General features: G+C 63.9%; 97 protein-coding genes. 40 read left to right on the plus strand and 57 right to left on the minus strand.

Going from position 1 to position 115,343, the window contains the following annotated elements; translation table 11 throughout:
* Positions 1-191: 191 nt before the first annotated feature.
* The 7 genes from AC0L3S_RS05625 (at position 192) to AC0L3S_RS05655 (ending at position 8,700) form a co-directional block, all read left to right on the plus strand.
* Entirely contained in the window at positions 192-1,346 is a 1,155-nt protein-coding gene (locus tag AC0L3S_RS05625; RefSeq protein WP_473278375.1) for an iron-containing alcohol dehydrogenase, read from the plus strand.
* Between the two features lie 19 nt (positions 1,347-1,365).
* On the plus strand, positions 1,366-2,916 hold the full coding sequence (locus AC0L3S_RS05630) for an AMP-binding protein (RefSeq protein WP_473278376.1): 1,551 nt from the start codon (positions 1,366-1,368) through the stop codon (positions 2,914-2,916).
* A 309-nt stretch (positions 2,917-3,225) separates the two neighbouring features.
* Entirely contained in the window at positions 3,226-4,824 is a 1,599-nt protein-coding gene (locus tag AC0L3S_RS05635) for an ABC transporter substrate-binding protein (RefSeq protein WP_473278377.1), read from the plus strand.
* A gap of 35 nt (positions 4,825-4,859) precedes the next feature.
* Positions 4,860-5,807, plus strand: coding sequence for an ABC transporter permease (locus tag AC0L3S_RS05640; protein WP_473278378.1), 948 nt, complete (start codon positions 4,860-4,862; stop codon positions 5,805-5,807).
* A 9-nt stretch (positions 5,808-5,816) separates the two neighbouring features.
* Positions 5,817-6,710 (plus strand): ABC transporter permease, encoded by an 894-nt coding sequence (locus AC0L3S_RS05645; RefSeq protein ID WP_473278379.1) that lies wholly within the window; start codon positions 5,817-5,819, stop codon positions 6,708-6,710.
* On the plus strand, positions 6,710-7,717 hold the full coding sequence (locus AC0L3S_RS05650) for an ABC transporter ATP-binding protein (RefSeq protein ID WP_473278380.1): 1,008 nt from the start codon (positions 6,710-6,712) through the stop codon (positions 7,715-7,717). Before AC0L3S_RS05645 ends, AC0L3S_RS05650 begins: the two co-directional genes overlap by 1 nt.
* Positions 7,714-8,700 carry an ABC transporter ATP-binding protein gene (locus tag AC0L3S_RS05655; protein ID WP_473278381.1) on the plus strand — a complete coding sequence of 329 codons (987 nt, stop codon included), beginning with the start codon at positions 7,714-7,716 and terminating at the stop codon, positions 8,698-8,700. Before AC0L3S_RS05650 ends, AC0L3S_RS05655 begins: the two co-directional genes overlap by 4 nt.
* 147 nt (positions 8,701-8,847) lie before the next feature.
* Here AC0L3S_RS05655 and AC0L3S_RS05660 read toward each other — a convergent pair whose 3' ends face one another.
* The 7 genes from AC0L3S_RS05660 to AC0L3S_RS05690 all read right to left on the minus strand — a co-directional run bounded on the left by AC0L3S_RS05660 (position 8,848) and on the right by AC0L3S_RS05690 (position 17,774).
* Positions 8,848-10,821, minus strand: coding sequence for an acetyl/propionyl/methylcrotonyl-CoA carboxylase subunit alpha (locus AC0L3S_RS05660; RefSeq protein ID WP_473278382.1), 1,974 nt, complete (start codon positions 10,819-10,821; stop codon positions 8,848-8,850).
* Positions 10,818-12,434, minus strand: a complete 1,617-nt coding sequence (locus AC0L3S_RS05665; protein WP_473278383.1) for an acyl-CoA carboxylase subunit beta — start codon at positions 12,432-12,434, stop codon at positions 10,818-10,820. The genes AC0L3S_RS05660 and AC0L3S_RS05665 overlap by 4 nt, the downstream gene beginning before the upstream one ends.
* A 92-nt stretch (positions 12,435-12,526) precedes the next feature.
* A complete protein-coding gene (locus AC0L3S_RS05670) occupies positions 12,527-13,393 on the minus strand; it encodes a beta-keto acid cleavage family enzyme (RefSeq protein ID WP_473278384.1) in 867 nt (288 codons plus the stop codon).
* A gap of 194 nt (positions 13,394-13,587) precedes the next feature.
* Positions 13,588-14,388, minus strand: a complete 801-nt coding sequence (locus tag AC0L3S_RS05675; protein ID WP_354205983.1) for an AraC family transcriptional regulator — start codon at positions 14,386-14,388, stop codon at positions 13,588-13,590.
* A gap of 298 nt (positions 14,389-14,686) precedes the next feature.
* Positions 14,687-15,343: a glutathione S-transferase family protein gene (locus AC0L3S_RS05680; RefSeq protein WP_473265957.1), complete on the minus strand. Its 657-nt coding sequence runs from the start codon at positions 15,341-15,343 to the stop codon at positions 14,687-14,689.
* Positions 15,343-16,506: an acyl-CoA dehydrogenase family protein gene (locus AC0L3S_RS05685; RefSeq protein WP_473278385.1), complete on the minus strand. Its 1,164-nt coding sequence runs from the start codon at positions 16,504-16,506 to the stop codon at positions 15,343-15,345. Before AC0L3S_RS05685 ends, AC0L3S_RS05680 begins: the two co-directional genes overlap by 1 nt.
* 131 nt (positions 16,507-16,637) lie before the next feature.
* Positions 16,638-17,774: an acyl-CoA dehydrogenase family protein gene (locus tag AC0L3S_RS05690; RefSeq protein WP_473278386.1), complete on the minus strand. Its 1,137-nt coding sequence runs from the start codon at positions 17,772-17,774 to the stop codon at positions 16,638-16,640.
* 264 nt (positions 17,775-18,038) lie between these two features.
* On the opposite strand from AC0L3S_RS05690, the gene AC0L3S_RS05695 reads away from it, so the two are divergent.
* Positions 18,039-19,589: an acyl-CoA synthetase gene (locus tag AC0L3S_RS05695; protein ID WP_473265955.1), complete on the plus strand. Its 1,551-nt coding sequence runs from the start codon at positions 18,039-18,041 to the stop codon at positions 19,587-19,589.
* Positions 19,590-19,677: 88 nt separating this feature from the next.
* Positions 19,678-20,898: an ABC transporter substrate-binding protein gene (locus AC0L3S_RS05700; protein ID WP_473265954.1), complete on the plus strand. Its 1,221-nt coding sequence runs from the start codon at positions 19,678-19,680 to the stop codon at positions 20,896-20,898.
* A 63-nt stretch (positions 20,899-20,961) separates the two neighbouring features.
* Here the strand turns inward: AC0L3S_RS05700 and AC0L3S_RS05705 are convergent, their stop codons facing one another.
* Complete coding sequence (locus tag AC0L3S_RS05705; protein ID WP_473265953.1) at positions 20,962-21,732, minus strand: helix-turn-helix transcriptional regulator; 771 nt, start codon at positions 21,730-21,732, stop codon at positions 20,962-20,964.
* Between the two features lie 183 nt (positions 21,733-21,915).
* Here AC0L3S_RS05705 and AC0L3S_RS05710 point away from each other — a divergent pair, with 183 nt between their 5' ends.
* The 4 genes from AC0L3S_RS05710 (at position 21,916) to AC0L3S_RS05725 (ending at position 28,308) form a co-directional block, all read left to right on the plus strand.
* A complete protein-coding gene (locus AC0L3S_RS05710; protein WP_473278387.1) occupies positions 21,916-24,177 on the plus strand; it encodes a marine proteobacterial sortase target protein in 2,262 nt (753 codons plus the stop codon).
* A gap of 169 nt (positions 24,178-24,346) precedes the next feature.
* On the plus strand, positions 24,347-24,919 hold the full coding sequence (locus AC0L3S_RS05715; protein ID WP_473278388.1) for a class GN sortase: 573 nt from the start codon (positions 24,347-24,349) through the stop codon (positions 24,917-24,919).
* Positions 24,920-25,110: 191 nt separating this feature from the next.
* Entirely contained in the window at positions 25,111-27,330 is a 2,220-nt protein-coding gene (locus AC0L3S_RS05720; RefSeq protein ID WP_473278389.1) for an acetate--CoA ligase family protein, read from the plus strand.
* Positions 27,331-27,477: 147 nt separating this feature from the next.
* Positions 27,478-28,308 (plus strand): MlaD family protein, encoded by an 831-nt coding sequence (locus AC0L3S_RS05725; RefSeq protein ID WP_027565993.1) that lies wholly within the window; start codon positions 27,478-27,480, stop codon positions 28,306-28,308.
* A 61-nt stretch (positions 28,309-28,369) separates the two neighbouring features.
* Here AC0L3S_RS05725 and AC0L3S_RS05730 read toward each other — a convergent pair whose 3' ends face one another.
* The 8 genes from AC0L3S_RS05730 to urtA form a co-directional block, all read right to left on the minus strand.
* Positions 28,370-29,410 carry an aliphatic amidase gene (locus AC0L3S_RS05730; RefSeq protein WP_473278390.1) on the minus strand — a complete coding sequence of 347 codons (1,041 nt, stop codon included), beginning with the start codon at positions 29,408-29,410 and terminating at the stop codon, positions 28,370-28,372.
* A 40-nt stretch (positions 29,411-29,450) separates the two neighbouring features.
* On the minus strand, positions 29,451-29,825 hold the full coding sequence (locus AC0L3S_RS05735) for an FmdB family zinc ribbon protein (protein ID WP_473265947.1): 375 nt from the start codon (positions 29,823-29,825) through the stop codon (positions 29,451-29,453).
* A 91-nt stretch (positions 29,826-29,916) separates the two neighbouring features.
* On the minus strand, positions 29,917-31,146 hold the full coding sequence (fmdA, locus tag AC0L3S_RS05740; RefSeq protein WP_473278391.1) for a formamidase: 1,230 nt from the start codon (positions 31,144-31,146) through the stop codon (positions 29,917-29,919).
* A gap of 27 nt (positions 31,147-31,173) precedes the next feature.
* The gene (gene urtE / locus AC0L3S_RS05745; protein ID WP_219679705.1) at positions 31,174-31,863 is read right to left on the minus strand and encodes an urea ABC transporter ATP-binding subunit UrtE; all 690 of its coding nucleotides are present in this window, start codon (positions 31,861-31,863) and stop codon (positions 31,174-31,176) included.
* Positions 31,864-31,874: 11 nt separating this feature from the next.
* Complete coding sequence (urtD, locus tag AC0L3S_RS05750) at positions 31,875-32,630, minus strand: urea ABC transporter ATP-binding protein UrtD (RefSeq protein ID WP_473265945.1); 756 nt, start codon at positions 32,628-32,630, stop codon at positions 31,875-31,877.
* A gap of 118 nt (positions 32,631-32,748) precedes the next feature.
* Complete coding sequence (gene urtC / locus AC0L3S_RS05755) at positions 32,749-33,891, minus strand: urea ABC transporter permease subunit UrtC (protein WP_473265944.1); 1,143 nt, start codon at positions 33,889-33,891, stop codon at positions 32,749-32,751.
* Between the two features lie 18 nt (positions 33,892-33,909).
* On the minus strand, positions 33,910-34,836 hold the full coding sequence (gene urtB / locus AC0L3S_RS05760; RefSeq protein ID WP_473265943.1) for an urea ABC transporter permease subunit UrtB: 927 nt from the start codon (positions 34,834-34,836) through the stop codon (positions 33,910-33,912).
* A 129-nt stretch (positions 34,837-34,965) separates the two neighbouring features.
* The gene (gene urtA, locus AC0L3S_RS05765) at positions 34,966-36,225 is read right to left on the minus strand and encodes an urea ABC transporter substrate-binding protein (RefSeq protein ID WP_473278392.1); all 1,260 of its coding nucleotides are present in this window, start codon (positions 36,223-36,225) and stop codon (positions 34,966-34,968) included.
* A 166-nt stretch (positions 36,226-36,391) separates the two neighbouring features.
* On the opposite strand from urtA, the gene AC0L3S_RS05770 reads away from it, so the two are divergent.
* Both AC0L3S_RS05770 and AC0L3S_RS05775 read left to right on the plus strand, forming a co-directional pair.
* Positions 36,392-39,763, plus strand: coding sequence for a hybrid sensor histidine kinase/response regulator (locus AC0L3S_RS05770; protein WP_473278393.1), 3,372 nt, complete (start codon positions 36,392-36,394; stop codon positions 39,761-39,763).
* Positions 39,747-40,676, plus strand: a complete 930-nt coding sequence (locus AC0L3S_RS05775) for a response regulator (RefSeq protein WP_473278394.1) — start codon at positions 39,747-39,749, stop codon at positions 40,674-40,676. The genes AC0L3S_RS05770 and AC0L3S_RS05775 overlap by 17 nt, the downstream gene beginning before the upstream one ends.
* Positions 40,677-40,879: 203 nt before the next feature.
* Here AC0L3S_RS05775 and AC0L3S_RS05780 read toward each other — a convergent pair whose 3' ends face one another.
* Both AC0L3S_RS05780 and AC0L3S_RS05785 read right to left on the minus strand, forming a co-directional pair.
* A complete protein-coding gene (locus AC0L3S_RS05780; RefSeq protein WP_473278395.1) occupies positions 40,880-42,382 on the minus strand; it encodes a flavin-containing monooxygenase in 1,503 nt (500 codons plus the stop codon).
* A gap of 125 nt (positions 42,383-42,507) precedes the next feature.
* Positions 42,508-43,266, minus strand: coding sequence for a S1 family peptidase (locus AC0L3S_RS05785; RefSeq protein ID WP_473278396.1), 759 nt, complete (start codon positions 43,264-43,266; stop codon positions 42,508-42,510).
* Between the two features lie 104 nt (positions 43,267-43,370).
* Between AC0L3S_RS05785 and AC0L3S_RS05790 the strand changes: the two genes are divergently transcribed.
* Positions 43,371-44,006 (plus strand): HAD-IA family hydrolase, encoded by a 636-nt coding sequence (locus AC0L3S_RS05790; RefSeq protein WP_473278397.1) that lies wholly within the window; start codon positions 43,371-43,373, stop codon positions 44,004-44,006.
* 122 nt (positions 44,007-44,128) lie between these two features.
* Here AC0L3S_RS05790 and mtnA read toward each other — a convergent pair whose 3' ends face one another.
* The 3 genes from mtnA to AC0L3S_RS05805 form a co-directional block, all read right to left on the minus strand.
* Positions 44,129-45,238 (minus strand): S-methyl-5-thioribose-1-phosphate isomerase, encoded by a 1,110-nt coding sequence (gene mtnA / locus AC0L3S_RS05795; protein ID WP_473278398.1) that lies wholly within the window; start codon positions 45,236-45,238, stop codon positions 44,129-44,131.
* An 18-nt stretch (positions 45,239-45,256) separates the two neighbouring features.
* Positions 45,257-46,132 carry an S-methyl-5'-thioadenosine phosphorylase gene (locus AC0L3S_RS05800; RefSeq protein WP_473278399.1) on the minus strand — a complete coding sequence of 292 codons (876 nt, stop codon included), beginning with the start codon at positions 46,130-46,132 and terminating at the stop codon, positions 45,257-45,259.
* A 155-nt stretch (positions 46,133-46,287) separates the two neighbouring features.
* Positions 46,288-46,560: a phosphopantetheine-binding protein gene (locus AC0L3S_RS05805; RefSeq protein ID WP_473262169.1), complete on the minus strand. Its 273-nt coding sequence runs from the start codon at positions 46,558-46,560 to the stop codon at positions 46,288-46,290.
* A 357-nt stretch (positions 46,561-46,917) separates the two neighbouring features.
* Between AC0L3S_RS05805 and AC0L3S_RS05810 the strand changes: the two genes are divergently transcribed.
* The 3 genes from AC0L3S_RS05810 to AC0L3S_RS05820 all read left to right on the plus strand — a co-directional run bounded on the left by AC0L3S_RS05810 (position 46,918) and on the right by AC0L3S_RS05820 (position 50,092).
* Positions 46,918-48,135 (plus strand): acyl-CoA dehydrogenase family protein, encoded by a 1,218-nt coding sequence (locus tag AC0L3S_RS05810; RefSeq protein ID WP_473278400.1) that lies wholly within the window; start codon positions 46,918-46,920, stop codon positions 48,133-48,135.
* A gap of 63 nt (positions 48,136-48,198) precedes the next feature.
* Positions 48,199-49,179 carry an amino acid--[acyl-carrier-protein] ligase gene (locus tag AC0L3S_RS05815; protein ID WP_473262174.1) on the plus strand — a complete coding sequence of 327 codons (981 nt, stop codon included), beginning with the start codon at positions 48,199-48,201 and terminating at the stop codon, positions 49,177-49,179.
* 37 nt (positions 49,180-49,216) lie between these two features.
* Positions 49,217-50,092, plus strand: a complete 876-nt coding sequence (locus AC0L3S_RS05820) for an acyl-CoA acyltransferase (RefSeq protein ID WP_473262176.1) — start codon at positions 49,217-49,219, stop codon at positions 50,090-50,092.
* A gap of 134 nt (positions 50,093-50,226) precedes the next feature.
* Here the strand turns inward: AC0L3S_RS05820 and AC0L3S_RS05825 are convergent, their stop codons facing one another.
* Complete coding sequence (locus tag AC0L3S_RS05825) at positions 50,227-51,921, minus strand: EAL domain-containing protein (RefSeq protein ID WP_473262179.1); 1,695 nt, start codon at positions 51,919-51,921, stop codon at positions 50,227-50,229.
* 221 nt (positions 51,922-52,142) lie between these two features.
* On the opposite strand from AC0L3S_RS05825, the gene AC0L3S_RS05830 reads away from it, so the two are divergent.
* The gene (locus AC0L3S_RS05830) at positions 52,143-52,403 is read left to right on the plus strand and encodes a hypothetical protein (RefSeq protein ID WP_473278401.1); all 261 of its coding nucleotides are present in this window, start codon (positions 52,143-52,145) and stop codon (positions 52,401-52,403) included.
* A 1-nt stretch (position 52,404) separates the two neighbouring features.
* On the opposite strand, the gene AC0L3S_RS05835 is transcribed toward AC0L3S_RS05830, so the two are convergent.
* From AC0L3S_RS05835 to mtgA, 3 genes are all read right to left on the minus strand, one after another.
* Entirely contained in the window at positions 52,405-53,046 is a 642-nt protein-coding gene (locus AC0L3S_RS05835) for a hypothetical protein (RefSeq protein ID WP_473262183.1), read from the minus strand.
* A 143-nt stretch (positions 53,047-53,189) separates the two neighbouring features.
* The gene (gene rpmF, locus AC0L3S_RS05840) at positions 53,190-53,372 is read right to left on the minus strand and encodes a 50S ribosomal protein L32 (RefSeq protein WP_007598106.1); all 183 of its coding nucleotides are present in this window, start codon (positions 53,370-53,372) and stop codon (positions 53,190-53,192) included.
* A gap of 169 nt (positions 53,373-53,541) precedes the next feature.
* Positions 53,542-54,216 (minus strand): monofunctional biosynthetic peptidoglycan transglycosylase, encoded by a 675-nt coding sequence (gene mtgA, locus AC0L3S_RS05845; RefSeq protein WP_473278402.1) that lies wholly within the window; start codon positions 54,214-54,216, stop codon positions 53,542-53,544.
* A 160-nt stretch (positions 54,217-54,376) separates the two neighbouring features.
* On the opposite strand from mtgA, the gene AC0L3S_RS05850 reads away from it, so the two are divergent.
* Positions 54,377-55,300 carry a polyprenyl synthetase family protein gene (locus tag AC0L3S_RS05850; protein ID WP_473262191.1) on the plus strand — a complete coding sequence of 308 codons (924 nt, stop codon included), beginning with the start codon at positions 54,377-54,379 and terminating at the stop codon, positions 55,298-55,300.
* A gap of 7 nt (positions 55,301-55,307) precedes the next feature.
* Positions 55,308-56,000 (plus strand): DUF1345 domain-containing protein, encoded by a 693-nt coding sequence (locus tag AC0L3S_RS05855; protein ID WP_007598111.1) that lies wholly within the window; start codon positions 55,308-55,310, stop codon positions 55,998-56,000.
* Between the two features lie 132 nt (positions 56,001-56,132).
* Here AC0L3S_RS05855 and AC0L3S_RS05860 read toward each other — a convergent pair whose 3' ends face one another.
* Complete coding sequence (locus tag AC0L3S_RS05860) at positions 56,133-57,974, minus strand: caspase family protein (RefSeq protein WP_473278403.1); 1,842 nt, start codon at positions 57,972-57,974, stop codon at positions 56,133-56,135.
* 180 nt (positions 57,975-58,154) lie between these two features.
* Positions 58,155-58,583, minus strand: a complete 429-nt coding sequence (locus AC0L3S_RS05865) for a GFA family protein (protein WP_473278404.1) — start codon at positions 58,581-58,583, stop codon at positions 58,155-58,157.
* A 93-nt stretch (positions 58,584-58,676) separates the two neighbouring features.
* Between AC0L3S_RS05865 and AC0L3S_RS05870 the strand changes: the two genes are divergently transcribed.
* From AC0L3S_RS05870 to AC0L3S_RS05880, 3 genes are all read left to right on the plus strand, one after another.
* Positions 58,677-59,051: a nuclear transport factor 2 family protein gene (locus AC0L3S_RS05870; protein WP_106941496.1), complete on the plus strand. Its 375-nt coding sequence runs from the start codon at positions 58,677-58,679 to the stop codon at positions 59,049-59,051.
* A gap of 61 nt (positions 59,052-59,112) precedes the next feature.
* Positions 59,113-59,982 carry a class A beta-lactamase gene (bla, locus tag AC0L3S_RS05875; RefSeq protein ID WP_473278405.1) on the plus strand — a complete coding sequence of 290 codons (870 nt, stop codon included), beginning with the start codon at positions 59,113-59,115 and terminating at the stop codon, positions 59,980-59,982.
* A 48-nt stretch (positions 59,983-60,030) separates the two neighbouring features.
* Positions 60,031-61,638, plus strand: a complete 1,608-nt coding sequence (locus tag AC0L3S_RS05880) for a Na+/H+ antiporter (RefSeq protein ID WP_473278406.1) — start codon at positions 60,031-60,033, stop codon at positions 61,636-61,638.
* Positions 61,639-61,663: 25 nt separating this feature from the next.
* Here AC0L3S_RS05880 and AC0L3S_RS05885 read toward each other — a convergent pair whose 3' ends face one another.
* The 8 genes from AC0L3S_RS05885 to AC0L3S_RS05920 all read right to left on the minus strand — a co-directional run bounded on the left by AC0L3S_RS05885 (position 61,664) and on the right by AC0L3S_RS05920 (position 71,072).
* The gene (locus AC0L3S_RS05885; protein WP_473278407.1) at positions 61,664-62,485 is read right to left on the minus strand and encodes an N-acetylmuramoyl-L-alanine amidase; all 822 of its coding nucleotides are present in this window, start codon (positions 62,483-62,485) and stop codon (positions 61,664-61,666) included.
* Between the two features lie 3 nt (positions 62,486-62,488).
* The gene (locus AC0L3S_RS05890) at positions 62,489-63,826 is read right to left on the minus strand and encodes a Rieske 2Fe-2S domain-containing protein (RefSeq protein WP_473278408.1); all 1,338 of its coding nucleotides are present in this window, start codon (positions 63,824-63,826) and stop codon (positions 62,489-62,491) included.
* Positions 63,827-63,983: 157 nt separating this feature from the next.
* Positions 63,984-64,406, minus strand: coding sequence for a hypothetical protein (locus AC0L3S_RS05895; RefSeq protein WP_473278409.1), 423 nt, complete (start codon positions 64,404-64,406; stop codon positions 63,984-63,986).
* An 81-nt stretch (positions 64,407-64,487) separates the two neighbouring features.
* The gene (locus tag AC0L3S_RS05900) at positions 64,488-67,118 is read right to left on the minus strand and encodes an SUMF1/EgtB/PvdO family nonheme iron enzyme (protein WP_473278410.1); all 2,631 of its coding nucleotides are present in this window, start codon (positions 67,116-67,118) and stop codon (positions 64,488-64,490) included.
* 129 nt (positions 67,119-67,247) lie between these two features.
* A complete protein-coding gene (locus AC0L3S_RS05905) occupies positions 67,248-68,144 on the minus strand; it encodes a TauD/TfdA dioxygenase family protein (protein WP_473262209.1) in 897 nt (298 codons plus the stop codon).
* Positions 68,145-68,291: 147 nt separating this feature from the next.
* Positions 68,292-69,575 carry a flavodoxin-dependent (E)-4-hydroxy-3-methylbut-2-enyl-diphosphate synthase gene (gene ispG / locus AC0L3S_RS05910; RefSeq protein ID WP_473262213.1) on the minus strand — a complete coding sequence of 428 codons (1,284 nt, stop codon included), beginning with the start codon at positions 69,573-69,575 and terminating at the stop codon, positions 68,292-68,294.
* 12 nt (positions 69,576-69,587) lie between these two features.
* Entirely contained in the window at positions 69,588-70,541 is a 954-nt protein-coding gene (locus AC0L3S_RS05915) for a DMT family transporter (protein WP_473278411.1), read from the minus strand.
* A gap of 36 nt (positions 70,542-70,577) precedes the next feature.
* The gene (locus AC0L3S_RS05920) at positions 70,578-71,072 is read right to left on the minus strand and encodes a Fur family transcriptional regulator (protein WP_473262215.1); all 495 of its coding nucleotides are present in this window, start codon (positions 71,070-71,072) and stop codon (positions 70,578-70,580) included.
* Positions 71,073-71,229: 157 nt separating this feature from the next.
* On the opposite strand from AC0L3S_RS05920, the gene AC0L3S_RS05925 reads away from it, so the two are divergent.
* The 3 genes from AC0L3S_RS05925 to AC0L3S_RS05935 are packed head-to-tail and all read left to right on the plus strand — an operon-like array spanning position 71,230 to position 74,453.
* Positions 71,230-71,712: a MarR family winged helix-turn-helix transcriptional regulator gene (locus tag AC0L3S_RS05925; protein ID WP_473278412.1), complete on the plus strand. Its 483-nt coding sequence runs from the start codon at positions 71,230-71,232 to the stop codon at positions 71,710-71,712.
* Positions 71,705-72,880, plus strand: coding sequence for an HlyD family secretion protein (locus AC0L3S_RS05930; RefSeq protein ID WP_473278413.1), 1,176 nt, complete (start codon positions 71,705-71,707; stop codon positions 72,878-72,880). The genes AC0L3S_RS05925 and AC0L3S_RS05930 overlap by 8 nt, the downstream gene beginning before the upstream one ends.
* Positions 72,881-72,896: 16 nt before the next feature.
* Entirely contained in the window at positions 72,897-74,453 is a 1,557-nt protein-coding gene (locus tag AC0L3S_RS05935; protein WP_007598138.1) for an MDR family MFS transporter, read from the plus strand.
* A 162-nt stretch (positions 74,454-74,615) separates the two neighbouring features.
* Here AC0L3S_RS05935 and AC0L3S_RS05940 read toward each other — a convergent pair whose 3' ends face one another.
* From AC0L3S_RS05940 to pcaF, 6 genes are all read right to left on the minus strand, one after another.
* Positions 74,616-75,704, minus strand: coding sequence for a phosphotransferase (locus AC0L3S_RS05940; RefSeq protein WP_473278534.1), 1,089 nt, complete (start codon positions 75,702-75,704; stop codon positions 74,616-74,618).
* A gap of 48 nt (positions 75,705-75,752) precedes the next feature.
* Positions 75,753-77,444, minus strand: coding sequence for a methyl-accepting chemotaxis protein (locus AC0L3S_RS05945; protein ID WP_473278414.1), 1,692 nt, complete (start codon positions 77,442-77,444; stop codon positions 75,753-75,755).
* 206 nt (positions 77,445-77,650) lie between these two features.
* Entirely contained in the window at positions 77,651-78,241 is a 591-nt protein-coding gene (gene pcaG / locus AC0L3S_RS05950; RefSeq protein WP_473278415.1) for a protocatechuate 3,4-dioxygenase subunit alpha, read from the minus strand.
* Complete coding sequence (pcaH, locus tag AC0L3S_RS05955) at positions 78,242-78,943, minus strand: protocatechuate 3,4-dioxygenase subunit beta (RefSeq protein ID WP_473262226.1); 702 nt, start codon at positions 78,941-78,943, stop codon at positions 78,242-78,244. It lies immediately after the preceding gene.
* 91 nt (positions 78,944-79,034) lie between these two features.
* Positions 79,035-79,928 (minus strand): dioxygenase family protein, encoded by an 894-nt coding sequence (locus AC0L3S_RS05960; RefSeq protein WP_473278416.1) that lies wholly within the window; start codon positions 79,926-79,928, stop codon positions 79,035-79,037.
* 152 nt (positions 79,929-80,080) lie between these two features.
* Positions 80,081-81,289, minus strand: a complete 1,209-nt coding sequence (pcaF, locus tag AC0L3S_RS05965) for a 3-oxoadipyl-CoA thiolase (RefSeq protein ID WP_473278417.1) — start codon at positions 81,287-81,289, stop codon at positions 80,081-80,083.
* 216 nt (positions 81,290-81,505) lie between these two features.
* On the opposite strand from pcaF, the gene mutS reads away from it, so the two are divergent.
* Positions 81,506-84,244, plus strand: a complete 2,739-nt coding sequence (gene mutS, locus AC0L3S_RS05970) for a DNA mismatch repair protein MutS (protein WP_473278418.1) — start codon at positions 81,506-81,508, stop codon at positions 84,242-84,244.
* A 103-nt stretch (positions 84,245-84,347) separates the two neighbouring features.
* Here the strand turns inward: mutS and AC0L3S_RS05975 are convergent, their stop codons facing one another.
* From AC0L3S_RS05975 to AC0L3S_RS06000, 6 genes are all read right to left on the minus strand, one after another.
* Positions 84,348-86,024: a methyl-accepting chemotaxis protein gene (locus tag AC0L3S_RS05975; protein WP_473278419.1), complete on the minus strand. Its 1,677-nt coding sequence runs from the start codon at positions 86,022-86,024 to the stop codon at positions 84,348-84,350.
* A 357-nt stretch (positions 86,025-86,381) separates the two neighbouring features.
* On the minus strand, positions 86,382-87,185 hold the full coding sequence (locus AC0L3S_RS05980) for a hypothetical protein (protein ID WP_473278420.1): 804 nt from the start codon (positions 87,183-87,185) through the stop codon (positions 86,382-86,384).
* A 66-nt stretch (positions 87,186-87,251) separates the two neighbouring features.
* Complete coding sequence (locus tag AC0L3S_RS05985) at positions 87,252-87,761, minus strand: OsmC family protein (RefSeq protein ID WP_473278421.1); 510 nt, start codon at positions 87,759-87,761, stop codon at positions 87,252-87,254.
* A gap of 68 nt (positions 87,762-87,829) precedes the next feature.
* Positions 87,830-88,615: an ABC transporter ATP-binding protein gene (locus tag AC0L3S_RS05990; protein WP_007615986.1), complete on the minus strand. Its 786-nt coding sequence runs from the start codon at positions 88,613-88,615 to the stop codon at positions 87,830-87,832.
* A gap of 4 nt (positions 88,616-88,619) precedes the next feature.
* Entirely contained in the window at positions 88,620-89,465 is an 846-nt protein-coding gene (locus tag AC0L3S_RS05995; RefSeq protein WP_473262530.1) for an ABC transporter permease, read from the minus strand.
* 229 nt (positions 89,466-89,694) lie between these two features.
* Positions 89,695-90,666, minus strand: a complete 972-nt coding sequence (locus AC0L3S_RS06000; RefSeq protein ID WP_473278422.1) for an aliphatic sulfonate ABC transporter substrate-binding protein — start codon at positions 90,664-90,666, stop codon at positions 89,695-89,697.
* A gap of 188 nt (positions 90,667-90,854) precedes the next feature.
* On the opposite strand from AC0L3S_RS06000, the gene AC0L3S_RS06005 reads away from it, so the two are divergent.
* A complete protein-coding gene (locus AC0L3S_RS06005) occupies positions 90,855-93,644 on the plus strand; it encodes a [protein-PII] uridylyltransferase (protein ID WP_473278423.1) in 2,790 nt (929 codons plus the stop codon).
* 10 nt (positions 93,645-93,654) lie between these two features.
* Here AC0L3S_RS06005 and AC0L3S_RS06010 read toward each other — a convergent pair whose 3' ends face one another.
* The gene (locus AC0L3S_RS06010) at positions 93,655-94,185 is read right to left on the minus strand and encodes a methylated-DNA--[protein]-cysteine S-methyltransferase (RefSeq protein ID WP_473278424.1); all 531 of its coding nucleotides are present in this window, start codon (positions 94,183-94,185) and stop codon (positions 93,655-93,657) included.
* A 9-nt stretch (positions 94,186-94,194) separates the two neighbouring features.
* On the opposite strand from AC0L3S_RS06010, the gene AC0L3S_RS06015 reads away from it, so the two are divergent.
* The 3 genes from AC0L3S_RS06015 (at position 94,195) to AC0L3S_RS06025 (ending at position 97,499) form a co-directional block, all read left to right on the plus strand.
* Complete coding sequence (locus AC0L3S_RS06015) at positions 94,195-94,638, plus strand: DUF1304 domain-containing protein (protein WP_473278425.1); 444 nt, start codon at positions 94,195-94,197, stop codon at positions 94,636-94,638.
* Between the two features lie 135 nt (positions 94,639-94,773).
* Entirely contained in the window at positions 94,774-96,000 is a 1,227-nt protein-coding gene (locus tag AC0L3S_RS06020) for an ABC transporter substrate-binding protein (RefSeq protein ID WP_473262252.1), read from the plus strand.
* 272 nt (positions 96,001-96,272) lie between these two features.
* Positions 96,273-97,499, plus strand: a complete 1,227-nt coding sequence (locus tag AC0L3S_RS06025) for an ABC transporter substrate-binding protein (RefSeq protein WP_007615994.1) — start codon at positions 96,273-96,275, stop codon at positions 97,497-97,499.
* Between the two features lie 117 nt (positions 97,500-97,616).
* Here the strand turns inward: AC0L3S_RS06025 and AC0L3S_RS06030 are convergent, their stop codons facing one another.
* Complete coding sequence (locus AC0L3S_RS06030) at positions 97,617-98,042, minus strand: DUF1330 domain-containing protein (RefSeq protein ID WP_473278426.1); 426 nt, start codon at positions 98,040-98,042, stop codon at positions 97,617-97,619.
* Between the two features lie 166 nt (positions 98,043-98,208).
* Here AC0L3S_RS06030 and AC0L3S_RS06035 point away from each other — a divergent pair, with 166 nt between their 5' ends.
* Positions 98,209-100,422 carry a transglycosylase domain-containing protein gene (locus AC0L3S_RS06035; RefSeq protein WP_473278427.1) on the plus strand — a complete coding sequence of 738 codons (2,214 nt, stop codon included), beginning with the start codon at positions 98,209-98,211 and terminating at the stop codon, positions 100,420-100,422.
* Between the two features lie 354 nt (positions 100,423-100,776).
* Positions 100,777-101,436: a hypothetical protein gene (locus AC0L3S_RS06040; RefSeq protein WP_473278428.1), complete on the plus strand. Its 660-nt coding sequence runs from the start codon at positions 100,777-100,779 to the stop codon at positions 101,434-101,436.
* Positions 101,437-101,611: 175 nt separating this feature from the next.
* Here the strand turns inward: AC0L3S_RS06040 and AC0L3S_RS06045 are convergent, their stop codons facing one another.
* From AC0L3S_RS06045 to AC0L3S_RS06060, 4 genes are all read right to left on the minus strand, one after another.
* A complete protein-coding gene (locus tag AC0L3S_RS06045) occupies positions 101,612-102,451 on the minus strand; it encodes a M48 family metallopeptidase (protein ID WP_473262266.1) in 840 nt (279 codons plus the stop codon).
* A 217-nt stretch (positions 102,452-102,668) separates the two neighbouring features.
* Positions 102,669-103,997: a polyhydroxyalkanoate depolymerase gene (locus AC0L3S_RS06050; protein WP_007615999.1), complete on the minus strand. Its 1,329-nt coding sequence runs from the start codon at positions 103,995-103,997 to the stop codon at positions 102,669-102,671.
* Positions 103,998-104,118: 121 nt separating this feature from the next.
* Positions 104,119-104,937, minus strand: a complete 819-nt coding sequence (locus tag AC0L3S_RS06055) for an ABC transporter permease (protein ID WP_473278429.1) — start codon at positions 104,935-104,937, stop codon at positions 104,119-104,121.
* Between the two features lie 132 nt (positions 104,938-105,069).
* Positions 105,070-105,873, minus strand: coding sequence for an ABC transporter ATP-binding protein (locus AC0L3S_RS06060; RefSeq protein WP_473278430.1), 804 nt, complete (start codon positions 105,871-105,873; stop codon positions 105,070-105,072).
* Between the two features lie 105 nt (positions 105,874-105,978).
* On the opposite strand from AC0L3S_RS06060, the gene AC0L3S_RS06065 reads away from it, so the two are divergent.
* Positions 105,979-107,289, plus strand: a complete 1,311-nt coding sequence (locus tag AC0L3S_RS06065) for an ActS/PrrB/RegB family redox-sensitive histidine kinase (protein ID WP_473262531.1) — start codon at positions 105,979-105,981, stop codon at positions 107,287-107,289.
* A 102-nt stretch (positions 107,290-107,391) separates the two neighbouring features.
* Positions 107,392-107,946, plus strand: coding sequence for an ActR/PrrA/RegA family redox response regulator transcription factor (locus tag AC0L3S_RS06070; RefSeq protein ID WP_007598178.1), 555 nt, complete (start codon positions 107,392-107,394; stop codon positions 107,944-107,946).
* A 155-nt stretch (positions 107,947-108,101) separates the two neighbouring features.
* Here AC0L3S_RS06070 and AC0L3S_RS06075 read toward each other — a convergent pair whose 3' ends face one another.
* Positions 108,102-108,590 carry an MmcB family DNA repair protein gene (locus AC0L3S_RS06075; RefSeq protein ID WP_473278431.1) on the minus strand — a complete coding sequence of 163 codons (489 nt, stop codon included), beginning with the start codon at positions 108,588-108,590 and terminating at the stop codon, positions 108,102-108,104.
* A gap of 240 nt (positions 108,591-108,830) precedes the next feature.
* On the opposite strand from AC0L3S_RS06075, the gene AC0L3S_RS06080 reads away from it, so the two are divergent.
* A complete protein-coding gene (locus AC0L3S_RS06080; protein WP_473278432.1) occupies positions 108,831-110,528 on the plus strand; it encodes an alpha-amylase family protein in 1,698 nt (565 codons plus the stop codon).
* A 156-nt stretch (positions 110,529-110,684) separates the two neighbouring features.
* Here AC0L3S_RS06080 and AC0L3S_RS06085 read toward each other — a convergent pair whose 3' ends face one another.
* Positions 110,685-112,289 (minus strand): alpha-amylase family glycosyl hydrolase, encoded by a 1,605-nt coding sequence (locus AC0L3S_RS06085; RefSeq protein ID WP_473278433.1) that lies wholly within the window; start codon positions 112,287-112,289, stop codon positions 110,685-110,687.
* Between the two features lie 171 nt (positions 112,290-112,460).
* Here AC0L3S_RS06085 and AC0L3S_RS06090 point away from each other — a divergent pair, with 171 nt between their 5' ends.
* Positions 112,461-113,141, plus strand: coding sequence for an MBL fold metallo-hydrolase (locus AC0L3S_RS06090; RefSeq protein ID WP_473278434.1), 681 nt, complete (start codon positions 112,461-112,463; stop codon positions 113,139-113,141).
* A gap of 3 nt (positions 113,142-113,144) precedes the next feature.
* Here the strand turns inward: AC0L3S_RS06090 and AC0L3S_RS06095 are convergent, their stop codons facing one another.
* Positions 113,145-113,525: a winged helix-turn-helix transcriptional regulator gene (locus AC0L3S_RS06095; RefSeq protein ID WP_473262290.1), complete on the minus strand. Its 381-nt coding sequence runs from the start codon at positions 113,523-113,525 to the stop codon at positions 113,145-113,147.
* 131 nt (positions 113,526-113,656) lie between these two features.
* On the opposite strand from AC0L3S_RS06095, the gene AC0L3S_RS06100 reads away from it, so the two are divergent.
* Entirely contained in the window at positions 113,657-113,959 is a 303-nt protein-coding gene (locus AC0L3S_RS06100) for a hypothetical protein (RefSeq protein WP_247463976.1), read from the plus strand.
* Between the two features lies 1 nt (position 113,960).
* Here the strand turns inward: AC0L3S_RS06100 and AC0L3S_RS06105 are convergent, their stop codons facing one another.
* The gene (locus AC0L3S_RS06105) at positions 113,961-115,127 is read right to left on the minus strand and encodes an extracellular catalytic domain type 1 short-chain-length polyhydroxyalkanoate depolymerase (RefSeq protein ID WP_473278435.1); all 1,167 of its coding nucleotides are present in this window, start codon (positions 115,125-115,127) and stop codon (positions 113,961-113,963) included.
* Positions 115,128-115,343: the final 216 nt, after the last annotated feature.

A 115,343-nucleotide genomic window follows, 5' to 3' on the forward strand; every position in this document is an offset into this window, starting at 1 on the left:
TCACCTTTAAAAACGGCCTCGAATACTTCCACGCCGTTGCAGCAGGATGGAGCCTTAGAGATATGTGCATGCCCTAGCGCAAGCGGGGAGAGGGAGCAGATAGAGCTCAGCGTCTTCGCGCATGACGAATGCCGCCAGCGCGGTTAGACTACCCCCAGAAGAACAAGACGAATTGTCCGGGGAGGACAGGCGTGCACCAGGGACGTGTCGTTTACGGCGCGATCGAGGAAGTCGTGTTCGGCCACCCCGCGGCCGAGGCCGTGGTCGCCCAGATGGACCGGCTGGGGACGCGCCGCGCCTTCCTGATGGTGTCGGGCACGCTCAACCGGCAGACCGACGAAATCGCGAAGATCAAACAGGCCCTGGGCACAAATTGCGCGGGCGTGTTCGATGCGATGCCGGCGCACACCCCGCGGGAGGCGGTGATCGCCGCGACCAATGCGGCGCGCGAAGCGGGCGCCGACCTGATCGTCACCGTGGGCGGCGGCTCGATCACCGACGGCGCCAAGGCGGTGCAGCTCTGCCTCGCCAACGGCATCGACGATGTCGACGGCATCGAGCGTATCCGCGTGCACAAGGGCGTCGCGCCGGAGATGACGGCGCCGACCGTGCGTCAGATCAGCGTCCCGACCACGATCGCCGGCGGCGAGTTCAGCTCGATCGCAGGTGTCACCGAGCGCACCGCCCATGTGAAACAGATGCTGCGGCATCCGCTCAGCGTTCCCCGCGCGACCATCCTCGATCCAGCCATCACGGTGCACACGCCGGAATGGCTGTTCCTGTCGACCGGCATCCGCGCCATCGATCATTGCGTCGAGGCGATCTGCTCGCGCGAGACGCACCCCTATGCCGACGCGCAGTCGGTCAAAGGCCTCGCGATGCTCGCCGACGCGCTGCCGCGGGTGAAGGCTGACCCTGCTGACCTCGACGCGCGAATGGATGCGCAGATCGGCACCTGGCTGTCGATGGGCGCGCTCGCCGCCGGCGTGCCGATGGGGGCAAGCCACGGCATCGGCTACGTGCTGGGCGCGGCCTTCGATGTGCCGCATGGCTACACCTCCTGCGTCATGCTCCCGGCGGTGATGCGCTGGAATGCGCGCGACAATGCCGAGCGCCAGATGATCGTCGCGGCCGCGATGGGCTTTCCCGGCCACGCCGCGGCCGATGTGCTCGATGCCTTCATCCGCTCGCTCGGCATGCCGCGCAGCCTCGCCGATGTACGCGTCTCGCCGGAGCATTTCGACGCGATAGCGGACGCTGCGATGCGCACGAACTGGATTCCGCGCAACCCGCGCAAGATCGACGGCCCCGCGCAGTTGCGCGAAATCCTGCTTCTTGCCGCATGATCCAAAAGCCGGAGGACTGATGTATCCAGGTCAGCATGCCCGCCTGCGCCCGCTCCAGCCCGCCTTCATCATGGCGGTAACAGGCGAGGCCGTCACATATCGCGAGCTCGATGCGCGCAGCAATCGGCTGGCGCACCTGTTCCGCAAGCACGGCTTGAAGCGGCTCGACCACTATTCGATCTTCATGGAGAACAATTCCCGCTACCTCGAAGCCTGCGGCGCGGGCGAGCGCTCCGGCCTCTACTACACCTGCATCAACTCGTTCCTGACGCCGGGCGAGCTCGCTTATCTCCTGGTCAACAGCCAGTCGAAAATCCTGATCACATCGCTCGCGAAGCTCGATATCGCCCGCGAGGCGATCAAGGTCTGCCCCGACATCAGGCTGTGCATCGTCGCGGATGGTCCCGGCGAGAGCGAGCGCATCGTCGGCCTCACGGAGGTGACCGCCGAGCTGCCGAAGACGCCGATCCCGGATGAATGGCTCGGCACCGCCATGCTGTATTCATCGGGCACGACGGGACGGCCGAAGGGCATTATCCGCCCGCTGCCGGAGGAGCCGCCGAAGCACAACCTGCCGCTGTTCGAGTTCCTCACAAAGCTCTGGCAGTACCGGGAGGGCATGATCTACCTCTCGCCGGCGCCGCTCTATCATTCCGCGCCGCAGGCTGCGGTCAACCTGACGATCCGGATGGGCGGCACCGCGATCATCATGGAAAATTTCGATCCCGAGCGTTACCTCCAGCTCGTCGAGCGGTGGGGTATCACCCACACCCAGCTCGTACCGACGATGTTCTCGCGCATGCTCAAGCTGCCGGAGGAGGTGCGCACGCGCTACGACCTGTCGTCGCTCGAGATCGCGATCCATGCCGCCGCGCCCTGCCCGGCGCTGGTCAAGGACGACATGATCAAATGGTGGGGACCGATCATCCACGAATATTACGGCGCGACCGAAGGCCTTGGCTTCACCGCCTGCAACAGCGCGGAATGGCTGGCCCATCGCGGCACCGTCGGCAAGGTGCTACTCGGCGACCTCCATATTCTCGACGAAAACATGAAGCCATGCCCGACCGGCACGCCGGGACAGGTCTGGTTCAAGACGGCCACGCCATTCGAATATTTCAACGACCCGGAGAAGACCAAGGAAGCGCGCTCGGCCGACGGCAGCATGAGCACGGTCGGCGACGTCGGCTATGTCGACGAGGACCGCTTCCTTCATCTAACGGACCGCGCGACCTTCATGATCATCTCCGGCGGCGTGAACATCTATCCGCAGGAATGCGAGAATCTGTTGATCACCCATCCGAAGGTTGCGGACGCCGCGGTGTTCGGCGTGCCCAATCCCGATCTCGGCGAAGAGGTGAAGGCGGTGGTGCAGCCGATGCCCGGCGTCGTGCCGGGCAAGGCACTCGCGGAAGAGCTGATCGCGTTCTGCGGAGCATCGCTGTCGCGGCAAAAGGTGCCGCGCTCGGTCGACTTCGAGAAGGAGTTGCCGCGGCTGCCGACGGGGAAGCTGTACAAGCGGCTGCTGCGGGACCGGTATTGGGGGAACAAGGCGTCGCGGATTGTGTGAGGGGCCGCTGTCGTCCTGGCGAACGCCAGGACCCATACCGCGTGATCTCGCAACTGAAGAAGGTAGCAATGCCGAGCGACCAATCTTCGCCAAACACCTCCCTGGGGTCATGGGTCCTGGCGTTCGCCAGGACGACGCGGGAGGGACGTCTCTCAATTTGTGAGGGAAAACCCCCGCGGCCTTGCGTCATCCGAATTGCCGAGAGAGGAGCAGACCTTGCCGGTTGCCTGACCGCGCGCGCGTCGCTATCGTCCCCTCAAACAGGCCGCAAAGGCCCAAAAGACAACAAGATGTCCAGGGAGGACGAGGATGCGGAGCGTACGAGCGCTCGCCGCGACGGCGGCGCTATCTTTGCTGGCGTTTTCGACCATTGCACTCGCCGGCGAGCCCAAGCAGGGCGGTATTTTGCGGATGTATCACCGCGACAGTCCCGGCAATGCCTCGATCCACGAAGGCGCGACCTACTCGCTCAATGTTCCCTTCATGCCGGTGTTCAACAACCTCGTCATCTACAAGCAGGACGTGGCGCAGAACAGCATGGACACCATCGTGCCAGAGCTCGCTGAGAGCTGGGCCTGGGTCAACGACAACAAGACACTGACCTTCAAATTGCGCCAGGGCGTGAAGTGGCACGACGGCAAGCCGTTCACCTCGGCGGACGTCAAATGCACCTTCGACATGCTGATGGGCAAGTCGCAGCAGAAGTTCCGGCAGAACCCGCGCAAGAGCTGGCACGAACAGGTCAACGACGTCTCCACCAACGGCGATCTCGAGGTCTCCTTCAATCTGAAGCGGCCGCAGCCTTCGCTAATTGCACTGCTGGCCTCGGGCTACACGCCGGTCTATCCCTGCCACGTCTCACCCGGCGACATGCGCACGCACCCGATCGGCACTGGCCCGTTCAAGTTCGTCGAGTTCAAAGCCAATGAATCGATCAAGCTGACTCGCAATCCCGATTATTGGCGCAAGGGGCGGCCCTATCTCGACGGCATCGAGTTCACCATCATCCCGAACCGCTCGACCGCCATTCTCGCCTTCGTCGCCGGCAAGTTCGACATGGCCTTCCCGACCGAAGTGAGCATCCCGCTTCTCAAGGACGTCAAATCGCAGGCGCCGAACGCGGTCTGCGTGGTCGAACCCAACAATGTCGCGACCAACATCATCGTCAATTCGTCTGCGCCGCCGTTCGACAATATCGACATCCGCCGCGCCATGGCGCTGTCGCTCGATCGCAAAGCCTTCATCTCGATCATGTTCGAAGGCCAGGGCGACATCGGCGGCACCATGCTGCCGCCGCCGAACGGGCTGTGGGGCATGCCGAAGGAGATGCTCGAGAGCATTCCGGGCTACGGACCCGACATCAACGCGAACCGCGAGCAAGCAAAAAAACTGATGCAGAAGGCCGGTTATGGGCCGGACAAGCATCTCGCCGTCAAGGTCTCGACCCGCAATATTCCGGTCTACCGCGATCCCGCGGTGATCCTGATCGACCAGCTCAAGAGCATCTATATCGACGGCGAGCTCGACGTGGTCGAGACCGCGAACTGGTTCCCGAAGATCGCGCGCAAGGATTACATGCTCGGGCTCAATTTGACCGGCAATGCCGTCGACGATCCCGACCAGTCGTTTTACGAGAACTATTCCTGTGGCTCCGAGCGCAACTACACCAATTACTGCAACAAGGAGATCGAAAAGCTGTTCGACGTGCAGTCCCAGGAGACCGACGTCAACAAGCGCAAGAAGCTGGTGTGGGACATCGACAAGAAGTTGCAGGAGGACGTCGCCCGCCCGATCATCTTCCACGCACGGACCGGCAGCTGCTGGCAGCCTTACGTCAAGGGCGTGACGGTGATGTCGAACAGCTCGTATAATGGATATCGTTACGAGGATGTCTGGATGGACAAGTAGCGCGGGCGGCTGACGGGTTCGACGGGAGGCGATGCATGTTTGCCTATCTGGTGCGGCGCCTGTTTCTGATGCTCGTGACCCTGTTCGGGATCTCGGTCGTCATCTTCTTCCTGCTGCGTATCGTTCCCGGCAACATCGTCGATATCCTGTTTGCCGCGGCCGGCTATGTCGATCCCGCCGACAAGGCCAATCTGGAAAAAGAGCTCGGCATCGACCAGCCGCTGGTGGTGCAATATTGGCACTGGATCAGCGGTTTTCTGCGCGGCGATTTCGGCTACTCCTACGTCTCCGAGAAACCGGCGCTTCAGGAGATCCTTCCACGGATCCCGATTACCGCACGGCTCGCCGGGCTGGCGTTGTTGTTCTCGGCGTCCATCGGCATTCCGCTGGGCGTCCTCAGCGCGGTGAAGCAGGGAACGAGGCTCGATTACGCGTTGCGTGTGGTGAGCCTGAGCGGATTGTCGCTGCCGTCGTTCTGGCTCGGCCTGCTCATCCTCACCGCATCGGTGGCGATGTTCAACCAGATGCCGATCTTCAATCCCAATCCGCAGACCTGGCTGGAAGCATTCGCGACTTATGCCGTACCCGCCGCCGCCGTCGGCTTCCGCAGCGCGGCGCTGACCATGCGCATCACCCGATCCTCGATGCTGGAGGTGCTGCGGCAGGACTATATCCGCACCGCGCGTGCCAAGGGCGCATCGGATGCCGCCGTGAACTATCAGCATGCGCTGAAGAATGCGATTTTGCCCGTCATCACCGTGATCGGTATCGAGGCGGCGTTCCTGATCGGCGGCCTCATCGTCACCGAGACCGTGTTCAACATCCCCGGCGTCGCACGCTTCCTGGTCGAGGCGATTCGCTGGCGCGATTATCCGATCGTGCAGAACCTGGTGATGCTGATTGCGGTGGTCGTGGTGAGCGCGAATTTCATCGTCGATATGCTGTACGCCGTGTTCGACCCGCGTATCAGGTACACGGATTAGGAGAACCTGTTGGCCGCGATCGACTATGACGTTGAACTGAGGCGCGCCGGGGCGCACGCGACCGTCGGCTGGCGGCGCGTGCTGTTTTTGGCGCAGCGGCATGTGCTGGGCGCGGCCGGGCTCGTCATCATGACCCTGTTCGTGTTCACCGCGATCTTCGCCGACTTCATCGCGCGTTACGATCCGCTGACGATCGACGCTGCCCGGGCACTGGCGCGCCCAAGCCTGGCACACTGGATGGGGACGGATTCCTTCGGCCGCGATGTCTTCAGCCGCATCATTCATGGCGCGCGGATCTCGCTCGCGGTCGGCATCGGCTCGACGGCACTCGGTGGCTCGGTCGGCGTGATCGTCGGCCTGACCTCCGGCTATCTCTCCGGCTGGGTCGATCTCGTGTTCCAGCGCATCTCCGATGTCCTCCAGGCGCTGCCATTACTGGTGCTGGCCCTGATCATGACCGCGGCGCTTGGGCCGTCCTTGCCGAACGTCATCATCGCGATCGCCATTCCGCTGATCCCGACTGTCTCGCGCGTCATCCGCGCCAACACGCTGGCGTTGCGCGAGCTGCCATTCATCGAGGCCGCCAAGTCGATCGGCATGAGCGAGGTACGCATCGCGCTCCGTCACGTGCTGCCGAACACGCTGGCGCCGCTGATCGTGCTTGCGACTGCCCAGCTCGGCTCGACCATTCTCACGGAAGCCTCGCTCTCCTTCCTCGGTCTCGGCATTCCCGAGCCGTACCCGTCGTGGGGCCGCATGCTCTCCGAATCCGCCGCCGAGTATGTCCGCACGGCGCCCTGGCTGGTGATCTTCCCCGGCATCGCCATCAGCCTCGCGGTGTTCGGCGCCAACCTGTTCGGCGACGCCTTGCGCGACATCCTCGATCCCCGGCAGCGCGGCTGATGGCTGACAAATCCGATCTCGTGCTCGAGGTGAAGAACCTGAAGACGGTGTTCTTCACCAACTCCGGTCTGTTTAGGGCGGTCGAGGATGTGTCCTTCACGGTGAAGCGCGGCGAGACGCTGGCGATCGTCGGCGAATCCGGCTGCGGCAAGAGCGTCACTGCGCTTTCGCTGATGCGGCTGGTGCCGGATCCGCCCGGCCGCATCGTCGGCGGCTCCGTCACGCTTGAAGGCACTGATCTGCTGACGCTGGACGAGACTGAGATGCGTGCCGTCAGAGGCAACCGTATCTCGATGATCTTCCAGGAGCCGATGACGTCGCTCAATCCGGTGATGCGGATCGGCGACCAGATCGTCGAGGCCGTGCGGCTGCACCGGAACATCTCGAGCAAAGAGGCTCGGGACATCGCGATCGAGATGCTGCGCCTGGTGCGCATCCCCGAACCGGCTCGGCGCGCGCGGGAATATCCGCATCAACTGTCCGGCGGTATGCGCCAGCGCGCCATGATCGCCATGGCGCTGGCGTGCCGGCCGGCGCTGCTGATCGCGGACGAGCCCACGACTGCGCTCGATGTCACCATCCAGGCGCAAATCCTGGCGCTGATCCTGGACCTTCAGAAGGAGCTCGGTACCGGGCTCGTGCTGATCACGCATGATCTCGGTGTCGTCGCGCAGACAGCGCAGCGCGTCATCGTGATGTATGCGGGACGGAAGGTCGAAGAAGCGAGCGTCGAGGCGCTGTTCGCCGCGCCGAAACATCCCTATACGCGCGGATTGATGGCGTCGATCCCGGCGGTGCCGGCGCCCGGCATCGCCGCGCCGGCACGGCTGAACGAAATTCCGGGCACAGTGCCGTCGCTGGTGCGGCTGCCGAAGGGTTGCGCGTTTGCGCCGCGCTGCAAGCTCGCGATCAAGCGCTGTGAGGCCGAATATCCGCCGCTCATCGATTGGGGCGGCGGCCATCTCGCCGCCTGCTGGCGCGCCGCTGAAGTCGCGGAGGTGGCATGACCGAGGCGCTGCTCGAAGTCACTGACCTCAAGAAGCACTATCCGGTGCGCGCGGGCGTGTTGCGCCGACAAATTGGCACAGTGCATGCAGTCGACGGCGTCTCGTTCTCGGTTGGGGTCGGCGAGACGCTGGGCCTCGTCGGCGAATCCGGTTGCGGCAAGTCCACGGTGGCGCGTAGCGTGCTGCGGCTGGTCGAGCCGACCTCCGGCCAGATCCGCCTCGAAGGCGAGGACATCACGCATCTCTCCAAGTCCGCGCTGCGTCCGCATCGCCGCTCGATGCAGATCGTGTTCCAGGATCCGTTCGCCTCGCTTAACCCGCGCATGACTGCCGGAGACATCGTGGGCGAGCCGCTGTTCGTGCACGGGCTCGCGACCGGCAAAGCGCTGGAGGCGCGTACCGCCAACCTGTTCGAGCAGGTTGGCTTGCGGCCGGACCAGATGCGGAATTTTCCGCACCAATTCTCCGGCGGCCAGCGCCAGCGCATCTGCATCGCCCGCGCGCTGGCGCTGGGGCCGCGGCTGATCGTCTGCGACGAGCCGGTCTCCGCGCTCGACGTCTCGATCCAGGCGCAGGTGATCAACCTCCTGATCGACCTGCAACGCGAGCACGGCTTCTCCTACCTCTTCATCGCGCATGACCTCGCGGTGGTCGCCCATATCAGTCACCGCGTGGCCGTGATGTATCTAGGTCGCATCGTCGAGATTGCCGCCAAGGACGAGCTGTTTGCAAATCCGCGCCATCCCTACACGCAGGCCTTGCTCGCCTCGGTGCCGGTCGCCAACCCGCTCGCCAAGAAGCTCGTGCCGCTGGTCGACGGCGACGTGCCAAGCCCGGTCGATCCGCCGCCGGGCTGCGCGTTTCACACCCGCTGCCGGTTTGCGATGGAGCGATGCAGGACGGAACGGCCGGCGTTGGTGGACGCGGGCGACGGGCACCAGGTCGCGTGTTTGCTCAATGACGGGACGGGGCGGAGCCAATAGCTGCGCTGTCGTCCCGGCGAAGGCCGGGACCCATAGCCACAGGATCGGGTTTGGCGAAGACTCGGAGTTACCTGCTCGCCCTGTAACCGCTGCCTAGGAGTATGGGTCCCGGCCTTCGCCGGGACGACGGGTTGAGTTCGGGGTGCACTACCCCGCCCCGATCTCGGCCACGATCCGGCCGGTCGTAACCTGCTCGCCCTCGGCGACGTCGATCGCGGCGACGACGCCGTCGATGCCGGCCTTGTGGACGTGCTCCATCTTCATCGCTTCCAGCGTCAGCACCGGCTGACCGACGATGACGCGGTCGCCCGGCTTGACCAGGACGGCAACGACGCGGCCGTTCATGGCAGCACGAACCTTGCCGTCTCCGTTGCTTGCGGCGGCCTTCGGCGCGGCGAGCGTGAGATCGGTCGCCGCGAGCGGGATGCCGCGGCGCTGGAGGTGGAGACGTTCGCCATCGCGCAGGAATTTTGCACTGTCCGTCACGCCGTCATGGCGGAAGCGGATCATGTCGAGATCGAGCTGGTCGATCTCGAATTTGTCTCGACGGCCGTCACTGGCAACGGTGTAGCTGCCATCGCGCTCCCGCGTGACTTCGAGCTCAAGCGCGTGGCCTGCGATCTCGATTTTCGCCGGTAGCGGGAACGTTGCCGCGAGGCTCCGTCCGCGGCGCCACGACGGTGCCTGCGGGTTCGTGACGTAGAGCAGCAAGCCGGCCAAAGCCATATCGAATGCAGCGTCCGCGCGCGGCGCCAGCAACTCGTCGCTGTGCGCACCAATGAACGCCGTCGTCGCTTCGCCCTTGGAAAAGCCGGGATGACGCAGGCAGGACATCAGGAACGCCTGATTGGTCGTCACACCGAATCCGGTCAGTTGCTCCAGACCGACGATCAGCCGCCCCCTCGCCTCCTCGCGGCTCGCACCATGGCCGATCACCTTGGCGATCATGGAATCGTAGAACGGCGGAATCTCGGAGCCCGATTGCAGCGCATGCTCGACGCGGATGCCTTCCGGCACCTGCCAGCGCGCCATGCGCCCGGACTGCGGCATGAAATCATGCGCGGCATCCTCCGAGCACAGCCGCACCTCGATGGCGTGGCCCGTGAAGCGAATGTCCTGCTGCTTCACCGGCAATGGCTCGCCGCGCGCGACGCGCAGCTGCAATTCGACGAGATCAAGCCCGGTGATCGCCTCGGTCACGGGATGCTCGACCTGGAGGCGGGTGTTCATTTCCATGAAGTAGAATTCGCCGCTCGCATCGAGCAGAAATTCGAGCGTGCCGGCGCCCTCGTAGCGCAGCGCCTTCACCGCAGCGACCGCGACGTCGCCCATCTTCGCGCGCAGTTCCAGCGTCACAGCGGGCGACGGTGCCTCCTCGATCAGCTTCTGGTGGCGCCGCTGCACCGAGCAATCGCGTTCGCCGAGATGGATGGCGTTGCCATAGCTGTCGCCGAACACCTGAATTTCAATGTGACGGGGATTCTGGATGGCGCGTTCGAGGATCACGGTCGGATCGCCAAACGCCGCCTTTGCCTCGGACCGCGCGCTACGCAGCGCATCAGGAAACGACGCCGCGTCCGTCACGAGCCGCATGCCGCGTCCACCGCCGCCGGCGACGGCCTTGATTATCACGGGAAAGCCGATCTTCTTGGCTTCCGCCAGCATCACCTCATCGCCCTGATTGGCACCCTGATAGCCGGGCACGACGGGCACGCCGGCCTTTTTCATGATCTCCTTGGCACCGGCCTTGTTGCCCATCGACTCGATCGCCTGCGGCGACGGGCCGATGAAGACGAGCCCAGCATCCTTGCAGGCCTGCGCAAACTCCTCGTTCTCGGCGAGGAAGCCATAGCCGGGATGAACGGCATCCGCGCCGCTGGCCTTTGCGGCCGCAACGATCGCGGGAATGTTGAGGTAGGACTGCGCCGGGAGCGGCTCGCCGATGCGCACGGCCTGGTCGGCCTCTTGCACATGGAGCGCGTCGCGATCCGCATCCGAATAGACCGCGACGACGCCGAGGCCGAGCTTCCGCGCACTGCGCATCACCCGCAACGCGATCTCGCCGCGATTGGCGACCAAGAGCTTGAAGAATGGCCGGTGCTGCGTTGATCCGTTCCTCATGGGCGAGCCACCGAAAACTGCATGCGCTGGGGTGTACGCGCATCGCCCTCGCGGCAGATGGCGAGCACTTCCGACAGCACCGCGCGCGTATCGCGCGGATCGATCACGCCGTCGTCGAGCACCCGCGCGCTGGTCGAGAACACGTCCATCTGGCCGTCGAACACGCCGACGATCTGCGCCTTCATAACATCGAGCTTTTCTTTCTCCACCGGCTTGCCGCGGCGCGCTGCTGCGGCTTCGGTGACGATCGCCATGGTCTCGGCGGCCTGCTCACCGCCCATCACGGCAGTCTTGGCGTTGGGCCAGGAGAAGCAGAAGCGCGGATGGAAGCCGCGCCCGCACATGCCGTAATTGCCGGCACCGAACGAGGCACCGCAATAGACCGTGATCTGCGGCACCGTCGCCGACGTCACCGCCTGGATCATTTTGGAGCCGTGCTTGATCATGCCGGCTTCTTCGTAAGCTTTTCCGACCATGTAGCCGGTGGTGTTGTTCAGATACAGCAATGGCGTGCGGGTTTGACAGCAAGCCTGGATGAAATGCGTCGCCTTGTTCGCACCGGCCGGATCGAGCGGACCGTTGTTGGTGATGATGCCGATCGCCTGGCCTTCGATGCGGGCATGGCCGCAAACAGTGGCCGGGCCGTAGTTCGGCGCCATCTCGGTGAAATCGGAATCATCGACGATGCGCGCGATGACCTGTTTCATGTCCACGGAGCGCTTGTGGTCCATCGGCATGATGCCAAGCAGTTCGTCCTGGTCGTAGCGCGGCAGCTTGTATTGCGCAGCTCCCTTCTCCGGCCGCTCCCATTGCAGCGCCGCCATGATCTCGCGCGCGATGCGCAGGGCGTCGCGGTCGTCTTCGGCGAGGTAGTCGCCAAGTCCCGACACCTGCGTGTGCATCTCGGCGCCGCCAAGCTCCTCCTCGGTCGCTATCTCGCCGGTGGCGGCCTTCAGCAGCGGCGGCCCGGCGAGGAAGGCGCGGGTGCGGCCACGGACCATGACGATGTAGTCGGACAGGCCGGTCTGATAGGCGCCGCCGGCGGTCGAGGAGCCATGCGTCACGGTCACGACGGGTAACCCGGCTGCCGAAAGCCGCGCGAGATTGCGGAAGATGTTGCCGCCGCGAACAAAATCCTCGACGCGATATCGCAACAGATTGGCGCCGGCGCTTTCGACCAGCTGCACATAGGGCAGCTTGTTTTCCAGCGCGAGCTCCTGCACGCGTATCGTCTTGTCCAGGCCGTAGGGTTGAAGCGCGCCGGCATCGATGCCGGAATCGTTGGCGCTGACCATGCAGCGGATCCCCGAGACGAAGCCGATGCCGGCGATGACGCCGCCGCCGGGCACGCTCTTGTCGGCATCCGGCAGGTCGAACATGTAGCCGGCGAGCGTGGACAGCTCGATGAAGGGTGCGCCGGGATCGAGCACAAGCGCGACGCGCTCGCGCGGCAACAGCTGGCCGCGCTTATGGAAACGGTCTTTCGCCGCGGCCGACGCCGCACGGGTGCGCTCTTCCAGCGCGCGCATACGGTCGATCAGGCCAAACATGCCGTCGCGGTTGGCAAGGTAGGCTGCGCTGCCGGGGGAGATGGTGTTTTCGAGAATGGACACAGTTTTACTCCGTCATTCCGGGGCGATGCGAAGCATCGAACCCGGAATCTCGAGGTTCCGGGTTCGCGCTTTCGCACGCCCCGGAACGACGTTTAGCGATTCGTCCCAAAAATCTTCCGCGCTTCCGCCGGGCTCGCGATCTCGCGGCCCGCACGGCGGGCGCAGGCGGCGATGGCCTCGATCAGCTGGCCGTTCGACGTCACCTTCTTGCCGTCGGCGAGATAGAAGGCATCTTCGAGACCGGTGCGCAGATGACCGCCGAGCTCGGCGCAGCGCTGATGCAGCGGCCAGATCTCTTCGCGGCCGATCGCGGTGACCTGAAAATGCCCTTCAGGACGCTTCAGCTTGATCAGGATCGGCAGCAGATCGGGATCCGACGGCATGCCGGAGGCGACGCCCATCACGAAGTTATATTCGAGCGGACCCTTGTACATGCCGACCTGGCGGTACATGCCAACGCAGCGGACGATGCCGACGTCAAAGCATTCGAATTCGGGGATGGTGCCGACCGCGTTCATGACGTCGAGGTAGTCCTTCACCTTCTCGACTGCATTGTCGAACATCATCGGCGGCCAGGCCCAGCTGTTGTCGGCCTTCACCTTCAGGTAATTCAGCGAGCCGGCGTTGCAGGCCGCGATCTCCGGCCTGGTCTCGCGGATGCAATCCAGCGCGCCGCTGTAGTTCGGCCCGGAGACGCCGGAGGTGTGATTGATGATCACGCCGGGGCAGGATTCGCGAATCGCCTGCTGGATCTCCTTGCTGACGCTGACCTCCCAGGACGGCAGATGCCCCTTGTCCGGCGCCTGCTGGCGCAGATGGATGTGCATGATGGACGCGCCGGCATCGAACGCAGCCTTGGCCTCGCGCGCCATCTGCTCGGGCGTGACAGGCACGTTGTGCTGCTTCGGGTCGGTGAGCACGCCGTTCAGCGCGCAGGTGATGACGGCCTTGTCACTCATGCCTTGAATGTCTCGCACGTTGATAATTCAACGTTTGCGATCATGTGATGGGCGGCATGCGGCTTCTTGCGCGGAGAAGCTGGAAAAAGGCGAGAAATCGTAGGGTGGGCAAAGGCGCTCTTGCGCCGTGCCCACCATCTCTCAACACCTCAAGAAGGTGGTGGGCACGCTTTCGCTTTGCCCACCCTACGATGCTAGCTCGCCTCCGCAAGCCTCACCGTCTCGCTGCTGCGATAGATCGCAAGATCGCGCGAGCCGACGAAGATCGCGCGTGGCTTCAAGCCATAGAAGCGGCGGATCGAGTGGCTGAAATGGGTGCTGTCGGGATAGCCGATGTCCTGCGCGAGATGGGCGAGGTTGAGGTCCTGGTTGGCGAAGTGCAGCAGGTGCCGCGCCCGCTTCCAGGCGCGGAAGGAGCGGAACGAGATGCCGGTCTCCTCCTTGAACAGATGCAGGAAACGCGAAGCGGAAAGTCCGGCGTCCGCCGCACAAGTGTCCGCCGTCACGGGCTCGCCCGTGAAGCGGCCGATACGGGCGACCGCACGCGTCACGCGGGGATCGAGCACGCGGCGCGGCAGCGCTTCGCCAAAACACATCTCGTCGAATTCGGCGGTGGTGATGTCGCCGTAGCGGCGCTGGCGCAGCAGCGTGTAGGCGGCGAGGATCTTGCGGGCATAGACGGCCCTGTCGGGTCCGGTGAGCCGCTCGGCCAGGACCTCGATCACGCCATCAGGCATGCTCTCCGGCTCCAGCGTGACGCTGATCGCGGTGCGGTAGTCGCTGGCAATGGAATGCCGCTGGTTCGGCAGGGTGACGAACAGCTCGCCGGTGGCGAGGGCATCGTCGATCGTCAGATGCAGGCTGCCCTTGACCGCGACATAGACATGACAGCAGCCGGGCGTTCGCTTGCGGGGGCGGCCGAGCAGGCCGGCATAGAATACCCGCTCCGGCGTGATCAGCATCAAATGGTCGGATTCGCGACCGTTATCTTCCATTGGGATCCTCCTCGCGCGGCTCTTTGGCCGCTGCGGACGGAGGTCACCTTAGCGGAAATCTGGGCGCTGTCACGGCGGGATAGCGCTATCATGAAGCGCAAAAGGTCGGCACTCCGCGAGGGGTGATGCCGAGCCGGAACTCCTGCCAACATCGTCGTCCTGGACAAGCGCAGCGGAGCGGAGCGCCGATCCAGGACCCATTACCCCAGGGCGGAGTTGCAGCGCGAGGGAGACAACCCCGGGCCTTCGTCAAATTAATCCCTGGGGTAATGGGTCCTGGCTTTCGCCAGGACGACGATCAGGCCCTCACTCTTGGCGCCACGTTCTGCTCGACGCCGGCCTGTTGCTCCGCAGCAACCGCGCGCTTGAAACCATCGCGCTGCTGCAGGCGCGCCCAATAGGCTGCGACATTTGGCCCAAAATCCTTGGCAAGCCCGATAGTATCGGCGAGGCGGAGCGCGTAGCCGATCACGATGTCGGCGGCGGTGAAGCGGCCAGCACACAAGGCCTCGGTATTCGCGGTGGCTGCCTCGACGGCGCGCAGCCGGCCCAAGAACCATTTGGCATAGTCGCCGGCGACCTGCGGATTGCGGCGCTCTTCCGGCTCGAGCTGGGTGTATCGGAGCACCAGCGTCTGCGGGAAGGTTAACGTGGCGTCGCTGAAATACATCCAGTTCAGGAACGCGCCATAGGCGGGATCCTCAGGTCTCACCATCAGCGGCGTCGGCCCGTGTTTGATGCCGAGATAATGGCAGATCCCGGACGATTCCGTCATCCTGGTCTCGCCATCGACCATGAAGGGAATGGTACCCAGCGGATTGAGCGCGAGGTATTCCTTGGCGAACACCCGCGGCGGGAACGGCAGCATCTTCAATTCGTAGGGAAGCCCCATTTCCTCCAACATCCAGAGCGGACGGAAGGAGCGTGCGCCGTCGCAGTGATAAAGCGTGATCATCAGGAACTTCCCTTGCTGCCGGGCAGCGTGCCCATCATCTTGCACAGGACCATCAGCATGACCTCGTCGGCGCCACCGCCAATCGAGGTCAGGCGGCTGTCGCGATAGGCGCGGCTGACCGGCGTCTCGTTGGTAAAGCCCATCCCACCCCAATATTGCAAGCAGGCGTCGGTCAGCTCGCGGCCGAGCCGGCCGGCCTTCAGCTTGGCCATGGTCGCAAGTTTCGTGACATCCTCGCCCGTCACCAGCGCCTCACCGGCGCGGTAGATCAGCGCGCGCAACAGCTCGACCTCGGTCTGCATCTCCGCGAGCTTGAAGTGGACCACCTGGTTGTCGAGGATCGACTTCCCAAAGGCTTTTCGGTTGCGGGTGTAGTCGACGGTCTCGTTGATGATGTATTCGTGCGCCTTCAGGCAGGCCGCCGCACCCCAGAGCCGTTCCTCCTGGAACTGGATCATCTGGTAGGTAAAGCCCTTGCCCTCCTCGCCGATCCGGTTGCGCTTGGGCACGCGGACGTTGTCGAAGAATATCTGCGCAGTGTCGGAGGAGCGCATGCCCAACTTGTCGAGCTTGCGCGCGACGGTGACGCCCTTGGTCTTCATGGGCACGCAGATCAGTGACTTGTTGCGGTGAACGGGTCCGTCGCCGGTATTGGCGAGCAGGCAGATCCAGTCGGCCTGGGTGCCGTTGGTGATCCACATTTTGCCGCCGTCGATGACGTAATCGTCGCCGTCCGCGCGCGCATTGGTCTTGATCGAGGCGACGTCGGACCCTGCGCCGGGTTCGGAGACGCCGATGCAGGCCACATAGTCGCCAGAGATCGAGGGCGCCAGGAATTCGCGCCGCACCTCATCGGAGCCGAACCGCGCCAGCGCCGGCGTCGCCATGTCGGTCTGCACCCCGATCGCCATCGGCACGCCGCCGCAATTTATGGCGCCAAGCTCCTCCGCCATCATCAGCGCATAGGAATAGTCGAGGCCGGAGCCGCCGAATTCGACGGGCTTGTTCAGCCCGAGAAAGCCGAGGCTGCCCATCTTCTTGAACAGCGCGTGCGCCGGGAAGATGTCAGCTTTTTCCCATTCATCGACATGAGGATTGATCTCGTTAGCGATGAATTTTTGCAAGCTTCGGCGGATCTCGTCGTGATCGGCGGTAAACAGCATTTTGTCAGCTCAGCTCTCGGTATCTCTGATGTGCTCGTCATGGCCGGGCTTGTCCCGGCCATCCACGCCTTCGTCACCCGGCAGCAAGAACGTAGATGCCCGGACAAGCCCGAGCATGACGGAGGGGACGTTCACAGCCCCATCTGCCGCGACGCGAGATCCTTCATGATCTCCTCGGTGCCGCCGCCGATGGCGTTGACCTTGACCTCACGGTAGATGCGCTCGGCCTTGATGCCGCGCATGAAGCCTGCGCCGCCAAAAATCTGCACAGCCTCGGAGGCGCAGAATGCCATGGTCTGCGTCGCCTGGTTCTTCATCATGCAGATTTCGGCGACCGGGCTTTCGCCCTGCTCCAGCCGCCAGGCCAGCATCTCCAGCATCGCTTGCGAAGCGGCGACCTTCTGCGCCATGTCGACGATCTTGTGGCGGATCACCTGATGCTGCGCGAGCGGCTTGCCGAAGGTCTTGCGCTCCTTGGCATAGGCGATCGCTTCGTCGAGGCAGACGCGCGCGAACGCGGTGCAGCCCGCTGCCATGCCCATGCGCTCGCTGTTGAAATTCCGCATGATGATCTTGAAGCCCTGGCCTTCCTCGCCGATCAGATTTTCCGCCGGCACGCGGCACTCGTCGAAATGCAGCGTCGCGGTATCGGAGGCCCACCAGCCCATCTTCTTCAATTTAGTCCGGGACAAGCCCGGCGTATCCCCCTCGATCAGGAGCAGGCTGACGCCGCCGGCGCCCTCGCCGCCGGTGCGCACCGCAACGGTCAGATAGTCGGCACGCATACCCGAGGTGATGAAGGTCTTCTCGCCGCTCACGACGTAGTGATCGCCGTCGCGCCGCGCCTTGGTCCGGAGGCTCGCAACATCAGAACCGCCGCCCGGCTCGGTGATCGCGAGCGCGGAGATTTTCTCACCCGCGAGCACCTGGGGCAGCACGCGCGCCTTGACCTCGGGGCGCGCGGCCCGCGCGACCGGCGGCGAACCGATCGTATGGCTCATCAGGCTGGCGCTGATGCCGCCGGCGCCGGCCCGCGCCAGCTCCTGGCTGGCGACGATCTTCATGAACTGGTCGGCGGCGATCCCGCCATATTCCTCGGGAAATCCGAGCCCCAAGAGTCCGATCTCGGCCGCCTTGCGATAGAGCGCGCGCGGGAATTCGCCGGCCTCGTCCCACTCGTGGGCGAAGGGTGCAATCTCCTTGTCGACGAAGCGGCGCATCACGTCCCGAAAGGCGTCATGCTCGGCGGTATAGAACGGGCTCAGCATCGCACTCTCGCCTCGCTGGCGGATTCGTCTCGTTCACCATGGCTGGAACCTTAGCGGCTCACTTGCGCGGAGTGGCTGGCCAAGGCTTCCCGCCGAGCAGGCCGGCTCCAGCAACTCAACGCAAGACGATTTTCACCGCTCGCGTGCCAACTCCGGATCAAAAAAAGACGTGGTGCACAAACTCCGGCTGGCCCCTGGGCCATGCCGGGCATGGTGCATGGCAATAGGGACGCGGGCGGCACCAGACCGCCGAGGGAGGAATTCTTGGCCGTTCGCTACTACGACTGGATCGCCCATTATGGCCGCCGCACGCCGAACAAGATTGCGGTGATCGATCTCGCGAGCGAGCGCCGCTTCACCTATGCGCAGCTCGACGCGCGCATCTCTTGTCTCGCGTCATTTCTGCGCCATTCGCTGAAAGTCTCGCGCGGCGAGCGGGTCGCGGTGCTGGCGCTGAACACGACCGATACGCTGGAGGTGCAATTCGCCTGCGGCCGGTTGGGTGCGATCTTCGTGCCGCTGAACACCCGCCTCACCGTTCCCGAGCTCCAGTTCATCACCGCAGATTGCGCGCCGAAGGTGATGATCCACGACACCGATCTCGCCGAAACGGCGCTTGCCGTGGCAAAGCTCTGCGGCATTGAGACGAGCCTGCTGCTTGGCCCCGGCGGCACCTACGAGGCCGGCGTCGCCGCCGCAAAGCCACTTGAGACAATCGAGGAGGTCACCCTCGATGACGTCTCGACCATCATGTACACCTCGGGCACGACAGGCCATCCCAAGGGCGCCACCATTACCCATGGCATGACCTTCTGGAATTGCGTCAATCTCGGCGGCCCCGCCTGCATCGGGCCGTCCTCGGTGCTGCTCACCGTGCTGCCGCTGTTCCACACCGGTGGTCTGAATTGCTACACCAATCCGGTGCTGCATGCTGGCGGCACCGTGATGATCATGCGCGCCTTCGATCCCGGCACGGCGCTTGGTCTGATCAGTGATCCCGCGCAGGGCATCAACGTGTTCTTCGGCGTGCCCGCGATCTACCAGTTCATGGCCCAGCATCCGGCCTTCGCGACCACCGACCTCGGCCGGCTGATCGTCGGTGGTGTCGGCGGCGCACCAATGCCGGTGCCGCTGCTCAAGGTGTGGGAGGCGCGTGGCGTCGCACTCCAGCAGGGCTACGGCATGACCGAGACCTCGCCGGCCGTGCTGGTGCTCGACCGCGAGGATGCGGCACGGAAAGCCGGCTCCGCCGGCAAGCCGGTGCTGCACACGGAAGTGCGCATCGTGCGTCCCGATGGCAGCGATGCCGATGTCGGCGAGCTTGGCGAACTCTGGGTCAAGGGACCGAACATCACGCCCGGTTACTGGAACAGGCCGGAGGCGAACAAGACGTCGTTCACCGATGGCTGGCTGCACACGGGCGACGCCACACGCGTCGACGACGAAGGTTTTTACTACATCGTCGACCGTTGGAAGGACATGTACATCTCCGGTGGCGAGAACGTCTATCCGGCCGAGGTCGAGAACGTCCTGCATCAACTCAACGCCATCGCGGAAGCCGCCGTGATCGGCATTCCCGATGCGCAATGGGGCGAGGTTGGCCTCGCCATCGTCGCGGCCAAGCCCGGCCAGCGGCTGACCGAGGCCGATGTCTTCGCGCACTGCGCCGCGAATCTCGCGCGTTTCAAATGTCCGCGCCAGATTCGCTTCGTCGAAGCTCTGCCGCGCAATGCCACCGGCAAGATCCACAAGCCGACCTTGCGCAAGGAATTCTCAGGCGCCTCGGAAGCCGACAAGAAAGCCGCCAACGCCTGATCAAAGCGGTCCCTCTCACGGGCGCTTTTCATTTTCGACGTGCCTGCTCCAACTCAGAAGAAACCCCAAGGAATTTCAAGGAATTTTCATGAACAAGAAACTCTCCCTGCTTGCCGCAGCAACGGCGTTGGCACTGCTCACAACCCAGAGCGCGTATGCCCAAAAAGCGTACGACACCGGCGTCACCGACACCGAGATCAAGATCGGCAATGTCGAGGCCTATTCCGGCCCGGCTTCCGCCTACGGCGTCATCGGCAAGACCGAGGAAGCCTATTTCAAGATGATCAACGACCAGGGTGGCATCAACGGCCGCAAGATCAACTGGATCTCCTACGATGACGGCTACTCGCCGCCGAAGACCGTTGAACAGATCCGCAAGCTGATCGAGAGCGACGAGGTCTTCCTGGTATTCAACGCGCTGGGCACGCCGACCCAGACCGCCGTGCAAAAGTATCACAATTCCAAGAAGGTGCCGCAGCTGTTCCTCGCCACCGGCGCGAGCAAGTGGAACGACCCGAAGAACTTTCCCTGGACCATGGGCTTCCAGCCCAGCTACCGCGTCGAGGCACAGATCTTCGCCAAGTATATTCTGAAGGAGAAGCCGGACGGGAAGGTTGCGATCTTCTATGCCAATGACGATTTCGGCAAAGACTACCTCGCCGGCATCAAGGACGTGTTCGGCGACAGAGCATCGAAAATGATCGTCGCCGAAGAGAGCTACGAGACGTCGGAACCCTCGATCGATGCTCATATCGTCAAGCTCAAGGGCACCGGCGCCGACGTCTTCGTCAACATCGCGACCCCGAAATTCGCGGCGCAGGCGATCAAGAAGATCGCCGAGCTCGAATGGAAGCCGATGCATCTCATGACCGATGTCTCGGTGTCGATCGGCGCGGTGATGAAGCCGGCCGGCCTCGAGGCATCCGAAGGCGTGCTGTCGGCCGGCTATCTGAAGGATGCGTCGGATCCGCAGTGGAAGGATGATGAGGGCATGAAGAAGTTCATGGTCTTCGTCGACAAATACATACCCGGTGCAAATATTTCCGACGCCAATCTGGTTTACGCCTATGCCGCAGCCCAGACCATGGTGCAGGTGCTGAAGCAAGCGGGCGACAATCTGACCCGTGAAAATGTGATGAAGCAGGCAGCGAGCCTCAAGGACTTCGTTCCCGACACCCTGATCCCGGGCATCAAGATCAACACCTCTTCCACGGACTTCGCGCCGATCGAGCAGCTCAAGATGTGGCGGTTCAAGAAGGGCCAGTGGGAGCTGTTCGGCGACATCATCAGCGCCGAAACGGGCGGCTAGTTCGCGACGATCGCACGGACCTCGACGAAAATAGCGGCCGCAAGGTCGCTATTCTTTTGTGTGCTATCCCGGCAGGAACAGCGCGAAGCACTCCTCAACCGTGCGGCGCAGGTGCTTTCGGTACGACGCGTGGTTTTCATCGTCGGGCCCGATCCGTCCCAGCGACGGCTTCTGAACATTCCTGAGCGGCACATAGGCGATCGGTGCCGCGATCGGCGTCAATTGCGAGCCGGGGCCGGCGCGGAGCGTCGAGATGATCCCGTACATCTCGCCGGCGACCGTCGGCCGCGACACCGTGATCACGCGATGCTGGCCGTGCTTGATGATGACGAGATAGATGAAGCCGGACTGATGCGGCACCGCGACCTCGCCGGTGTGTTCATAGGCCGCATCGGTCCGCTCACCCTCGCGGAACACCAATGAGGAGACTTTCGGCTCCCAGATGATCTCGGTGCGGTAGGCGAAGATCGCGTCCTTGTCGCCGAACGACGGTCGTAGCGTGATGTAGACGTCCTCGAGCCAAGTCACCGCGCGATGGGCATAGGAGCCGAGGCTGTCGGGCGCGACATCGCTCGCGGCCGGAGGCGTCACCACGACGGCGCTTCTGCGCAGCGAGACGCCCAGCGCCTGCTCCAGCCGTACTGTGGTCGCCAGCGTGAACGGCCGTCGGCCGCCGAGCACCTTCTCGAGAGTCGACAGGCTGAGCTTGGCCTGCTCGGCCAGCGCCTGCCGGGAGATCCGGCGCCTGGCAAGCTCCTCACGGATGGTCTCTGCGATCTCGCGACTCTGCTCGTCCGAAAGCTGCTTGTCGGCGAATTTGTCCTGCGTCTGCATCGTGGCCCTGCTCCAGGATGACATCCTAGCAGGGCGGACAAACCAGCACAAAACCGCACTTGGCCCCCCGGCGGCGGGCCGCGCGGGCCGGCCGCGGCGGATCATTGCCGATCATTCTGCTCGCGAAATCGGGCTCTCCCGGCGGATGCTCAGAGCCAGCAAACATCCCCGGGAGCAGGCCAAATGGATACTTACGACACGACGGACAGCAACGAACACCCTTGGCTGGGCAGACTCATCGTGGTCGGACTGTTCCTTCTGGCGCAGGGTATCGCAGTGATGCTGGTCGCCTTCGTGGCCCTGCTGGTGAGCTTGGAGCCCGGCTGGTCGGCAACGACGGAGCAGGCCAGCCTGCTTCAGCCCGGCGACGCCAAGTCCGGCACCCTGCTTCTGAAGGAGGACGGGGCCCACACGGAAGCGATCCGCCTCGGCATCGATATCGACATCACGGTATCAGGCCCGACGCTGCGCGCCCGCGTCACCCAGATCTTCCGCAACCCGACGAAGGACTGGGTCGAGGCGACCTATGTCTATCCGCTCCCCGCCGGCGGTGCCGTCGATTCGCTGAAGATGGTGGTCGGCAACCGCGTCATCGTCGGCGACATCAAGGAGCGGCAGCAGGCGCGCGTGATCTACGAAGAGGCGCGCCGGGCCGGCCAGAAGGCCGCGCTCACCGAACAGGAGCGGCCGAACATCTTCACCAACTCGGTCGCCAACATCGGTCCCGGCGAAACCGTGCTGGTGCAGATCGAATATCAGGAGCCGGTGCATCAATCCGGTAACGAATATTCGCTGCGCCTACCGCTGGTGGTCGGGCCGCGCTACAATCCAGCGCCGATCGTCCAGAGCGTCGATTTCCGCAACGACGGCTCCGGCTGGGGTGCGACGAATTCGGACCCGGTGCCGGACCGCGACCGCATCTCGCCGCCCGTGCTGGATCCCGCCGGGAATCCGCCGGTCAATCCGACCAGCATCACGGTACGCCTGAACGCCGGCTTTGCGCTGGGCGAGGTCAAGAGCCCCCACCACAACGTCAAGGTCGAGAGCCCGGACAATACGACGCGAATCGTCACGCTTGCCGACGGTGCGGTGCCTGCCGACCGCGATTTCGAACTGACCTGGAAGCCGGCCGCCGTGAAGGCGCCGTCGGTCGGTCTATTCCGCGAGCGTGTCGGCGACGCCGATTATCTGCTCGCCTTCGTCACCCCGCCCGCCGCCGAGCAGGCGACGCAGAAGCCACGGCCGCGCGAGGTGGTATTCGTGATCGACAATTCCGGCTCGATGGGCGGCACGTCGATCGTTCAGGCCAAGGCGAGCCTCACCTACGCGCTCTCCCGTCTCCAGTCGACCGACCGTTTCAACGTCATCCGTTTCGACGACACCATGGACGTGCTGTTTCCGGCCTCAGTGGCGGCGGATGCCGAGCGTGTCGCTGAAGCAACCTCGTTCGTCAGCGCGCTGCAGGCGCGTGGCGGCACCGAGATGGTGCCCGCGATGCGGGCCGCGCTGACCGACAAGCTCGGCGACGCCGGCATGGTTCGCCAGGTCGTATTCCTGACCGATGGTGCGATCGGCAACGAGCAGCAATTGTTCGAAACGATCACGGCGATGCGGGGCCGCTCGCGCGTGTTCATGGTCGGCATCGGGTCGGCGCCCAACACCTATCTGATGACGCGCGCTGCCGAGCTCGGCCGCGGTGCTTTCACCCATATCGGCTCCGTCGAGCAGGTCGAGGAGCGCATGCGCGGCCTGTTTGCCAAGCTCGAGAACCCGGCCGTGACCGGCCTGAGCGCAAAGTTCTCCGAAGCCAAAGCCGACGTCACACCGACGATCATTCCCGACGTCTATCGCGACGAGCCGCTGGTGCTGGCGGCAAGGCTCGACACGCTCGCCGGCGCGGTCGAGATCAAGGGCCGCGTCGGCGACCGCCCATGGTCGGTGACGCTGCCGCTGCAAAATGCGGCGGAAGGCAAAGGCCTGTCGAAGCTTTGGGCCAAGCGCAAGATCGACGATGCCGAAGTAGCGCGCACCCTGCGCGAGATGACGCCCGAAGATTCCGACAGGGCAATCCTGGCACTGGCGCTCGATCATCAGATCGTCACGCGGCTCACCAGCCTCGTCGCGGTCGACAAGACACCAAGCCGTCCCGAAGGCGAGCCGCTCAAGCTCAGCGAATTGCCGATCAACCTGCCGGCCGGTTGGGATTTCGCGAAGGTCTTTGGCGAACGACAGCAGGTCCCCGCGCAGCTCCGCGAGCGTCACGCCGACGCGCGCAGCCAGCCGGCCACGAGGCGGCCGACGCCGGCGGCAACCGATACGATCCGCCTGCCCAAGACCGCGACCTCGGCCGAGTTGAAGATGACTGCAGGCGTGATCCTGATCTTGCTCGCCATGGTCCTGTTCGTGTTCAACCGGCGTCAGACCTTGCTCACTGACGCCGCTTGAGAGAGGAGCCCCCCGAACTCCTCTGTTAGCGCGCGCGGCTGCCCGTCCCACACCAACGGCCGCGCGCGCCTTTTTGTTGTCATTGCGAGCGCAGCGAAGCAATCCAGGCTGCCTCCGCGGAAAGATTCTGGATTGCTTCGCGTCGCTCGCAATGACGAGTGTGGAAACAATGCCCCGCTTCATCTCTCCCCTGGCTCTCGCCCTGATCGGCATCATCCTGTTTGGCGACGGCGCCTACATCCACGCCAAAGCGTGGCTCGCGCAGGTGCTGCTGGAGCGCGCGTTCGACCGGAGTGTTGCGACCGGCGAAGTGGTCAGGCCATGGTCCTGGGCGGATACCTGGCCGGTCGCGCGGATCGAGGTGAGGCGGATCGGCGCCAGCGCGATCGTGCTGGAAGGCGCGAGCGGCCAGGCGCTTGCTTTTGGACCCGGCCATCTCGCCCAAACGGCTGACGCGGGCGAGCGGGGTGTTGCCGTATATGCAGCGCACCGCGACACTCATTTCCGCTTCCTGCGGAATGTCGCCATTGGTGACCTGATCGATGTCACACGCAGTGACGGCAAACACTTCCGCTATCGCGCGGATTCCTCTGCTGTCGTTCGTTTTGATGCATCAGGTATCGGTCCCGCAACTCAGGACTTCGAGCTCGTGCTCGCGACCTGCTGGCCATTCGACGCCATCGCGTCCGGCCCCGAGCGCTACATCCTGCATGCCACGCTGATAGGAACTACCGGCCCATGACGGGAAGGCATTGCGCTATGCCGACTCCATTCGGCAAGAGACGATGTTCTGGCGCAAGCGCGTGTGGACCAGCGTTTGATGCGCGCTCATTCCATCACACGGCATACCCGCCCACGCGGTTGCCAGTCCGAAGAACTCGCCATAGAACAGAGTAACGCACCGCCAACAAGAACAACAGGTGAGGTCACACCATGGAAGCTCGCGTTTCTGCCGCCTCCGCTTCGTCGCGCCCATGGTCACCGCCGCCCGATGCCAGCGACATCGTCAAAGGCATCCACGCCATGCTGCATCCCCGCAACATCGTGCTGGTGGGCGCGACCGACAAGCCCGGCAACTATGCCGAGCGCATCTGGAACAATTTGGTCAAATACGGCTACGAGGGCGGGCTCTATCCGGTCAATGCCAAGCGCGACAACATCTGGGGTGTCCCCTGCTACAAGGACTTTGCAAGCCTCCCGGAGAAGCCCGACCACGTGCTGGTGCTGGTGCCGGCGCGCTTTGCCGTGCAGGTGATCCGCGATGCCGCCGCAGCCGGCGCCCGCTCGGCCACCATCGTCACCTCGGGCTTCAGCGAGTTGCAGGACGCGGAAAGCCAAAAGCTCGCCGCCGAACTGCACGCGGCCGTGCGCGAGACGGGATTGGCGGTCACCGGCCCGAACTGCCTCGGCAATTTGAGCGCGGGCGAAAAGCTCTTCACCAATATCGACGACCGTATCGTCACCATGGAACAGGGCGCGGTGGCGATTGCCGGGCAATCCGGCGCCATCGTCATGGCGATCCGCCAGGCCCTAGAAGATCGCGGCGTCGGGGTCGGCTACATGGTGACGACCGGCAACGAAGCCGGGCTCGAGACGCCGGACCTGATGCGCTATTTCGCCGAGGATCCGAGCATCAAGGTGATCGTGGTCTACCTCGAAGGCGTGCGCAACACCAAGGCATTCCGGGACGCCTGCAAGGCGGCGCGCGCCGCGAGCAAACCGGTGATCGCGCTCAAGCTCGGGTCGTCCGAAGGTGGCCGCGCGGCGGCGATGGCACACACCGGCGCGCTCGCGGGCTCGATCGAGACATTCGACGCCATTGCAACGCGCGAAGGAGTCATCAGGGTCGGCGGGCTCGACGAGCTGATCGAGACCACCGAATGCTTCGTTCATGCCGCTGTGCCCAGGGGCGACCGGCTCGCCGCAGTGACGTTATCCGGCGGCAAGCGCGGCATGCTGATCGATGCCTTCGATGCAGAAGGCCTGAATTTTGCACCACTCAGCTCGCATGTCGGCTCGGAGCTGGCAAAGATGCTCGGGCCGGGCTCGATCGTCGGCAACCCGCTCGACGCCGGCTTTGCCGCGGTGGTCGATCCCTCCGTCTACATGAAATCGATCGGGCTGATGATCGACGACCCCGATATCGACATCGTCATCATCGATGCCGAGCTGCCGAAAGCGCCGCACGAGCTGCGCGAGCGCAATCTGCGCATCGTCGACGAGATGGCGAGCCGGGCCGGCAAGCCGGTGATCTATATCAGCGCGATGTCGATCGGCTTCACCGAGTTCACCAAGACCTTGCGCAAGTCGCTGCCACATCTCGCGGTCATGCAGGGCATGGATCGCGCGGTGACCGCGATCAAGTCGCTGCTCGACTACGCCAAGCTGCGCAAGGAAGTGCCCGATATCGTCTCGAGCTCGAAGCCTGCCGCGCGTGCCGTGCTTGAGAAGGCGCTGAAATCGGCAACGGGCGCCGCGCTCGACGAGGTCGCCTCGAAGAAGCTCCTGAAGGCCTATGGCATCCCGATCTCGAAGGAGGCAATCGCACAGACGGCAGCCGAGGCCGTGAAGATCGCCAAGCAGATCGGTTTCCCGGTCGTGGCCAAAGTCGTCAGCGCCGAGATCCTGCACAAATCGGACATCGGCGGCGTGGTGCTGAATCTCAACAACCCGGCCGAGGTGAAGAAGGCGTTCGCCGACATCACCGCGCGGGTGAACAGGCTGAAGGGCAAGCCGAAGCTCGACGGCGTCCTGATCGCGCAACAGGTCAAGGCCGATCTGGAGCTCGTGGTCGGCGCCTCCCTCGATGCCGAGATGGGTCCGGTCGTGCTGTTCGGCACCGGCGGCATCGACATCGAGCTGATGAAGGACGTGGCCCTCGCCGGTGCGCCACTGGACGAGGCCGAGGCCCGGCTTCTGATCGGCCGCACCAAAGCCGGTATCAAGATGCGCGGCTATCGGGGCAAGCCGGCCTTGCACGAGGCCTCCGCGGTGAAGGCGCTGGTCGGCCTCTCCAATCTGATCGCGGATGCCGGCGACCGGATCGCCTCGATTGACGTCAATCCGTTCCTGATCAATGCCAAAACAGGCGTCGCCGTCGATGCCCTCATCGTGCTGAACAATGCCGCGGCCAAACGCGCCGCTGGGCATTGATGTCGCGTAGGGCGGATTAGCGCAGCGTAATCCGCCAAATCGGTCCATGGCCGCAGGAGGCGTTGGCGGGTTACGCTTCGCTAACCCGCCCTACGTACCATTGCAGCTCCTTCCAACTTCCCTCGTTTGGCCGTAAAATCACCCTGCATGGCACGCGCGAGCAATCTGGTGATCGGAACGGCGACGCTGGCGGTGATCGCCGTGGCGTTCGGCGGTGTGCTCGGCGTGCAGAAATGGCGCACCCTCCAGAGCCGCAGCCAGTTGCGCGTGGTATTCGAGGGCGGCTCCGCCAGCGGACTGCGCCGCGGCGGGCCGGTCAATTTCGACGGTGTCCCCGCAGGCCAGATCCTGTCGATCAAGCTGGACAATCCGCGCAAGGTCGTGGCCCTGGTGATGCTCGACAATACCGCGCCGATCCGCAAGGACACCGTCGCGGGCATCGAGTTCCAGGGTCTCACCGGCGTCGCCGCGGTCTCGCTGATCGGCGGCGCGCCCTCTGCGCCGCCAGTGCCGCTGGACTCGGACGGCGTCCCCGTGCTGACCGCCGATCTCAGCGACGCCGAATCGATCGTCGACACCCTGCATAGTGTCGACCGCACAATCGTCAGCAACGCACCGGCGATCAAGGAGGGCCTGCGCACGTTCGAGAACTACACCGCCGATCTCCGGAGCAAGGGCGGCGAAATCGATTCCGTCATGGCCAAGGTCGACAGCGCCTTCGCGGGCTTCGACAAGGCAGTCACAAAGATCGAAGGCGTCGTGCCGGGCTTCGCCGACGGCAAGGCGGATGAGCTGTTCGAAAAGATTCAGGGATTGCACGAGCTCGCCGACACCATGAGAAAGAAGTCGGCAAACTTCCTCGAGGACATCCGCCGATCGCTGCTCGACGTCAGCGAGGCCGCCAACAAGATGAGCGGGACACCCACGCCGGCCGCCGCTCCGCGACCGCCGCGCAAGCCGGCGCAGCAGAAACGGTAGACCCTCAGCACGCGTAATGCACGACGCCGGCGCAGGACCGGGTGGTCGATGCAGCCATGGCTCAGTAGTTGCTCGGCCCCGCTTCATTCGGGATGCCGTCGATCGGGCATTCGGCGGTCCCGGGCGTCGCGCGCGTCATCGCCTCGACCATGTCACGGGTGCCCTCGGGATCGGCGATCCAGTTCTTGTAGAAATCATAGGGGCAGGCCGCGACGCCGCGCGGGCTTTCGCCGGAATTGATCATGCCGGTGTAGCCGCGATGGACCAGCTTGTAGAGATGGTTCTGCGACTGGCCGTTGCGGCGCGCATCGCGGATCAGATGCTTCGACAGCTGGGCATATTGGATGCCGTAATCCTCCTCGCCGCACTCGCCGAGGGTACGGCCGTCGAAGCCGATGATCGCGGAGTGACCGAAATAGGAGTAGACGCCGTCGAAGCCGGCGGCGTTGGCGACCGCGACATAGACGTTGTTGGCCCACGCCATCGCCTTTGAAATCAGGATCTGCTGCTCCTTGGCCGGATACATGTAGCCCTGGCAGCGTACAATCAATTCGGCGCCCTTCATGGCGCAGTCGCGCCAGATCTCCGGGAAGTTGCCGTCGTCGCAGATGATCAGGCTGACCTTCATCCCCTTCGGGCCGTCGGAGACATAGGTGCAATTGCCGGGATACCAGCCCTCGATCGGCACCCACGGCATGATCTTGCGGTACTTCTGCACGATCTCACCCTTGTCGTTCATCAGGATCAGGGTGTTGTAGGGCGCCTTGTGCGGATGCTCCTCGTGGCGTTCGCCCGTGAGCGAGAACACGCCCCACACCTTGGCCTTGCGGCAAGCCTCCGCAAAAATCGCGGTCTCTTCACCGGGGACCGCGCAAGCGGTCTCATACATCTCCTTGGAATCGTACATGATGCCCTGGGTGGAGTATTCCGGGAAAATCACCAGATCCATGCCGGGAAGACCGGTCTTCATGCCCACCACCATGCCGGCGATCTTGCGGGCGTTGTCGAGCACCTCCGTCTTGGTGTGCAGGCGCGGCATCTTGTAGTTGACCACCGCGACGCCGACGGTGTCGTTGCTGCTGGAGATGTCACCGTGAAGCATTTGAATTGCTCCTCTACCCTGTTTGAGATTGCCGCCTGAATCAGTGACTGATCATCCAGGGCCGCGCAGTCGGAAAACCCTTCGCGCCGCTCCTGGTCTTGGTCACCAGCCGCGCAGGTTTCTTCTTGTCCGACGCGTTCTTCGATGAATTCTTGCCCGTGGAGCAGCAGCCGCAGCCGGGACCATGGGAGGCCTTGTACTGCGCGACTGTCTGCGGCGCGTGCGCGCTGCGCTCATTGACAGCGTAAGCTTTGCGCGTCTCCGACGGCATGCAGAAGAAATTCGGAGCGGTCAGAATGACGCGCGGCGCCATGATTTCACATTGCGGGCAGACCTGCGGATCGTCGCATTCGGCCATCGGGCGCATATCCTTGAACGGACCGCAATCGTCACAGAGATATTCATAGACCGGCATCGCATCATCCCTACGCTGTTGTCTGTGAGAGAACTGCCGCGGCGGATGCGGGGGCGGCAGATACGCCGTCCCGCATCCCGTCGCGCAGGGATTATTTGTCGGGTGAGATCGGCATCTGGATATCGCCCTTGATGTGCTTGATAGGTCCTGCCGAGGACGGCATCACGTCGAAGTCGAAGATCTCCGTCGGCAGCCATAGCGTGGCACAGGCATTGGGCACGTCGACCACGCCGGAGATGTGGCCCTGAACCGGTGCCGTGCCGAGGATCGAATAGGCCTGGGCACCGGAGTAGCCGAACTTCTTCAGATATTCGATCGCATTCAGGCACGCCTGACGGTAGGCAATGGTGACGTCGAGATAGTGCTGCTTGCCGGCCTCGTCGACCGAAATGCCCTCGAAGATCAGATAGTCCTTGTAATTCGGCGTGATCGGCGACGGCTTGAAGATCGGATTCTTGACGCCGTACTTCGCCATGCCGTCCTTGATCACCTCGACCTTCAGATGTAGCCAGCCGGCCATCTCGATCGCGCCGCAGAAGGTGATCTCGCCGTCGCCCTGGCTGAAGTGCAGATCGCCCATCGAGAGACCGGCACCCGGCACATAGACGGGGAAGTAGATCTTTGAGCCGCGCGAGAGATCCTTGATGTCGCAATTGCCGCCGTGCTCGCGCGGCGGCACGGTGCGCGCGCCTTCCGCGCCGATCTTGTCCTTGACCTCGCCCTTGGCGCGGCCGCCATGGGCGGTCGGCGCGAACGGCGGATTGGCAAGGCCGGGCACCCGGGTCGGATTGGTCGCGATCAGCTCGGCCTCGCGCTTGTTCCAGGTGTCCAGCATCTTCGGATCGGGCAGACAGCCGATCAGGCCGGGATGGATCAGGCCGGCGAAGTTGACGCCCGGAATATGCCGCGACGAGGTGTAGAGGCCCTTGATGTCCCAGATCGACTTCTGCGCCAGCGGGAAATGATCGGTGAGGAAACCGCCGCCGTTCTGCTTGGAGAAGAAGCCGTTGAAGCCCCACATGCTCTCCTTCATCGGACCGACGTCGAGCAGGTCGACGACGAGGAGGTCGCCGGGCTCGGTGCCCTTGACGCCGATCGGGCCGGAGAGGAAGTGCACGATCGACAGATCGATGTCGCGCACGTCGTCGGCGGAATCGTTGTTCTTGATGAAGCCGCCGGTCCAGTCATAGGTCTCGATGATGAAATCGTCGCCGGGATTGACCCAGGCTACGATCGGAATGTCGGGGTGCCAGCGGTTATGCACCATGTCGTTTTCATAGGCCGACTTGGTAAGATCGACCTTGATCAGTGTCTCTGGCATCGAGAGGCTCCCCTTTTACACGGTTGGTTAGACGGACAGATATTTCGAGACCTGTGCGGCATCGACGGCGTCGCGCGGATCGTCGCGGACGATCTCGCCGTTCTCGATCACCAGCACGCGGTCGGCGATATCGAGCGCGAAGCTCAGGACCTGCTCGGACACGACGATCGAAAGCCCCTTCTCGTCGCGGATGCGCTTGAGCGTGCGCGCCATCTCCTTGATGATCGACGGCTGGATACCTTCGGTCGGCTCGTCCAGCAGCAGAACTTTTGGCTTGGTCGCCAGCGCGCGAGCGATCGCGAGTTGCTGCTGCTGGCCGCCGGAGAGATTGCCGCCACGGCGGTCCTTCATCTCCAGCAGCACCGGAAACAGTTCGTAGATGTCGCCGGGCACCTCGGTTCCGCCGGAGACCACGAGGCCGGTCTCGATGTTCTCCTTCACCGTCATGGTGGAGAAGATCATGCGGCCCTGCGGCACATAGGCGAGGCCCTTGGCCACGCGCGCGTAGCTCGGCAAGGCACCGAGCTCGGCGCCGTCCATGGTCACCGAGCCGCTTTTCGTAGGCAAAATGCCCATCAGCGACTTCATCAGCGTGGTCTTGCCCATGCCGTTGCGGCCCATGATCGCCACGATCTCGTTGGGCGCGACCTTGACGTTGAGCCCGTGCAGCACCTCGCTCTGGCCGTAGGCGACGTGAAGATCAGAAATTGCCAGCATCGTCGCGCTCCTTAGTGACCCAGATAGACTTCGACGACCTTGGGATCGTTCTTCACCTTCTCCATGGTCCCTTCCGAGAGGATCTGGCCCTGGTGAAGCACGGTGACCTTGTGCGCGATGTCCTCGACAAACTTCATGTCGTGCTCGATGACGAGCACCGAGCGGTTCTTGATGATGCGGTTGAGAAGCTCGGCGGTCTTGGCGCGCTCGGACACGCTCATGCCGGCGACGGGCTCGTCCAGCATCAGCAGATCCGGGTCCTGGATCAGCAGCATGCCGATCTCGAGCCATTGCTTCTGGCCATGGCTGAGCAGATCGGCATTCACGTTCAGCCGGTCCTTCAGGAAGATCATTTCGGCGACTTCATGCACGCGGTCGCGCACGGCGGCATCGCGGGTGAAGGTCAGCGCCCCGAACACCGAGCGTCCGCGCGGGTAGGAAATCTCCAGATTCTCGAACACCGTGAGATCGTCATAGATCGACGGGTTCTGGAACTTGCGGCCTACCCCGGTCTTGACGATCTCGTTCTCTCGCATCCGCGTCAGCTCCTTGCCGCGGAACTGGATCGAACCGGAGGTCGCTTTGGTCTTGCCGCAGATCAGGTCGAGCACGGTGGTCTTGCCGGCGCCGTTCGGACCGATGATGACGCGGATCTCGTTCTCGTCGACATAGAAGGAGAGATCGTTGACCGCCTTGAACCCGTCGAACGACACGGTCAGCGCTTCGACGGCGAGCAGGAATTCCTTGGGCTGATGACCGATGAGCATGATCTATCTCCTCACTGTCAGCGTGGCATCGGCATCGTGATGACCGACGAGCATGATCTATTTCCTCACTGCCAGTATGGCATCGGCATCGTGATGACCGACGAGCATGACGATCCCCTCACTCCGCCGGGGCGCCGTCGGCGACCGAGCTGTCGGTCCAGCCTTCGGGCTTCGGTTTGCGCGACGAGATCAAGCTGTCGATGCGCGGTTGCACATAATCGCCCCAGATCCCGGCAAGGCCGTTCGGAAACGCCAGCACCACGGCGATGAACAGCCCACCCAGTCCGAACAGCCACAATTCAGGAAAGGTTTCCGACAGGCTGGTCTTGGCGAAGTTGACCAGCAGCGTGCCGTAGACTGCGCCTAGGATCGACAACCGGCCGCCGACCGCCGTGTAGATCACCATTTCGATCGACGGCACGATGCCGACGAAGGACGGCGACATGAAGCCAACATTGAGCGCGAACATGGCGCCGCCGATGGCGGCGAACACTGCGGCGACGCAGAAGGCGAAGATCTTGAAGTTGGCGACGCTGTAGCCGGAGAAGCGGACGCGGTCCTCCTTCTCCCGCATCGCGACCAGGATGCGCCCGAGCTTGGAGTGCCGGACGAACTGCGCGATCATGATGCAGACCAACAGGCATCCGACCTCGAAGAAATACAGCACGATTTTGGCGTGGTCGGGCCGGATGTCCCATCCTTTCAGCGTGCGCAGATCGGTCATGCCGTTGATGCCGCCGGTGTAGCCCTGCTGGCCCACGATCAGGATGGTCAGGATGGCCGCGACCGCCTGGGTGATGATGGCAAAGTAGGTGCCACCGACGCGGCGCTTGAACATCGCAGTGCCGATGATGAGAGCAAAGATGCCGGGCACCAGAATGATGGCGGCGATCGTGAAGGTCAGGCTGCCAAAAGGCTTCCAGAACAGCGGCAGCGCGGTGATTTGATTCCAGTCCATGAAATCGGGAATGCCTGGGGTCGACTGGATCTTGGTGTTCGCCACGCTCGACGCCTCGAGCTTCAGGAACATGGCCATGCAGTAGCCGCCGAGCCCGAAGAACACGCCCTGGCCAAGGCTGAGAATGCCGCCATAGCCCCAGCAGACCACCAGCCCCAACGCAACGAAGGCATAAGTCAGGTATTTTGCGACCAGGTTGAGCCTGAAGACATCGAGCGTGAGGGGCAGCACCACCACCAGGAAGACCGCGAGCACCAGAATTCCGATGAGCTCCGATCGATTGAAAAAGCGATTGTCGGTCATTGCATCAGCCCCAGTTTCTCACTTGCGGACCTTGAGGGCGAACAGCCCTTGCGGCCTCAGCATCAGGATTCCGACAACGGCAAGCAGCGTCAGCACCTTGGCCATCGAGCCCGACATGAAGAACTCGAGGGTGGATTGGGTCTGCGAAATCGAGAAGGCCGATGCGATGGTGCCGAGCAGGCTCGCCGCGCCGCCGAACACGACCACCAGGAACGTATCGACGATGTAGAGCTGTCCGGAGGTCGGCCCGGTCGAGCCGATCATCGTGAAGGCGCTCCCGGCGACACCGGCAATGCCGCAGCCGAGACCGAAAGTGTAGCGATCCACCTTTTCGGTGTTGATGCCGACGGCACCGGCCATGATGCGGTTCTGCACGACGGCGCGCACCTGCCGACCCCAGCGCGATTTGTACATCACGTAGGCGACACCGACGGTGATCAGGACAGTGAGGCACATCACGAAGACGCCGTTGATGGGCACTTCGATGCTGTCGGTCACGTGGAGCGAGCCAAGCATCCATTGCGGTAGCTCGACGCCGACCTCGCGCGCGCCGAACACGGAGCGATAGGCCTGCTGCAGCATCAGGCTGAGGCCCCAGGTCGCAAGCAGAGTGTCGAGCGGACGCTTGTAGAGATGCCGTATCAGCACCCATTCCACCAGCATCCCCAGCGCACCGGAGGCGACAAAGGCCAGGACCATCGCGAGGAAAAAGTAGCCGCTGAACAGGCTCGGCAAATAGGATTGGAAGAAATTCGAAGTCATCCAGGTGACGTAGGCCCCGAGGATCATGAACTCGCCATGGGCCATGTTGATGACGCCCATCTGGCCGAAGATGATCGCGAGACCCAGCGCCATCAGCACGTAGACGGAGAACAGGATCAGTCCTGCAAAGCCCTGCATGACGAAGATGGAGCCAAGGTCACCAAGCGAGTAGTCGCCGAACATCGATGTCCTCCGTCGGGAAGGGGTCCCGCGTCGCGAGCAGGTTCGCGACGCGGGGTCTTGGGCGTGGATTTGCGGTCCACGCCAGGGAGAGGTTTTGCCTGAGAGGGAAACGGCGGCGAACGCCGTGACTTACTGGTAGCCCTTGGGGAACGGATCCGGCTCGACCAGGTCGGCGGTCTCGTAGATCAGTTCGAACTGGCCATCGAGCTTGGCGCGTCCCACCCGGGTCTTCGACCAGAGGTGATGATTTTCGTGGATGCGCACATAGCCTTCCGGAGCGCCCTTGAACTCGATGCCCGGCGACGCCGCCGCGATCTTGTCGATGTCGAAGGAGCCCGCCTTCTCCACCGTCAACTTCCACAACCACGGGCCGAGATAGGCAGCCTGGGTGACGTCTCCGATCACGGTCTTCTCGCCCCACATCTTCTTGAACGCCGGGACGAAAGACTTGTTGTTCGGATTGTCGAGCGACTGGAAGTACTTCATGCAGGCATAGGCGCCCGCGATGTTCTCGCCGCCGATGCCGTCGATTTCGTCTTCGGTGACCGAGATCGTCAGCAGCGCCTGCTTGGAGAGGTCGATGCCGGCCGCCTTGAGCTGCTTGTAGAACGCGACGTTCGAGCCGCCGACGACGTCGGTGAAGATCACGTCGGGCTTGGTCAGCTTGATCTTGTTGATGACCGAGTTGAACTGGGTATTGCCGAGCGGATAATACTCTTCGCCGACGACCTTGCCCTTCAGCACGTTCTCGACGTGCTTGCGCGCGATCTTGTTCGAGGTGCGCGGCCAGATGTAGTCGGAGCCGATGAAGAAGAACGACTTCGCGCCTTTCTCCTTGGCGATCCAGTTCAGGCCGGCGAGGATCTGCTGAGTGGCCTCCTGGCCGGTGTAGATCACGTTCTTGGACTGCTCGAGACCTTCGTAGAAGGTCGGGTAGTAGAGCATGCCGTTGTACTGCTCCATGACGGGCAGCACGGCCTTGCGGGACGCGGAGGTCCAGCAGCCCATGATCGCCGCGACCTTGTCGTTGACCAGCAATTTCTTGGCCTTTTCGGCAAAGGTCGGCCAGTCGCTGGCGCCGTCCTCCTGGATGAACTTGATCTTGCGCCCGAGCACGCCGCCCATGGCGTTGATCTGCTCGATGGCGAGCTTTTCGGCTTCGATCGAGCCGGTTTCGGAGATCGCCATGGTGCCGGTCGCCGAATGCAGGATGCCGACCGTCACCTCCGTGTCGGTGACCGCGAGGCCCGTGGTATTGACCGCCGAGGTCGCCGGCGCCTGCGCAAAAGATGCTCGCGGCAGCATGGCGATGGCCGGCACGGCCGCCATTCCCATCAATAATTTACGCCGGAGCGGCGATAACAGGCCCTTGTTCGCTTCGTCTGACATGAGCACCCCACTGTTGTTCGAGGACACGCGATTGGTGCCGTGAGGATGGCTCGAATTTGTGCACTGCAAGCATACGCAAGATCGCGTATACTGCACCGCAAAATGACGACGTAGGCTTTTGGTACAGGTTTTGCGAGGGATCCGGGAGTTCGGGAGTGGGGGTTAAGTGGCAGGGCGGCAGCGGATAGATCGCGTCAGGCGCCAGTACAATCAATGGGTCGCCAACCAGACGCTGGAAGACTACGCGCTGCGCTTCACCGCCAAGAGCGCGCGCCGGTGGTCCGCCGCCCGCGTCGCCAACACTGCACTGGGCGCCATCTCCTTTCTTGCGCTGGAGGCGATCGGCGGCACCATCACCCTGAACTACGGCGTGACCAACGCCACCGCCGCGATCCTCGTCGTCTCCACCATCATCTTCTGCTGCGGCGTTCCGATTGCCTATTATGCCGCCAAATGCGGCATCGACATTGACCTGCTCACCCGCGGCGCCGGGTTCGGCTATATCGGCTCGACCGTCACCTCGCTGATCTACGCCTCTTTCACCTTCATTTTCTTCGCCATCGAGGCGGTGATCCTGGCGACGGCGCTCGAGATGTGCTTCGGCATTCCGCGCCCGATCGGCTATCTCATCAGCGCGGTTGCGATCATCCCGCTTGTCACCTACGGCATCACGCTGATCAGCCGCTTCCAGCTCTGGACGCAGCCGATCTGGATCATTCTGCACATCCTGCCCTTCGCCGCGATCGCCTGGGCCAACCCTTATTCGTTCACGGAGTGGCGGAAATTCGCCGGCGAGCACGGCGACCCCAGCGGACATTTCGATCTGCTGCTGTTCGGTGTCGCATCCTCCGTGGTGTTTTCGCTGGTGGCCCAGATCGGCGAGCAGGTCGACTTCCTCAGGTTCCTGCCGCGCGACCGCCGCACCTCGCGAACGTCGTGGTGGGCCGCCCTGCTGATCGCGGGCCCCGGCTGGATCATCTTCGGCGCGCTGAAACTGCTGCTGGGCTCGTTTCTCGCCTTCTTCGCGCTGAGCCACGGTCTCTCCAGCGAGCTGGCGGCCGAGCCGGCGCACATGTATCTCGAAGCGTTTCGCTACGTGCTGTCGCAGCCGGACATGGCCTTGGCACTCACCGGCGCGTTTGTGATCCTGTCGCAGCTCAAGATCAACGTCACCAACGCCTATGCAGGCTCGATCGCCTGGTCGAACTTCTTCTCGCGTCTGACGCATAGCCATCCCGGCCGGGTCGTCTGGCTGGTGTTCAACGTGATGGTGGCGCTGCTGCTGATGGAAATCGGCGTCTACAAGGCGCTAGAGCAGACGCTCGCGCTCTACTCCAACGTCGCGATCGCCTGGGTCGGCGCGCTGGTGGCCGATCTCGTGGTCAACAAGCCGCTCGGCCTGCGCCCACCGCAGATGGAGTTCAAGCGCGCCCATCTCTACGACATCAACCCGGTCGGCGTCGGCGCGATGACGATCGCGACCATCGTCTCGATCGCGGCCTTCTACGGCTTGTTCGGATCGACCATGAAAGCGCTCGCGGCCTTTGTCGCGCTGACGGTCGCCTTCGTCACCGCGCCCGTCATCGCATGGCTCACCGACGGAAAATACTACATCGCGCGCAAGCCGAAGAGGAGCTGGGCCAATATCGAATCGATCCAGTGCTGCATCTGCGAGCACCATTTCGAGCCGGAGGACATGACCTCCTGTCCAGCCTATGCCGGCCCGATCTGCTCGCTATGCTGCTCGCTCGATGCGCGCTGCCATGATTTGTGCAAACCGCATGCGCGGGCGCAGGTGCAGTTCGCCGACGCGCTCGCCAGGATCTTACCGCAGCCGATCTACCAGCGGATCAACTCGCAGTTCGGCCACTACATCGGTGTGTTCGTGATCTCCGCGGGCCTCGTCGCGCTGGTGCTGGGGCTGATCTACCTCCAGACCTCCGTCAGCGTGCCCGGCGAGAACATGCTCGTCTCCAACGTGCTCTGGAAGGTGTTCTTCTCGCTCAGCATCATCATCGGCGTGGTGGCCTGGCTGTTCGTGCTGGCGCAGCAGAGCCGACGGGCCGCCGAGGCCGAGACCCGGCGCCAGACCACGCTGCTGATCCAGGAGATCGATGCACACAAGCGCACCGACGCAGAGCTCCAGCGCGCCAAGGAAATCGCCGAATCCGCCAACCTCGCCAAGAGCCGCTACGTGGTGGGCCTGAGCCACGAACTGCGCTCGCCGCTGAATGCGATCAGCGGCTATGCCCAACTCCTGGAGCAAGATACGACGCTTAACACAAAGCCGCGCGACCAGGTCCGCGTCGTCCGCCGCAGCGCTGATCACCTCTCCGGCCTGATCGACGGCATTCTGGACATCTCCAAGATCGAGGCGGGGCGGCTGTACCTGTCACGCGACGAAGTGCGCTTGAGCGAATTCCTCGACCAGCTCGTCGGCATGTTCCGCCTTCAGGCCGCTGCCAAGAGCATCGACTTCGTGTTCAGGCGGCCGGCGCATTTGCCGGTCGTGGTCTATGCCGACGAGAAGCGGCTGCGCCAGGTGCTGATCAATCTGCTGTCCAACGCAATCAAGTTCACCCAGGCCGGCAGTGTGCAGTTCGTGGTGCACTATCGCAGCCCGGTCGCGGAGTTCGAGGTGATCGACACCGGCCCCGGTATCCAGGGCGATGATCTCGAACGCATCTTCGCACCGTTCGAACGCGGCGCGCTCGGTGTCTCGCAGCCGCAGACCGGCACCGGGCTGGGCCTGACCATCAGCCGGCTGCTCGCCGGCGTCATGGGCGGCGACATCAAGGTCTTGAGCACGGTCGGCAGCGGCAGCACGTTCAAGGTCAAGATGCTGCTCTCGGAAGTCACCAATCCGCAGCGCATTGCGCCGGTGGAGGCCCCGATCTCCGGCTATCACGGCGCGCGCAAGACCATCCTCATCACCGACGACGATCCCGTGCATCGCGACCTCCTGCGCGAGGTGTTGACACCACTCGGCTTCATCCTGCTCAGCGCGCCCGACGGACCTGGTTGCCTGGCGCTGGCCCAGCACTGCCGGCCCGATCTGTTCCTGCTCGACATTTCCATGCCGGGCATGGATGGCTGGACGGTCGCGGAGACGCTCCGCGCCAACGGCCACCATCAGGCGCGGATCCTGATGGTGTCGGCCAGCGCGCTCGAGGCCCACGGCACACCGCTGGCGCAGCCCTTCCACGACGGCTATCTGATGAAGCCGATCGACATTCCCAGGCTTTTGGAAAGCATCCGCCAGCTTCTCAAGATCGAATGGCAATACGGCTCGGAGGAGATCGCGGTGCCGCTGTGGCGGCCGGAGAGCGGCTCGCGACCGCCGGTACAACACGTCGAGGCACTGATCGGGCTCGGTCAGATCGGCTACGTCAAGGCTATCCAGTTGAAGCTGGACGAGATTGGCAGCGAGCACCCTGAACATGCCGACTTCGTCGCGGAAATGCGGTCGCTGGTCGACCGCTTCGATCTCGACCAGTACATGGCCACATTGAAGACGTTGCATGCGTATGAGCACTGAGTCGAAAAAGCGCGACGTCGCGCTCGTTGTCGACGACTCCCCGGAGACGCTGCGGCTGCTCACCGACGCGCTCGACAGCGCAGGGATGACGGTGATGGTGGCGCTCGACGGCGCGGCCGCGATGCGCATCGTCGACCAGATCACGCCCGACATCGTGCTGCTCGACGCAGTGATGCCGGGCATGGACGGGTTCGAGACCTGCCGCCGCCTCAAGCGTGATGCGGGCCTTGCCAATGTCCCGGTGATCTTCATGACGGGGCTCGCCGAGACCGAGCACATCGTGCGCGGGCTAGAGGCCGGCGGCGTCGACTACGTGACCAAGCCGATCGTGATCGAGGAGATGCTGGCGCGCATCCGCGTTCATCTCGGCAATGCGCGGCTGACGCAAAGCGCACGCGCCGCGCTCGACGTCTCCGGCCGATTCCTGTTCGCGGTCAACCGCCAGGGCAAATTGTTGTGGGCGACCCCGCAGGCGCAGAAGCTGCTGGCGGACCACCACGGCGCGCAGGCCGACGACGACTTCGTCCTGCCGGTACCATTGCTGCAATGGCTTGAGCAGGCCAAGGGCAAGGGCAGCTCGAAATCTCAGGCGGCTTCCCTGCCCGACAATCCTCAGCTCCGCCTGTACTACATGGGCGAGACCGCGCCGAACGAGTTCCTGCTGCGGCTCTCCCGGGAGTCCGGCACCGCGCCGCCACCCGAATTCACCAGCGAGCTCGGCCTCACCACCCGCGAAGGCGAGGTGCTGGCCTGGCTCAGCAAGGGCAAGACCAACCGCGATATCGCGCAGATTCTGGGCTTGAGCCCGCGCACGGTCGACAAGCATCTCGAGCAGATCTACGCCAAGCTCGGGGTCGAGAACCGGACCGCGGCGGCGGCGATTGCAACGAATGCGACGAGAAGGAATTCGTAGTCTTGCTGCGGGTGAGTTGAGACCTGCCCACCCCAATAACCAGTGTCGTCCCGGCGCAGGCCGGGACCCATAGCCACAAGACATAGTTTGGCGATGACTCGTTATCGTGGGACTACTACCAACCGCAGTCGACAGATCACGCGGTATGGGTCCCGGCCTTCGCCGGGACGACATTGCAATGCGTGGTTAGCGCCTACCCCACCTCACCCATACACAAACTCCCCGCCATCCAGATCGGTCTTCGGGATCTCGTCCTTTTCGGTCCAGTAATCCTGGCTGTGCTGCCATTCCGGTTTGTCGCCGCGCTTGGGCAGCAGGTCCATGTTGCGCATCATGTAGCCGGGGTTGAAGTTTTCCGGATCGATCCAGGGCAGGATCGGCATGTTGTGGTCTTCGGCACGCAACTTGACCTCGACCTTCTTCTTGCCTTTGGTTTTCATGTGACCGAGCAGGCGGCAGACGAAGTCGGCGACGAGGTCGACGCGCAGCGTCCAGCTGGCGCGGAAATAGCCGAACACCCAGACCATGTTCGGCACGCCCGTGAACATCATGCCGCGATAGGTGACGGTGTCGCCGAAGGCGAGCGGCTTGCCGTCGACCTCGAAGGCGATGTCGCCGAGCGCCGCGAGATTGAAGCCGGTTGCGGTGACGATGATGTCAGCTTCCAGCAGCTTGCCGGATTTGAGCTGGATGCCGTTCTCGACGAAACATTCGATCTCGTCGGTGACGACAGACGCCTTGCCGCTGGCGATGCCCTTGAACAGATCGGCATCGGGCACGAAGGCGATGCGCTGCCGCCAGGGCCGGTAGCTCGGTGTGAAATGTGTGTCGACATCGTACTCCGGACCGAGCACGGCGCTGATCTGCCCGATCAGCTCTTGCTTCACCTGCTCGGGTTTTGACAAGCAAAGTTTGGTGAACGCGTCCTGCTCGAACAGGATCTTGCGGCGGACGATCTCGTGGATCCAGGCCTCGTCGACCTGAAGCCTGCGCAGCTCCTCTGCGATCTCGATGGCGTTGCGCCCCAAACGGAAATAGGTCGGCGACCGCTGCAGCATCGTGACATGCGCGCATTTGTCGGCAATGTTCGGCACCAGCGTCGCCGCCGTCGCGCCGGAGCCGATCACGACGACCTTCTTGTTCGCGAGGTCGATATCATCGGGCCAGGTCTGCGGATGAACGATGCGGCCCTTGAAGCGATCCGTGCCCTTCCATTCCGGCGTATAGCCTTCCGAATGGCGGTAATAGCCCTGGCACATCCAGAGGAAGTTCGCCGTGAAAGTTTTTGGCTCGCCGGTGTCGGTCGTCACCGCCTCGATGGTCCAGAGGTTCTGCTCGCTCGACCAGCTCGCCGAATTGATCTTGTGCTTGTAGCGGATATGCCGCGCGAGATCGTTTTCGTCGATCACCTCGTTCATGTAGGCGAGGATTTCCTCGGCGGTCGCGATCGGCGGACCGACCCAGGGCTTGAAGCTATACCCGAAGGTGTGGAGATCGCTGTCCGAACGAATTCCGGGATAGCGATGCGTGGTCCATGTGCCGCCGAACGTCGCCTGCGTTTCCAGGATGACGAAGCTCGCATCCGGAAGCTGCCTGGTCATGTGATAGGCGCTACCGATGCCCGAGATCCCGGCGCCGACGATCAGCACGTCGAAATGTTCAGAAGCCTGTTTGGCCGTGGCGTGACTGCGAACAGCGACATTCATTGTTGCTTCTATGCCTTGCTTGTTTTTGTGGCCGCCCTTGATCGGGCGGCGCGTTTCCTCCGTGATGGACGTGGTCGCCCATCGCGCTTCCGCTTCAAGATGACATAGATCAGGTCGCGGTCAAATCACAGCGCCGCACCCCAGCTCCGCGCGGTCTGCAAGATCCAGTCGCGATAGAGCGTGAGCGGCGTGACCCCTGTCAGCCCGCCGCAGCCGGCGGCTCCGTTCGGCCCCGTGGACCAGCTGATCACGCCGACGAGCACGGCTCCGGTCGGCTTGTCCTCGAACACGGGCCCGCCGGAATCGCCGGTGCAGGCGCCAATTCCGTCGCGAACACCGTTGGTTACGGGGTCGACCAGCCTGATCTGGAGCGTGCCGGGCTGACCCGTCGCGACGAGACCGGCAACACGCGTCGCGCCGCCACTCTTGCCGTCGCCACGCACGGTGACGCCGATACCGGCGATGACGAAGCGGCTGCCGACCTGAATCGGAATATTCGGCGTACCGACCGGCACCGTCGATTTTCCCTTGAGTGGAATTTCCAGTTGCAGCAGCGCCAAGTCGGCGGTAGCGCGATGCGCCTGCATTGCCTGCATGTTGAAACTCGGATGGATCGCGACGGTGCGGACATTCAGCAGTTGCGGCTGCCCGTCGATGCCGCGATCGACGATCTTGTAGTCCGCGCCGGGCTGCACGCAGTGGGCAACGGTGAGCACCAGCTTCGGCGCAACCAGGGTGCCGGTACAGAAATTGCCGCGCGAGCCGACGATCGTGACGACGGCGCGCGCGACACCATCGGCCTGCGGCGTGCCGCCGCCAACGATGGCATAAGCGGGCGTGGCCAGCAGCAGCGCGGCTGTAATGATGGTTGCAAGCTTTTTCATGGGAACACGCTTCGGCATCGGTGACGCGGTGGGATGGCTTCGGACTGGCCCTTGCCGATAGCGCATGCTAGCGCTCTTGGAAAGGAATTGACGAGGGCGGGATCTTGACGATCGAAGCTGTGATCTTTGATTTTGGCGGCGTGCTGACGAGTTCGCCATTCGAGGCGTTCACGCGGTTCGAGACGGAGCGTGGCCTGCCCCTCGATATCATCCGGCGCACCAATGCCGCCAATCATCTGGAAAATGCCTGGGCCAAGTTCGAACGCGCCGAGGTCGATATCGACACGTTCGATCATTTGTTCGCGACGGAGTCGCTGGCGCTCGGCGCGGAGGTGCGCGGCCGCGACGTGCTACCGCTGCTTCAGGGCGATCTGCGCCCCGAGATGGTCGAAGCGCTGAAGCGCATCAAGGCGCAATTCAAGACCGGCTGCATTACCAACAATCTGCCGGCCAATGCGATCGGCAGCATGACCGGGCGCTCACTCTATGTCGCCGAGGTGATGGTGCTGTTCGACCATGTGATCGAGTCCGCCAAGATCGGCCTGCGCAAGCCCGACCCGCGCATCTATCAGCTGATGGTCGAGACTCTGAGGGTTGATCCGAAGAATTGCGTCTATCTCGACGATCTCGGCGTCAATCTGAAGCCGGCACGCGAGATGGGCATGACGACGATCAAGGTGACCAGCGGCGCTCAGGCGATTGCCGAGCTCGAGGCAGCAACGGGATTGAAGCTGAGCTAGAGCGCCATTCTCCGTCATTGCGAGCGCAGCGAGGCAATCCAGACCGCTTCCGCGGTGGGATTTCTGGATTGCTTCACTGCACTCGCAATGACAGCGTGGAAAAATCGCGCCTGGCGAACTGACTATTCCGCAGCGGCGGCAATACGCTCGGGAAACGCAGCCGCCAGCGACGCGCGGTCGGCTTTCAATACGCCGCGCTCGGTGATAAGGCCGGTGACGAGCCGCGCCGGGGTCACGTCGAACGCATAATTCGCGACCGGCGAGCCCTCTGGCACGATGCGCACCGTCTCAAGCCTTCCGTCTGCGGTGCGGCCGGTCATGTCGGTGACTTCCGTACCGCTGCGCTGCTCGATCGGGATGTCGCGGATGCCGTCGTCGACGGCGAAATCGATCGTCGGTGACGGCAGCGCGACATAGAACGGCACGTTATTGTCGTGCGCGGCGAGCGCCTTCAAATATGTGCCGATCTTGTTGCAGACGTCGCCATTGGCGGCAACGCGATCGGTGCCGACGATGGCGAGATCGACCATGCCGTGCTGCATCAGATGCCCGCCGGTATTGTCGGGAATCACCGTATGCGCCACGCCGTGATGGCCGAGTTCCCAAGCCGTGAGCGAGGCGCCTTGGTTGCGCGGTCGCGTCTCGTCGACCCAGACATGGATCTTGATGCCGCGCTCATGCGCCAGATAGATCGGCGCCGTCGCCGTGCCCCAATCGACGGTCGCAAGCCAGCCGGCATTGCAATGGGTCAGCACATTCACCGTCTCGCCTGGCTTCTTCTTTGCGACGATCGCCTCGATGAGTTTCAGGCCATTTCCGGCGATGCCGCGGTTGATCTCGACGTCCTGCTCGACGATCTCGTCGGCGCGCGCATAGGCAGCTTCCGCGCGCTCCAGCGGATCGATCGGCGCGAGGCTCGCGCGCATCTCGTCCAGGGCCCATTTCAGATTGATCGCCGTTGGCCGCGCCACCACGAGCGTGTCGTAGGCGCGCTTCAGGCCCTCGTCGGAAGCGTCCTCGCGCATTGCGAGTGCCATGCCGTAAGCCGCGGTCGCGCCGATCAGCGGCGCACCGCGCACCAGCATGTCGCGGATGGCGAGGGCCGCGTCCTCGCATGAGGTCAGCTTCGCAACGATGAATTCGTGCGGCAGCCGGCGCTGGTCGATCGCGCCGACCGACCAGCCATCGCGCTCACGCCAGATGCTGCGGAAATGCTTGCCGTCGACCTTCATGGCATTCTGCCTTTCGTATCACGTTCGCAGGATGCGCCCAGCCACCGCATCGAGCTTCTTCAAGAGCTCGGGATCGCGCGCCTCGGGCGCGGTGATCAGCGCGGTATCGAGCGCGCGGTCCGAACCGATCGGACACGGCTCATGCTCGCGCGGGAAGTCTTTCGCCAGCCGCGCCACCAGCGCTTTTGCCTTGTCGGCGTTCGAGCTCAGAACGCGGACGATGTCCTGCACGGTGACGGCGTCGTGATCGGGATGCCAGCAATCGAAATCCGTCACCATCGCGACGGTGGCGTAGCAAAGCTCGGCCTCGCGCGCGAGTTTCGCCTCGGGCATGTTGGTCATGCCGATCACGGAATAGCCAAGCGTCTTGTAGGTCATGCTTTCCGCATAGGTCGAGAATTGCGGTCCCTCCATGCAGACATAGGTGCCGCCGCGCGCAAACGCGATGCCCTCGGCTTCGGCCGCCGTGGCAAGATGGATGCGCAGCCGCGGCGAGACCGGGTGCGCCATCGACACATGCGCGACGCATCCCCTCCCGAAGAACGAGCTCTCGCGCTTGTGGGTACGATCGACGAACTGGTCGACGAGAACGAAGGTTCCCGGCGGCAGCTCCTCCCTGAACGAGCCACAGGCCGACAGCGAGATCAGGTCTGTGACCCCTGCGCGCTTGAGGACGTCGATATTGGCGCGATAATTGATGTCGGAGGGCGACAGCCGGTGGCCCTTGTCGTGACGCGGCAGGAACACGATCGGCAGGCCGGCAATTGAGCCGCGCCGCAGGGGCGCCGACGGCTCACCCCAGGGGCTCCTGATCACCTCTTCGCGAGCGTCCTCCAGCCCCGGCAGATCATAGATGCCGGAGCCGCCGATGATGCCCAATACCGCCTGCGTCATGCCTGCTCCACCCCGTTCGCGCCATCGCGATTCCGTGGAGAAGCTATGCCAGTTTTACGTCGATTTTGGAACGGGTGATGGGTGCCGATGCCGAGACGAGCGGAAAGCACTCGCCACACATTCGGTGTCGTCCCGGCGAAGGCCGGAAATCTCGATTATGCCGCGGCCGCCGACTGCAGCTGGGTCGCGACCATGCGCTCCAGCGTTTCGACGGACTGGAAGTTCTCCGGTGTGATCTCGGACTGGGGAATCGTGAAGTCGAACTCGGCTTCGACGCCGAGCATCAGATTGACCATGTCCATCGAGGTCAGGCCGACGTCGACGAGCTTGGCCTGCGGCGTGACCTCGGCGGAGAGCGCGTTCTGGGCGAGGATGCCCTTCACCAGCTTGATGATGCGATTGCGCAATTCGGTATCGAAAGCCTGCATCGGTAAATTCCCATCTGTCGACAAAGGTCGGACCGGTCGCCGGCTACGATGGGCACGGCGGGCCGATCCCGCAATGGACGCCACCATTACTTCGCGTTTCTTAGTAAACGATGACTCAGATTGTCTGAAATTCCGGCTTCTTACAGATCCCTAACGCGACCGCGGAAATCCGGGCGATGCAAACAACCCGAACTTAACTGTTCGTTCGGAATTGGGCTTTGTTTACCCTCTATTTCATCGACGAATTTGAATTAAATCCGTAGCCTCATCTCATAAGCAAAGATGGTCGAAGGATCGCTCAAGCGGCATCGCGAATGATGCCGGCGATCCTGAACGGCAAACCGGAGGCGGATGAGTATGAACGTGCGTGAAGCAGTCCTCACTGTCGACGAGACGCAGACGAGCTTTCTCGAGCAGGGTCCCTCCCTCGTCGAGCGCGCCGCCCGGACCGCCACCGTGGCGGCAGCCGACGCCGACGGGGTCGATCGCGATGCCCGCTTCCCTCACAAGGCGTTCGAGGTCGCGCGTGAGCAGAAGCTGCTCGGCGTCATGATCCCGGTCGAGTTCGGCGGCTTCGGCGCCTCGATCCACGATGTCACCGATGTCTGCTACACGCTCGGACGCGCCTGCGCCTCCACGGCGATGATCTACGCCATGCACACGACAAAGGTCGCCTGCGTCGTCAGGCACGGTCACGGCATTCCCTGGATGGAAACCATGATGCGCCGGGTCGCGCGCGACCAGTGGCTGCTCGCCTCCTCCACCACCGAAGGCCAGAACGGCGGCAACATCCGCGCCAGCGCCGCCGCCGTCGACGTCGCCGGCGACACCGTCTCGCTGCTGCGCGACGCCACCGTGATCTCCTACGGCGCCGAGGCCGACGGCCTCGTCACGATCGCCCGCCGTGCCACCGACGCTTCTGCATCCGACCAGGTGCTGCTGGCGCTCGCCAGGGACGATTATTCGCTGAAGCGGACGCTGGGCTGGGAAACGCTCGGCATGCGCGGCACTTGCTCAACCGGTTTCGAGCTGAAGGTCGACTGCCCGACCGACCGCGTCTTCCCGGAATCCTACGACAAGATCCACGCCCAGACCATGACGCCGTTCGCGCATCTGTGCTGGTCCTCGGCCTGGGCTGGTATCGCTGCAGCCGCCGTCACCCGCGCGCAGGCCTTCGTCCGCAAGGCGGCCCGCACCTCGGGCGGACAGATGCCCCCGGCGGCCGCGCATTTTACCGCCGCCAAGATGTCGCTGGCCAAGCTGCGGGCGCTGATATCGGCCAATATCGACGCCTTTGCCCGCGCCGAGCACGACGAACGCGCGCTCGGCTCGCTCGACTTCCAGTCTTCGATCACGCTACTGAAGGTGCAGGCCTCGGAGCTCGCGGTCGAGATCGTGATGCATGCGATGCGCACCGCAGGCCTTTCCGGCTACCGCAACGACGGCGAGTTCACCATGGGCCGCCACCTGCGCGACGTGCTGTCGTCGCCGATCATGATCAACAACGACCGCATTCTGGCCAATGCCGCAACGTCGACCCTAATGAGCGGCGTGCCGACAGGCCTTCGGGACTGACGAGCTTTCGAGACCGACGTGCCTTCGTTCAATTAGAATAATTTCAGATAGCAGGAAGCCGACATGAACATTGCTGTTCTCCCCAACTCGCCTGAGACCGCGCCGCAGATCGCGGATCCGCTCGATCATCTCGCCGACAAGCTCTTTCACCCCATGGGCTCGGACGGCGTCTACGCCCGCACCGCGCTTTACGAGGGCATCGTCGAGCGGCTCGCCGCATTGATCACGAGCCATCGTGAAGCCGGCACCGAAGTGATGCGCTTCCCGCCGGTGATGAGCCGGTCCCAGCTGGAAAAATCCGGCTATCTCAAGAGCTTTCCGAACCTGCTCGGTTGCGTCTGCGGCCTGCACGGCACCGAGCGCGAGATCAACGCTGCGGTCAGCCGCTTCGATGCCGGCGGCGACTGGACCAGCTCGCTCTCGCCGGCAGACCTCGTGCTGTCGCCGGCGGCCTGCTATCCCGTCTATCCGATCGCGGCGAGCCGCGGCCAGTTGCCGAAAGGCGGCCTGCGCTTCGACGTCGCCGCCGACTGCTTCCGCCGTGAACCGTCAAAGCATCTCGACCGGCTGCAATCGTTCCGGATGCGGGAATATGTCTGCATCGGCAGCCCGGATGACGTCGCCGATTTCCGCGAGCGCTGGATGGTGCGCGCGCAGGCGATTGCGACGGGTCTCGGTCTCACCTTCCGCGTCGACTATGCCAGCGATCCGTTCTTCGGCCGCGTCGGTCAGATGAAGGCGGTGAGCCAGAAGCAGCAGCAGCTCAAGTTCGAACTGCTGATCCCGCTGCGCTCGGAAGAGCAGCCGACCGCCTGCATGAGCTTCAACTATCACCGCGAGCATTTCGGCACGACCTGGGACATCAAGGACGCCCATGGCGAGCCGGCCCACACCGGCTGCGTCGCTTTCGGCATGGACCGCCTGGCCGTCGCCATGTTCCACACCCACGGCACGGACATCGCCGCCTGGCCCGCCAAGGTGCGGGAGATCATGGGCATGCAGCCGCAGATCGCGGCCGATGCCCACGGCGAAGGCTGGCGCTAACGGAACGAAGCCGGTCATTTCCAGGGGAAAGACGAGCGTGATCCATACCAAGGTCCGATGCCGCGAGATCACCGAGTCCGACGTCGATGCGGTCGCGGACTTGCTGACGCGCGGCTTCGTCGGCCGCTCGCGCAGCTACTGGATCCAGGGCCTGCGCCGGCAAGCCTTCCGACCGGTACCGGACGGCTACCCGCGCTTCGGCTACATGCTCGACAATGATGGTACGCCGGTCGGCGTGCTGCTGCTGATCTATACGGCGCGGAGGGACGGCGACGAGACCGCCATCCAGTGCAATTTGTCGAGCTGGTACGTCGATCCGGCCTACCGCAACTACGCCCCGCTCCTGACCAAGATCGCGCAGCGGCACAAGGACGTCACCTATCTCAACATCAGCCCGGCGCCGTGGACCTGGCCGATCATCGAGACGCAGGGCTTTCGCGCCTATTGCAGGGGTATATTCTTCTCGGTGCCTGCGCTGGCGCGCGTCGCACGCTGGAGCACGATCGACGTCATCTCGCAGCACGCCAAGACGATCGACGGGCTTTCCGATGCCGAGACCGAGCTCTTGACGCGGCATGCGCGCTACAATTGCCTCAGCCTCGTCTGCCGCACGCCGAAGGGAGCGTTCCCCTTCATCCTGCAACCGGTGCGCATCCGCCGTGGCATCATTGCGCCACCCGCGATGAAGCTGATCTACTGCCGCAACGCGGCCGAATACACCGAATGCGCGGGCCGCATCGGCCGGCTGCTGCTGCGGCTCGGCAAGATCGCGGTCGCCGTCGATTCCAACGGCCCGGTTCCCGGCCTCGTCGGCATCTACACCGAGCGTCGCGGCCGCAAATATTTCAAGGGCCCGCATCGGCCGCAGCTCGCCGATCTCACCGATACGGAACTCGTGCTGTACGGGCCGTAAGCCGCGTTTAAACCAGATACGATGCCATCCGGACCTAACGCGCAACTACGCGGGCAGGCCGGCGCGACGCGTTTCTTGCACAGACGATCGCTGTGCCGAATATCTGCGTGGCGTAGCCGCAGATCGTAGCGACACTACCCTGCCGCCGGCAACGCGCTGTCCGGCGGCGCGCCCCAGGGGCGGTCGGCTGAGGCGAGCCCGATCAGGCGGCCCTGGATGTAGTCGCAGCCCCAGTCACGCAGCATGTTCGCAGCTTCTTCGTCCTGCACCCATTCGGCCACCGTCTTGATGTCGAGGCGGCGGGCAAGGTCGATCAGGGTCTGCACGAAGGCGCGGTCGTCGGCGGAACGAGTGATGTTCTGCACGAAGGCGCCGTCGATCTTGACGATGTCGACGCCGAGCTTGCGCAGATTACGGAACGAGGTGTAGCCGGCGCCGAAATCGTCGATGGCGATGCGACTGCCGAAATTCTTCAGCCGGGTGACGAAGCCGCGCACGTCGTCGATGTCCTGGATCGCGACGGTTTCGGTGATCTCGACGATCAGCCGCTCGGCGACGCCGGGATGGGCGCGCATCAGCGATTCGATTCCCGCCCACCAATCCGGGTCCATGGTGGTGTCCGGGGAGATGTTGAGGCTGAGGCAGATGTCCGGCGCGGCGGCGAGCTCGGCGACCACGAGCTCGAGCACGCGGTGATCGACCAGGCGGATCAGGCCGAGCCGTTCAGCGACCGGCACGATGTCGGGCGCGAGCAGCACCTGGCCGTCGCCCTGGTCCATCCGCACCAGGCATTCGTGAAAAGCGCACTCGCGTGAGAGGGCGGCAACCACCGGCTCATAGGCCAGCTTGATGCGGCGCTCGTTCAATGCGGTGACGATCTCGTCGGTGACGCGGATGTTGACGCGGCGCTGGGCGTCGCGCGCGGCATCCGGGCGCCACGCTGCGAACGAGCCGACGCGGCGTTGTTTCGCGGTGTCCAGGGTCTCGTGGGCGCGATTGACGGCTTCATCGGTGTTGCGGGCATAGCGCGGCACGCTGACCGCGCCGATCGAGGCGGTGACCGACACCGGGCCGGATTTGGTCGGCACCACCTCGTCGCGGATGCCGGCGAGGAAGCGCTCGGCGGCGACGTTCATGTCGTCTACGGTGCAGTTCTTCAGGATCAGGCCGAACTTGTTGCCGGAGAAGCGGCCGAGCACGTCGCCACCGCGCAAGCGCGCGCGAATGCGCGTGGCGACGTCGAGGATCACGGCGTCGGCGACGTCGAAGCCGAAGGCCTCGTTGACACGCGCGAGATGATCGATGCCGACCAGCATGAAGGCCGCAGTCGATCGGAAACGGGTCGTCTCCTCGATGGCCTCGGCCAGCGCGGCGATCAGATGCGAGCGATTGAGCTCGCCGGTCAGCGGATCGAGCCGGGCCAGCTTCGTCAGTTCCTCGTCGCGGGCATGGCGTTCATTGTTGATGCGGACGGAGCCGATCGCACGCACCGGTCGGCCGTCGGGGCCGGCGAACCAGCGGCCGGTCTCCTCGATCCAGACCACTGGATCGGCGGCGCTCATGCGCACGCCGTACTCGACCCGGTAGGGCGTGCCGTCGGCGCCATGCACGGCCGAGGTCTGCGCCAGCGCGGCGGTCCGCAGCGATTGCACGGGCTCGATCAGCCTGGCGAATTCGGCGCCGGTGGCCAGCCGTTCGGCGGGAATCCCGGGAAAGATGGCGCTGACCTGCTCACCCCAGACAATGGCATCGCTGGCGATGTCCCAGGCGAACACGGCTTGGCCGAGGGCAGCCAGGATGTCGGAGGCTTGCGGCAATGCGGGGGTCAAAATCGCCTCGTTTCGGGACAGCGGGGAGTCCTGAGCTGGCGCAGGATAAAGCCAGATTCGCCATTGACCCTAGGCAAAGTTGATAAACAATTTGGAAACCACGTTTGTTCGCGGGCAGGAACCAAACCGGCCCGCCCGGCATAGGCCTTGCGAGTACATGACACGCACCGGCGCCAGCGTCTCGAAACGCGACAATCTTGGCCGGGTCAACGGTGATCGCGATGTTGAGTACTGATCAACTGGACGTGGCGAACAACGGTACAGGCTCGGCCTTGGTGCCGCTGATGCCGGTTTTGCAGTGGGTCCACAAGGCCCCGCTGCCGCGCCCCGATCCGAGCTTCGTCGCCCAGCTCATCGCCAATGCCGAGCATCTGCCCCAGGCGAGCCGACTTCGCCGCGTGTCGTCCGAGGATGCGCAGGCCGCCTATGGGAGCAAGCGCCCGCTTCCGAGCGTCGCCGCGCGCACGCGGCAGGTGGCTTGAATCAGCGCGGCGCGTCGGGAGACGGCTGGGTGCCGTTGCCCGGCTGCAAATGCGGCGAGGGAATTTCCGGCGAGGGCGTACTCACAGGCTTCGGCGCCGGGTGATCCATCAGCACGGATTCGGCGACCGATTGTGCCGTGGGCGCGGGCGGCTCCGCCGGAGCTGGTTGCGGAGGGGACACTGGCTCGAACTTGGGCTCGAACTCATCCGCCGGCGTCTCGGCCCGGCGCTTGGCCTTGCGGGGCGCCGGCACCGTCGTTTCGGCGACATAAGCGACGCGGCGGCGGGTGCGCTGGGCGATGCCGCCGAGGAAATCAGCCATCGCGAGCAGCACCAGAAGGAAATAGGTGGAGTTGCCGAACTTGGGCCACATCACGAATTCGGCCGCAGCCGCGCCGAACACGATCAGCGACAGCAGATGATCCATCAGGAATTTCGAGCCAGGCCGCGCGCCCTTGACCACTTCGAGCAGCAGCAGCACGACACCTAGCGCGAGCATCAGGTCGGAAAGCGTGACCGGCCAGGCCTCGCCCGTGATCATCGGCACCTTGAACAGCACGTCCGTAAAGGACACGCTCGGCATCAGGAACGCGATGATGTTGTAGACCGCGAGCGGGATCAGGAGCAGCGGGAAACCGACCATCGGCGAAATGCCTTCTCGATCAAGAAATCCAGACAGGACAATGCGGCGGCGAAGCATTCGCTCCGCCGCCGTCACTGTCATATCTCATGGATTGGCCGAAATCAGGCAGGCGAAATCATCCTGCCTGGGGAAAGGTCCCGAATTCAGGACTCTTTCTTCTTCAGGACCTGACGGCCCTTGTACATGCCGGTCTTGAGGTCGAGATGATGCGGACGACGGAGCTCGCCGGAATCCTTGTCTTCCACATAGGTCGGCTTCTTGATGGCGTCAGCCGAGCGGCGCATGCCGCGGCGCGACGGCGAGGTTTTTCTTCTCGGAACGGCCATTTCAGTATCCTCTAGGGATTGGTGTCATCAGGGCATCGTCCGCGAGGGGACGGCTCAGCACCCGCAAACCGAGGCGAGCTGAATGCCGGTCAAGGCCGGGCTTATAGAGGAAGGCCTGCCTTAAATCTAGGGCTCTGGGCCGGAAAATGCGCCCGAAAAGGACCGGAAATCACCGGTTCTCCCGCCAGCAGGTCGAAAGTGAACTCGCCTGCGCTCGCGCCACATAGGTCCCGGCCAGCCGCCGGACACCCGGTCCCGGCGTCCTGGCGCTGCGTTTGACCGGATTCGGCAGGATCGAGGCCAGAAGTGCCGCTTCCCGGGGCGAGAGGTCCTCGGCCGATTTGCCGAAGGCATAGGCGCTGGCCGCCTCGGCCCCAAACTGGCCCTGCGGTCCCAGCTCGGCGATGTTGAGGTAAATCTCCAGGATCCGTGCCTTGGGCAGGACGAGATCGATCCACAGCGCCAGGGGGAATTCCAACGCCTTGCGGACGAAGTCCCGCCCCTGCCAGAGGAACAGGTTTTTCGCCACCTGCTGGGTGATGGTGGAAGCACCCCGGAACGGGGTCCCGTCCTCCTTCGCATCGTCGATCGCCTCACGCAGCGCACCCCAGTCGATGCCGTGATGCTTGCAGAAATGGGCGTCCTCGGCCGCCACCACCGAACGGGGCAGCGAGGGCGACATCGCCGCCAGATCGATCCATTCCCGCTGCATCGGCGCACCCCGAAGCGAGCGCCAGACCATCAGCGTCGAAACGGGATGGCCGGTTCGGTAGAATGGCGCGACGACATAGGGCGCGAGAGCCGCGACCGCGAGCACCAGAAGAAGGGTTTTGACGACGCGCAAATCAACCTTTCCGGCGCAGAACGAAACGCGGCCACGGGCCCGGCATTAAGCCTGTGATAATTCGGGCCTTTTCCAGCACTTTTTAGGCCTTCCAAACGATTGACTGAGGCGGGCGCATAAAGGATTGTCCCGCCGAATTTTAGTTCTGGAGCCCTTCTTGATGACCGGCACGTCCCCGTCCGATTTCGCCAAACGTCTGGACAAGACCGCTGATGACACTGAGGCCCTGCTCGGGCGCCTGCTGTCGGACGACATCCTGCACGATGAGATCGCCCGTCCCAAGCGACTGATGGACGCAATGCGCTATTCGAGCCTGAATGGCGGCAAGCGTCTGCGGCCGTTCCTCGTGGTCGAGAGTGCGGCGGTGTTCGGCGTTCCCCGCGAAGCCGCGCTGCTCGTGGGCGCCGCCCTCGAATGCATCCACTGCTACTCGCTGATCCATGACGATTTGCCGGCGATGGACAATTCGGACCTGCGCCGCGGCCGCCCCACGCTGCACAAGAAGACCGATGACGCGACCGCGATCCTCGCCGGCGACGGCCTCCTGACGCTCGCCTTCGACATCATCACCCGCGACGAGATCCATCGCGACGCCAATGTGAGGCTGTTGCTGACCCGCGCACTGGCGCGCTGCGCCGGCATCGGCGGCATGGTCGGTGGTCAGATCCTCGATCTCGCCGGCGAAGGCCGCTTTGGCGGCAACGAGCCGATCGACGTGGCCCGCATTCAGCAGATGAAGACCGGCGCGCTGCTGCGCTACGGCTGCATCGCCGGCGCGATCCTCGGCCAGGCCTCGCAAAAGGAATATCAGGCGCTGGACGATTACGGCCGCGCGCTCGGCGAAGCCTTCCAGATCGCCGACGACCTGCTCGACGTCGAAGGCGATGCCGCCGCGCTCGGCAAGCCTGCCGGCGCCGATGCAGCGCTCGGCAAGACCACCTTCGTCACCCAGCTCGGCATCGAGGGCGCCAAGCAGCGCGTCCGCGATCTGCTCGCGCGGGCTGACAGCGCGGTCTCGATTTTCGGCGAACGGGCCGCCGTGCTGCAAGCGGCTGCGCGGTTCGTGGCCGAACGGAAGAGCTGATAGCGCGATGGCGGGCGGCAGCAAGGAAGACCCCGCCCTCGCCCGTTTTCGCAAGATGTCGCGGCCGATGCGGCTGATTTATGCGCGTCCGCGGACGTTCATGTCGCTTGCCGTTGGTATTCTCGTCTGCCTGCTCATCCCGGGTTCGCACCGGCTGGTCACGCGGCTTCTGTTCGGCTGGGATGCGTTGATCGCCGTTTATCTGGTGCTGGTCTACGCGATGATGCTGTGCAACGACCACCAGCACATCCGCCGCGCCGCAGCGATGCAGGACGACGGTCGCTTCGTAATCCTGCTGGTGACGGCGATCGGCGCCTTCGCCAGCATCGCCGCGATCGTCTCCGAGCTTGGAACGCCGCATCGCGGCGTCCTGGAGCTGAGCATCGCAATCACCACCATCGTATTGTCGTGGGCCGCCGTGCACACGATCTTCGCCCTGCATTACGCGCATGATTATTACCGGCACGCCACGCCGGGTGGCCTTCAGTTTCCCAGCGGCGACAAGGAAGACCACGCGGATTATTGGGACTTCGTCTATTTCTCGTTCGTGATCGGTATGACCGCGCAGGTCTCCGACGTCGGCATCTCCGACAAGACCATCCGCCGCACCGCGACCGCGCACGGCATCGTCTCATTCATCTACAATACGGCCTTGCTGGCGCTGACGGTCAACATCGCGGCGAGCGCGATCTCGACCTAGTCGTCGTCCTGGCGAAAGCCAGGACCCATTGCCACCGGCCGTGGTTTTGCGAAGACTGGTGGTTGGCTCCTCGGCGCCGCAACTTCTCCCTGGGGCAATGGGTCCTGGCTTTCGCCAGGACGACATTGGGAGCTAATTACAGACCTCGGCATTGGCATCGTTGCCGGGGCCGCCGCCGCCACGATATTCGAGATGGCAGCCGCGGTTGACCGCACGACAGCCGCTATTGTTGCAGAATAGCTGTCCGCCACTCGAGCGGCGGCTGGCGCCAGCCGCAGCAGCAATGCCCGCAGCACCGCCAAAGCCGCCCGCCGCTCCGGCAGCCTCACCGCCGGCTTGACGACGCTGCCGTGCGGGACGCTCATCGCCGTCGTCACGCTTTGCGGTCGCAGGCTTGGCGGTCGCGGGCTTGGCGGGCTTGGCGGCACGCTGCTTCTCGCACTCGTTGTCGTCGTTGAGCGCATAGCCATCACGGCAGACGATCTTGGTGCACTTGTCGCCATCGGCCTTGAAGCCGTGCTCGCAAACAAGCGGACAGACGCGCGACTGTTTCGACTTGACCGTGTCGAGCGCATCGGTGCTCGCCACCTTCACGTCGAGCTTGGTGCCGGCGTAACGGTTGAACTGCGACAACGAGCGCTGCGCGGACGTCGTCCAGTTGCCGTCGGCGGCGCCGGAGAAGCAGCCGACACGGCCGAGCTCGGTCTGCACCGAGCGGCTGAGATCGGCCGGCGCGGTGGCCGGCGTCAGCGACGCGACGTTGGTGCCGGCGGGGCTCGCCGTGCCGGCCGGCGCTGCACCCGGCGCCGCGGCGGCGAGATTGACGCGCTGCTGCTCGGCGGCGGCCGCCTGCTGCTGCGCCTGCTCCTTGGCCTTTTGCGCGGCAAGCTGTACCTGCTCGGCGGCCTTGGCATCGGCAGCTGCCTTGGCCTGCGTATCCTTCTGCGCGCCAAGTGCGGCAAGACGATCGCGCTCGGCCTCGGCCTGTTTCGCCTTCTCGGTGGCCGCCGCATGAGCCTGCTCGGCGCCAATTTTTTCGAGCTGAAGCTTGGCAAGGCTCGCATAGAAGCCGTCGGAATGCTGGGCGAGGAACGCCTCCCATGCCGGCCTGTTGCCGACCTGGAGCGCGAGCTCGTAATCGCGGCGGATGTCGGCCTGCGGGTTCGGCACGGGCGCAGCAGCAGCCGCAGCGGTCACCTTGACCGGCACCAGCGGCACGTCCTCGCCGCCGAGCGAGCCATAGACGAACGGCTCCTGCTTGTTACCTGTCGACTTGAGCACGTCGTCGCGCACGAAGCCGAAGGCGCGGCGGACGTCGAGGCCCGGCGTCGTCAGATGCTTCGACAGCGCCACGGTGAAGGGGCTGTTCGCACCGTCGCCATCCTGCGCCGTGAAGCCGGCCTTGGCCGAATAGGCGATCAGCGTGTTGGGGCTGGTCGGCTCGACCTGAGCGAGGCCGCGGCCGATGCCGCGCGAGGCGACCGTGCGCTTCATGGTCTTGCCGAACGGATTGTCACGGCAGGCGTCCAGGATCACCAGGCGAAGCTGCTTGGCCGGTTCGACCGCGACCAGGACGCGATCGAGGGAGAGCGCCTCGTCAAAGACGTCGGTGTCACGCTCCAGCTTGGCGTCGACAGGGATCAGATAGTTCGAGCCTTCGACCTCGATGCCGTGGCCGGCATAATAGACGACGGCGATATCGGCATCGCGGGTCCCGTCGGCGAATTCGCGCAGCACGCGCCGCGTCTCCAGCGCCGTCAGATCGTGCCGGGAATCGACGATGTCGAACCCGGCCTCCTTCAGCGTCTTGGCCATCACCGAACCGTCATTGACCGGGTTCGTAAGCGACGGCGCATGCTGATAGGCGGAGTTGGCGATCACCAGCGCGACGCGCTTCCCCGCGAAAGCCGGCCCGGCGACGAATAGCAGCGCGACGGCGAGGAGAAGGGGGCAAAATCTGAGCAATTTGCGCATGACACGACTTCCGGGTTCAGGGCATTTCAAGTCCCTTTGGGATGGCTTTAGCAGGGTCCGCCGCGAGCGCTTGTGATGGAGGTCACGAAGGTGGCGCCAGCGGCAGGCCGAAAGGCCCCTTTTGTTTGTCGCGCCAGTCCGTGCGCGGTTCGCCGAGAAACAATCCCACAGCAGGTTCCCTCAAGCACCCCCGATGTGACCCCGATATTGAGGCAGATTGTCCGTAATCTCGTGCCAGGGCGCCTTCGAGCCCACGAAAATGTGGGCGCTCGGTCGGATCGAGGGGGCGTCGACCAGGGTTCCCATGGCGACATGGACCCATTTTCCCTCGCGCACCCGGGAATAAAGCAGCGAGCCGCAGCGGGCGCAGTGGGCGTCATGGGTGGTGTCGTCACCGTAGATGGTGCGCTGGTCCTCGCCTCTGACGATGCGGAGCTTGCTCTGCTCGATGCCGGCGAACGGCTTGAAGGCGGCGCCGGTGGTGCGGCGGCAATTTGAGCAGTGGCAGTTCATCGCATAGGAGAACGCGTCCGCCACCTCGTAGCGCACGGCGCGGCAGTAGCATTCGCCGACCAGGATACGAGCGTTCGAATTCTCTGATCCGGTCATCACCGTGTCCTTGCGCAAATGGTACGGACACCATAGCGCATTTTGATGTGTACGACTAAGTTCGCCCCGAGCCATCATTCAAAGGGATGACCCATGAGCCAGAACCGTTCGAGCGTCGAAGCCGTCGTGCAATCTTACTTCGACGGACTCTACGAGGGCGATGCCGAAAAACTCGGCGCCATCTTCCACCCCTCCGCCGATTTGCGCTGGGTCGAGAAGGGCGAGCTGCAGGTGCTGACCGTGCCGGACTGGCTCGACCGCGTGCGCAAACGTCCCTCCGGCAAGGCCGAAGGCAAAGCGCGCGAGGATTTCATCGTCACCATCGACCGTTCCGACGACAAGACCGCCTTTATCAAGGTCCGGTGCCAGTTGCCGCCGCGTTTTTTCACCGACTACCTGGTGGCGATGAAACTCGCCGACGGCTGGCAGATCGTGTCGAAATCTTATCGGTATGACCTGCGGGAGTGAGGGGGCTTCCCTCCCGCTCGCCGCTACGTTCCCTCCCCTCGTCTCCGTCCAACAGGTCCCCATGGTTCTCGACCGCCGTTCGCTGCTCGCCTCGCTGTGGTGGATTGCTGCGTCCCCTGCGTTCGCCGCGGACGCGCTGCCTGAGCTCGAAACCTATGAGCGCGAGAGTGGCGGCCGGATCGGGGTCTATGCCGAGAATCTCGCGACCGGCGCGAAGCTCGCATGGCGCGCCGACGAACGGTTCGTCATGTGCTCGACGTTCAAGGCTTCGCTCGCGGCCTGCGTACTGGCGCGGGTCGATCGTGGCGAGGAGCAGCTTGCGGCCATGATCCCGTACGGCAAGGCCGACCTGCTCGAATACGCACCGGTCGCCAAGCAAAACATTGCTGCCGGCGCAATGTCGGTCACCGAGATGTGCAAGGCGATCGTCGAGCTCAGCGACAACACCTGCGCCAATTTGCTGTTGGCACGGATCGGCGGCCCCGCCGCGCTCACGGCATTCTGGCGGTCGCTCGGCGACACCACCTCGCGGCTCGACCACAACGAGCCCGAGCTCAACCGCTCACCGCCCGGCGATCCCCGGGACACCACGACGCCGGCGGCGATGGCAGGCAATCTGCGCCGGCTGATGACGGGCGAGGCGCTGTCGGCCACCTCGCGCGCACAGCTCACGGAATGGATGGTGGGCTGCAAGACGGGCGCGAACCGGCTGCGTGGCGGGCTCCCCGCTAGCTGGAAGATCGGCGACAAGACCGGCAACAACGGCAAGGACGCCTCGGGTGATATCGCAGTGGCCTGGCCCAAGCCCGATGCGAAGCCCGATGCACCGATCCTGATCGCGGCCTATACCCAGGGCGGCACGCCGAGTGCGGCGCAGATCGAAACCGCGTTCGCACGCATCGGCCGCATGGTGGCCGAGCGGTTCGCGTAAGCCGCATGCATTGACCTTGCGGCCGCTTCCGGGTGAAGAGGGATCATCATGGAAGCGAAATTTCAGACCTTTCTCATCCTGCTCGCCGTGCTGGCGGGCACCGCGCTTGTCGCGCGCCGCTTCAACATCGCGCCCGCTATTCTGCTGATGCTCTCCGGTGTCGGCCTTGCCTTCGTGCCGGGCATGCCGCCGGTCGAGCTGCCGCCGGAACTGGTGCTGCTGATGGTGCTGCCGCCGCTGATCTACTCGGCGAGCGTCGCGATGAGCTGGCGCGAGTTCAAAAAGAATCTTCGCCCGATCGTGCTGCTCGCGGTCGGCGCGGTGATCTTCACCGCGGCATTGGTCGCAACCGCCACGCATTATTTCATCGGCCTGCCCTGGACCATCGGCTTCCTGCTCGGCGCCATCGTCGCGCCGCCCGACGTGGTGGCGCCGCTCGCGATCGCGCGCCGGCTGCATCTGCCGCGCAGGCTCATGGTCATCCTCGAAGGCGAAGGGCTGGCGAATGACGCCACCGCGCTGATCCTCTATCGGTTCGCGCTCGCCGCAATTATGGTGGGGCATTTCTCGCTGCCCCTGGCTGGCGGCGAGTTCCTGCTCATCGTCGCCGGCGAGATCGCCTTCGGCATCGGTGTCGGCTGGCTCTCCCTGCGGTTCCGCAAATGGTCGGGGGACCCGCAGGTCGAGCTGACACTGTCGCTGATCACGCCCTATGTCTCCTACTGGCTGCCCGAGCATCTCGGCGGCTCCGGCGTGATCGCCACCGTCGCCTGTGGCCTCTATGTCAGCTGGAACGGCCCGCTGCTGATCTCGGCATCGACGCGCCTGCAGGGAATCTTCTTCTGGGACCTCGTGATCTATCTGATCGAGGGCTTGCTGTTCCTGCTCACGGGGTTCCAGATGCGCGCGCTCTACGAGAAGTCGAAGGCGTTCCCGCTCGACGACATCATGATCGCGACCGCCGTGGTGCTGGCGGTCGTCGTGATCGCACGCTTCGCCTGGCTCTATCCCGCGACCTATCTGCCACGAATGCTCAGCAAGTCGCTGCGTGCGCGCGATCCGTCTCCACCATGGCAATGGCCGTTCGTGCTTGCGTTCACCGGCGTGCGCGGCGCGGTGTCACTGGCGGCGGCGCTGGCGCTGCCGTTCACGCTGCCGGGCGGCGAGGCCTTTCCGTTTCGCGACCTGATCCTGTTCGTCGCCTTCGGCGTCATCTTCATCACGCTGATCGGCGTCGGCCTGACGCTGCCTCCGGTGGTGCGCTGGCTCGGCGTCGCGGAAGCCGGCCGCAGCGAGCATGCCGCCGAGCACGAGTCCGAGATCGCGGCCCGGCGCCAGGCCCTCGATGCCGCCCTGAAGTCGCTCGACGCGCTGACCGAGGAGAAGGACGTGTCGGACGAGGTGATGCGGCTCCTGCGCGCCCGCCACGAGATCCGGGTCAACCAGCTGCCCGATTCGCTCGATCCCACCCGCCACGACGTCTCCGCCGCCGGTACCGCCTTGACCCGCGATCTGATCGCCGCCGAGCGCAAATTCATCCACAACCTGCTGCGTGACGGCCAGATCACCGACGAGACACGCCGGCGGATCGAGCGGGATCTGGATCTGGAGGAGGCGAGTTTGGCAAACCGCGAGTATCGCGGAGGGCCACTGTAGCTTCTCGTCATTGCAAGCGAGCCGACTACCGCCTCTCGCAAAATTCCTTCATCGCCACCGCCACGCCGCCCGCAATGATCTCCTGACGCTCCGGCGAGTTCATCGCCATTTCCTCGTCGCGGTTGATGATGGAGCCGGCTTCGAGCAGCACTGCGGCGCTGCGGGTTTGCGAGAGCACGACGAGCCCGTCATAGCGGTAGACGCCGACATCCTTGTCGAGCAATTGGCGCCGGTAGCGGCCCATCACCGGCAGGGCGTATTGGCCGGCATAATGCAGGTCCTGATCCTTCAGCTGCCGGCCGATCATCCGGGCCAGCATCAGGCTCGCAGCGTAGTGCGGATTGCGCTGCGACACGAACAGAGAGTGGCCCGAAAAGCGGTCGCTGAAATAGCTGTTCGCGCCGTCGAACTCCCAGGTCTCGATCAGCTTGTCCGGCACCGAATCGTGATGGATCGACAGGAAGAGATCGGCCCGGGCACCATTCGCGGTACTGACGCGTTTGAGCAGGCTCGGCCGCGCCTTGCCGTCGGTGACGAGCAGTCGGGCCGCGGCAAAGCCTTCGGCCTTGAGCTTCGCCGTGATCAGACTCGCAAGCCGGAAGTTGAAGCCGAACTCCGTGTCGTTGCGCGCGCTCAGTGCGCCGTAGGAGTCCGGGGTGTGCCCGACATCCACGACGATCCGGAATTTCGACATCTCGCATTTGACCGGCGCGTGCGGCGGCTTGGGTTTCGCGATCTTCCGCGCGATAGCGGCATGACCTTCACTTATAGGCGTCAGCGACAATGGCAAGATCGACGCGACGAGCGTCCAGACAAGACTTGCAAGGATGCTGCGCGGCTGCCCCAAGTGCTACTCCGCTGCCGCTGTTCGCGGCCGGCCGACAAAGCCTGTGACGTCGCCGAAACGCTCCAGCATCACCGCGGAAAGATCCTTGGCCTTGCTGGTGACGCAGGCGCCCGAGCGCACCGCGTAGCGATCCTGATGCGCGGCGTGCGGCGGCGACTCGCCCTGCTGAAGTGCCCGCGCCAGCTCCATCACGACTTTCCGGAAATGCATGATACCGAGATCGGTCGGACCGAGATGCTCGCGGGTGCGGTCGGCGATCGGGCCCTGGCTATCCTGTACGGCCGCATCCTGTTCGGAGACACCCTTGATGCCAGTGTAGCTCCTGGTCTTCTGCAGCTTGCGGTCGATCAGATAGTCGTTGCCCTTGTGGCGCAGCGGCACGTAATTGTCGCCGACCTCCGCGATCACGCCATTGCCGCGATCGAAGGCGTCGCGCTCGGCTTGCGTCAGCGGCCGCTCCGGATTCCAGGCATAGGCGTAGATCCAGCAATTGGTGTCGGTGACGGGCACGAAGGTCTGGCCAAAGATGTTCTCGCCCAGCATCGCACTCGGAGCATAGGCGTGGAACGGCATCAGGAACTGCGCGATGCGCCAGTAGATGTTGTCGCCGCCGGTGAGCCGCCCACCGGCGATGGTGAGGCCCGCCTCGTGCGAGGCGATCTTGATCACGGGGCGCGGATCCTCCGCGATCCAGCGCATGTGATCGCTCGACATCCGCGCGATCGGATTCACGAAATGCTTCTTGATGTCCAGAATCTCGTTCTCCTCCTTGTCGAAGGAGAGATGGGCGAAGGTGAAATGCGCGGTGTCGATCGAGCCTTCCAGCGCCTGCACCCAGTTGCAGTCCTGCCATTTCTTGCTGACATAGCGGTGCGAAGCCGGCAGCAGCGCCATTTCGAGATCGGGCAGCTCGGGCATCGCGTCAGCCGGGCCCATATAGGCCCAGATCATCTCGCCCCATTCGCGCACCGGATAGGATTTGATGCGGATGAGATCCTTGGCGTTGAGGTCGGGATATGAGGTCGGCATGTCGACGCAGCGGCCGTCGGTGTCGAACTTCCAGCCGTGATAGACGCAGCGGATGCCGCATTCCTCATTGCGCCCAAGCCAGAGATTGGCGCCGCGATGCGGGCAGTACTGGTCGATGATTCCGACGACTCCGCGCGTATCGCGGAAGGCGAGCAGCTCCTCGCCGAGAACGACGATCTTCTTCGGCTCGCCGTCGGGCTCGGGGAGTTCTTCGGACAGAAGCACGGGGATCCAGAACCGGCGCAACAATTCGCCCATGCCGGTTCCGGGGCCCGACTCGGTCAGGAATTTGTTGTCCTCGGCGCGGAGCATGGCGGATCCTCCCGATTTGTTTTTCGGGAAGATTGGCGCGGACGCGGGAAGACGTCAACGCGAGAACGGCTTCGTGGGCCGGATTCGCGCAGCGCAACGGCCGTCTTCATCTCAGGCCCAGGGGGCTGACCATAGAGCTCCCATCCGCCCCATGTATTTATCTGACTGTGACAGCGACCGTATATTCCTTGCCATTGTCCGGATCGGTAGGGTCCGCCGTAACGCGCCGATAGGTGAAGGAGTCTTCGCCAACATACCCCTTCTTGGATTGGTACACGACGCTGGTCAGCCGCACGGTCTTCGCTTCTCCATTTCGCAATTTGCGTTGCCCGGAACTCGCTCTCGTCGTCACGGCGCCGTTCTTCGGCGGAGTCACGACTTGAATAGTAACGGGCCATACCTTGCCGCTGTTATCGACTCGCCAGTGTCCTCCGCATTTACAGACTTCCTTTGCCTCGCCGGATTTCACGACCAGCGACATACCTGCATGGGCGCTGCACAGGATTCCGAAGAACAGGACGAGCGCTGCAATGACTTTCACCGAGAAGGTCGTTGGCAGCCGTACGAAGCAGTTTGTCATTTCATATGTCTCCAATGAGAAAATCACAGTGTTATCGGCTAGGGTCGCTCCGGCCTGCAAGGCCAATGCGTTCGCGCTCGGCTATTTCAACGTCCTCGCAACTCGAAATCCAACGTTGCTGACGCGTCCTTCGGACTGCACGCCATAGCGATTTCCCGCTTCGACTGCATCCGCCTTGCTGACCCACGAGCCCCCTCTGAGGACACGCTGTTCGCATTTGCCCGTAATCCAGGGGCTACCGTCGATGGGTGCGTCGTCATATGTGTCGTTGACGCAATCCTCGACCCACTCCCAAATATTGCCGTGCACCTGATAGAGGCCCCACGGATTGGGCTGGAAGAAATCGACCGGGAGCGTCTTTTGCCCGGAGCCACCTTTTGCATTCTTGTCCTGACCGACCCTGTCGTCGTAGTTGGCCTGCCCGCGAGAGACCGAGGCTCCCCACCAAAACGGCGAGGCGGTCCCCGCCCGCGTCACATATTCCCGCTCGGATTCGCTCAACAGGCGATACGTCTTGCCGGTGCGGGCCGAGAGCCAGGCCACGTAGCTCTTGGCATCCGACCAGGAAATGTTGATTGCCGGCCGCTTCCCACGACCCCAACCGTTGTCCCAAGGCTTGTATCCGTTGCACCCGCCATCGGCGACGCAGGCGTCCCACTCCTCGAACGTGACAGCGTAACGTCCAACTGCGAATGAACGCGCGAACGTCACTTTATGGCGGGACGATGGCGTGGCGCGCTTCGATAAACTCTCCGACGCTCCCATCATGAAAACGCCCGGGGCGACCACGACCATCTCCGGACACTTTTCACATTCCTTGAAGCTGGCTTTTTGCTTCAGGGCGGCCTCTTCCGAAGCAGACAATACCTTGAAGCCAAGCGCGATCGATCCCTCGCGCTGCTGGATCACGTCTACCGCCGGGAGCGTGGCATTGGTGGAAGCGAGCTGCGTCGCTTGTAGTGCCTTGAGCCGTTCGCGAACCTCTGCCGACCGCGAACTTTCGGGAAACTTGCTCAGAAATTCTTCGAACATTGCCGGCGAACGGCCGTCCCTTATCGCGTTCCAGACGATCTCATCGGTTGCGGGCGGGGGCGGAGGAGGTGCCGCAGCCGCCGCCCGTTCCTTCTTCAGCTCGTCACGAAGCGACAGTGCGGCGGAGACATGCGAACTATTCGAATATTTAGCGGAATACTCCTCGAAGATCGCGGGGTCGCGCGACTGCTTGATCGCGTTCCAGACGATCTCATCTGCAGGCGGAGGTGGCGGCGCTTGAGCAGCGGCGATCTCCTTCCTCAGGTCATCCCCGCGCTGCCGTGCGTCCGCGATGTGCGGGCTCGCCGCATATTTACTCACGAACTCATCGAAGATCGCGGGATCGCGCGACCCCTTGATCGCGGCCCAGACGATGTCCTCGGCGGCGGGAGGTGGCGGAGCTTGCGTGGCGGCAATCTGCTTTTTCAGCTCATCCCTTCGCCTCTCGGCGTCCGCCAGATGCGGGCTTGCCGGAAATTTGCTGGCGAAATCCTCGAAGATTGCCGGATAAGCCGAGCCTTTGATGGCATCCCAGACGACCTCATCGGCGGTCGGAGGCCGTGGAGCGCGGGCGGCAGCGGCTGCGATCTGCTTTTGCAGCTCGTCGGCGCGCGATTGCGCTTCGGCTCGATGCTTGCTGGCTGGAAACTTGCTGAGGAAATCATCGAAGATCGCGGGATAATTCGAATCCCTGATCGCCGTCCAGACGATTTCGTCGGCGGTCGGCGGCGGGGGTATACGCGCGGCAGCCGCAGCTTGCACCTGCTTGAGCTCATCACGCCGTGATTCGGCCGTCTTCAGATGTGGAGACGTCGGAAACTTCGCGATGAACTCCTCGAACACGCCGGGATAGGTCGAGTCTTTCACGGCGTTCCAGACGATGTCATCCGTCGTTGGCGGCGGCGGCAGTTTCGGTGCATCGACGATCGAGATGACAGAGCCGCCCAATGATCCATAGACGAACGGCTCCTGGTGACGATTGGTGACCTTCAGCACTTCGTCGCGAACTCGGCCGAATGCAATCCTCAAGTCCAAGCCGGGAGCAGCGATGTTGTGCAGCAGCGCGGTCGTGAAGGGACTGTTTTTTGCATCGCCGTCCAGCGCAACCGATCCGGCCTTGGCCGCGAAGGCAATCAGCGTATCGGATATCGCGGGCTCGACCTTCGCCAACCCGCGACCGATCGATCGGGAGGCTATGGTTCGCTTCATGGTCTTCAAGAACGGATTATCCCGGCACGCATCCAGGATGACGAGGCGAAGCCGCCTGGTGGGCTCGATCGATTTCAGAATGCGATCGAGGGAAATAGCCTCATCCTCGATGTCGAAATCGCGGGACAACTTCGCGTCGACGGGGATGACGTAGTTTGCACCATCGACCTCGATGCCATGGCCGGCGAAATAGACGACGGCCACGTCGGCATCGCCTGCCATCTCGGCGAAATCACTGATCGCGCGCCGCATGTCTGAAATCCCAAGATCACGGCGGGCATCTACCGCGGAAAATCCTGCAGATCTGAACAGGGAGGCAATCTCGGCGGCGTCATTCCGGGGATTCGGAAGGCTCGGGACATTCCGGTAGGACGAATTGCCAATCACCAGAGCGACGCGTTTCTCGGCCAGCGCCTGACCCGCTAACCCGTAAAAAACGAGCGCAAGAATGGTAGCCGCCACCCAGCGCATAATTCCCCCAAATCGCCCGTTGTGAGTATATCGCTGGTTGAAGCACCTGCAAGTACCAGCGGGAGCTCACATCATTCGACGGGGGCAATACTAAGTCCGTGATTCAGGTCACTGAGCGATTGTGGGCACTTAAACCGGCCGCGCCCCTTTCACCGTCACCCGCGTGCCGGAGCGCGTGTGCGGCCAGTAGTCCCACATCGCGCGGTGCTGGGTGCAGCGGTTGTCCCAGAACGCGATGGCGTTCTCGGTCCAGCGGAAGCGGCACTGGAACAGCGGGTTCTCGGCGTGCTGGTAGAGATAGGCAAGCATCGCATCGCTCTCGTCGCGCGGGATGCCGTTGATGTGGCGGGTGAAGCCGCGGTTGACGTAGAGCGCCTTCTTGCCGGTGACCGGGTGCGTCCGCACCACGGGATGCTCGGCACTCGGATAGGACGGGCGGTCGGCGACGCCGTAATTGGCGTAGAGCCCGCGATAGATCGGCTCGCCGTCATGCAGCGCGGTCAAGCCGTCGAGATAGGCCTTCATCCGGTCCGACAGCGCCTCGTAGGCTGCGTACATGTTGGCAAACAACGTGTCGCCGCCGCGCGGCGGGCACTGCTTGATATAGAGGATCGAGCCCATCGGCGGCTCGAGATCGCAGGACACGTCGGAATGCCAGCCCTCGCCGTTGGCGCGCGGCGAATTCGCATCCGCATAGATCTTCATCAGCGCCGGGTCTTCATCTTCGTGCGGAGCAGCGGGATGAAAATGCAGTTCGCCGAACTTGCGACCGAAGGCGAGATGCTGTTGGGGCGTGATGGCCTGGTCGCGGAAGAAGATGACGAGGTTTTCGGCAAGCGCGCGGTGGACCTCGTCCATCTGCCGGTTAGAGCGCGCATCATCGGAAACGAGCTTGCCGATGTCGAGGCCGGAGATTTCCGCGCCGATGATGGGGGTGAGCTTTTCGACCGCGATGGTCTCGTAGGGCGCGCCGTCGTCCGTCGCGTGGCGATAGCGCGGGCCGTGCTTGCCGGCGAGTGAGCTCATGGCGTGTCTCCCGATGCATTCTTGCTTGGGAGCATCGTAGCAATGTAGGGCGGGTTAGCGAAGCGTAACCCGCCACTTCGCGCCCGCAAAAATAAGGCGGGTTACGCTTTCGCTAACCCGCCCTACGATTCCTGATCTGGAGCAATACTACTCCGCCGCGGTCACCGGCACCTTGGCGCCCTGGCCGTAGCGCTGCTCGATGTAGTCGATCACGAGCGCCTTGAAGTCGGCGGAGATGGTCGGGCCGCGCAGGGTGCGGAACTTCTTGCCGTCGACGAACACCGGGGCAGCCGGCGCCTCGCCCGTGCCCGGCAGCGAGATGCCGATATTGGCGTGCTTGGATTCGCCGGGGCCGTTGACGATGCAGCCCATCACCGCGACGTTGAGCTCTTCCACGCCCGGATATTTCGTCTTCCAGGTCGGCATCTCGTCGCGGATGAAACCCTGGATCGAGCTGGCCAGTTCCTGGAACGTGGTCGAAGTCGTGCGGCCGCAGCCGGGGCATGCCGCAACCAGCGGCACGAAGGTGCGGAAGCCCATGGTTTGCAAGAGCTCCTGGCCGACCTGCACCTCGCGGGTGCGGTCGCCGCCGGGCTCCGGCGTCAGCGAGATGCGGATTGTGTCGCCGATGCCCTGCTGCAACAGGATGCCGAGCGCGGCCGAGGACGCCACGATGCCCTTGGTGCCCATGCCGGCCTCGGTCAGGCCGAGATGGATCGCGTAATCGGAACGGCTGGCGAGATCCTGATAGACCGCGATCAGATCCTGCACGGCCGACACCTTGGCCGAGAGGATGATGCGATCCTTCGGCATGCCGAGCTCTTCGGCGCGCGCGGCCGAGAGCAGCGCGGACTGCACCATGGCCTCGCGCGTCACCGCGCGCACGTCGCGCGGATCGGCGGACGCGGCGTTCTCGTCCATCAGCTTGGTCAAGAGCTCCTGGTCGAGCGAACCCCAATTGGCGCCGATGCGAACCGGCTTGTTGTTCTTGTTGGCGATCTCGATGATGTCGGCGAACTGGGTGTCGCGCTTGTCCTTGAAGCCGACATTGCCGGGATTGATACGATATTTGGCGAGCGCCTCGGCGCAGGCCGGATAGGCCGCGAGCAGCTTGTGGCCGATATAGTGAAAGTCGCCGATCAGCGGCGTGGTGATGCCGCGCTTGAGCAGGCCGTCGCGGATGTGCGGGACGGCAGCGGCGGCCTCCTCACGGTCCACGGTGATGCGGACCATTTCGGAGCCGGCGCGGGCGAGTGCCGCGACCTGGGCGATGGTGCCGTCGATATCGGCGGTGTCGGTGTTGGTCATCGACTGCACGACGATCGGCGCGCCGCCGCCGACGGCGACGTCGCCGACCTTGACCTGGGTGGTCTTGTGCCGGGGCGCGGGGCCCGCAACGTCGGAATCGATGGTGTTTTCGAGCTTGTTCATGGCGTCCAAATATCAGGTTTTGGTGACGTTCAGCAATGCATCGCGCGGCGCCGCAGCGGATTGGCTGGGACGGTTAACCAGAAAAAGCCCAGCAATGACAAGGACCGCGGCAGCCCCGAATGTCAGGTTCAGCGTATCGTGCATGATGAAATAGCTACCCACCACGCCAAACAAAGGGGTGATGAAGGTAAAAGCCGACAATTTGCTGGCTGAATAGGTCTTCACCAGCGCGAACCAAAGCGTGAACGTGGTTCCCACGACCCAGATCGCCTGGAAGGCCATCAGGCCCAGCGACAGCGGCGACGGGGTGTGGGGGATCGTCTCCCCGAACAGCCAGGCGGCCAGCCCCAGGATCGGGACCGAGGTCGCGACCTGGTAGCCCAGCGCCTTCTCGGGCGCCGCGAAGCGCAGCCGGGTGCCCTTGGCAACCAGCGTGGTCGCAGCCCACAGCGCCGCGCCGCCGACGATCATGAGGTCGCCGAGCAGAACATGCGAATCGACATTGGGCTGCGGCACGCCGATCGCGAGTGCGACACCGGCAAAGCTGATGGCGAGCCCCAGCCATTGCGTCCCGCCAAGCCGCTCGCCGAGCACCTGGTAGGAGCCGAGCGCGACGAAGAACGGCGCGGTGTAGAGGAACACGACCGCCCGCGATGCCGGCGTGAAGCGCAGACCCTGGAAGATCAGCACGAACTCGATGCCGAACATCAGTCCGGCGATGACGCCCGGCTTCCAGGTGCCGTCGCGCTCGAAGAAGTTAACGCCGCGCAAGCTGCCGATGATGAACAGCACCGGCAGCGCGCCCATCGAGCGGAACGTGGCCTGCAGCATCGGCGGGATGTCCGGCAGCACCAGCTTCACCGCGATCTGGTTGAACCCCCAGGTCAGGCACAGCATGAGCATCAGGGCGATGGCGCCGGCACTGAGGGGACGACCGGCGGACGGTATGGTTTGAGGTGGGGACATTTCTTCCTGAAAAAACCGGCTTGCGCCGTTGTTGTTCTATGCAGCTTTCTGACAATGCGCGCAGACGCCCGTGATTTCCACCACGGACAATTTGGGAGCGAAGCCTGAGCTGCGTGCGGCGGCGTTGAGGTCCTTGGCGAAGGAAGCCGACGGAATCTCACCGACCAGGCCGCAGCGCTCGCAGATCAGGAACGTCACCGCCGAGGTCGCGTCGTGGTCGTGAGCGGCGCAGGCGAGATAGGCGTTGCGGCTTTCGATGCGGTGCACGAGGCCGTTGGCCATCAGGAAATCGAGAGCACGATAGACCGTGATCGGCGCCGGCCGCGGCATCGATTTCGCCAGCTCGTCGATCACCTCATAGGCGCCGAGCGGCCGGTGGCTCGAGAGCAGTGCCCCCAACACATGGCGGCGTATCGGCGTGAATTTCTGCGCGCGCTCTCCGCAGACGGCTTCGGCATGCGCCAGCGCATCCGCGGTGCAGCGGCCGTGATCGTGGTCGGGCGCGGGAAATGCCGGCTTTACGAGGGTCATGCGACCGGCGTTCTAGCATTTCGACAGGGGAACCCAAAGCAGGACCGGCGATGCGCCCATCAGCCATGCTCGGCCTGCGGGACAGCGTCCCGCAAACCCGCCGTGAAATAATCATAAGCTTGCTTATTATATTCCAAGCTTATTGGAGACCAAGCTCATGAGCCCAGGGCCCGTGGACCAGAATTTCCTGTTTACGCTCGCCGAGCTCTATCGCCTGCTCCGGGTCTATGCCGACAAGGAAGCCTCGCGCTTCGGCATCACCCGCGCGCAATGGGCGGTGCTCGCCAAGGTCGAGCGCAGCGAAGGCATGAAGCAGTCGGAGCTCGCCGACCTTCTCGAGGTGCAGCCGATCACGCTGACGCGCCTGATCGACAAACTCTGCGACAGCGACTGGATCGAGCGACGCAACGATCCTTCGGATCGCCGCGTCAAGCGGCTGTACCTGAAGAAGGCCGGGCGGCAGTTGCTCGGGCGGATGAGCGGGCTGAAGTCCGAGCTCACGGCCAACGCACTCGACGGCATCACGCCGGCGGACGCCCATCGCCTCCTCACCCAACTCGAAACAATCAAGGAAAACGTGCGGTCCGCGATCCAGACCAGCGGAGCGGAACAAGCGCGTAAGGAGCAGCGCTATGGCTGATCAGGTTCTCAAATTCCAGCCCGAGCAGAAGAGCGACAGCGGCAAGCCCACCAAGAAAGCCGGCACCAATCCGCGCCGCCGCCTGGTGGCGGGCCTGCGCCGTTATCGCCGCCTCCTGCTCCTGGTCGTGCTGCCGGTCGTCGTCGCGGTTGCCGGCTTCACCTTCTATCTCAATGGCGGCCGTTACGTCGGCACCGACGACGCCTATGTCGGCGCCCAGAAGGTGCTGGTGACGCCCGATATCTCCGGCAAAATCCAGAAGGTCGTCGTCAAGGAGGGCCAGATCGTCAAGCACGGTGACGAGCTGTTCGAGATCGACCCCGCTCCGTTCCGTCATGCGCTGGAAGAAGCCAAAGCGCAACTCGCCCAAGCCCGCATCACCTATGACAATCTCGTTGCCAACATCAAGATCTACGGCGACATGCTCAATCTCGCCCAGCAGGGCGTCGATCTGAAGCAGCGCGACGTCGAGCGCAAGCAGGCGCTGGTAAAGAACAATTACGGCTCGCAGCTCGATCTCGACAACGCGTCGAATGCACTGGTGACCGCCGGCGCGCAGGCGCAATACATCAAGCAGCAGCTCTCCAATGCAAAGACCCAATTGCTCGGCAATCCCGAGTTGCCGCTGGAGCAATTCCCCGCCTACGCGCAAGCCAAAGCCAAGCTGGACGATGCCCAGCGCAACCTCGACCACACCGTGCTCCGCGCGCCGATGGATGGCGTGGCAACCCAGGTCGAGCAGATCCAGCTCGGCCGCTACGTCGCTGCCGGCACGCCGGTGTTTTCCATCATCGACGTCGCCCATCCCTGGGTCGACGCCAATCCGAAGGAGAGCGACCTCACCTACGTCACCGAAGGACAGCCGGTCACGCTCGAGGTCGACGCATTCCCGAACCATCTCTTCAAGGGCAAGATCGGCTCGCTCTCGCCCGGCACCGGCGCGCAATTCGCGATCCTGCCGCCGCAGAACGCCAGCGGCAATTTCGTCAAGGTGGTGCAACGCGTGCCGATCCGGATCTATTTCGACGAGACCGACAAATACGTGCGCAAGCTGAAGGCCGGCATGAGCGTTTACGCCACCATCGACACCGGCCACCGGCGCTCGCTCGCCGGCCTGCTCGGCCTGTCGGCGACCGCGAGCCAAGACAAAGATTCGGACAAAGACTGAGACAGGGACTGATCCGATGTCCGGCCCCAATGCCCATTTGATGGTTCCCGGCCTGCGCCGGAACATGGTGACGATCTGCGCCATGACGGCAACCATCATGCAGGCGCTGGACACCACCATCGCCAACGTCGCCCTGCCCTACATGCAGGGCACTCTGTCGGCCTCGCAGGACCAGATCAACTGGGTGCTGACCTCCTACATCGTCGCCGCCGCGATCATGACGGCACCGGTGGGCTGGATCGCCAACCGCTTCGGCCGCAAGCGCATCTTCATCATCTGCTCGGCCGGCTTCACCATGGCATCGGTGCTGTGCGGGCTTGCGCAGGACATCAACCAGATGGTGCTGTTTCGCCTGCTGCAGGGCGTGTTCGGCGCGGCCCTGGTGCCGTTGTCGCAATCGGTGATGCTCGACTATTACACGCTCCAGGAACGCGCCAAGGCGATGTCGATCTGGGGCATGGGCGTGATGATGGGACCGATCATGGGTCCCTCGCTCGGCGCCTGGCTGACCGAGACTTATTCCTGGCACTGGGTGTTCTTCGTTAATCTGCCGTTCGGCGCCATTACCGTGATCGGGCTGATCATCTTCATGGACGAGACCCGGAAGGATCTCAGTCTCAAGTTCGATTGGTTCGGCTTCGCGGCGCTGGCGGTCGCAATCGGCTCGCTTCAGCTCGCGCTCGACCGCGGCGAGCAATTGGGCTGGCTCGAATCGGGTGAGATCCTTGCGGAGTTCATCGTCTCGGCCGTCGCCTTCTATTTCTTCATTGCGCACTCCTTCACGACCTCGACGCCGTTCATCCGCTTCGCGCTCTTCAGGGATCGCAACTTCGTCACCGGCTGCATGTTCATGGTCGTGATGGGGCTCGTGCTGTTCTCGACCATGGCGCTGGCCTCGCCCTACATGCAGAACGTGATCGGCTATCCCATCATCACCGCGGGCCTGCTGCTGGCGAGCCGTGGATTCGGCACTTTCTTCGCCATGATGCTGGTCGGCCGCATGATGCGTTATGTAGAGGCCCGCACGCTGATCATCACGGGCCTGACGCTGACCGCGGGCTCGCTGTTCCAGATGACCGGCTGGACCGATTTGACCCAGGTGCCGGAGATCGTGACCGTCAGCGTCATCCAGGGCTTCGGCTTCGGCCTCGTCTTCGTGCCGCTATCGACGGTGGCGTTCCTGACCTTGTCGAACGAGCTGCGCACCGACGGCACCGCGATGCTGACCCTGATGCGTAACGTCGCGAGCTCGGTCGGCATTTCCGTCGTCATCGCCCAGCTGACGCAGGGCACGCGGCGGACCTACGCGATCCTGTCCGAGCACATCAACCCGTTCAACCACGCGCTCCAGATGCCCAGCGTCAGCGGCATGATCAATCTCTCCACCGACGCCGGCCGTGCCATGGCCGATCGCATGGTCAGCGTGCAGGCGCAGATCATCGCCTTCGCGCACGACTACCAGCTGGTGATGTTCTTCATCCTCTGCACCATCCCGCTCGCCCTGCTGATCGGCTCGACCAAGGCCACCCTGCGCAAGCAGGCGGCCGGGCCGGAGCACGCGGTGATGGAGTAACGCCGTCGTCCCGGCGAAGGCCGGGACCCATTACCACAGAGCGCAGTTTGACGAAGACCGGGAATGATCTTCGTTCGGGACGAACATCGTTCGAGACCGATAGACCTCGCGGTATGGGTCCCGGCCTTCGCCGGGACGACAGCGGTTTTGTGGCGCGAGCAGTTACAAAAGCTCCTCGCAGCCCAGATCCTCGACCGCCATCATCACACGCTCCAGATTATTCCACCAGATCAACGGCGGGAGGTTGATGCTCCATTGCCAGACCGGCCTCGTGATGTGCCAAAGCACAGACAGGCGATAGTCCTGGTCGAGCGCACCGCGCGTGTAGCCGCTGACACCGCTGGCGATCAGCGTCTCGTGATAGAGGTTGAGCAGCGGCCGCTCGAGCATCTGCCTGCGGTCCGGATACCACTGCATCGCCATCATGTAGGCGAGGTCACTCGTAGGCACGTTGATGCGCCACTGGTCGAAATCGAAGATGCGCGCGGTATCCGCGACGCCGGGGCGCGGCAGCAGGAAATTCCAGATATGGGCATCACCATGGGCAATGCTGATGTGACGTCGCGAATGATAGCGCTGGGATAGCCGGGCCGAGTGCTCGATCAGGCGGCGGTAGAGGATGCGGCGCTCTTCGCCGAGGCGGTCGCCGAGCAGATCGGCAAAACGATCGTAATGGCCGGCGAAGGTCTCCATGTGCTGCATGCGGTCCTCGGGGCTCGCCCAAGTGCCGACGGTATCACCCAGACCAGGATGGTCCCACCACGCCGCATGCCAGCGTGCCAGCGTCGTGACGATCGCCACCGCCTGCTCACGCGACGGCGGCAGCGGCCATTTGGTCGCGATCTCGTGGCTGTCGGTGAGATCCTCGAGCAGCAGGTGCCAATCGAGGCTCTCCTCGTCGAAACTCCCGTCGAAGCAGCGCGGCGCGAGCCCCTGCGGCATGCTTGGCCCAAGCTGCGTGTAGAAAGCCACTTCCTGTCGACCAGCATCTGCAAGCGTCTTGGCGAAGTCGGAATTGGCAGTCTTCAGGATCAGCGATTGCGGCGCACCGGCGGATTCCCCGACATAGCGCAGGCCGAGGCGAACGATCTGTGACACGACGGTCTCGCGCTGGTGCAGGACCTTCACCTCGCGCACTGCGCCAGCGTCCAGTACGCCACCCCTGCGTAGTGCAGCCGTCAGTCGGGCGGGCTCAACGACCGCCGGCAATGGTGGAGGTGTCATAACCCCGATGCCCCTGTCCCGCGCTATACTGCACGATAACGCCCCATGCACCCAGCGGCCGACCTGATGCCGGGCTCACGCCGCCGCTGTCGCATCGCGCACCGTCCGGACCACGACCGACCGGAGCTGTTCGAGATTGGCCGCCATGCCGGCGATCGCCTGTCTGACCTCCGCGGCGCGCTCGTTCACGGAGGCGGCGTCGCGGCTGACATCACCGATCTTGGCCGAGACCTCCTTGGCCGCGGAAGCCGATTCGGAGATCGACCGCGTGATCTCTCGCGTCGCGGCGTCCTGCTCTTCCATCGCGGCGGCAACCGAGGTGGCGACGCCGTCGATCTCGACGATGTGGCCTCCCATGGTTTCGACGGCGTCGACCGCGGCCTGCGTCGAGGCCTGAATCTCGGCAATCAGCCGCGCGATCTCCTCGGTGGATTTGGCGGTCTGGTCGGACAGGGATTTCACTTCGGCGGCGACCACCGCGAAGCCACGGCCGGCCTCCCCGGCGCGCGCCGCCTCGATCGTGGCGTTGAGTGCCAGCAGATTGGTCTGGCCGGCGATGCCGCCGATGAGGTCGGAGACCTCGGCGATCTTCTTCACTGATCCGGCCAGCGTCTGGATGGTCGAGCGCGCCTGTTCCCGACCGGCGACCGCTGATTTTGTAACCGTGCTGGTCCGCGCGACCTGTGTTGCGATCTCGCGGATCGAAGCACTGAGTTCTTCAGCTGCGGCCGAGACGGTCTGCGAGCTGCCGAGGGCCTGGGTGGAGGCGGCTGCGACCGCCTGCGACTGTGTCGAGAGCGACTTTGCGATCTCGGACAGACTGGAGGCGGCACGCTCCACGCCTTGCGTCGCCGCGCTCGCGGTGTCGACCGAGCGGCCGGTCTCGCGCTCGACGGTTTCGGCCATCTGGTGCAGGGCCCCGCGCTTGGCGAGCGCCGCCTCCTGCTCCTTCTGCAACTGCTCCTCGCGCAGGCGGGAATTCTCGACCGCCGCCTGCTTGAACACCAGGAGCGCGCCCGCCATCGAGCCGACCTCGTCCCGCCGGTGCGCGAAAGGAATGTCGGCGGCGAGATCGCCGGTCGCGAGCTTTTGCATCGCGCCGGTCATGCGCACGATCGGACGCATCACGCCGAGCGCGACGCCGAGCAGGCCCGCCGCAATGAAGGCGAGGACGGCGGCGGAGACGCCGAGGAGGATATAAAGCATGGAGCTGTCGCGGTCCGCGGCGAGCTTCTCCATGTCGGCATTCTGCTTGTTGGCGCTCTCGACGATGCTGTCGATGACGGCGCGGTGCGCGGTGTAGGCGTCCTTGAGCTGCGCGTAGGCGCGCTCGGAGGCGGCCGTGTCCTTGGCCTTGAGCGCGGGGAGGAGCTGGTCGGACAACAGCTTCCAGAACTTCTGCACCTCGGCGTCCGATTTCGACACCAGGGCCGTCTTCAGGTCGGCCGAGAGGCTGGAGGTGACCCAGAATGCCTTGCGCTCGTCGTAGTCCTTGCGGAGCTGGACCAGGCGCTCGCCATGGGCCGCCAACTGGTCAGGCTCGCGCATGGCGAGCGTGGCCTCGAGATAGGCCTCGATCACATATTCCGGCGGCGGCAGGATGTCGGCGATGAGGTCATTGCCCAGCTTGATGTCGGAATAGAGCGGACCGCCGACCTTGAGCTCTTTCAAGGCGTAAAGGCTGGTGGAGACCACGGCGGTGAAACCGATCGCCAGAACGATGCCGAAAGCAATGATTGCCGAAGAAAGTGAAAGGCGAATTTTCATGGAACAATCCAATGGGCCGCGCCGAATCCCACGGACCCTAGAGGATTACGGTAAACACGGGATTGCATCGCGCGGAAATTGCATCGCGCGAACTCCGAAAAAATACGGGAAACGGCGTCAGGTGAACGGTTTTGGGCAGCGAAATCAGGCCCGTCCTCCGCTGTCGTCCCGGATCGGCGCTCGGCCTGCCCGGGACGACGCTGGATTCACACGTCGAAAAACACCGTTTCGTTGTCGCCCTGAAGCCGCAGGTCGAGCCGGTAAACCGGCTTGCCGGCCTCGCGCACGGCGGTCAGCGTAGCGCGGCGGTCGGCCGGCACCACCGCCAGCACGGGATCGGCGGCATTGCCGGCCTCGTCGTTGAAATAGATGCGGGTGTAGAGATGTCGCAGCATGCCGCGGCCAAACACCGCAAGCAGGATATGCGGCGCCTGCGGCTTGCCGTCGGGATCGGGCACCGCGCCCGGCTTGATGGTTTCAAAGGAATAATTGCCGTCCTTGTCGGTGCCGCAGCGGGCAAAGCCACGGAAGCTCGCATTCGGCAGCGCGCGCTTGTCCTGCGGATCGGCGAAGCGCCCCTGCGCATCGGCCTGCCAGATCTCCAGCATGACATCGGGCACAACGACGCCATCGCCGTCGAACACGCGGCCCTCGATCCGGACACGATCGCCGGTGACGTCGGGCGTCAGGGTCGAGTTGCTGAACGCATCGTTCCAGGCATACTCGCCGGTCGGCGTCAGGCCGTATTTGAAGAACGGGCCGACGGTCTGCGACGGCGTGATCCCATTGTCCTGCACTTAATGGTTCTCCATAGGGGTGGCGTTCTTGCCGCGCAGCACGATGTCAAAGCGATAACACAGCGCCCATTCGGGCTGGGTGTTCTCGAGATCGAACGACGACACCATCCGCGCCCGCGCCTTCTCGTCCGGTACCGAATTGAAGATCGGATCGAACGGGAATAGCGGATCGGCCGGGAAGTACATCTGCGTCACGAGACGCGTGACAAAGGAATGGCCGAACACCGAGAGATGGATGTGGGCGGGACGCCAGGCGTTGTGATGGTTGCCCCAGGGATAGGCGCCAGGCTTGATCGTGACAAAGCGATAGTAACCGGAGGCGTCGCTCACGGTGCGGCCGGCGCCCGTAAAGTTCGGATCCAGCGGCGCCGGATGCTGGTCGCGGACGTGAACGTAACGGCCGCAGGAATTGGCCTGCCAGATCTCGACCAGCGAACTCGGCACGCCGCGGCCGTCCTCGTCGCGCACATGGCCGTGCACGATGATGCGTTCGCCGAGCGGCTCGCCGGTGTGCTGAGTGGTGAGGTCATTGTCGCCCTCGCGCACGGTCTCGTGGCCATAGACCGGGCCGGTCAGCTCCGAGAGCGTATGGCGCATCGGGATCAAGGGCTTGTTCGGCGCCCGCTTGATCGAGCTCTTGTACTCGGGCGACAGCGGCAGCGGATGCGCCGCGTTGCTGCCGACGGGATAGATGAATGTCATTGGCGAACTCCTCCCCGGCCTGTTTCCGACCGGTCAACGCTTCCGCCAATCATTATAGGATATAACTAATTGGGGGAAGCGGCTTTGGGCCCTATTTGATCGGCGGACGCGGCAGGACGGCCTCGCCGGCTTCGAGCCGGTAGACATGATCGAGCGAATACCAGGGCGTCGCGACGTCGCGCTCGGTCGGATGTGGCGTGTCATGGCGCTGGAACTTGCCGACCAGCGCCTTGGTCACGCCGAACTGCACGTCGCTGTCGATATGCGGATCGGCGGGGTCGTAGACCTGCGAGATCAACACCTTGAATCCGAGCTTGAAGACCAGGGCGTGCAGGTGCGCGGGACGATAGGGATGCCGGCTCTGCGCCTTCAGGAGACGGCCGACCACGCCGTCGGTCGGAATGGGATAGCCGACCATCATGACGGAGCGGAAAGAGAAGGCTCCGTCCTGGTCGGTCGTGAACTTGCCGCGCAGGTTCATGTCGGCCTGCTCGGGGTCCTGGTTTTCATAGAGACCAACCGGCGACGCGTGCCAGACGTCGACCTCGGCGCCCGCAACGGGACGGCCGTCCTTGTCCACGACGCGGCCGTGGACGAACAGCGGCGCGCCCGGCGTCTCGGAGCGGACGATCGATCCGCCATTTTCCACCCGCGGCGAGTTCAGCCGCCAGAACGGTCCGAGCAGCGACTGGTCGGTTTCGGTATTGCCCTGATCGCCATTGTTGAGCAGGCACACCAGCGGCGAGACACCGAGCGAGCCTGCCATCAGCACGACCTCGTTATGCGTGTCGGTCGAGAGCTTGCCGAGCTCGGCGATCACAGCCGTGGCGTCGCGGAATTCCTTTTCGGTCAGGCGAACGTCGCGGACAAAGCCGTGCAGATGCTTGACCAGGGAGACCATGATCTGGCGCAGCCGCGGATCTGACGTCCGCTCCATCACCGCCAATGCCGCGGCCGTGACGTCCTGCTCGCTCGCGATGATCATGGGATGCTCCCCTCACCTTGCGTCATGGCCGGGCTTGTCCCGGCCATCCACGACCTTCTTCTCGCGGCACAAGAACGTGGATGCCCGGGACAAGCCCGGGCATGACGAGTCTGGGCACCCGGTTCCGGGATGACGGCACGCTTCGCGTCCCGTCAGTTCAGCTTCTCGATCGCGACCGCAACGCCCTGACCGACGCCGACGCACATGGTGGCGAGCGCCAGCTTGCCGCCGCGCTTTTCCATGCCGTGCACCGCGGTGAGCGCGAGGCGCGCGCCGCTCATGCCGAGGGGATGACCGAGTGCGATGGCGCCGCCATGCGGATTGACGAAATCGGCATCGTCCGCAACGCCGAGCTGGCGCATGCAGGCGATACCCTGCGAGGCAAAGGCTTCGTTGAGCTCGATCAGGTCGAAATCGCTGATTTTCTTACCGAGACGTTCCATCAGCTTGCGGGTGGCCGGCACAGGTCCAATGCCCATGATGCGCGGCGGCACGCCGGCCGAAGCGAGGCCGAGGATGCGCGCACGCGGCGTCAGGCCGTGCTTCTTCACGGCAGCCTCGGACGCCAGGATCATCGCGGCGGCGCCGTCATTGACGCCGGAGGCGTTGCCGGCGGTCACCGTGCCGGGATTGCGCACGATCGGCCTGAGCTTCGTCAGAGCTTCGAGCGTTGTCTCGGGGCGCGGGTGCTCGTCCTTGTCGACGGTAACAGGGCCGGCCTTGCCGCCGGGAATGGTGATCGGGGTGATTTCCTCGGCGAAATAGCCGGCCGCGATCGCGGCGCCCGCGCGCTGCTGCGAACGGATCGCGAAGGCGTCCTGATCGGCGCGCGAGACCTGGAATTCCTCGGCGACGTTCTCGCCGGTCTCGGGCATCGCGTCGACGCCATACTGTGCCTTCAGCAGCGGATTGATAAAGCGCCAGCCGATCGTGGTGTCGAAGATCTCGGCCGAGCGCGAGAAAGCTTCCTGCGCCTTGCCCATCACGAAGGGCGCGCGCGTCATGGATTCGACGCCGCCGGCAATCGCAAGCTCGATCTCGCCGGAGCGGATGGCGCGGCCGGCGGCACCGACCGCATCGAGACCGGAGGCACAGAGCCGGTTCAGGGTCTGGCCCGGAACCGAATCCGGCAGGCCCGCAAGCAGGAGCGCCATGCGTGCCACGTTGCGGTTGTCCTCGCCGGCCTGGTTGGCACAGCCGAAGAAGACCTCGTCAACCTGTGCCCAATCGAGATTGGGGTGCCTGGCCATCAGCGCCTTGATCGGGGCCGCCGCAAGGTCGTCGGCACGCACCTTGGCGAGCGAGCCGCCAAAACGGCCGATCGGGGTCCGCACGGCATCGCAGATAAAGACGTCACGCATCGTTGTTCTCCCTGAATGCCGCGATCCGGCCTAAATTCTTCAATGTCGACGGAGTTTTAGGAGGGCGCCCGCGGCAGGTCAATTGACCGATACGCGCGTGTTCCAAGGGGTGCGCACGCGAGTTGCGCATGCCGCGGTGCGGACAACGTGGAAAACCTCCCCTCCCCGCCCAAAGCGATAGGAGCGCGGGGTGAAATTTTGTAGGTTGCGCCGCCCATGACAATGCAACAACCGATCCCTGTCCTGCCCCCCGACGATACGCCCGCGCCGCAGGCGGAAGCTGCCGCGCGCGTCACCCCGATGATGGAACAGTACCTTGAAATCAAGGCGGCACATCAGGGGCTCCTGCTGTTCTACCGGATGGGCGACTTTTACGAGCTGTTCTTCGAGGACGCCGAGATCGCCTCCAGGACACTCGGCATCGTCCTGACCAAGCGCGGCAAGCATCAGGGCGCCGATATCCCGATGTGCGGCGTGCCGGTCGAGCGCTCCGAGGATTATCTGCACCGGCTGATCACTGCCGGCCACCGGGTCGCGGTGTGCGAGCAGACCGAGGATCCCGCCGCTGCCAGGGCGCGCGGCAACAAGAGCGTCGTCCGCCGCGGCGTGGTGCGCCTGGTGACGCCGGGCACGCTGACCGAGGACACGCTGCTCGACGCGCGCGCCAACAATTACCTGCTGGCGCTCGCGCGCGCGCGCTCATCGGCGGGCGGTGACCGCTTTGGCCTCGCCTGGATCGACATCTCGACCGCCGAATTCACGGTGACGGAATGTTCGGGCGGCGAACTCGCCGCCACGCTCGCCCGTATCAATCCGAACGAGGTGATCGTCACCGACGCGCTCTATAACGATAGCGAGCTCGGACGGACCCTGCGCGAGCTGCCGGCGGTGACGCCGCTGACCCGCGACGTCTTCGACGGCGCCACCGCCGAGAAGCGGCTGTGCGACTATTTTGCCGTCGCGACCATGGACGGCCTGTCCCAGCTGACGCGGCTGGAAGCCACTGCTGCCGCCGCTGCCGTCACCTATGTTGACCGCACCCAGGTCGGCAAGCATCCGCCACTGTCGCCGCCTGCGCGCGAAGCCTCGGGTGCGACCATGGCGATCGATCCGGCGACGCGCGCCAATCTCGAACTGACGCGGACGCTGGCCGGAGAACGCCGCGGCTCGCTGCTTGATGCGATCGACTGCACGGTGACCTCGGCCGGCTCGCGCCTGCTGGCGCAGCGGCTTGCCGCGCCGCTAACCGATGCGGCGGCGATTGCGCGGCGGCTTGACGCCATCGGCAGCTTCGTTGCCGACTCGGCCGCGCGCGAGGACATCCGCAGCATCCTGCGCGGCGCTCCGGACATGTCGCGGGCGCTGGCCCGTATATCCGTCGGCCGCGGCGGGCCGCGCGACCTCGCCGGCCTGCGCGACGGTATCATCGCCGCCGACCAGGTGCTGACGCGGCTTGACGAACTCGACCAGCCGCCGCAGGAAATCGCCGTGGTGATGGCGGCGCTGCAAAGGCCATCGCGCGAGCTCGCGGCGGAATTTGCCAGGGCGCTCGACGACCAACTGCCGCTGATCAAGCGCGACGGTGGGTTCGTTCGCCAGGGCTATGAGCCTGCGCTGGACGAAACGCGAAACCTCCGCGACGCCTCGCGCCTGGTGGTGGCCTCGATGCAGGCGCGCTACGCCGACAGCACGGGTGTGAAGGGTCTCAAGATTCGGCACAACAACGTGCTCGGCTATTTCGTCGAAGTCACCGCGCAGCACGGCGACAAGCTGATGTCGGCGCCGCTGAACGCGACTTTCATCCACCGCCAGACGCTGGCCGGCCAGGTCCGCTTCACCACCTCGGAGCTCGGAGAGATCGAAGCCAAGATCGCCAATGCCGGCGACCGCGCACTCGGGCTCGAGCTCGAGATTTTCGAGCGGCTCTGCGCCAAGGCGTTAGCAATCAGCGAGGAGCTGCGCGCCGCCGCCCACGCCTTTGCGCTGCTCGACGTCGCGACGTCGCTTGCCAAGCTGGCGATCGACGAGAACTATGTGCGGCCCGAGGTGGACTCGTCTCTCGGCTTTGCCATCGAGGCCGGTCGCCATCCCGTCGTCGAGCAGGCCTTGAAGCGCAATGGCGAGCCGTTCATCGCCAATGCCTGCGACCTTTCGCCAGGCCCGGCGCAAAAATCCGGCCAGCTCTGGTTGCTGACCGGTCCGAACATGGCCGGTAAATCGACTTTCCTGCGCCAGAACGCGCTGATTGCTCTTCTTGCTCAAATCGGAAGTTTCGTGCCGGCGACACGCGCGCGGATCGGCATCATCGACCGCCTGTTCTCGCGTGTCGGCGCTGCCGACGATCTCGCCCGCGGTCGTTCCACCTTCATGGTCGAGATGGTCGAGACGGCTGCGATCCTGAACCAGGCCAGCGAGCGCGCGCTCGTGATCCTCGATGAAATCGGCCGCGGCACCGCGACCTTCGACGGCCTCTCGATCGCCTGGGCCGCGATCGAGCATCTGCACGAGAGCAATCGTTGCCGCACGCTGTTCGCGACGCATTATCACGAGCTGACGGCGCTCTCCGCAAAACTGCCGCGGATGTTCAACGCGACCGTGCGGGTGAAGGAATGGCAGGGCAACGTCGTGTTCCTGCACGAGGTGTTGCCGGGTTCGGCCGATCGCTCCTACGGCATCCAGGTCGCCAAGCTCGCGGGCCTGCCGCCGGCCGTGATCACGCGCGCGAAATCGGTACTGGCGAAGCTGGAAGCCCAGGACCGCGGTCAGACCGCGCGCGCGCTCGCCGACGATCTGCCGCTGTTCGCGGTGCCCTCGCGCGCCGCCGCAGAAGCCGCCCCGCCGAGCGAGGCCGAACTGCTGATGGACGCGGTGAAGGCGCTGCATCCGGACGAGATGTCACCACGCGAAGCGCTCGATGCGCTGTATGCCTTGAAGGCCAAGCTGCCGAACCAGTGACGGTGCCGCAGGGTGGATTAGGCGAAGGCGTAACCCACCACCTTTGTCACCGGGCCAGAAATGGTGGGTTACGCTGCGGTAATCCACCCTACGCTTCTGACCGCTATGCCCTCGCCGAGATCGCCGCGGCTTCCGCTGCGGCGCGCTGCATGCTGGTCGACATCTCGTTGGTCACGGTGCTCTGCTCTTCGATTGCCGCGGCCGTCGACGTCACATATTCGCTGACGTTGCTGATAGCCGTCTTGATCGAAGCCAGGGCGGTGACGACGTCTCCGGAGATGCCGTTGAGGCTGCCGATCTCCGCGCCGATCTTGTCAGTGGCCTGCTTGGCCTGGTTGGCGAGGCTCTTGACCTCCGAGGCCACCACCGCAAAGCCCCGACCGGCTTCGCCGGCGCGGGCGGATTCGATGGTGGCGTTAAGTGCCAGGAGGTTGATCTGCCCGGTGATGTTGTTGATGAGCTCGACGATCCCGCTCATCGCCAGCGCCGCTTCAGTGAGGCGCTGGGCCTGGGCATCAGCGGACGCGACCTGCTCCACCGCGCTCATCGCGGTCTCGCGCGATTTGGTCATGGCCTCGGAAATCTCCCGCACCGAGGCGTTCAGCTCCTCCGAACCCGCGGCGACCGATTCCATCATGCTGCGGACGCGCTCGTTGCCCATGCGGACCAGCACCTGCTTCGTGACGTCGGTCGCATATTTCACGACCTTGAACGGCTTGCCGTTGAGATCCATGATCGGGTTGTAGGAGGCCTGGATGTAGACCTCCTTGCCACCCTTTCCGATGCGCTTGTATTCGGCCGCCTGGTACTGGCCGCGGTTGAGCGCCGCCCAGAACTCGCGATAGTCATTGCCATCGCGCTCCGAGGGCTCGACGAACATGCTGTGGTGCTTGCCCTTGATCTCCGCCAGCGAATAGCCGAGGGCGCCGAGGAAATTGGAGTTAGCGGTGATGATCGTGCCGTCCATGTTGAACTCGATCACCGCCTGCGCCTTCTCGATCGCCGCAATCTGACCGGCGAGATCGGCACTCTTGAGCTTCTGTTCAGTGACATCGGTCGCGAACTTCACCACCTTGGTGGGCCTGCCCTTCTCGTCGAAAACGGGATTGTATGAGGCTTGGATCCAGACTTCCTTGGCGCCCTTGCCGATCCGCTTGTATTCGGCGGCCTGATATTCGCCGCGGTTGAGCGCAGCCCAGAACTCGCGATAGGCCGGGCTTTCGCGTTCGACAGACGGAACGAACATGCTGTGATGTTTGCCCTGGATCTCGTTCATCGTGTATCCGAGCGTACGCAGGAAATTCTCGTTGGCGGTGAGGACCGTGCCATCCATCGCGAACTCGATGACCGCCTGTGAGCGGTTCGCGGCCGCAACCTGTCCCCCGAAGTCGAGGTTCTGAAGGCGGATCGAAGCATCGGACCATTCCACGACAGTTCCGGCCCGGCTGCCGTCTTCGTTCTTCAGCGGTGTCGCGACGAGGTCGAATTTGTGGCCACCAACCTGGATCATCGCACGATGCACCGCGCTGAGGCTCGCTAGCATCTTGCGCTGATGCTGGGGATTCTTATGAAACACATCGATGTTAGTTCCAACGAGCGTCGCCACGTTGAAGTGGGGCAGCTCTTTCTTGAGGTCGGGCTCAGCCGCGCGCAGCAGGTCTGTCACCGCATCATTCATGTAGACGATGTTCAGGTCGTTGTCGGCCACCATCAGGTTGGCGCTCACGGCCTTGGCAGCCATCATAACCAATGCACCGCTATTCGACTTGCGCTTGAACATGGTCTCTCCAAATTGATCTGGTTGTGCTCGGTGCCATGGACCGATGGCCGAAAAAAAATGGCGTTGAGTGCTAAACTGGACGCCAACGAGTCCAGGTATAGGACGCAAGCTGAAACAAACCGCTAACTAAGCTATCGATAAATGGCACGCGCGAGTGATCGAAGAACGCTCGAAAAAAAACCTGCACCGGGCGCCGACGCATCGGCAGATGAATGATCATTCAATGACTTAGCGGGGCAACGATGCCTGGCAAGGATGAAAAGTCCACTGCAGGCTCAATTGCCGCCACGCGTCAGCCCACCACCGTAGTACTCCGGGTGACCTGCGGCTCGCCTTGAAGTCTGCGCGACGATGTTGTCAGGCCTCGTTGCCTCGAAGCTTCCGCCGGCCCATCCACCACAGCGTCAGATTCCAGGTCACGCAAGTGCCAAGCGCGACAGAGAGTCCGATAGCGGAGCCGAACCACACCACCGCGACGTGCAACACCGCGATCGCCATTCCGAATCCGAGCAGACCCCAGGCCGAATTGGCCAGTACGGCAGCAGTCGGCGGACCGCCGATGCGCGGATGCAGGATCACCATGATGCTGGAGAACACCACGGGATACAGCGCAATGATGCCGCTGATCCGGGGACCGACCCAGCCCGAGGTCGAGACGACGATGGCGACGAGCGTCGCGACCAGCGCAGCCCGCATCGGCACGTCGTACCAGCGCCGCGTCACCAGCGGCATCTTGACGTGGCGATAGCCCGCGAGCAGCGGAATGCAGATGCCGAATGCGATCAGATTGGCGGCGAGCCCGCCGGTGAGCGACCAGTCGAACTGCTTGATGATCGAAGCGAACACGATCCAGACCGCGACCGCGCTTCCGCAACTCACCAGAAGGCTGCGCCGCTGTGCCAGCACCACATAGGTAACGCACATGAAGATCGTCGCGGCATTGACCGGCAAGCTCGACAAAGCGCCCTGCGCGATGAAGGCGGCATCGTGGTCGAGCGCGAGGAAGACGTAGGATGGTCCGGCCGAGACCGGCAAGGTCGCGACCAGCGCGCCGATCACCGGCCCTGAGCGCTCGGTGATGATCGAGGCCGTCACGACGAACGCCGCCGCGACCATCATGCGCAGAACGAGGATGAGGATGAAGTGGAGCTCGGGGGACATTTTTTTCTTTTGTCGTCCCGGGCTTCGCCGAGACGACACGATTGTTGGGCGAGCGGCCTTCGCTCGCTACATCCGCTGCATCGAGACCGAGACCTTCGGACCGTTCTTGATGGTCTGATAGACCACGCAATAGCGCTCGGTGAGCTTGAGCAGCAGGTCGAGCTTGTCTTGCGGCGCATCAGTGTCGACCTCGAAGCGCAGACGGATCTCGGCGAAACCGACCGGCGTCTCCTTGTCGACGCCGAGCGTGCCGCGGAAATCGAGATCGCCCTCGGCGTAGACGTTGCCGGTCTTCAGCGGCACCTCGATCGCGGTCGCGACCGATTTCAACGTGACCCCGGCGCAGGCGACCAGCGCCTCGAGCAGCATGTCGCCGGAGCAGAGCTCGAGGCCGGAGCCGCCGGTTGCGGGATGCAGGCCGGCCATTGCGATGGCGCGGCCGGTCTCGATCTTGCAGGCGATGCCTTCGCCGTCGGTCGAGCCCTTGGCCTTCAACGTGATCATCGCGGTCTTGGGGTCGGTCTTGTAGCGCTCCTTGATCGGGGCCTGCATCTGGCGCAGTGCTGCGGCGTCCATTTTGTCTCTCCCGGGAAATCGTCTCTACGAAGTGCCGGATTGCGATGTACCGGCTCGGAGAGAAATTGTCACCACCACATGGCCTGACCGGGACCCTGGGTTGCGTCACGGTCGGGCACGCTGCGGTCGAGCGAACGGTCGAGTGACGTCAGCACACTTCGCTTGAAATTCTCGAACAGCGGCGAATTGCGGTCGCGTGGCCGGCCGAGATTGATCTCGATCTGGTCGAACAGCCGGCCCGGCCGCGGCCGCATGACCAGCACGCGGTCAGCCAGCACCACGGCCTCGTCGACATCATGGGTGACGAGGATGAGCGTCGGCCGCGTGTCGGCCCAGAGGTCGAGCAGATGATCCTGGAGGTCCCTGCGGGTGAAGGCATCGAGCGCCGAAAACGGTTCGTCGAGCAAGAGCACCTCGGGCTGCGGCACCAGTGCGCGGGCGATCGCGACGCGCTGTGCCTGCCCGCCCGAGAGCTCGCGAGGCCAGGCCTGCGCCTTCTCGGCGAGCCCGACACGCTCGAGCGCACGCGCCACCTTTTCACGCCGCTCGGTCGCGGGCCCATCGGCAAGACCAAAGCCGATATTGTCGGCGACGCTGAGCCAGGGCAGCAGGCGCGGCTCCTGGAAGATGATGCCGATCTTGGCATGCGGCGAGGCGATCGCCTCGTTGTCGAGCGTCACCGTGCCCGAGCTTGCGCGGTCGAGGCCGGCGATGGCGCGCAGCAGCGTGGACTTGCCGCAGCCCGAGCCGCCGATGATGGCGACGATCTCGCCTTGCCTGATCTCGGCGGAAAAGCGCGCCAGCGCCTGCACGCCGTTGGGATAGGTCTTGCTGACCCGGTCGAGCGCCAGCATCGCCTTATGCTCCCGTCGTACGCCCGAAGGCGTCCTGCCAGCGCAGGAAGGGCGCAGCCGCGATCTCGATCACCCAATCCGTGAGCTTGCCGAGGATCGCGAAGATCACGATGGCGGCGAGGATCTGCGCGGGCTTGCCGAGCTGCTGGCCGTCGAGCAGGAGATAGCCGAGGCCTTCGGACGCGCCGATCAGCTCGGCCGCCACGACGAACATCCAGCCCAGACCAAGTCCGACGCGCAAGGACACGACATAGGCCGGCAGCACCGCGGGCAGCAGGATCCGCCGGATCATGGCGGGTCCAGAGAGACGGAAGGTGCGACCGACCTCGACGATCTTGCGATCGACGATGAGGATCGCGCCCATCACGCCGAGATAGACCGGGAAGAACACGCCGACCGCGATCAGCGCGATCTTCGAGGTCTCGAAGATGCCGAGCCAGAGAATGAACAGCGGCACCCAGGCCAGCGATGGAATTGCGCGCAGCGCCTGCACGGTTGGATCGAGCAGCCGCCGCGCCAGCGACCAATAGCCGGATATGGCGCCGAGCAAGGTGCCCGCGACCACGCCGAACGCAAAGCCGAGGCCGACACGCCACAGCGTTGCGGCAATGTGACGGACCAATTCGCCGGAGCGGGCAAGATCAACGATGGTGGCGAACACGCGCGAGGGCGGCGGCACCAGCCGGCCGTTGGACCAGCCGAGCCAGACCAGGAACTCCCAACCGAGCGCGAGGGTGAGCGGCAGCAACACGCCCAGCAATGGACGCGCATAACGCGACAACCACGAAGGCGCGGCGGCGCCTTCGGCCGGTTCCGTAGTCTGTTGCAGGACTGGCGCGTCGGAGATCATGGCCGGTAGGAAGCGCGTCTTGTGCGAGATTGCAAGAGCGCGCGGCATTCTCAGCCGTCGTCCCGGACAAGCGCAGCGGAGCGGAGCGCAGATCCGGGACCCATAACCACGGGGCGAACTGGTTACGGGGAATCGGAGTTGCCCGTTGGCCCAGACTGCTCCTCTGGTTATGGGTCCAGGGCTCGCTTCGCGCCCCGGGACGACGACCGAGTTTGCCGCGCGCCTGCCTTTAGTTCGTCGGCAGCGGCACCCGATCGTCGATCAACGCATCCAGCGTTGCCTTCACATCGACCTTGGCGTCCACGACGCCGGCCTGTTGCAGGGCGAGGCCCGCGGCGAGGATCGACTCGCGCTGGGGCGCGCCGATGCGGCTGTGGGTCAGCTCCGTGCGCTCCTTGAGCTGCTTGTCGACGACAGGTTCCGGCAGCTTGGTCACGGCGATGAAGGTCTTCTTCAGCTCGTCGTAGTTCGCGAGCGAATATTTGCGCGCTTCCTCGTAAACGGCAAGCACGCGGCGGGCGGCGTCCGGATAGTCCTTCAAGAACTGCTCGCGCACATTGAGGATGCCCCAAGTGTTGGCGTCGGCCTTGCGGTAGAACAGTTTCGCGCCGTCCTCGATCTCGGCCTGCGCCATCATCGGATCGAGCCCGGCCCACGCATCGACGTCGCCGCGGATCAGGGCGGTCTTGCCGTCGGCGTGCTGGAGCAGCACCGGCGTGATGTCCTTTTCGGTGAGACCTGCGCCAAGCAGCGCGCGCACCAGGAAGATGTGCGGATCGGTGCCGCGCGTCACCGCGACGCGCTTTCCCTTGAGGTCGGCCACATCGGCGATCTTGGAATCCTTTGATGTCACCAACGCCGTCCATTCGGGGCGCGAATAGACATAGATCGACTTGATCGGGTTGCCGTTGATGCGGGCGACCAGCGCCGCCGAGCCTGCGGTCGAGCCGAAATCGATCGAGCCCGCATTGAGGAATTCGAGCGCCTTGTTGGAGCCGGCCGACTGCACCCAGGTGACGGTGATGCCGTCCTTGGCGAACTCCTTTTCCAGGAGCCCCTTCTGCTTCAGGACCATCGACACAGGATTATAGGTCGCCCAGTCGATACGGATTTCCTTGAGCGGATCCGCCGCCCGCGCCGCAGGGGACACCGCGAGAGCAGCCGCTCCCGCCAGCAGTATGCGTCGTGTAACTCTAGTCATGCCCGGCCTCCTCAAAAACTTCATTGTTTTTCAATGAGTTATATCTAGAGGTCAACGAGAAAATCCACCCCTCGAAAGCACGCCGGCTGAGAACAGCTTTGCCCAAAGCCGCACCTTTCCAGCATGGAACGACTATTGCGAGAGAATGGCGGGTGACAGCGCCTGCCGCCTCTTATATCCGGTGAGACATGGACAGCGTTGCGACTGAGCAAAAGGCCGAGGTGGACGATCGTTTCGACACCGCGCGGATCACCGCCGCGGTCGACGCGCTTGCCGAGAAGCACCAGGGACGCGAGGACGCGTTCCGCACGGCCATGGCGCAATTGCTCAAGGCCGAGCTGATTGCATCGCGCGCCGCGGCACAGACGATCCTGCTGAAGGACCGTCACGGCCGGCGCTGCGCCGAACGGCTGTGCCACGTGCAGGACGAGATCATCCGCATCCTGTATTCGGCCGCGACCCGCCATCTCTACCGCTCGCCGATCCCGAGCGGCGCCGAGCGCATGGCGGTGGTGGCGACCGGCGGCTATGGCCGCGGCCTGATGGCCCCCGAGTCCGACATCGATCTGCTCTTCATCCTGCCCTACAAGCAGACCGCCTGGGGCGAGCAGGTGGCCGAGGCCATCCTCTATTGTCTTTGGGACATGGGGCTGAAGGTCGGTCACGCCACGCGCTCCGTCGACGAGTCGATCCGGCAGGCGCGCGGCGACATGACCATCCGCACCGCGATCCTGGAGACGCGATTCCTCACCGGCGACCGGCCGCTCTATGACGAGCTGGTCGCCCGCTTCGACAAGGAGGTCGTGCAAGGCACCGCGTCCGAGTTCGTCACCGCGAAACTCGCCGAGCGTGAGGAGCGGCATCGCCGCGGCGGCCAATCGCGATATCTGGTCGAACCCAACGTCAAGGACGGAAAGGGTGCGCTCCGCGACCTGCACACGCTGTTCTGGATCGCGAAATACGTCTACCGCGTGAGCGACACCGACGAGCTGGTCGACCGCGGCGTGTTCGACGCGCAGGAATACCGCACCTTCCGCCGCTGCGCCGACTTCCTCTGGTCGGTGCGCTGCAATCTTCACTTCTACTCTGGCCGCCCTGAAGAGCGCCTCTCCTTCGATCTCCAGCGCGAGATCGCGGTCCGGCTCGGCTACACCTCGCATCCCGGCATGCAGGACGTCGAGCGCTTCATGAAGCACTATTTCCTGGTCGCCAAGGAAGTCGGCAACCTCACCGCCATCCTCTGCGCCAAGCTCGAGGACCAGCAGGCCAAGCCCGCGCCGGTGCTCAGCCGGATGATGGCGCGGCTGCGCCCCACCGCGGTGAAGCGGCGGGTGCCCGACAGCGACGACTTCATCGTCGATAACAACCGCATCAACGTCGCCGCGCCAGACGTGTTCAAGCACGATCCGGTCAATTTGATCCGCATCTTCCGCCTGGCGCAGAAGAACAATCTCGCCTTCCACCCGGACGCGATGCGCGACGTGACGCGTTCGCTTGGCCTGATCAACGCGCAGATGCGCGAGAATCCCGAGGCTAACCGGCTGTTCATGGAGATCCTGACGTCCGACAACGCGGAAATCGTGCTGCGGCGGATGAACGAGACCGGCGTGCTCGGCCATTTCATCCGCGCCTTCGGCAAGATCGTCTCGATGATGCAGTTCAACATGTATCATCACTACACCGTCGACGAGCATTTGATCCGCTGCGTCGGCTTCCTCCAGGACATCGAGCGCGGCGGCATCGAGGAATTCGCGGTGGCGAGCGACCTGATGCGCAAGATCCGGCCGGAGCATCGCTCCGTGATCTACATTGCGACGCTGCTGCACGACGTCGCCAAGGGCCGGCCCGAGGATCACTCGATCGCCGGCGCCAAGGTGGCGCGACGGCTTTGCCCGCGGCTCGGCTTCAGTCCGGCCGACACCGAGCTCGTGGCCTGGCTGATCGAGGAGCATCTGACGATGTCCACGGTCGCGCAGTCGCGCGATCTCTCCGACCGCAAGACCATCGAGAATTTCGCCGCCGTGGTGCAGTCGGTCGAGCAGATGAAGCTCTTGACGATCCTGACCACCGCGGACATCCGCGGCGTCGGCCCGGGCGTGTGGAACGGCTGGAAGGCGCAGCTCTTGCGGTCGCTGTACTACGAGACCGAACCAGTGCTGACGGGCGGCTTCTCGGAGGTTGACCGCGGCAAGCGCCTCACGGCCGCATACGCCGAATTCCGTAACGCCTTCGCGGAATGGCCGGCGGAGGAGCTCGATGCCTATATCGCCCGGCACTATCCGGCCTACTGGCTCAAGGTCGAGCTGCCGCGCAAGATCCGCCATGCGCGCTTCGTCCGCGCCAGCGAGCAGGCCGGCCACAAGCTTGCGATCAATGTCGGCTTCGACGAGGTGCGTGGCGTCACCGAGCTGACCATCTTCGCCGCAGACCATCCCTGGCTGCTGTCGATCATTGCGGGCGCCTGTGCCTCGGCCGGCGCCAACATCGTCGATGCCCAGATCTACACCACGACCGACGGCCGCGCGCTCGACACGATCTCGATCTCCAGGGAATACGACCGCGACGAGGACGAGGGACGGCGCGCCACGCGCATCGGCGAGATGATCGAGGACGTGCTGGAAGGCAAGCTGCGTCTGCCCGAAGTGGTGGCCCGGCGCACCGTGCGCGGCAAGGCGCGGCCGTTCGTGATCGAGCCGGAAGTGACCATCAACAACCAATGGTCAGACCGCTACACAGTGATCGAGATGTCCGGCCTCGACCGGCCCGGGCTGCTCTACGAGCTGACCACCGCGATCTCGAAGCTCAACCTCAACATCGCCTCGGCCCATGTCGCGACCTTCGGCGAGCGCGCCCGCGACGTGTTCTACGTCACCGACCTCCTGGGCGCACAGATCAGCGCGCCGACGCGGCAATCCGCGATCAAGAGCGCGCTGACCCACGTGATGGCCGGCGACAAGGCGGTTCAGCCCGCGGCGTGAGCGGGGAGACCTAAACCGCCACGCCTTCATGCCGCAGCAGCCAGCGCTTGCGCGCGAGGCCGCCGCCATACTTCACCAGGGAACCATCGGCGCCGATCAGGCGGTGGCACGGCAGCACCACGCTGATCGGGTTGGAGCCGTTGGCATGGCCGACGGCGCGAATGGCATTGGGCATGTCGATCCTTGCAGCGAGCGCGCCGTAACTCATCGTGGTGCCGGCAGGGATTTGCGTCAACGCATTCCAGACCTTCTGCTGGAACGGCGTACCGGCGATGCGCCAGGCGATGCCCGAGAGCTGACCGAGATCGCCGTCGAAATAGTCCGACAGCGCAGTCCGCATGGCCGCGGGCGCGGATTGGTCACTCAGCTCCACCACACCGTAATGCAGGCGCAAGAGCTCGCGCATGCGGTGCTCGTAATCCTCCCAGTCGAGCGCGCGCAAGGCGCCCGCAGCGTCGGTGACGAGCAGCGCAATCCCGATCGGCGTCGCCAGCCGATCGAGGCCGAAGCTTACAGGTGATTTGGTCGGTCGCGCGGGCATTGCGGCACCATGGCATCGAAACACGCCATCGCACTTGCCACGCCCACCGTGCTAACGTCCACCCGAAAGCTGGCGCTGGGGGAGCTCAACTTGATTTGGATCGCGAATATTTTGGTGGCGCTGGTCGCCGCACTGCACGCTTACTTCCTGATCCTGGAGATGTTTCTCTGGGACAAGCCGCAAGGCTTGAAGGTCTTCCGCAACACGCCCGAGAAGGCAGCGATCACAAAGGTGCTGGCCGCCAACCAGGGGCTCTATAACGGCTTCCTGGCCGCAGGCCTGGTCTGGGGGCTGGTGCACGGCAATCCGGCCTTCGCGTTCCAGATCAAGGCATTCTTCCTGCTCTGCGTGATCGTGGCCGGCGCTTATGGTGCAGCGACCGTCAGCACGCGCATCCTGATGGTGCAGGCGCTGCCGGCGGCGCTCGCGCTGTTAGCGCTGTTCCTGACGTGAGACGCTAAGGCGCGGCGCCGCGATCCTTGCGCGTCGCCTGCCGTTCCTCCACAATCTCCGACAGCGATGGCGACCGTTGGCAATCAACGGGACAAGACCGTCGGTCGGAAATTCCGTCAGGAGGAACACCCCCACATGAGCAATCGCAGAGCCTTCATCACTGCCACGGCGGCGCTCGCCTTCGCGTTCTCCGCCAACCAAGCTCTCGCCCAGAAGAAATACGACACCGGCGCGAGCGACACCGAGATCAAGATCGGCCAGACCGTGCCGTTCTCCGGGGCCTATTCCGTCTACGCCAATATCGGCAAGACCCAGGCCGCCTACTTCAAGATGATCAACGATCAAGGCGGCATCAACGGCCGCAAGATCAATCTGATCCAGTATGACGACGCCTATTCGCCGCCGAAGACGGTCGAGCAGGTGCGCAAGCTCGTCGAAGGCGACGAGGTGCTGTTCACCTTCCAGATCATCGGCACGGCCGCGAACGCCGCCGTGCAAAAATATCTCAACGGCAAGAAGATCCCGCAGCTGCTGGCCTCGACCGGCGCCGCGCGCTTCAACGATCCGCAGAACTATCCCTGGACCATCGCCTATAATCCCAACTACGTGTCTGAGGGACGCATCTACGCCAAGTACATTCTCAAGGAGCATCCGAACGCCAAGATCGGCGTGCTCTATCAGAACGACGACATGGGCCGCGACTATCTCGCCGGCCTCAAGAGCGGTCTCGGCGACAAGGCCGCCAGCATGATCGTCGGCGAAGTCTCCTACGAGGTCACCGATCCGACCGTGGACTCGCAGGTGGTCAAACTGAAGTCGTTGGGCGCCGATCTTTTCTATGATGCCTCGACACCCAAATTCGCGGCGCAGGCGATCAAGAAGGTCGCCGAGCTCGGCTGGACGCCGGTGCACATTCTCGACATCAACGCGAGCCCGATCTCGGCGACACTGAAGCCGGCCGGCCTCGAGATCTCCAAGGGCATCATCTCGACCCAATACGGCAAGGAGCCCGGAGATCCCCAGTGGAAGGACGATCCGGGCGTGAAAGCGTTCTTCGCCTTCATGGACAAGTATTTCCCCGAAGGCGACAAGCTCAATACCGTCAACACCTATGCTTATTCCGTCGCCGAATTGCTGACGCAGGTGCTGAAACAGTGCGGCGACGACCTGTCGCGTGAGAACGTGATGAAGCAGGTCGCCAACATCAAGGACTTCACCCCGAGCTTCGCGCTGCCCGGCATCAAGATCAACACCGGGCCGAACGACTACCGCGTCAACAAGCAGATGCAGATGATGAAGTTCAACGGCGAACGCTGGGAGCTGTTCGGCCCGATCATGGAGGATGCAGGTCCAGCGGGTTAGTTACTGGGTAGGGTGGGTTAGCGCAGGGTAACCCACCTCTTTGATTCCGCGGAAACAGAAGTGGTGGGTCACGCCCCGGATGCGCATCGCGCATCCGCCTGGGCTGGCCCACCTTATGAAGCTGCTACGAAGCCGCCCATGCTACGAACTGCGGGCGCACGCCCAGCTTGCGTTGCAGCAATGCCTCATCCACAATCGCCCTCAGCGGTGACATCAGGTGCGCACAAGCGCACCCGATTGATCACCGGCAATAAACACTGAGGAAAACGCGAATGAGGAATGGAATTCTGCATCTGGCCACGGCAACGGCGCTGACCCTGGCGCTGTCGGTCTCGGCGGCCAATGCCCAGAAGAAATATGATCCGGGCGCCAGCGACACCGAGATCAAGGTCGGCCAGACGATGCCGTTTTCTGGACCGGCATCGGCCTATTCGTCGATCGGCAAGACCCAGGCCGCCTATTTCAAGATGATCAACGACCAGGGCGGCGTCAACGGCCGCAAGATCAATCTGATCCAGTATGACGACGCCTACTCGCCGCCGAAAGCCGTGGAGCAGATTCGCAAGCTCGTCGAGAGCGACGAGGTCCTGCTGACCTTCCAGATCATCGGCACGCCGGTGAACGCAGCCGTACAGAAATATCTCAATTCGAAGAAGGTGCCGCAACTGTTCGCGGCGACCGGAGCCTCGAGGTTCACGGATCCGAAGAACTTTCCGTGGACGATGGGCTTCAACCCCAACTACTTCGTCGAAGGCCGCATCTACGGACAGTACATCCTGAAAGAGCATCCGAACGCCAAGATCGGCGTGCTCTATCAGAACGACGACCTCGGCAAGGACTATCTGAACGGCATCAAGGCCGGCCTCGGCGACAAGGCTGCCAAGATGATCGTGACTGAAGCTTCCTACGAAGTCTCCGATCCGACGGTCGACTCGCAGATCCTCAAGATCAAGGACGCCGGCGCCGATCTGTTCTTCAGCGCCACCACGCCGAAGCAGGCGGCCCAGGCGATCAAGAAGATCGCCGAGATGGGCTGGCATCCGGTGCAGATCGTCGACATCAACGCCACCTCGGTCGGCGCGGTGCTGAAGCCGGCCGGCCTCGACGCCGCCAAGGGCCTGATCAGCGTCAATTACGGCAAGGAACCGCTCGACCCGACCTGGAAGGACGATGCCGGCCTCAAGAGGTATTTCGACTTCATGGCCAAATATTATCCGGATGGGGACAAGGACTCGAACTTCAACACTTACGGCTACAGCACGGCGCAGCTGCTGGTCCATGTGCTGAAGCAGTGCGGCGACGACCTGACGCGCGAGAACGTGATGAAGCAGGCCGCGTCGCTGAAGGACGTGACCAGCGACACCGCGCTGCCGGGCATCAAGGCCAACACCTCACCGACCGACTACCGGGTCAACAAGCAGCTTCAGATGATGAAGTTCAACGGCGAACGCTGGGAGCTGTTCGGCCCGATCATTGAGGATGCGAGTCCGGCGGGTTAGTTCTGCACGGTCATTCCGGGCTGGCGCGCGAGCGCCAGACCGGAATCTCGAGATTCTCAGGTGCGCAATTGCGCACCTGGGTTCGATGCTTTCGCATCGCCCCGGAATGACATGGCTCTACTCCGGTATCTCGCCAAAGTTCTTCCCCACCGGCAGCACCGCATGCCGAATAAGCCGTGAATCCTCCACCGCGGCCTGCCTGTGCTTCACCGCTTCGCGATAGACGGGATCGCGGATCATCTCGACGAAGGCGGCGACGCTTGGGTATTCGGCGATGAAGCAATGGTCCCAGCGCTCAGTCTCGGGGCCGATCAGCATCAGCTCGAATTTGCCCTGCCAGACGATGCGGCCGCCGAGGCGTTCGAACACCGGACCACTCTCGCGGCCATAGGCCGCATAGGCTTCCGCACCGCTCGTCTTGCGGCCGTCCGGATAGGCCGCCTCCTTGCGCAAGCGTACCAGGTTGAGCATGTGGATCGGACCGGGGCGGTCGTTGTCCCGGAACTGCGCGAAAATCTCCTTGGTCGGATCGATGTGGCCCATCTGCGTTCCCTCTTGATTATGCCGACGATCCTAGCGCCGCCGACTGCCTAGCGGAACTGCGGCCGGCGAATGCCGCACCTCCTAATCGCGCGTTAAGTTCTGGGTAACCGGGCCTTAAACAGCGACCGCTAGCGTGCGGCGGGGCGGGCTGACCGGGCGTTTGCGTATGGGGTTGGGAAAGAAAAAGGGTGGGCGGAAGGAGCCGTTGTTCGGCTTGCCTGCAGCACTCGCCGATCTGCGCCTGACCGCGGCCGATCGTATTCCTGGCGGCGATGACAAGCCGAAGAAATCAGCGAAATCATCCGCCAAACGCAAGAGCGAGGATGTCGGCGACGAGCCGCCGCGCGAGCGGAAGGCGCCGACCGGCCGCGGCGGTGCCAAGCGGCGATCCAAATCGCGCATCGGCGCGAGCCTTGGTCGCCTGGTTTATTGGGGCGCGGTGCTGGGCCTGTGGGGCGCGATCGCCGTGATCGGCGTCGTGATCTATGTCGGCGCTCATCTGCCGCCGATCCAGTCGCTGGAAGTCCCCAAACGGCCGCCGACGATCCAGATCGTCGGCATCGACGGCAGCATGCTGGCGCAACGCGGCGAGATGGCCGGCGCCAACGTCTCGCTGAAGGATCTGCCGCAATATCTGCCCAAGGCGTTCATCGCCATCGAGGATCGCCGCTTCTATTCGCATTTCGGCATTGATCCCGTAGGCATCCTGCGCGCGCTCGTCACCAACGTGCTCCATCGCGGCGTGTCGCAGGGCGGCTCGACGCTGACGCAGCAATTGGCGAAAAACCTGTTCCTGACTCAGGAGCGCACCATGGCGCGCAAGCTGCAGGAAGCGGAGCTCGCGATCTGGCTGGAGCGCAAGCATTCCAAGAACGAGATCCTGGAGCTCTATCTCAACCGCGTCTATTTCGGCTCCGGCGCCTATGGCGTCGAGGCCGCCGCGCAACGCTATTTCGGCAAGTCGGCCAAGAACGTCACCGTCGCGGAGGCCGCGATGCTGGCCGGCCTCGTCAAATCGCCTTCGCGGCTCGCGCCGAACCGCAACCCCGAGGGCGCGGAAGCGCGCGCGAAAATCGTGCTCACGGCGATGGCGGATGCCAAATTCATCACCGAGGCGCAGGCGCAGGCCTCGATCGGCCAACCCTCCTACAATGTGAAGCCGGTCGGCGCCGGCACGGTCAATTACGTCGCCGACTGGATCGGCGAGGTGCTGGACGATCTGGTCGGCCAGATCGACGAGAGCATCAAGGTCGAGACCACGATCGATCCGAAGCTCCAGAGCGTGGCGGAAGCCGCCATCATCGACGAGCTCGCGGCCAAGAGCGTCAAGTTCAATGTCAGCCAGGGCGCACTGGTGGCGATGACGCCGGACGGCGCGGTTCGCGCCATGGTCGGCGGGCGGAACTACTCCGAGAGCCAGTACAACCGCGCGGTCACCGCCAGGCGCCAGCCGGGCTCCTCGTTCAAGCCGTTCGTATACCTGACCGCGCTCGAGCAGGGGCTGACGCCCGACACGCTCCGCCAGGACGCGCCGATCGAGGTCAAGGGCTGGAAACCTGAGAACTACACCCACGAATATTTCGGCGCGGTGACGCTGACCCAGGCGCTCGCGATGTCACTCAACACGGTCGCCATCCGCCTCGGCCTCGAGGTCGGGCCGAAGAACGTGGTGCGCACCGCGCACCGGCTCGGCATCTCCTCGAAACTCGAGCCCAACGCCTCGATCGCGCTCGGCACCTCCGAAGTCTCGATGGTCGAGCTGGTCGGCGCCTATGCGCCCTTCGCCAATGGCGGCCTCGCGGCGACGCCGCATGTCGTCACGCGGATCAGGACGCTCAGTGGCAAGCTGCTCTACATGCGCCAGGCGGACGAGCACAACCAGGTGGTCGACCCGCGCTATGTCGGCATGATGAACGCGATGATGCGGGAAACGCTGATCAGCGGCACCGCCAAGAAGGCGGAGATCCCGGGCTGGCCGGCGGCCGGCAAGACCGGCACCAGCCAGGACTACCGCGACGCCTGGTTCATCGGCTACACCGCCAACCTCGTCACCGGCGTGTGGCTCGGCAATGACGACAACTCGCCGACCAAGAAGGCGACCGGCGGCGGCTTGCCGGTCGAAGTCTGGTCGCGCTTCATGAAGACGGCGCACGAGGGCGTGCCGGTGGCAGCCTTGCCGAGCTCTCCAGGTGGCTGGGGCCTGTCGAACCTGGCGCAGGCAACGTCGCAAGTGTCGCCGCCAACAGCGGCAGCGCCCGCACCGGCACCTGCCAACAACGGCGGCTATCGGCCGCCGCCGACGCGCGCCAATGCCCGTCCGGAAGCAGCCGCAGGACTCGACGGCTGGCTGATGGACCGGCTGTTCGGCGGGAATCGATAGGTTCTGCGTGGGGTCGTTGTGGCCTCAAAACAAAAATCGCGAAAACAACCCCATGCACAGTAGCCAGTGATAGCGGAATCAACGGCTTACGCGAGTCGCAAGACGGCTGATTCCGGCAGCAAGGCCATTTGACACGTCGGGCAAAACAGAACCGTCCCGCCATCATCCCGAACGCGGCCGCTATCTCGGCTATCCCTGTTCGCCACCAGTGTCGTCTTCGGCAAGTCCTGCCTACCATGGCAAAATCGACCGGTCCCCGCAGCTCCCGGAACGCAAAAAAACCAGTCTCTTCAAGCTCGGGGCGGCGGCCCGGGATTTGCTCTCATAGGTTGAGCAAGTATCGGAGAGCGTTCCATGATGTCAGGTGTATCCAGCGCGGCGTTGCCTCATCTGCGGCCCGCATCAACGTCCGCTTCGAATAGGACATCGAGTCTTCAGCCGGCGGGACCGGATGCGACTGATGCTGCGACCGACGGCTTTCGGATCGACGTCTCGCAGGTCAAGCCCCTGACAGGCGCCAAGTCGATATCCGCGGCGGACAATCCTCACCTGCGCGACCTCATGGCAACGAACTGGCTGATGACCCATGACACGAGCGCGACTCAATCGGCCGTCTCGGACGGTGCACCGGAGAATACCTATGCTCAGGTGAAGGTCGACGGCAAGGTGGTCGCCACCCTGTACAATGGCGGGTCCTCGACGATGACCAACGAGGCGGCTGCAAAGATCGGCAAGCTGGAGGATCCACCCGGTCTGAGTGGACCGGATCTGGCGCAGTGGCGGGCCGACAGCTACGCCGAGCGGCTCGGTGGCACCGTTGAAAAAGCTTCCACCGCGATCACGCAATCGCAATGGACCCCGCGTGAAAGCAGCTCCGCAACCTATAGCCGCGATCAACTCGACGCGGCCTTCCAGGCGATGCTGACCGAGGGCCAGAAGGCGGCCGCGCAATTGCAGTCATCCTATCTCGCCTCGCGCACGCAGCCGGGGACAAGCGCGGATATCAGCGCCTGAGCAGAGGGATGAATTGAGTTCGCGCGGACGTCGCCGCATTCTCAACTGTCATTCCCGCGAACGCGGGAATCCAGTACGCCGCGGCCTCTCGGTTCAATAACAACCGCCTCGGAACACTGGATCGCCCGGTCGAGCCGGGCGATGACAGCGTCAGATGGAGGCTGGCAGCGAGGACCTAATCCTCGACCCCGTACCGGTGCAAATCGTTGCCGTACGTATCGAGCCACTTCTTGGCGCGCTCCATCGACGGGCAGACCTTGCCGCAGACGCGCCAGAATCGCGCCGAGTGGTTCATCTCGACGAGATGGGCGACCTCGTGCGCGGCGAGGTAGTCGAGCACGTAGGGTGGCGCGAGGATCAGGCGCCAGGAGAACGACAGCGAACCGGCCGAGGTGCAGGAGCCCCAGCGGCTCGATTGATCGCGGATCGAGAGCCGCTTGACCTTGACGCCGAGCTCGCCGGCATAGGCTTCCGCGGCACGCTGAAGATCGCGGCGGGCCTCGCGCTTGAGGAAGTCGCTGACGCGACGGTCCGCATGTTCGACGCCGCCGGCGACGCAGAGAATGCGCTCACCGCTATCGCGCACTTCCGTCCACACCGTACCGCGGGTGCCGGCGCGATGAACGATGCGATGAGAAACGCCGCGAAGCGGTATCACTGTGCCAGGCTGGAACGGTGCGGCCTTCGGCAAACGGCCGAGACGTGCCGCGATCCACGCGCCGTGGCGCTGCGCAAAGTCTTTTGCTTCGGCGAGCGTCCCGCGCGGCGGCATGGTGAGGATGGCTTCGCGATCGCTCGGATGAATTCTGAGCGTGTAACGACGCGCGCGGCGATGCCGGCGCAGCCGAATCGCAAAATATTGCGATCCATGGGTGATCAGGAGGGTCTTCGGCTCGTGGGGCCGGCGATAGAGGAGTGCGCGAGTGGCCATGTCTGTCAGTCCGGGGGGCAGGAGAGCGCCCGGATTCTGCCATAACCGCCGCCAGGGAAAGCGCTCGGCGCAAAAACAAATCATTTGCCCAATATACAGGGGTCTGGCGTCCGGGAGACCCTACAGACTGGGGTTGGAACCGGCTTTTTTCGCCCCCGTTCGGCGCATGCGGCACCCCCAAGGGGTGAGGTTGGACTCACTCCTACAAAGCTACCTGAATACCGCGAATCTGGCGGGAACTTGCCCCTGTCGGAGCCTCCGACAGGGCGTCGATTTGCAGCGGGAAAGCCGAAATATGCGATTATTCAGCCGCGAGCGCCTGCAATGAGCTCGGATTCGCCGCCGAGACCATGAAGTCATGGATGCGCGGCACGATTTCCGATTTGAAGCGCGAGCCGTTGAACACGCCGTAATGTCCGACGCCCTTCTGGACGTAATGAACGCGGCGATGATCGGGAATCGAGCTGCACAATGTGTGCGTTGCTTCGGTCTGACCGATGCCGGAGATGTCGTCGTTCTCGCCTTCGACCGTCATCAACGCAACGCGCGTGACCTTGGAGGGATCGACGCGTGTTCCACGATGGGTCATCTCGCCCTTCGGCAGCGAATGCTTCACGAACACGGTGTCGACGGTCTGCAGGTAATACTCGGCGGAGAGATCCATCACCGCGAGATATTCGTCGTAAAAGTCGCGATGCTTGTCGACGAGGTCGCCGTCGCCCTTCACCAGATTGGCGAACAGCTGCTTGTGGGCATCCATATGCCGGTCGAGATTCATGCTGATGAAGCCGTTGAGCTGCAAAAATCCCGGATAGACGTCGCGCATCATGCCCGGATGCGGGAACGGCACCTTGGTGATGACGTGGTTGCGGAACCAGTCGATACCGCGCTCCTGCGCAAGGTTGTTCACTGCGGTCGGATTGCGGCGGGTGTCGATCGGGCCGCCCATCAGAGTCATTGAGGTCGGCACGAAGGGATCACGGCGCGCTTCCATGATCGAAACGGCAGCGACGACGGGAACCGAGGGCTGGCACACCGCCAGCACATGCGTGTTGCCGCCGAGGACATGCAGCATCTCGATGACGTAGTCGATGTAGTCGTCGAGATCGAAGCGGCCGTCGCTGAGCGGCACCATGCGGGCATCGGCCCAATCGGTGATGTAGACCTCATGCGCCGGCAAGAAAGCCTCGACGGTGCCGCGGAGCAGCGTCGCGTAATGGCCGGACATCGGCGCGACGATCAGCACGCGCGGTTGCGGGCTGCGCAGCGGACGGGTGAACTTGCGATCGAAGTAGAGCAGGCGGCAGAACGGCTTTTCCCAGACCGAGCGAACCTCGACGGGGACGCGGATGCCGTTGACCTCGGTGTCGTTGAGGCCCCATTCCGGCTTGCCGTAACGGCGCGTGGTGCGTTCGAACAATTCGCAGGCCGCGGCAACCGACTTGCCGACCTCGGTGCGTGCCCATGGATTGAGGGGATTTTGAAACAGCAGCTTGGTCGCGTCCGTGATCGCACGCGCCGGATTGAGAGAGGCTTGCCCCATCTCGTACATCCAGTACATCGGCGTCGTCAGGACCGGACTGCCTTCGGCCACCAGGGGCGGCGCGCCGCCAAACTCACCAATCGGCATCGCTATATTCCTCTTCGCATCGCAGCATACTGCCGAATGCGTAATATTGCGTCAATGCATGGTTCCGTACATCTACGTGGCCCAGGTGCCCAAACCGGGCTGAATCCACGAGAAAGTGACGTTATTCGCCGCCTGACAGCAGCGAGCCCTGCATCCGGGCGCTGCGCAAAAGGGCAAGGAATGCCCCAAAAGATGCAACTAACAGCACCGCGTTGATGGCCAACGCGCTCAGCATCAGATCGGTCCTGAAGGTGTTTTCGATCAACAGCGCGCGCATCCCTTCGAACACATAGGTCGGCGGCAGCGTCCAGGCGATATATTGCAACCAGACCGGCAACACGCTGACGGGATAGTAGACGCAAGCGAGCGGCATGATTCCGAACATCAAGGTCCAGACGATGCTCTCGGCGCCAAGGCCGTTTCGCAGCACCAGGCCGGAGACGAAAATGCCGACCGACCAGCTCGTGAAGATCAGATTGCAGAAGAACGCGATCAGCGGCACCCCGAGCGCATAAACGTTGAAGTGAAACAGGACCAGCGCGAGCAGCGTCATCGGGATGACGCCGATCGCAAGCCTGATCAGGCTCATAATCATCAGCGACAGCAGAAACTCGATCGGCTTCAACGGGCTCATCATGAGATTGCCGAGGTTGCGCGCCCACATCTCTTCCAGGAATGAGATGGAGAAGCCGAGCTGCCCGCGAAACAGGATGTCCCAGAGGATGACGGCGCCGATCAGGGTGCCGCCGGCACGCGCGAAGAAGTTTGCATTCTGCGCGATGTAAAGCTGGAGAAAGCCCCAGGTGATGACCTGCAGCGCCGGCCAGTAGAGCAGCTCGAGCAGCCGCGGCCAGGACGACAGCAGGAGATACCAATAGCGCAGGATCATCGCGCCGATGCGATGGAGAGAGATGCCACGGTGGAGGGAGGAATCAATCATGGCCGCTCCGGGATCTGCACGCACCGTCATTGCGAGGAGCCCTTGCGACGAAGCAATCCAGAATTCTTCCGCGGAGAGATTCTGGATTGCTTCGGTTCGCTCGCAATGCCGAAAGAAGCGCCCCCGGCCCGTTCATCGCGCCGCCTCCTGCGCCCCGTTCACCCTTCCGCGTGCGACGTCCAGAAACACCTCTTCCAGCGTGGTGCGGTTGTAGCGTGCCATGATGGCTTCGGGCGTATCGTCGTCCTCGATACGGCCGCGCTTCATGATGATGACGCGGTCGCAGAGCCGCTCGACCTCGAGCATGTTGTGCGAGGCCAGCAGGATGGTGGCATTGTTCGCCTTGCGATAACGCTCCAGATGACCCCGGACCCAGTCGGCGGTGTCAGGATCGAGCGAGGCGGTCGGCTCGTCCAGCAACAGCAGCTCGGGCTGGTTGATCAGCGCCTTGGCAAGCGCAACGCGCGTCTTTTGTCCCGCGGAGAGCTTGCCGTTGGCGCGGTCGATGAACTCGGTGAGATCGAGGTCGCAGGCCAGCTCAGCGATGCGATCGGAAAGGTTCTTCACCGCATAGAGCTTGCCGAACACGGTGAGGTTCTGACGCACCGTGAGCCGCATCGGCATGTCGACATAGGGGCTCTCGAAGTTCATCCGACCCAGCACGGATGCGCTGTCCTCCGGCATCCGATGCCCGAGCACCTGGACGCGGCCGGAGGTCGGCAGCACCAGGCCCATGATCGTCGCGATGGTTGTGGTCTTGCCGGCGCCGTTGCCGCCCAGCAGCCCGGTGATGCTGCCGCCCGGTAGCGAAAAGGAGATGTCGTCGACGGCACGGGTCTGCTTGTAGACCTTGACGAGGTGATCGACCGCGATGGCCGCGGAGAGGCTGCGATCCGCGACAGTCGGCCAGCTTGAAGCCTGGTCATTCTCGGTCATGCTGGGCGTTCTTCTGCTATTGCAGCGGAGAGCGCAAGGCTTGTAATCCGGTGGTTCCGTGAGCCGCGCGCTTGTGATCGAGAAGGCACCGCCCCCTTGGCCGAAATGACCGAACTTGCCGCTTCCGACTTTCGCCCCGCGCAGCGGCATATCCGCCTGGATACGATCCTGCGGCTGCGCTGGCTCGCGGTGCTGGGCCAGCTCGCCGCGATCTTCATCGTGGCGCAGGGACTGGAATTCAATGTCGAGATCGTCCCCTGCGTCAGCATCATCGCCCTGTCGGCGGCGCTCAATCTGGCGCTCCAGACCGTGTCCAATCCGCTGCAGCGGCTGGAGCCGATGCAGGCGGCCGGACTGCTCGCGCTCAACATTGTGGAGTTGGCGGGTCTTTTGTTCTTCACCGGCGGACTCCAGAACCCGTTCTCGTTCCTGTTCCTCGCGCCCGTGCTGATCTCGGCGACCGCGCTGCCGGCCCGCTTCACCTTCGGCCTCGGCGTGCTGGCTGTCGCCTGCGCCTCGGTGCTGTTCTTTTTCCATCTGCCGCTGCCCTGGGATTCCGACGATCCGCTGGTGCTGCCGCCGGTCTATCTCGTCGGCGTCTGGCTCTCGATCGCGCTCGCGATCGGCGTCACCAGCCTCTACTCGTTCCAGGTCACCGAAGAGGCACGCAAGCTCGCCGACGCACTGGCCGCGACCGAGCTGGTGCTGACGCGCGAGCAGCATCTGACCCAGCTCGACGGCCTGGCTGCGGCCGCGGCGCACGAGCTCGGCACGCCGCTCGCGACGATCTTCCTGATCTCGCGCGAGCTGGAGAAGACGGTGAAGGAGCCGAACTTTGCCGCCGACCTGAAGACCCTGCGCGAGCAGACGCAGCGTTGCCGCGACATATTGAGCAAGATCACCCAGCTCTCCTCCACCGGCGCACCGTTCGACCGAATGAAGCTGTCGGAGCTGATCGAGGAGGTGGTGGCGCCGCACCGCGATTTCGGCGTCGATATCAAGGTGCGTATCGCCGTCGCCATCGTGGCCGAGCCGGTCGGCTCGCGCAATCCGGCGATCCTCTACGGCGTCGGCAACATCGTCGAGAACGCGGTCGATTTCGCCCGCACCACCGTCGAGGTGAATGCGTGGTGGAACAAGGACACGATCGAGCTCGTGATTTCCGATGATGGTCCCGGCATTCCGCCTGACATTCTGAACCGGATCGGCGAGCCCTATCTGTCGCGGCGGCGCAGCCAGGACGAAGGCGGCGGTCTCGGGCTCGGCGTGTTCATCGCGCGCACCTTGCTGGAGCGCACCGGCGCCAAGGTCTCGTTTACCAACCGGACCTTTCCGGACCATGGCGCAGTGGTCCAGATCACGTGGCCGAGAGAGCGTTTTGAGGCTATCGAGACCTTCGAACAAACAATAGGATAGGCCGCGACCTTGCGTCGCACAACGGGGCCGATCGACCATTGGCGGCCTTGGCACCGCCCGATTGCGAGGCCATATGTAGACGCGTTGGAGAGAGGACAAACCTTGAACGCCATCGCCGAACTGAATGAACAGACCGACCGCTCGCTGCTGATCGTGGAGGACGACAAGCCATTCCTGGAGCGGCTGTCGCGCGCCATGGAAACGCGCGGTTTTGCGGTGACGTCATGCGACACCGTCTCGGACGGTCTGGCGCAGATCGGCAAGGCCGCTCCCGCATTCGCCGTGGTCGATCTGCGGCTGGGTGATGGCAACGGTCTCGACGTGGTCTCGGCGCTGAAGAAGAAGCGCCCCGACGCCCGCGCGATCGTGCTGACCGGCTATGGCAACATCGCCACCGCCGTCACCGCGGTGAAGATGGGCGCGGTCGATTATCTCTCGAAGCCCGCGGACGCCGACGACGTGGTCGCGGCGCTGCTGTCGACCGGCTCGGACAAGTCCGAATTGCCGGCGAACCCGATGTCAGCTGACCGTGTGCGCTGGGAACACATCCAGCGCATTTACGAGATGTGCAACCGGAACGTCTCGGAGACGGCGCGGCGCCTCAACATGCACCGGCGCACGCTGCAGCGGATTTTGGCCAAGCGCGCGCCACGCTGATAGTCACGGCTACCGTGCCCCCGGACGCTGCGCAGCACGGAGTGATGCGCTGCCGAGCCGGGGCCCATGCCTCAGCTCGAATCGTCGCCTGCTGGGCCCCGGCTCTGCGCAGCAACGCGGAAGCGTTGCAGCGCGTCCGGGACACGAGGCCGGACTCACTCCCAAAGCTCCGCATGCCCCTGTGGATCGACCAGCCGGTTGATCCGCAACGCCGCCGCCATCGCGAACCGCACCGTCATCTGCTTGCGCGTGGCCGCGGCGAGCTTGTGCTCGGGCGCCTCGCATTGCAGGTGCGCACCATAGGCATCCGCGATGATCAGGCCGCTATCTTGCGGAAAAATCTCGCAAGGCAGGTCCTGCGTGAAGGCGAAGAACAGCCGGTCGCAATGCGCCCGGTATTCGTGCCATTTCTGATCGGCGCGCAAATCCTCCACCGACGATTTGATCTCGACGATCCAGATCTCGCCGCGCTCGTTCAGCGCGACGAGATCGGCGCGCCGCCCCGAGGGCAGCGGCAATTCGCTGATGCAGGTGAAGCCGAGCGAGCGCAGCAACCGCGCCGTGCCGCGCGCGATCGCCAGCGCCGTCTCGGATTGACGGCGGTCCGGCGGCGGCACGATGGCGATGCGGGCGGTGTTGTCCATGAGGGGGAGGATAGCCGATTCCTCAGTTGTCGTCCTGGCGAATGCCAGGACCCATTACCCCAAGCGATCGTTGGTGCACTAGCTGGTAACCACCAGTCCTCGTCAAATTTTGGCCTGGTAATGGGTCCTGGATCTGCGCTTCGCTTGTCCAGGACGACGGCGGAGTACGGAACCGCTCTCGCTCTTAACACTTATCACGCAGCCGCCGCACCTCGGCGGAACCACCGAGGCTGCGCGCGCATGATCGACGATCTCTGGTACAAAAACGCCATCATCTATTGCCTGTCCGTCGGCACCTATATGGACGCCAACGGCGACGGCATCGGCGATTTCAAGGGCCTGTTGCGCCGGCTCGATTATCTGCACGGCCTCGGCATCACCACGATCTGGCTGATGCCGTTCCAGACCTCGCCCGGCCGCGACGATGGCTACGATGTCGCCGATTATTATAGCGTCGATGCCCGCTACGGCACGCTCGGCGATTTCGTCGAGTTCACCCATGGCTGCAAGCAGCGCGGCATTCGCGTCATCATCGATCTCGTCGTCAACCACACCTCCGACCAGCATCCCTGGTTCAAGGCGGCGCGGAGCGACAGGAATTCGCCCTACCGCGACTGGTATGTCTGGTCCGACAAGAAGCCGGCCAACGCCAATCAGGGCATGGTGTTTCCCGGCGTTCAGAAATCAACCTGGACGCGCGACAAGGAAGCCGGCGCCTGGTACTTCCACCGCTTCTACGATTTCCAGCCCGATCTCAACACCTCGAACCCGCATGTGCAGGCCGAGATTTTGAAAATCATGGGCTTCTGGATCCAGCTCGGCGTCTCGGGCTTTCGCATGGATGCGGTGCCTTTCGTCATCGCGACCAAAGGCGCCAAGGTGAAAAAGCCGACCGAGCAGTACGACATGCTGCGGACGTTTCGTGAATTCCTGCAATGGCGGCAGGGCGATGCCATCATCCTCGCCGAGGCCAACGTGCTGCCAAAGACGGACATGGAATATTTCGGCCGCGATGCCGACCGCATGCATATGATGTTCAATTTCCAGGTCAACCAGCATCTGTTCTATGCGCTGGCCTCGTCCGATTCCCGCCCGCTGGGGAAAGCGCTGAAGGCGACCAAGCCGCGGCCCGCCTCGGCGCAATGGGGCCTGTTCCTGCGCAATCATGACGAGCTCGATCTCGGGCGATTGACCAAGGCGCAGCGCGACACCGTGTTCAAGAGCTTCGGTCCTGACAAGGACATGCAGCTCTACGACCGCGGCATTCGCCGCCGGCTGGCACCGATGCTGGGTGGCGACCGCCGGCGGCTCGAGCTCGCCTACAGCCTGATGTGCACGCTGCCGGGAACGCCGGTGATCCGCTATGGCGACGAGATCGCAATGGGTGACGATCTTTCGCTGCCGGAACGCAATTGCGCGCGCACGCCGATGCAATGGTCGACGGAGCCGCATGGCGGCTTCACCACCAGCGACAAGCCGGCCTTGCCCGTCATCGACGAGGGACCCTACGGTTATCCGCACGTCAACGTCGCCAAGCAGCGGCGCGATCCCAACTCGATGCTGAACTGGACCGAGCGCATCGTCCGCATGCGCAAGGAGGTGCCGGAGATCGGCTGGGGCGATTTTTCGATCATCGCGACGCGCGATCCCGCCGTGTTCATCATGCGCTACGACTGGCGCAACAATTCCGTGCTGTTCGTGCACAATCTCGACGAGAAGCCGCGCGAGATCGCGTTCTCGACGGGGCTGCCTGATGAGGCCGGCGCGCACCTGATCAATCTGCTCGCGGAAGACCACAGCCACGCCGACAAGCGCGGCCAGCACCGCGTCGTCTTGGAGCCCTACGGCTATCGCTGGTACCGCGTCGGTGGGCTGGACTATCTGTTGAAGCGGAGTGATATCGACAAGACGGTGCGGGGCAACAAGCATCCGGGGTAGGCGGTGCGAGCACACACTCCGTTGTCGTCCTGGCGAAAGCCAGGACCCATTACCCCAATCGCGCGTTGTCGTAGGAAGTGTTCACCACGATCTTCGCCAAACCACTCGCTGGGGTAATGGGTCCTGGATCTGCGCTTCGCTTGTCCAGGACGACGACTAAGGCTGCGGTGGCATCACCACCACCCCCTCATTGCCGCGCAAATCCAGCACGCCTTCGAGCCGCTCTCCCTCGCGATCCAGGAATGTCGACAGCAGAATCTCGCTGCCAAACTTGATCGCGCTGGTGGTGACCGCGATCGGCTCGGGGCCGAGATTGAGCACCACGATCACCGCCCTGCCCTCGGTCGCACGGCGATAGACCAGGAGATCGCCTTGTGCCGCGATCGGATGATAATCGCCCGCGACCAGCGGCGGACACCCTTGCCGCAACGCGATCAGGCGCTTGTAGAGCGTCAGGATCGAGCGCGAATCGGCCTCGAGATCGACGACGTTGTTGCGGATGTGATCCTCCGGCAGCGGCAGCCATGGCCTGACGTCCGAGAACCCGGCGAAGTTAGACGAATCCCACTGCATCGGCGTGCGACAGCCGTCGCGGCCGACACCGATGCCGGGTACGTTCTTCTCGAAGGGGTCGCGCACGAACTCGGGAGCGATCGCGAGCTGATGCATGCCGATCTCGTCGCCGTAATAGAGCGTCGGCGTGCCGCGCAGCGTCAACAGCAGCATGGCGGCGATTCGGGCCTGCTCCGGCCCGACGCGGCTTGCGACGCGCGGGCGATCGTGGTTGCCGAGCACCCAATTCGGCCAGGCACCCTTCGGCAGCGCCTTCTCGTAATCCTCGACGATCTTCTCGATCGACCGCGCGCTCCAGAGGGTCGAGAGCAGCGCGAAATTGAACGGCATCTGCGCGCCGGTGAGATCGTTGCCGTAATAGGCCATGAGGCGATGCAGCGGCAGATAGATCTCGCCGATCAGGACGCGGGCATCATAGGCATCCGTGACGCGCCGCATCTCGGCGATGACGTCGTGCACCTCCGGCTGGTCGGTGGAATATTGCGTCAGGATCTTTTCGTTCGGCGGCCGGCCCTCGGCATAATGCAGATTGGGCGGGTTGTCGCGGAACTCGGCGTCCTTGATCAGATGCCAGATCACGTCGACGCGAAAGCCGTCGACGCCCTTCTCCAGCCAGAACCGCATCACGTCGTAGATCGCCGCGCGGACATCGGGATTGCGCCAGTTGAGGTCCGGCTGCTGGGCGAGGAAGGCGTGATAGTAGTACTGACCGGTCGCCTCGTCGAACTGCCACGCACTGCCGCCGAACTCGGACAGCCAATTATTCGGCACGCCGCCAGCCTCGCCCGGGTCGCGCCAGATGTACCAGTCGCGTTTGGGATTGTCGCGCGAGGAACGGCTCTCGACGAACCAGGGATGCTGGTCCGAGGTGTGGTTCGGCACGAGGTCGAGGATCAGCTTGAGGCCGTTGTCGTGCGCGGCGGCAAGAAGCGCATCGAAATCCGCCATCGTGCCGAACAGCGGCTCGATGCCAGTGTAGTCGGAGATGTCGTAGCCGAAATCGGCCATCGGCGAGGGGAAGATCGGCGACAGCCAGATCGCGTCGACGCCGAGCGATTTCACATAAGGCAGCCGCTGCAAAATGCCGGCGAGATCGCCGACACCGTCGCCGTTTGAATCCTGAAAGGAGCGCGGGTAGATCTGATAGAAGATGCCGTCGCGCCACCAATTTTCGCCGCCCTGAGCCATACGGGAAATCCATCCAAAAACTGCTCGTCGCGCGGGAGAACGCGGAAGGCGCGCCCCGGTTCAAAACAGCAGGCGAATTGGGACGTCCGTGTGACGATGTCCGCGGCTGTTCCCGAGCCCGGGAGCAAATCTTTTGCTTGGCGTAATGGCAAAAATCGGCATTGTGGCGCCATGACCGAGCAAACCGAGACACAAGCCGAGGCAGGCGCGAAAGCGGGCGCGATCATCGTTCCCGTGACGCTGTTCGAGCAGAATTGCACCATCATCTGGGACGAGCCTTCCAAGAAGGCCGTGGTGATCGATCCTGGCGGCGACGTGCCGAAGATCCTGGACGCCATCAAGCAGACCGGCGTCACCGTGGAGAAGATCTGGCTGACTCACGGCCATATCGACCACGTCGGCGGCGCGGCCGAACTGCGCGACGCGCTGAAGGTGCCGATCGAGGGCCCGCATGTCGCGGACAAATTCCTGCTCGACAACGTGGTCGAAAGCGGCGCGCGCTTCGGCATGACGGGGGTGCGCAATTTCGAGCCGGACCGCTGGCTCGACGAAGGCGACAGCGTGGCGATCGGCGATCTCCAGTTCGAGATCTATCATTGCCCCGGCCACTCGCCCGGCAGCGTGGTGTTCTTCAACAAGGATCTGCGCTTCGCCCATGTCGGCGACGTCCTGTTCGCCGGCTCGGTCGGTCGCACCGATCTGCCCGGCGGCAGTCACGCGACCCTGATCGACTCGATCAAGACCAAGCTGCTGCCGCTCGGCGACGATGTCGGCTTCATCTGCGGCCACGGCGCCGGCTCGAGCATCGGCCAGGAGCGGATGACCAATCCGTTCATCACCGGCGAGATGTAGGCCCTACTCGGCGGCGTCCGCCAGCACTTGGGGCGCACTCAGATTGCGGTCGCCCCAGTCGCGGATCGCGGCGACCACCGGCACGAAGCTCTTGCCTTTGCGGGTGAGGCGATATTCCACCTTCGGCGGCACCTCGCCAAAATCCTTGCGATCGATCAGGCCGCTTTCAGTCAGCGCCTTTAACTCCCGGCTCAGCACGCGCGGGGTGATCTCGGCGCTGCCTTCCGTGCCGCGCAACAGGCCGCTCCTGATCTCGCCGTAGCGGCGCGGGCCGTCCTTGAGGTCCCAGACGATGCGCAGCTTGTACTTGCCGCTGATCATCTTCTGAAAGGCCGCGACCGGACAGTTGCGCGCGGGGACTGGCTTTGTCCTTTCCCTGGCCATGTCGTTTCCTCCATGTGGGAGGTGAGCATAGGAGCGACGCCGAAAAAGTCCATACTATCAATTTTGTCCATACTTGCAGGTTCGCGCCCAGCACGCAGACGATGACGCACAACGAGAACAGGGAGCGTCACATGAAGCACTTCATGATCCGGTACGAATTCAAGAACGGCACGACGGAGGCCTGGCACCAGGAGGTCGGCCGCTTCATCAAGGCGATCGACGGCGATCCGGAGTTGAAAGGACGGATCGGGTATCGCGTCCTGAAGAACCGCGACAATGGCAGCTATTTCCATCTCGCCAGCGTCAGTGACGATGCCGCGCAAAAGGCGCTGCAATCGCGCGACTTCTTCAAGGCCTATCAGGAGATGACGCGCAAGGTCGCCGGCGGCGAGGTGACGGCGACGCCGATCGAATGGATCGGCGCGACGGCCTGAATTATTTCATCAATCCCGCGGCCGTGAGCGCGCGCGTGATGATCTGGCCGAGATCGAAGCCGCGAGCCTCCTCGCGCTTCGGCTCGGCCGTCTCTTCGGCGACCGCGGCGCGGATCGAGCGTGCCAGATGCGGCGCGGGCGAGCGGGCCGGCGTCGGCTTTGGCTCGGCCTTCTTCGCCGCGTCGGGAATCCAGCCGGTGAGGCCGAAGAATTTGGCGATGTGATAAGACGAGGAGATGCCGGCCTCGATCAGGAACGCGCCTTCCACGCCATAGCGCTGGTCGTTATCGGCAAGGCCGAGCGGCGTGCCGTGGGCCATGTCGGTGATGGCGTAGGACTCGACGAGCGTCTCGCCGTCCTTGTTCCACCAGGCCTGGCGCGGATAGCCGTCGATGTCAGTTTCCGCCATCGGCGCCTCGGGCAGATCGTGCAAGTCGAGCCATTGCTTGACGATCTCGTTGGCATTTCCGGGATTGACGGTGCGATCTGCGCTGCCGTGCCACACCGAGATCCTCGGCCAGGGCCCGCGATGATTCGAGGCCCGCCGCACCAGATCGCCAAGTTCGCGCGCCGGCCGCTCCGGGGAATGAAACATGCCGTCGAGCGCCTCGCGCAGATTCGTCGCGATGCCGTACGGAAGGCCCGCGATGACCGCACCGGCCGCGAACACTTCAGGGTAGGTCGCGAGCATCACCGACGTCATGCCGCCGCCGGCCGACAGGCCCGTGATGAAGATGCGCCTGGGATCGACGCGATGCGTTTCGATCATGTGCGCGATCATCTCGCGAATCGAACACGCCTCGCCGCTGTCTCGCGCCGTGTCTTCCGGATTGAACCAGTTGAAGCAGGTGTTGCTGTTGTTGACGCGCTGCTGCTCGGGCATCAACAGCGCGAAGCCGTAGTGCTCGGCGAGCGTCGACCATCCGGCGCCGAGGTCGTAGCTTGCCGCCGTCTGGCCGCAGCCGTGCAAGACGACGACGAGCGCGCGCGGCTTCTGCAGTTGCGGCGGCACGAACGCGAACAGGCGCAGATTGCCGGGGTTGTCGCCGAAGCCCGTAACCTCCTGCAACGGACTGGACGCATCGGCGCTCCGGCCAAACTCGGCGAAGCGCAATCCGTCCAGCTTTGGCAGACGTCTCAAGAGGTCGACATTTCTGGTTAACGACACGGCAGCTCCTGGCAGGCGACGTTCAACGTCCACCCAAACCAAATAGTTGCTGCAGCGCAAAATAAAAAGACCGTGTGCTGTCGATGGCGCGCTAAATCACGGGAAACCTGCAGAAATCCGCACGTATTAACCGCAATGCCTCAACTTCGTGCAGATGCCAGGCGCATCCACGCCAGGAATGCGGCGCAGATCATGATTAATGTCGCGAACAGCGCA

It is taken from the genome of Bradyrhizobium sp. Ken01 (assembly GCF_055807355.1).

What these genes read in the sequence shown, in the direction of transcription:
- AC0L3S_RS06060 (WP_473278430.1), bottom strand. Translation starts at nt 105,873, where the DNA reads ATGACCGAGAATGACCAGGCTTCAAGCTGGCCGACTGTCGCGGATCGC.
- AC0L3S_RS06025 (WP_007615994.1), top strand. Translation starts at nt 96,273, where the DNA reads ATGAGGAATGGAATTCTGCATCTGGCCACGGCAACGGCGCTGACCCTG.
- AC0L3S_RS05710 (WP_473278387.1), top strand. Translation starts at nt 21,916, where the DNA reads ATGGATACTTACGACACGACGGACAGCAACGAACACCCTTGGCTGGGC.
- AC0L3S_RS05935 (WP_007598138.1), top strand. Translation starts at nt 72,897, where the DNA reads ATGTCCGGCCCCAATGCCCATTTGATGGTTCCCGGCCTGCGCCGGAAC.
- AC0L3S_RS05925 (WP_473278412.1), top strand. Translation starts at nt 71,230, where the DNA reads ATGAGCCCAGGGCCCGTGGACCAGAATTTCCTGTTTACGCTCGCCGAG.
- AC0L3S_RS05735 (WP_473265947.1), bottom strand. Translation starts at nt 29,825, where the DNA reads ATGCCGGTCTATGAATATCTCTGTGACGATTGCGGTCCGTTCAAGGAT.
- AC0L3S_RS05720 (WP_473278389.1), top strand. Translation starts at nt 25,111, where the DNA reads ATGGAAGCTCGCGTTTCTGCCGCCTCCGCTTCGTCGCGCCCATGGTCA.
- AC0L3S_RS05865 (WP_473278404.1), bottom strand. Translation starts at nt 58,583, where the DNA reads ATGACCGGATCAGAGAATTCGAACGCTCGTATCCTGGTCGGCGAATGC.
- AC0L3S_RS05725 (WP_027565993.1), top strand. Translation starts at nt 27,478, where the DNA reads ATGGCACGCGCGAGCAATCTGGTGATCGGAACGGCGACGCTGGCGGTG.
- AC0L3S_RS05640 (WP_473278378.1), top strand. Translation starts at nt 4,860, where the DNA reads ATGTTTGCCTATCTGGTGCGGCGCCTGTTTCTGATGCTCGTGACCCTG.
- AC0L3S_RS06035 (WP_473278427.1), top strand. Translation starts at nt 98,209, where the DNA reads ATGGGGTTGGGAAAGAAAAAGGGTGGGCGGAAGGAGCCGTTGTTCGGC.
- AC0L3S_RS05850 (WP_473262191.1), top strand. Translation starts at nt 54,377, where the DNA reads ATGACCGGCACGTCCCCGTCCGATTTCGCCAAACGTCTGGACAAGACC.
- AC0L3S_RS05685 (WP_473278385.1), bottom strand. Translation starts at nt 16,506, where the DNA reads ATGCTGTTTACCGCCGATCACGACGAGATCCGCCGAAGCTTGCAAAAA.
- urtD (WP_473265945.1), bottom strand. Translation starts at nt 32,630, where the DNA reads ATGCTCATCGGTCATCAGCCCAAGGAATTCCTGCTCGCCGTCGAAGCG.
- AC0L3S_RS05980 (WP_473278420.1), bottom strand. Translation starts at nt 87,185, where the DNA reads ATGTCCCCCGAGCTCCACTTCATCCTCATCCTCGTTCTGCGCATGATG.
- AC0L3S_RS06065 (WP_473262531.1), top strand. Translation starts at nt 105,979, where the DNA reads ATGACCGAACTTGCCGCTTCCGACTTTCGCCCCGCGCAGCGGCATATC.
- AC0L3S_RS05945 (WP_473278414.1), bottom strand. Translation starts at nt 77,444, where the DNA reads ATGAAAATTCGCCTTTCACTTTCTTCGGCAATCATTGCTTTCGGCATC.
- AC0L3S_RS05860 (WP_473278403.1), bottom strand. Translation starts at nt 57,974, where the DNA reads ATGCGCAAATTGCTCAGATTTTGCCCCCTTCTCCTCGCCGTCGCGCTG.
- rpmF (WP_007598106.1), bottom strand. Translation starts at nt 53,372, where the DNA reads ATGGCCGTTCCGAGAAGAAAAACCTCGCCGTCGCGCCGCGGCATGCGC.
- AC0L3S_RS06080 (WP_473278432.1), top strand. Translation starts at nt 108,831, where the DNA reads ATGATCGACGATCTCTGGTACAAAAACGCCATCATCTATTGCCTGTCC.
- AC0L3S_RS05905 (WP_473262209.1), bottom strand. Translation starts at nt 68,144, where the DNA reads ATGAGCTCACTCGCCGGCAAGCACGGCCCGCGCTATCGCCACGCGACG.
- AC0L3S_RS05930 (WP_473278413.1), top strand. Translation starts at nt 71,705, where the DNA reads ATGGCTGATCAGGTTCTCAAATTCCAGCCCGAGCAGAAGAGCGACAGC.
- AC0L3S_RS05800 (WP_473278399.1), bottom strand. Translation starts at nt 46,132, where the DNA reads ATGACGCAGGCGGTATTGGGCATCATCGGCGGCTCCGGCATCTATGAT.
- AC0L3S_RS05630 (WP_473278376.1), top strand. Translation starts at nt 1,366, where the DNA reads ATGTATCCAGGTCAGCATGCCCGCCTGCGCCCGCTCCAGCCCGCCTTC.
- AC0L3S_RS05690 (WP_473278386.1), bottom strand. Translation starts at nt 17,774, where the DNA reads ATGCTGAGCCCGTTCTATACCGCCGAGCATGACGCCTTTCGGGACGTG.
- AC0L3S_RS05855 (WP_007598111.1), top strand. Translation starts at nt 55,308, where the DNA reads ATGGCGGGCGGCAGCAAGGAAGACCCCGCCCTCGCCCGTTTTCGCAAG.
- AC0L3S_RS05990 (WP_007615986.1), bottom strand. Translation starts at nt 88,615, where the DNA reads ATGCTGGCGCTCGACCGGGTCAGCAAGACCTATCCCAACGGCGTGCAG.
- AC0L3S_RS05715 (WP_473278388.1), top strand. Translation starts at nt 24,347, where the DNA reads ATGCCCCGCTTCATCTCTCCCCTGGCTCTCGCCCTGATCGGCATCATC.
- AC0L3S_RS06030 (WP_473278426.1), bottom strand. Translation starts at nt 98,042, where the DNA reads ATGGGCCACATCGATCCGACCAAGGAGATTTTCGCGCAGTTCCGGGAC.
- AC0L3S_RS05890 (WP_473278408.1), bottom strand. Translation starts at nt 63,826, where the DNA reads ATGCTCCGCGCCGAGGACAACAAATTCCTGACCGAGTCGGGCCCCGGA.
- urtE (WP_219679705.1), bottom strand. Translation starts at nt 31,863, where the DNA reads ATGCTGGCAATTTCTGATCTTCACGTCGCCTACGGCCAGAGCGAGGTG.
- AC0L3S_RS05920 (WP_473262215.1), bottom strand. Translation starts at nt 71,072, where the DNA reads ATGACCCTCGTAAAGCCGGCATTTCCCGCGCCCGACCACGATCACGGC.
- AC0L3S_RS05960 (WP_473278416.1), bottom strand. Translation starts at nt 79,928, where the DNA reads ATGATCATCGCGAGCGAGCAGGACGTCACGGCCGCGGCATTGGCGGTG.
- AC0L3S_RS05705 (WP_473265953.1), bottom strand. Translation starts at nt 21,732, where the DNA reads ATGCAGACGCAGGACAAATTCGCCGACAAGCAGCTTTCGGACGAGCAG.
- AC0L3S_RS05675 (WP_354205983.1), bottom strand. Translation starts at nt 14,388, where the DNA reads ATGGAAGATAACGGTCGCGAATCCGACCATTTGATGCTGATCACGCCG.
- AC0L3S_RS05830 (WP_473278401.1), top strand. Translation starts at nt 52,143, where the DNA reads ATGTTGAGTACTGATCAACTGGACGTGGCGAACAACGGTACAGGCTCG.
- AC0L3S_RS05995 (WP_473262530.1), bottom strand. Translation starts at nt 89,465, where the DNA reads ATGATCTCCGACGCGCCAGTCCTGCAACAGACTACGGAACCGGCCGAA.
- AC0L3S_RS05635 (WP_473278377.1), top strand. Translation starts at nt 3,226, where the DNA reads ATGCGGAGCGTACGAGCGCTCGCCGCGACGGCGGCGCTATCTTTGCTG.
- pcaF (WP_473278417.1), bottom strand. Translation starts at nt 81,289, where the DNA reads ATGCGTGACGTCTTTATCTGCGATGCCGTGCGGACCCCGATCGGCCGT.
- AC0L3S_RS05975 (WP_473278419.1), bottom strand. Translation starts at nt 86,024, where the DNA reads ATGTTCAAGCGCAAGTCGAATAGCGGTGCATTGGTTATGATGGCTGCC.
- AC0L3S_RS06005 (WP_473278423.1), top strand. Translation starts at nt 90,855, where the DNA reads ATGGACAGCGTTGCGACTGAGCAAAAGGCCGAGGTGGACGATCGTTTC.
- AC0L3S_RS05650 (WP_473278380.1), top strand. Translation starts at nt 6,710, where the DNA reads ATGGCTGACAAATCCGATCTCGTGCTCGAGGTGAAGAACCTGAAGACG.
- AC0L3S_RS06100 (WP_247463976.1), top strand. Translation starts at nt 113,657, where the DNA reads ATGAAGCACTTCATGATCCGGTACGAATTCAAGAACGGCACGACGGAG.
- pcaH (WP_473262226.1), bottom strand. Translation starts at nt 78,943, where the DNA reads ATGACATTCATCTATCCCGTCGGCAGCAACGCGGCGCATCCGCTGCCG.
- urtC (WP_473265944.1), bottom strand. Translation starts at nt 33,891, where the DNA reads ATGACCGACAATCGCTTTTTCAATCGATCGGAGCTCATCGGAATTCTG.
- AC0L3S_RS06015 (WP_473278425.1), top strand. Translation starts at nt 94,195, where the DNA reads ATGGCATCGAAACACGCCATCGCACTTGCCACGCCCACCGTGCTAACG.
- ispG (WP_473262213.1), bottom strand. Translation starts at nt 69,575, where the DNA reads ATGAACAAGCTCGAAAACACCATCGATTCCGACGTTGCGGGCCCCGCG.
- bla (WP_473278405.1), top strand. Translation starts at nt 59,113, where the DNA reads ATGGTTCTCGACCGCCGTTCGCTGCTCGCCTCGCTGTGGTGGATTGCT.
- AC0L3S_RS06075 (WP_473278431.1), bottom strand. Translation starts at nt 108,590, where the DNA reads ATGGACAACACCGCCCGCATCGCCATCGTGCCGCCGCCGGACCGCCGT.
- AC0L3S_RS06010 (WP_473278424.1), bottom strand. Translation starts at nt 94,185, where the DNA reads ATGCCCGCGCGACCGACCAAATCACCTGTAAGCTTCGGCCTCGATCGG.
- AC0L3S_RS05915 (WP_473278411.1), bottom strand. Translation starts at nt 70,541, where the DNA reads ATGTCCCCACCTCAAACCATACCGTCCGCCGGTCGTCCCCTCAGTGCC.
- AC0L3S_RS05895 (WP_473278409.1), bottom strand. Translation starts at nt 64,406, where the DNA reads ATGACAAACTGCTTCGTACGGCTGCCAACGACCTTCTCGGTGAAAGTC.
- AC0L3S_RS06095 (WP_473262290.1), bottom strand. Translation starts at nt 113,525, where the DNA reads ATGGCCAGGGAAAGGACAAAGCCAGTCCCCGCGCGCAACTGTCCGGTC.
- AC0L3S_RS05775 (WP_473278394.1), top strand. Translation starts at nt 39,747, where the DNA reads ATGCGTATGAGCACTGAGTCGAAAAAGCGCGACGTCGCGCTCGTTGTC.
- AC0L3S_RS05680 (WP_473265957.1), bottom strand. Translation starts at nt 15,343, where the DNA reads ATGATCACGCTTTATCACTGCGACGGCGCACGCTCCTTCCGTCCGCTC.
- AC0L3S_RS06055 (WP_473278429.1), bottom strand. Translation starts at nt 104,937, where the DNA reads ATGATTGATTCCTCCCTCCACCGTGGCATCTCTCTCCATCGCATCGGC.
- fmdA (WP_473278391.1), bottom strand. Translation starts at nt 31,146, where the DNA reads ATGCCAGAGACACTGATCAAGGTCGATCTTACCAAGTCGGCCTATGAA.
- AC0L3S_RS06040 (WP_473278428.1), top strand. Translation starts at nt 100,777, where the DNA reads ATGATGTCAGGTGTATCCAGCGCGGCGTTGCCTCATCTGCGGCCCGCA.
- AC0L3S_RS05660 (WP_473278382.1), bottom strand. Translation starts at nt 10,821, where the DNA reads ATGAGGAACGGATCAACGCAGCACCGGCCATTCTTCAAGCTCTTGGTC.
- urtA (WP_473278392.1), bottom strand. Translation starts at nt 36,225, where the DNA reads ATGTCAGACGAAGCGAACAAGGGCCTGTTATCGCCGCTCCGGCGTAAA.
- AC0L3S_RS06045 (WP_473262266.1), bottom strand. Translation starts at nt 102,451, where the DNA reads ATGATTTGTTTTTGCGCCGAGCGCTTTCCCTGGCGGCGGTTATGGCAG.
- AC0L3S_RS06050 (WP_007615999.1), bottom strand. Translation starts at nt 103,997, where the DNA reads ATGCCGATTGGTGAGTTTGGCGGCGCGCCGCCCCTGGTGGCCGAAGGC.
- AC0L3S_RS06085 (WP_473278433.1), bottom strand. Translation starts at nt 112,289, where the DNA reads ATGGCTCAGGGCGGCGAAAATTGGTGGCGCGACGGCATCTTCTATCAG.
- AC0L3S_RS05810 (WP_473278400.1), top strand. Translation starts at nt 46,918, where the DNA reads ATGAACGTGCGTGAAGCAGTCCTCACTGTCGACGAGACGCAGACGAGC.
- AC0L3S_RS05730 (WP_473278390.1), bottom strand. Translation starts at nt 29,410, where the DNA reads ATGCTTCACGGTGACATCTCCAGCAGCAACGACACCGTCGGCGTCGCG.
- mtnA (WP_473278398.1), bottom strand. Translation starts at nt 45,238, where the DNA reads ATGAAGGTCGACGGCAAGCATTTCCGCAGCATCTGGCGTGAGCGCGAT.
- AC0L3S_RS05785 (WP_473278396.1), bottom strand. Translation starts at nt 43,266, where the DNA reads ATGAAAAAGCTTGCAACCATCATTACAGCCGCGCTGCTGCTGGCCACG.
- AC0L3S_RS05805 (WP_473262169.1), bottom strand. Translation starts at nt 46,560, where the DNA reads ATGCAGGCTTTCGATACCGAATTGCGCAATCGCATCATCAAGCTGGTG.
- AC0L3S_RS05815 (WP_473262174.1), top strand. Translation starts at nt 48,199, where the DNA reads ATGAACATTGCTGTTCTCCCCAACTCGCCTGAGACCGCGCCGCAGATC.
- AC0L3S_RS05700 (WP_473265954.1), top strand. Translation starts at nt 19,678, where the DNA reads ATGAACAAGAAACTCTCCCTGCTTGCCGCAGCAACGGCGTTGGCACTG.
- AC0L3S_RS05655 (WP_473278381.1), top strand. Translation starts at nt 7,714, where the DNA reads ATGACCGAGGCGCTGCTCGAAGTCACTGACCTCAAGAAGCACTATCCG.
- AC0L3S_RS05985 (WP_473278421.1), bottom strand. Translation starts at nt 87,761, where the DNA reads ATGGACGCCGCAGCACTGCGCCAGATGCAGGCCCCGATCAAGGAGCGC.
- AC0L3S_RS05870 (WP_106941496.1), top strand. Translation starts at nt 58,677, where the DNA reads ATGAGCCAGAACCGTTCGAGCGTCGAAGCCGTCGTGCAATCTTACTTC.
- AC0L3S_RS06000 (WP_473278422.1), bottom strand. Translation starts at nt 90,666, where the DNA reads ATGACTAGAGTTACACGACGCATACTGCTGGCGGGAGCGGCTGCTCTC.
- urtB (WP_473265943.1), bottom strand. Translation starts at nt 34,836, where the DNA reads ATGTTCGGCGACTACTCGCTTGGTGACCTTGGCTCCATCTTCGTCATG.
- AC0L3S_RS05670 (WP_473278384.1), bottom strand. Translation starts at nt 13,393, where the DNA reads ATGAGTGACAAGGCCGTCATCACCTGCGCGCTGAACGGCGTGCTCACC.
- AC0L3S_RS05835 (WP_473262183.1), bottom strand. Translation starts at nt 53,046, where the DNA reads ATGGTCGGTTTCCCGCTGCTCCTGATCCCGCTCGCGGTCTACAACATC.
- AC0L3S_RS05780 (WP_473278395.1), bottom strand. Translation starts at nt 42,382, where the DNA reads ATGAATGTCGCTGTTCGCAGTCACGCCACGGCCAAACAGGCTTCTGAA.
- AC0L3S_RS06090 (WP_473278434.1), top strand. Translation starts at nt 112,461, where the DNA reads ATGACCGAGCAAACCGAGACACAAGCCGAGGCAGGCGCGAAAGCGGGC.
- AC0L3S_RS06020 (WP_473262252.1), top strand. Translation starts at nt 94,774, where the DNA reads ATGAGCAATCGCAGAGCCTTCATCACTGCCACGGCGGCGCTCGCCTTC.
- AC0L3S_RS05880 (WP_473278406.1), top strand. Translation starts at nt 60,031, where the DNA reads ATGGAAGCGAAATTTCAGACCTTTCTCATCCTGCTCGCCGTGCTGGCG.
- mutS (WP_473278418.1), top strand. Translation starts at nt 81,506, where the DNA reads ATGACAATGCAACAACCGATCCCTGTCCTGCCCCCCGACGATACGCCC.
- AC0L3S_RS05900 (WP_473278410.1), bottom strand. Translation starts at nt 67,118, where the DNA reads ATGCGCTGGGTGGCGGCTACCATTCTTGCGCTCGTTTTTTACGGGTTA.